The sequence below is a fragment of the Acinetobacter sp. ANC 4216 genome, assembly GCF_004331195.1.
Classification (GTDB): Bacteria; Pseudomonadota; Gammaproteobacteria; order Pseudomonadales; family Moraxellaceae; genus Acinetobacter; species Acinetobacter kookii.
On sequence record NZ_SJOC01000009.1, the window covers coordinates 1 to 115343 of the forward strand.

Genomic DNA, 115343 nt, shown 5'->3' on the forward strand with positions numbered 1-115343 from the left:
AATTAGAAATAGACTGGTATTTCGCTGATCCTTATAGCGCTTGGCAACGAGGCACGAATGAAAATACCAATGGCTTAATTAGGCAATATATTAAAAAAGGCAGTAATTTAAATGCCTATACGGATGAATATATTGCAGAAATCACTCAACGTTTGAATCATCGCCCAAGAAAAAGACTCGGCTTTAAAAGTCCGAGTCAGGTATTATGGCAACAACATGGTGTTGCACTTCAAATACTAATCTAAGATTCAAAAAAAGGACTCCATCGAGTCCTTTTTTTTATGATCTGGATTTTACTGTTTAAACTTTAAAGCCCAGTCAGAAGCACAATCGCCACTTCATTCATAATAATTTCGGCAATATACAGCGCCAGGAATGCAACAATTGGCGACAGGTCAATCATGCCCATATTCGGCAAAATACGGCGGAAAGGTGCCAGTAATGGTTCTGCCAGTTCTTGAATCACTTCAATGTAAGGTGAACGAGATTGAGTAAACATCACCACCCAGCTTAAAATGATCGTTGCAAAAATCAGGTAACGGCAGAAACGGATCAGATCCTGAATCATGGTGACAAAGGTCAATATCACCAGATGTACCGGACTGTTCGGCATGGCCCCTGAAAGGTACATCACTCCAAAAATCTTGAGTAAATATAAAAGCACCACCAAAGCCAAGGCTGCCGAATTGACACGACCTTTTGCCAGGGTGGGAAAAATACGCCCAAACACATCGACAATTTTCGTCGCTTTCACAGTAGACATGACGACGGGATTATAAGCGTTCACCGCTGCAAGCTGCATGAGAAAACGGAAGAATACGAGCAAAATCGCTACGTTAATGATAATGCCAAAAATCAGCGCAGAGTTTGCACCCATACTGGAACTTTCCTAAATAAAAACGAGTTATTTGCTACTTTCACTTAGCTCTTGAGCAAGTTCTTGACTGCGCTTTTGCGCTGCAGCCAAAGCGGCCTGAATATTTTGAGAGATTTGCGCACGATCGAATACTTCCAGTGCAGCTTGGGTCGTACCATTTGGAGAGGTCACGTTTTTACGAAGTTCTGCCGGTGTATTTGAGCTGGTAATCGCCATTTGTGCGGCACCCAAGGCTGTTTGCAGCGTCAATGCTGTCGCTACTTTTTCATCCAGACCCAGGTTTTTCCCTGCACGAATCATGCTTTCCATCATATAGAAGAAATAAGCCGGACCAGAGCCTGATACTGCGGTGACAGCATCAATCTGTGCTTCTGAATTGACCCAAATGGTTAAACCGGTTGCAGCCAAAACCTGACTGGCCAATTCACGGTCCTGTGCATTTACAGCTTCAGTTGCATACAGACCATGGGCCCCTGTTTGTACTAGAGCCGGTGTATTCGGCATGACCCGAACAATACGGTTGGTATCTAGCAGGTTAGCGATGGTCGCAATTTCAGCCCCCGCCACAATCGACATCACCAGTTTGCCTTCCAGCAAGCCCTTAAGCGGTTTTAATACGCTGGCCAGGACTTGCGGCTTCACTGCAAAAAGGACGATATCGGCATCACGAATGGCAGCAATATTGTCATCCGTCACGTGTACATCTTTTTCTGTTAATAAAAGACGGACTTTCTCGACCGGATCAGAAACTGTAATACGAGTTGGCGGCAAGCCACGTGAAATCAGCCCGCCAATCAAGGCCTGGGCCATATTGCCGCCACCAATAAAACTAATATTACAATTTAAAGCTGCACTCATGGATTTATACTCGACTTAGAATTTTTAACTAAGAGATCAAATTTGGTTGCCATCCACCGATTTCACAATACTCAGATTGAGCTAACCAAAACCCTTTTGGTGTAAAAACACCAAGCATAACATTATCTATGCTTAATATTTGAATTCTATAACGCTGCCAGGGAAAAATTTGTGCTTCCTGAATGGCTTTTTTTAATGGCCAAGCTCCCACTCGTCCATACAAATGAATTTTTTCTCCACCCTGACGCATGACCAGATCCAGTTTTTGACCCAGCAATGCTGTTGACAGGCCTACTTTTGCAGTTTCAGCCAGATAATCACCTGAAAGCGTTTCAACCTTTTGTCCTAACTCAACTAAAAGAGTCTGTCTGGAAATATTCGATTCATTTTTTTCAGCCAAATATTCTGCCGCACTTAAACGGAAAAGTGTTTGCTGATAACGCACATAATAATATTGATTCCAGTGCAATGCAGCTTGTGCATCAGATTTGGACTCAATGACTTCATGCAACAAGCGTTGCACCATCTCAAAACTTGGGCGATAAGTATCTTGCCCTTTCATCCAGGCAGAGAGCAGTTGCCTTTGCCTCGCACTTGATAATTCAGCTAATTTTTTTAAATCCAGTTCAGTGGCCGATCCGCAATGCTTTAAATCCTGCTGTAAAACGTCCAGCAAAATATCTTCCGCATCCTGCATCAGATAGCTGGTGCGGCTGAGTGCCTGCTGCATTTTCGGATAGCGTTTTTGCAACAGCGGCCACAGTTCATGACGGCACCAGGCCCGATCGTAGTGGGTATCCAAATTGGTGGGATCTTCAATATTTTGCACACCCAGCTGGGTTGCCCATTGGCAAATCTGCTCACGTGAAATATCAAGCAGCGGTCGCCAAATGGTAAATTGCTCTCGTACATCGACCTGTTTCATCGCAGCGAGCCCATGCACGCCGGCACCGGAAAGCAGACGCAACATCAAGGTTTCGGCCTGATCCTGCTGATGATGTGCCAGAACCAAAATTTCATTGGATTTTAGATGTTTTGAATACGCTTGATAACGTGCGTTACGTGCCTGATGTTCCAGGTTGCCGTCTTGCACTTCAACCGCTTCAACAATACACGGTACATTCAGCGCTGCGCATTGATCAGACACAAATCGTCCCCAATCTGCACTGATACTTTGCAACTGGTGATCGACATAGATTGTACGGATTTTTTCAGGAACTAAATCAGACATCAGATGCAAAAGCAGCATGGAATCCATGCCACCGCTACATCCAATCAAGAAAGTGCTTTCAGGAGGAAAGCACTGGATTTGCTTTAAGACGCCAGACCGGAATTGTCGCTGCCAAACTTCATTAAACGCTGGTAACGTGCTTCGCATCTTTCATCCGCATCCATCGATTGCAATTCTTCTAAAGCCTGTTGTAACACATCTTTAAGATCTTGCATCACTTTTTCAGGCTGCAAATGCGCACCTTCACCTTCATCAACTACGTATTCAACAATACCGAGTTGTTTTAATTTCTCTGCAGTTAATGCCAGGGCTTCGCTGGCTTGTTCCGCTTTCTCTGCTGTTTTCCATAAAATGGATGCACAACCTTCAGGAGAAATCACTGAATAAATACTGTGAGACAGCATGATCACACGATCCGCCACACCAATACCGAGTGCACCGCCTGAACCGCCCTCACCTAAAACGGTGGCAACCACCGGAACTTTCAGGCTGGAAAGCTGTGCAAGGCTGGTGGCAATCGCTTCCGCCTGACCGCGCTCTTCCGCACCGACCCCAGGATATGCACCCATGGTATCGATAAAAGTGAATACCGGCAGGTTGAAACGTTCAGCCATGTCGAGTAGACGCTGTGCTTTACGGTAACCTTCGGGATTACTCATGCCGAAGTTGTGTTGCAATTTTTCACGGGTGCTGCGACCACGATGTTGCCCAACAATCATCACTGGCTGACCATTAAAACGAGCCAAGCCACCGATCATCGCACCATCGTCACCAAATACCCGATCTCCATGTAAAGCATCGAATTCAGTGAAGATTTCACCAACATAATCCAGGAATTGCGGACGTTCCGGATGACGTGCAATTTGAACCGTTGTCCATGCTTTAGATTGAGCAGCTTTATTTTTCATAGGTCGACCATTATCCCTAAATTAACAATACCTTGTTAACCAATCACTTGTTAATAGATAAATTGTTCCGACTGAATATTCAATTCAATATCCCAATGCTTAAACTGCACCTGTTCATCATGCAAGTCTGCTACAAGCAAAGGCCATTGTTTGGCATCGCCAGAAACGCTGAGTTGCCATTGTTGCTCATTGATGACACTTAATTCAATGGCAGGAAGCATCTCATCGCTACGACTATGATTAAGCAAAACTGCTAAACGCAGCAATAGACATAAGTACACAAGTTTGCTACCACCGACCTTTGCAACATCTACGCGCGCATCGCTACGAAGTTTACGACGATGATGAGCGACCAAATGTGACAAATGGTTTTGATCAATTTGCGAGAAACCCGGAATATCCGAATGTTGCAATAAATAAGCCCCATGGCGATGGTAACCACTGTGACTGATCGCCAGGCCAATTTCATGCAAACATGCAGCACGACGCAGTAAGTCACTGTCATCACTGGTTAAATTTAGCGATTGTGCAACACCATTAAACAATTGCTGTGCGGTATTGACTACACGTTCAGCCTGTTTGCTATCGGCGTTATAGCGTCCCATTAAGGCATGTACAGAACGGTCGCGAACGTCTTCATGCTGGAAACGGCCCAGCAAGTCATACATAACGCCTTCACGTAAAGCACCATCTGAATAGACCAGTTTATCCAGACCCAGCACATCAAATACGGCATATAAAATGGCAATCCCTGCTGGCAAAACTGCTCGGCGGTCTTCTTTCAGGCCATCAAATTCCATTTCAGCCACGTGCTTATATTTAAGCAACTTGTCTTTAAGTTTTTCCAGGCCTTCACGGGTAAGTTCTTCTTTTTCATTGCTCCAGCCCATATTCACCGTAATTTGACGGCAGGCTTTAATCGTTCCGCTTGAACCCACTACCGTATCCCAACCTGCAGCTTTATAGGTATTGGCAATCCCTGAAATTTCTTTACGTGCAGCGGTCACTGCCTTATCAAAAACTTTCTGGTTAATTTCGCCATCCATAAAATAGGCTTTCGTAAAGGCAACACAGCCCATTTGTACAGATTCGGTATGAATCGGTTCGAATGCTTCACCAATAATCAGCTCGGTCGACCCCCCGCCAATGTCAATCACCAGACGGCGGCCGCTATTGGCCATGGTATGTGAAACCCCCAAATAAATCAGACGGGCTTCTTCACGACCAGCAATAATTTCGATCGGTTTAGGTAAAATGTCAGCAGCTTTCTGAATGAATTCATGACCATTTTTAGCCTGACGTAAAGCATTGGTTGCCACAATACGCAAACGGTTGGGCTGCACTGAACTTAAACGTCCGACAAAACGTGCCAGACAGGCCAACCCACGTTGCTGAGCCGCTTCGGTCAAATTTTTATTTTCATCTAAGCCAGCTGCCAATTGTACTTTTTCTGACATCGAAGCCACTTTTTTTACTTCGCCATGATCTACACGTGCAATTGCCAGGTGAAAGCTGTTCGACCCCATATCGATGGCAGCAAGTAACTCTTCATCAATCAAAAAATCAGACATTATTCAAACAAACCTATAAGAATTGTGCTTAGAGTAATTCACATGCATGCAATTTAAAAGCCATTTATCAGTTCAACTGAACCAGTTTTTAATTTTTTTAATACCTTAAACCATTGTAGGACACGATAATCAATATCGTGAGCATCAATTAGACAAACTCAATATAATGATTGAAAATTTACATATCCCCCTACATAGTTAAACGAGGCTATGTAATACTTATAGTTATAGAACTAACTTAAAATTTATTTGGAGCATTCCATGTCTGGCAATATCGTAAACACAACTGATGCGAACTTCGAAGCTGACGTTTTACAATCTGACATTCCTGTACTGGTCGATTTCTGGGCAGGCTGGTGTGCACCTTGTAAAGCTATTGCACCTGTACTTGAAGTATTGTCTACAGAATTTGAAGGCAAAGTAAAAGTTGTTAAAGTTGATGTAACTGCTTGTGAAGCGACTGCCGTAAACTACAATATCCGCAACATTCCTGCACTATTGATGTTTAAAAATGGTGAAGTTGTCGCTCAACAAGTCGGTGCTGCGCCAAAATCTAAATTGACTGCTTTTATTGAAGAAAATATCTAATTTAAAACAGCTTGATTGAATCCAATACGCTATCGCCCGATAGCGTATTTTTTTCGTCTATAAATTGACAAAAATACGATTAGCTCTTATATTGCTTGTTCAAGGAATACAGGATTTCTGATCCGTCATTTTCTTACAAGACACAACACATAAGATCGCCGCTCGGCAACAGAAATTGTTTTTACACTTTTCTCTTCGAAACAATGAATCAGACCTCTGAATTGTTATTGTGCAAATACAATTGCGTTACGTTTATTGCGTGTAAGCGGCTGAATGTTGCTCCCTTTTCTCATCTCTATCCCAGAATTTTAATTCTATCTGACCCCCTATGAATTTAACTGAACTCAAGAAAAAACCGATTGGCGAACTCATCAAGATTGCCGAGTTTATGGGCCTGGAAGGAATGGCCCGTAACCGTAAGCAAGACATCATTTTTGCCATCTTAAAACGCCATGCAATGAATGGCGAAGAGATTTTTGGTGATGGTGTTCTGGAAATTCTGTCTGATGGTTTTGGTTTCCTCCGCTCAGCAGCGGGCTCTTATCTTGCAGGCCCGGATGACATTTATGTCAGCCCATCGCAAATTCGCCGCTTCAACTTACGCACCGGTGATACCATTACTGGCACAATTCGCCCACCTAAAGAAGGCGAACGCTATTTTGCGCTTTTAAAAGTTAATCAAATCAACTACGACACACCTGAAAACTCGCGTAACAAGATCCTGTTCGAGAACTTGACCCCATTGTTCCCGACTGAACAATTGGTCATGGAACTGGGTAACGGTACCACTGAAGACTTAACTGCACGTGTCGTTGACTTGGTTGCGCCAATTGGTAAAGGTCAGCGTTCGATTATTGTTGCACCGCCAAAAGCGGGTAAAACCATGTTGCTACAGAACATCGCGCAATCGATTGTTCGTAACAACCCTGAATGTTTCCTTATCGTCCTTCTAATCGACGAACGTCCTGAAGAAGTGACTGAAATGGAACGTACGGTTCGTGGTGAAGTAATTGCCTCAACCTTTGACGAATCTCCAGCCCGTCACGTACAAGTGGCTGAAATGGTGATTGAAAAAGCCAAACGTCTGGTAGAACACAAGAAAGATGTGGTCATTCTGCTGGATTCGATTACCCGTCTGGCACGTGCCTATAACACTGTAATTCCTTCATCTGGCAAAGTGTTGACCGGTGGTGTGGATGCGCATGCGCTTGAACGTCCAAAACGCTTCTTCGGTGCTGCACGTAACATTGAAGAAGGTGGCTCTTTGACGATCATCTCTACTGCCCTGATTGAAACAGGCAGCAAGATGGATGAAGTGATCTACGAAGAATTCAAAGGTACAGGTAACCAGGAAATTACGCTTGATCGCCGCATTGCCGAAAAACGCGTGTTCCCTGCAATGAACATCAAAAAATCCGGTACTCGCCGTGAAGAGCGCTTGATGAGCGAAGATAACCTTCGTAAGGTCTGGATTCTGCGTAAATTGCTGCATACTCAAGATGAATTGGCAGCCATGGAATTCTTGCTGGATCGTATGAAAGAAACCAAAACCAATGATGATTTCTTCGATCAAATGAAGCGTAAGGCGACCAATTAAACGGGGCATTATTGTTTTTTCCATAAAAAGGCTATCTCTAGGGATAGCCTTTTTATTTGGTTGACTTTATTTACATAAAGCTACAATCAACCCTTTTCTTTGTAAAGTTAATAGACCGGTTAATTATTCTTAAAAATATTAAATTTATAAAACCATAATTTTTAGCAAGTTATTTAGTATTTATCCAATATAAATCTTCCAATTGATTGTTATTTTCTGTTAAAAAAATGCTCATTTTTTATCTTTTTTTGCATTTTTTAATAAGCACCTAGTAGTAATTCAAAATGCGCAGTGATAGCATATTCGCAGACCAGTTAGACTGCCTCTGCATTGTTACTGCCTAACAAATTTTAGGAAGAATAAAAGCACTCAACAGGCTAACATAGGTTTTTTTTAATCTCATATTTTAGAGAGTGATGCCATGTTATTCAAAAAAATCGCTATTGCTGCTGCAGTTGCTACTACTTTAGCTTTCGTTGGTTGTGCTAAAAAAACTGAAGAAGCTCCTGCTGCTGATGCTGCTGCATCTGAAGCTGTTGTAGCTGCATCTGAAGCTACTGCTGCTGCTTCTGCTGCTACTGTTGAAGCTGCTTCTGCTACTGAAGCTGCTGCTTCTGCTGTTGACGCTGCTCCAGCTGCTTCTGAAGCTGCTGCTTCTGCTGCTAAATAATCTTTACGATTATTCAGTAAAAAAGAGAGCCATTGGCTCTCTTTTTTTATGAATAAAATAAAGGTCAATCAAATCATATTGAATAAAAATATCTAATTTTCAAACAATACGCTTCCTTTCCTATTCTAGATAGAAAACCAGAATCCTTTAAAAAAACTTAAAACAAAAAAAAGCAGATCAATCGATCTGCTCATTTCCTACGCGCTGACGGAATTTCTGTCCTGCGCGGAATGTGACTACACGGCGTGCTGAAATTGGAATTTCCTCGCCGGTTTTCGGGTTACGGCCTGGACGTTCACGCTTGTCACGCAACTCAAAGTTACCGAAACCCGAAAGTTTAACCTGTTCACCCGAGATTAGCGCTTGGCTAATCTCATCGAAGAACAATTCGACCATTTGTTTAGCTTCACGACGGTTTAAACTCGTGAGCTCACTTAAATGATCAGCCATTTCTGCTTTTGTTAGTGCTGTCATGAAGCCCTCAATGTCGCTTGGTAAGTGTTTTCCAACACTTGAAGGATATTATCCATACCTGATTTAATTTCAGCATCTTCCAATGTACGGCTTGGATGCTGCCACAGAAGGGCAAATGCCAGTGAGCGTTTCCCTTCTTCTACTCCTTGTCCAGTATACACATCGAATAACCATGTCGAGTCTAGCAGCTCCCTACCTGTTTTTTCGATAAGTCCCTGAATTTCGCTAACATTAATCTTATCATTAATTAAAAGCGCAATATCACGTCTTACCGATGGAAAACGTGATAATTCTGTAAAATTAGATACATAAGTTTGCAAAACAGCCTTTTGATCAAGTTCGGCAACCCAAGTCATGCCCAAGTCGAGTTCATCTTCCAAAGAAGGATGTAAACGACCGAGATAACCCACAGACTGACCATCTACTAAAATTTCAGCCGACTGTCCAGGATGTAACCAGCTACGCTCTGAACGAACATATTCAACTTTAACCCGTCCTGCTGCCAAAATTTCCTCAACTTCACCTTTTAAGTCAAAGAAATCCATTGGCTGAGCTTTGCCATGCCAAGATTCAGCTGTTTTGGCACCCACTGCAATTAAAGCCAAAGTCGGGATCTGTTTTAGATCATGAATGCTTTGCGCATTTTGATAATCAAAACGTAGTCCTAACTCAAAGAAACGCACACGGTTTTGCTGACGGTTGATATTGTATTGCACACATGGAATCAGGCTGGATAACAGCGTAGAACGCATTGCTGCCAATTCACTGGAGATTGGGTTCGCCAACATCAACGGATTTACCGCAGGATTCAGCTGTTTTTCAAGTTTGGCATCAGCGAAGCTGAAACTGATCGCTTCCTGATATCCTAAAGTCACCAGGGTTTGACGAAGTTGAGCCACCTCAAACTGATCTTGATGTTTGGCAAGTTTCACGTCAATCACAGGCAGGCTGATTTTAATATTGTCATAACCGTGAATACGGGCAACTTCTTCAATCAGGTCTTGATAGATTGCCATGTCATAGCGATGTGATGGAGGAACGACGCTCCATTGACCTTCAGCTTTAACTGTCAGATCACAACCTAAACGCGTTAAGGCATCGGTAATAAAGTCAGATTCAACCTTATAACCCAATAACTGATCCACTTGAGCCTGGTTCAGTTCAATCGCTTCACGTTTTGGTAAAAGCTCGGTTTTTTCTGCCACGGTAATTGGACCAAACTCACCACCCGCCAGTTCAGCAATCAACTGTGATGCGCGGTGCATGGCAATAAGCGGCAATTCAAAATCTACACCACGTTCATAGCGCTGAGAGGCATCGGTATGTAAACCAAAGCTACGCGCACGGCCCGCAATATGTAAAGGCGCGAAGAAAGCAGATTCCAGGAAGATTTCCGTGGTTTCATCAGTCACAGATGAAGACAGGCCGCCCATGATGCCCGCAATCGCCAATGCCTTTTCATCATCAGCAATCACCATCACGTCATCAGATAGCTCAACTTCCTGTTCATTGAGTAGAACCAGTTTTTCAGCAGCAGTGGCTTGACGTACATGCACTGAACCTTGAACTTTTCCGCCATCAAAAGCATGCAGTGGTTGACCCAGTTCAATCAGTACATAGTTGGTAATATCCACCAAAATGCTGTGCTGACGGATACTTGAACGGGCAAGTGCACGCTCCATCCACTCCGGTGTAGGGGCTTTGGTATTGACGTTTTTGATGACACGACCTAAATAGCGTGGGCAGCCTTCAGTTTCCACAACGACTTTTTTCTCGTCAGCAATGCTTGCAGCCACTTCTGTGATTTCAGGTGCAGTTACAGGCAATTGGTTAATTACCCCAATCTCGCGCGCGATACCACGAATACTGAAACAGTCACCACGGTTTGGCGTGATACTGATGTCAATCACGTGATCATCCAGATCCAGATATTCACGGATGTTGACACCAACAGGTGCGTCGCCTGGAAGCTCTAACAGACCATCAATTTTATCTTCCAAGTCAATTTCAGAAGCACCACACAACATGCCTTGTGATTCGATACCACGCAGCTTGCCTTTCTTGATTTTAAAATCGCCCGGCAATACTGCACCAATGGTCGCTACAGGGGCTTTCATGCCTGCACGTACGTTAGGTGCGCCACAAACAATCTGTAAAGGCTCACCCGAACCGATATTTACGGTAGTAACTCGCAAGCGGTCTGCATCTGGATGCTGTTCTACAGTGAGTACTTCACCAACAACCACACCGGTAAATGGTTTTGCAGCTGGCGCCAGCTCATCAACTTCCAAGCCCAGCATGGTGAGTTGATCGGATAAAGTTTCGCTATCAACCGCCGGGTTTACCCAGGTGCGTAACCAATTTTCGCTAATTTTCATTTATAAAAACCTGTAATTTCAATCTCTAGAATCCCCCTCTGACTCCCCCTTTTTCAAAGGGGGGAGAACCCCTATCTTTTCGCGGAGTCCCTCTCCTTTGAAAAAGGAGAGGTTAGGAGAGGATTAAATAAAAGCCTTAAGCAAATTGGCGTAAAAAACGCACATCATTCTGGTAGAACATACGCAAATCATTAATGCCATAACGCAGCATCGCAAAACGTTCTACACCTAAACCGAACGCAAAACCTTTATATTTTTCAGGATCAATGCCTGCTGCTTGAAGGACATTCGGATGCACCATACCGCAACCCAAAACTTCTAGCCAGCGACCGCGTTCATCCATGATATCCACTTCGGCACTTGGTTCAGTGAACGGAAAGTAAGACGGACGGAAACGCACAGTTAAGTCTTTTTCAAAGAATTCGTTCAGCAGGTTCACCAACAAACCTTTCAGTTCTGCAAAGCTGGTGTTCTCAGCGACATACAGACCTTCAATTTGATGGAACATTGGCGAATGGGTCTGGTCCGAGTCACAGCGGTATACACGACCCGGGCAGACAATACGGATTGGCGGCTGATTCTTTTCCATGGTCCGTACTTGCACACCTGAAGTGTGGGTACGAAGCAGGTGGTTGGCATCAAAATAGAAGGTGTCATGCATGGCACGTGCCGGGTGATGCCCCGGAATATTCAGCGCTTCAAAGTTGTGATAATCATCTTCAACTTCAGGGCCTGTCGCAACCGTGAAACCGGCTTTGGTAAAAAATTGGCAAATGCGTTCCTGCACTTGAGTCACAGGGTGAATACTGCCCACACTTTGACCGCGACCCGGCAAGGTAATATCGATCGTTTCGCTGGCGAGTTTTTGTTCTAGTGCAGCTTTTTGTAATTCCGCCTGGCGTGTTGTGAGTGCGCCAGTGATGGCTTCACGGACCGCATGAATTTTCGCCCCAAAAACTTTACGTTCTTCAGGATCCATTTTACCCAGTGCCTTGGATTGTTCCGCGAGCTGGCTTTTCTTCCCTGTAAATTGCACTCGCACTTGATCGAGTGTAGCAAGGTCCTCTGCTGCTGCAATCGCAGCGAGCGCTTCAGTGGTCAGGGCTTCCAGTGACATAGTAACTCTCAAAGCAACAATTTAAAAATATAATAAAACCCCATATTCTAACAGTTTTTGAGCGCGTTGATGAAGTTCCCTGTAGAGGAAAAATTAGATTGGCAACCATATTTAGAAAAAGTATAAGATAAAGCCAATATTTATGAGATCAATAACAATGGCACTCGATCAGATTTGGAAACAGCAGCTTACTTTGGTGACCTATGGCAATGAATACCTCAGCCAGAATCTGAGCTTTAATCATTGGGTGCAACATGCCATTTTTAACCAGCACAATTTGCGTTTCCGGGATCTGCTGTCACAACATTTACTGGCCCAACATTTTCAAATCTGGCTGGAAGGTCTAAAAAGACAGGGAACGCTGCGCATCAGCCTGCACAGTTCCAGTCTGCTCAATGATGAACAGAATCCAAATGCCAACGTTGAACTGCTTGCCATTCCGCATTTTATTGTCAGCCATGAACACAATAAGAAAACCGCCTGGATTTTCGGCAAGGAATTGGCGGAATGGTATAACGCAGATCATGACTATGCAGCGCCCAAGCCACAACAGGAACAGTGCCGTCAGGAAACCTTCTGGCGTTTCGAGCTGAATTCAAAACTGGCAAAACGCATCGATGCCGATTTGCAACAGCCGAATTGGGATGACATTCAGGTTTATACCAATAACGAATTATTTGACAACAAATTTGCACAGGGCTTTACCGAGCCTGCGAATCGTGATTTTCCATATTATGGAATGCCGCAAACGGCAACGGAAAATGCCGATGGTTCCCCATTGCCGGAAAGTAAATATCTACCTTTACTGCCAAGCGATTATCAGGCGGATTATGCACATACCACATTGCATCGCCTAGAAGCCTTGTCGGCTCTTATTCAACAAAAACAGCAACATCCCTATCATGCGGATGGCAGTGAACTGACACCTGAAGAACAGCTGAATCTACGTCATTTCTCGCAAAAGCTGGATGATTTAACCGCAAAATTTATAGTCAAAGTTGCCAATCATTATCAGTCCGCACGATTGACCAAAGTTGAAGTGGCCAATCCACTAGATGGCGCGCCAAGCACTCCGCATACTACCCCACAGGTGAAAAGCCATCCTGCGCATGCTTCGCATAAAGTCGGTACATCCGGCGTGATTAAACTGATTTTGCTGACCATTGTCATTTGTGTACTGGCTTATTATTTTGGACTTTAATTTTCTATAAAGATGCTAAAAACTGCTGGCTTGAATAGAAAACTTTAATATCTATTGATTAGACTTCTTTCATAAATCATTTTAGAAACTAAAAATTGTTCGTAAAGCTGAAATTGAAAATAGATTTTAGTCGATATTAGATTCATGAGTGTGGCATGGATGCCACACGTTTCCCATCCCTTGCGCTGCATTTTAAAGCAGTGCTTAAAACTGGCTCAGGATGTCGTGTATGGGAAACAAAAGGTTTTTGTCTACTTTTGACCTTTCAAAAGTAGAAAGATTGCCTACGAGAAGGTAAAAAATTAAATCAATTAAATATGAGGCCGTGCTGATTTAAAAAACTAATATTGAACATTTTTTGATCTATGAAAGAGATCTTTTAATAGACATAAATATCTTTCAGCATGATTTAAATTCAAGATGAACCCGATAATCGAGTTCATCTTTTTTTGATTTTTATACCGATTGATCGGTTTATGCTTTAGGCTTTTTTTAGTGCCAGTTTTTTTAACACTTCTGATACTGCCACCATGGCAAAACTTGAAGTGACCACCACTGCCGAGCCATAACCGCCACAGCGCAGGCCGGCACTGGCACAAACCTCTGCGCCAGAGAACGGATTATCAATAGAATAAACACAGCTAATGCCAAATTTTTCTTTGGGCTTTTTACAGATGCCTTTGGCACGTAGCTGGCTGCGCAGTTTCGCCAGCATTGGGTCCTGTTCGGTTTTGGACAAATCGGCAACCCGAATTTTTAACGGATCCAGCTTGCCGCCTGCTCCACCCGACACAATCAGCGGAATTTTATTAAAACGGCAATGCAGCATTAACGCCAGTTTGGCTTTGACATCATCAATACAGTCCAGAACCACATCAGGGGTATTTTCTAACAGTTCTTTGACATTATCCGGGGTTAGATAATCATCCACCAGATTGATCTTGATCCGTGGATTAATCGAATAACAGCGCTCGGCCATCACTTCTATTTTTTCCCGCCCCAAGGTCGAAGTCATGGCCGGCAATTGACGGTTAATATTGGATGCAGCAACCACATCCATATCAATCAGGGTCAGTTCACCAATGCCGGTACGCGCCAAGGCTTCAACCGCCCAGGAACCAACGCCGCCAATCCCGATCACCATCACGTGACTGTTTTCGTACTGACGAAACGCCTCATCTCCATAAATTTTTTCTACACCTGCAAAGCGGCGCTCATATTCATCATCTTCAGGAAGATCAGTCATTCGTCATCTAACAGCTAAAAAACACCGCTGCATTTTATCAAATTCCAGCTGAATTCGATAACCTATCTCTTTCGCATTATTCAATAACTGTAGCAGGCATAAAAAAAGAGGCTTTTCGCCCCTTTTCTATTCATCTATCAACACTGCTTTATTTATTCATGATAAAGAAGTATTCACGATAGTATTTCAGTTCGGCAATCGAATCTCGGATGTCATCCATCGCCAGGTGTGAAGCATTCTTTTTCAAACCGCTCATGATTTCCGGACGCCAGCGTTTTGCCAGCTCTTTCACTGAAGATACATCCAGATTACGGTAATGGAAGTACTGTTCCATTTCCGGCATTAAACGGTGCAAGAAACGGCGATCCTGACAAATGGAGTTACCACACATCGGTGATGATTTTGGATTGACCCATTTTTTCAGGAATTCCAGGGTTTGCTGTTCGGCATCTTGTGCGGTCAATTTACTGCGGCGTACCCGTTCGATCAGACCCGATTGACCATGTTGACGCGTATTCCACTCATCCATTGTATTTAACACGCGATCCGACTGATGCACAGCCAGCACTGGACCTTCCGCCAGAATATTCAGGTTATCGTCAGTCACAATCGTTGCAACTTCAATAATTTGATCGTTATCCGTATCCAGACCTGTCATTTCCAGGTCAATCCAAATCAGGCGGGTATCAGGGGTGCTGCTCATAAATGTGCAATCTTATTGGGCTTAAAAACCGCTATAGTAGCAAATTTATTGCAACTTGGCTGTAACTCCTACCCCGCTTCATGCTATTTTTGCCATTCTTAGTCCATGCTTTTTTTAGGATATGAATGGCTTTAATTCGTAAACGTCGTTTAACTGAACAGCAGCAACGTCGCATTCAGAAACAACATCAAACACGTCAAGAAGAACTCGACACTTCAAACGATTTAGAAGGCTTGGTGGTGCAACATTATGGCCGTCAGCTTGAAGTGCAAGCCCTCTCAGCGCCCGAAAAGCATCCGAGTAAACCTATCGTTGCAGCAGGTGAACCAGAGCCTTTCTGGAAGCCGATTGAAGTCGGCAGCGTATGGCGCTGTCATACCCGGACCAATCTGGAAGCGCTGGTCACAGGTGACCGCGTGAAATGGCAGGCCGATCCGAATACCGGACTCGGTATTATTACCGCTATTCATCCACGTAAATCGCTGCTAACCCGTCCCGACCGTTATCACAAGGTTAAACCTGTTGCGGCCAATGTCAGCCTGATTGTGATTGTATTTGCCTCCTTTCCGGAAGTTGCACCCAGTCTGATTGACCGTTATCTGGTGGCCTGCGCCGATGCTGAAATTCCGGCACTGCTGGTACTGAATAAAGCTGATTTAATTCAGGAAAATGACCCGATTCTAGACCTGGTCAAAGAATACCGGGACCTGGGATATGAAGTCATGCAATGCCAGTCTACCGGTGAGGTATCGGTTTCCGCACTGGCAAAACGCCTGGCCGGTGAAACGGTCGCCTTTGTTGGCCAGTCCGGTGTCGGCAAAAGCTCGCTGATTAATGCCATTGTTCCCGAAGCGGCGCAAAAAACCAATATCATTTCGGAAAACTCGGCGCTGGGTCAGCACACCACAACATCTACCCGTTTAATTGCCTTTGGTGAAGGCGCTGCCTTGATTGACTCTCCAGGAATCCGTGAATTTGGTTTATGGCATCTGGATCTGGCCAAAGTGCAGCATGGCTTTCCTGAAATTGAAAATCTGCTGGGACATTGCCAGTTCCGTAACTGTACCCATAAGCATGAAAAGCAATGTGCTTTGCGTCAGGCGGTGGAATCTGGTGAAATCTTGCAGCGCCGTTTAGACAGTTATTTGCGTTTAATCGATGAAATTACTGAAGCACAGCAAAAAAATTAATTTTTCTTAACCTTTAGCCCTTGAAGCAGTGATTTTGATCGCCATATTTATAGGCTATACTCTACGCAATTTTGAAATTGTAATTAGGTGACTTGTGGAACGTTGGTTCGAATTTATGGGGAATCACCCCTTCTTGTTTGGAACGCTCGGGGTGTTGGTTGTTTTGTTCTTTATTTTAGAAGGGCAACGCAATGGCCGTAAAATTTCACCACAATCTTTAGGTATTTTAGTCAAAGCTAAAAATGCCATGCTGATTGATTTACGTGATGCCAAAGATTTCCGTGAAGGTCATATCAGCGGTAGCCGTAATATTCCCTATAGCCAGATTAGCAGTCATATTGAAGAGTTAAAATCTGCAGACCGTCCACTTGTGTTTATTTGCAATTTGGGTCAAATCGCAGGTTCAGCATTACAACAAGTGGGACATGCCGACAGTTACCGTCTAGACGGTGGAATCAACAACTGGAAAGTTCAAGGCTTACCCCTGATTAAAAGCAAATAATACGCTTGGAGATTTTGAATGGCTGAAGTAATTATTTATTCCACCACCGTATGCCCATATTGCATTCGCGCAAAACAACTTCTTGAGCGTAAAGGCGTGGCTTATAAAGAAATTAACTTATCTAACGAAGCACCTGAAGTACGTGTCGAATTGATGCAACGCACCAATCACCGTACTGTTCCACAAATTTTTATTAACGACCAGTTTATTGGTGGTTTTGATCAACTTTATGCTTTAGAGCGTGAAGGAAAACTAAACGAACTATTGGCTTAACATTTTATTAAGCCAGCTCTTCATATTAAGGATTAAAGAATGAGTGAACAACAAGCTCAACCACAATTAGCACTAGAACGTATTTATACTAAAGATATTTCTTTTGAAGTACCTGGGGCACAAGTATTTACTAAAGAATGGCAGCCTGAACTCAATATCAACCTGTCTTCTTCTGCAGAAAAAATTGATGCAACGCATTACGAAGTGGGATTACAGGTCGTGGTTCAGGCCAATAATGCAGGCGATACTGCATTTATCGTGGATGTGACTCAAGCCGGCATTTTCCTGATTGACGGTGTTGAAGAAGAACGCCTTCCATATATTCTGGGTGCTTATTGTCCAAATATCCTGTTCCCGTTCTTACGTGAAGCAGTCAATGACATGGTCACCAAAGGCAGCTTCCCGCAATTGCTGCTTACGCCAATTAACTTCGACGCTGAATTCGAAGCAAATATGCAACGTGCTCAAGCTGCCGCTGCCGAAGGCCAAGCTTAATCGCTTAAGCCTGAATATAAAAAAGACCGCATTTGCGGTCTTTTTTATTGGCTTTTAAACCCCTCTTTAATAAAGAGGGGGTTGGGGAGATTATAGCATCCTCCCCAACCCTCCTTTAAAAAAGGAGAGAGTTTTTTATTCGCCATCCATCATCAAATCGGCGCTCATACCTACAGTATTAAAGCCGGCATCAACATACATGATTTCGCCAGTAATACCATTGGCCCAAGGTGAGCACAGGAACAATGCCGCATTACCGACATCTTCAATGGTCACATTGCGTTTCAGTGGCGCAACTTTTTCATTCAGGTCGAGCATTTTACGGAAAGACTTGATGCCTGAAGCTGCAAGGGTACGGATGGGACCTGCAGAAATGGCATTCACGCGAATACCTTCAGCACCCAAACTAGAAGCTAAATAACGTACACCCGCTTCTAATGATGCTTTCGCCATACCCATCACGTTGTAATTCGGCATTACACGTTCAGAACCCTGATAAGTCAGAGTCAGCAGGCAGCCTTGGCGAGCCAGTAATAATGGTTTTGCAGCACGTGCCATAGCAATAAAGCTGTATGCACTGATGTCGTGGGCAATGTTAAAACCTTCACGGTCGGTAACATCGGTAAAGTCACCATCTAAAGTATGCGCTGGTGCAAAACCGATTGAATGAACCACGCCATCCAGGCCATCCCAATGTTTTGCCAATTCTGCAAAAGCCTGGTCAATTTCAGCATCTACAGCCACGTCACAAGGGAAAACCAGTGTTGAACCGAATTGTGCAGCAAACTCATCAACACGTTTTTTTAATTTTTCATTCGGATAGGTAAATGCCAGTTCAGCACCTTCACGATGCAAGGCTTGAGCAATACCAAATGCAATGGATAATTTACTTGCAATACCCGCGATGAGAAAACGCTTACCCGCCAATAGTCCTTGTGCCATGTGAATCTCACTCAAAATAATTTACCAGCATAATGCCAAGTCTGAAGCATTTGCGAAATTGCATAATGCGCCTTTTTTTAACATGTTGTGTAAAAACTATAAAAAATGCTCCACCATCGGGGAGCATTTCTGGATTGATCCTGCTATTGAGCTAGCTGTCATGCTGAAAAGGATTAATCATCCCCTTGCAACAATCCCAGCAAGCGCAGGAACGAGTAATACATCCACACCAAGGTTGCCAATAAGGCAATACCACACAACCATTCCATCGCTTTCGGTGCATACTGTGCAGCAGATGATTCGATCAGGTCAAAATCGAGTATCAGGTTTAAAGAAGCAATCACTGCAATGAATGCAGCAAAGCCAATCCCCAGCCAGTTGCTTTCAAAGATATAAGGGATACTTGAGCCAAAAGCCAACCCCATGACCATTTGCACCACAAATACAATGGCAATGGCAATCGAAGCAGACATCACCACAGCTTTAAATTTTTCTGTGGCACGAATAATCTGAAAGCGGTATAACCCAAACATGACCAGTGTGGTAACAAAAGTTGCCAGCAAGGCCTGCAAAGGTACACCTGGAAATTTCAGCTGAAATATGACCGAAATGCCTCCTAAAAATGCCCCTTCAAACAGCGCATAAGGAATGGCCAAGGTGGGTGCTGTGTTGGGCTTGAATGTGGCGATAAGTGCCAGGATAAATCCGCCAATCGCCCCCACCATGGCAGCGGCATAGGCAATGGATATATTCAGCGTCATAAAGCTATATAAAAAAAGCGATACACCGACTACAGCGGCAATCACGGTTAATAACACTGACTTCTGGATGGCGCCTTGCACCGTCATGGCCTGGTTAAAATCACTCCGGGTTTCGACCCGGGTTAAAATAGGATTATTACTTTGCATAATTTCCTCATTATTGTCGTTTAATTTTTAAAGGAGTATAGATAGCATTTAAGAACAGAAAATGAATCTTTGCAACTTTGCATAAAATATCGCTCAGACAGGCAAGCCAATTCATGGCAAAACATAGCTTAAGAACCCACATTGATGGATCAAATCTGGTTTTACAATGTTTTTTAAGATGTCAGCCTTAAGGCATCCAGGGAATTTTGCCAAAGTTGTGCGGCAAGAAAAGCCTGGTCCAGATTCAGTGATTGTGCCAATCCATCCAGCACATACGGTAAATTGACTGGCGTATTGCGGCTTCGATGTTCAGTGGAACTTTGACAGCATAAGGGAGTCATATCCGGACAGTCGGTTTCCAGAACCAGATTTTCAGCACCTATAGCCTGCACCACCCGATGCAGTTTTTTGGCATTGGGATTGGTAATTTGCCCGGTGACACCAATTTTAAAACCCAGTTTAATAAATGCCTTGGCTTCTTCTATTCCGCCACTAAACGCATGGGCAATTCCACCCAAGCTAAATTGTTGCTGTTTTAATACGGCCAGTGTTTCCGCATGCGATTTGCGGATATGCAATAACACCGGCTTATCAAACTGCTGTGCCAATTCCAGTTGTGCAGAAAAAAAATCTCGTTGTTTCTGAAACACGTCTGGCTGCTTGTGCTGTGCCAAAAAGGTATCTAAACCAATTTCACCCACCGCAACACAATCTTCTGTTTTTAAAAGCTGTTCCAGATCGGCCAGATGCGAAGTTTGATGCTGCTCAATATAAAAAGGATGCAATCCCGGTGCTAAATAGCTTTGAGGAGCACCCTTTAACTGATTGAGAAAATGCTGCGTGTAGAGCAGATCCTGAAAGCGGGACTGGACAAAACCAATCAGAATCAAGCGTTCTACCCCCACCGCTTTGGCTGCATGCGCCAGCTGTTCCCGATCTGCATCGAAATCGGGAACATCAAAATGGGTGTGGGTATCAAACAGTGAATAAGACATTAAGATCGGGCTTTATTTGCGACAGCTGCACTTGCCGATGCAGCATCATTTTTGACTTCCACTGGAGGCAAGTACTCTTTCTTCAGCACGCTTTGCAACTGTTCATACGGAATGGTCAAACGTGGCAATCCAACGACATAAGGCCCGATTTCATATTCGCCATATTGCAAAATCAAGCCTTGAGTAGACAGATAGAAATTGTCCGATAAGGTAAATTTCCACGCCTGTTCATATTCTTCAACGCTATTTGCCAACTTGGAATCAATAACCCAACGTTTAAACTCTTCATGGGCTTTCTGTTCCAGTACCGCTTTCTGCTTGGGCAGCAAAATATCATCCAGTGCGACCAATTTTTTCTTTTTCAGGTCAAAATTATAATAATACTGTGAGGATGAACCATGTGCACCGCCCAGATAACTGCTGGAATTTAACACCACAGTTGCCAAAGGTTGGGCTGCATTGAGAATCTTCGGCTTGATCATCAGGCTAATCTGATGACTGGCACTTAACGCTTTCAGTTCTCTATCCAGCGCTAAAAAGGTCTGCAGATAAGGAGCTACCTGCTTTTCCAGTTTCTGTTTCGGTGTTTCAATAGTTTCCGATGCAGCAGCTTCCGATGCCTGGGCTGAATTTGAATCTTTCGAATTTCCGCTCGCTGCAGTCTCTTGCTGCCCTGCCTTTAAGGATTTCGGCGAAATATCTACACTTTGCTCCAGCTGCTTTAAAATTTGCTGATCGATAAATTCATCAATAAAAGCCTGGTTACTGGAAAGACGCTCAATGCTGATTTCAGGACAGCTATTCCCATCACATTCAGGCAAATTTAAAGTCAGCTTTTCCGTGTCTCCTGCCAATGTTAAAGCTTCGGCTTGAGCAGCTTGCGACTGGGTCACCTTGTCCTCTTTTTTAGGCTCAGGCTGTTTAGGTTGGCATGCACTCAAGGCCATTGCTGCCGCAACGGCACTGAGGGTAAAGATCGTTTTATTTTTTAGCATCATCTGACCTATAAACTTAAATCGGGTAAATGGACGTTCACTTGATGTCTGGATTTATTCAGGATGACTAAAACATATGCTGATAAGCGTCAGCTTTCAATATCTGCTTGGTTTGTTCTTTGGTTAAATAAATATCCAGCTGGGCACCATCCTCCACAATTTCATGGGTGCGATAATGCAAACCGATGCCTTCCTGATCAAAGAACCAGTCCGCCTGCCCCCAATACAGTTTTTTTGGCGCTTTCTGTCTGGCTTCAGCCTTTTGTTGCTTTAACCATTTTTGATAAGCCTGCTGCACAATGCCATTCATGGCGGTTTGCTGCTGAGGTTCCAGAATATCCAGCAAAGTCACCGCCTTCTGTTTTTTACGGTCAGCCACAAAGAAGTAATATCGCTCTTTTACTTTTACTTCTTCTTGCGTCGTATCGACTCCTAACTGCATGAGCACATATTGATTCCGCTGATAGGCAATTCGGGTATACATTGACAGTTCATAGGGCTTATTTTTGGCAAATTCAGCCTGCCAGGCATCCGACTTTTTCACATAGGCATTCACGGCCTGCTGCAGGCTCATGTCCTGTTTTAAACCAATTTGATCTTGAATGACCTTGGACTGGCTCTTGGCAATCCAGTCATTTAACCAAGCATCTTCGGTATGTACCGTTTGAATACTCAGGTCTATACAGTTCTTGGTTTCGCAGAAAGGCAAGGCAATTTTTGCCTGCTGCTCCTGAATATTTAAATAGGGCAAGACATCCGCCTGCTCGGTTTTAAATACCGAAGTTGGCGCTTGCTGCTGATCTGGTTGTTTGGATTCTTGTTTTGAAGCATCACAGGCACTGAGCATCAGACCAATGACGATTACCGATGCAGCCCCGAGTTTCCCGTTCATGCTGACCACTCTTTTTCTCAAGTAATTCATCTATCTTTATGATTCTAATAGGGCAGCTGACACTTCGTCTATGTTTGCGACAATACATATTGATGAAATGTCATCCACTCCCTAAAAAAACAGCTTCATAAAGAAGCTGTTTTTATTTTCGGTGATTTTAGTGTTCGCGAGTGGCGCGGAACTGGATATCCGGATAACGTTCCTGCATCAACTGCAAATTCACCCGGCTTGGGGCCAGATAAGTCAAATGACCGCCCCCATCCACTGACAGCTGGTCATGGGCTTTTTTCTTGAATTCATTGAATTTTTTCTCATCCTCACAAGACACCCAACGTACCGTATTGATGCTGACCGGTTCATAGATGCAGTCCACTTTATACTCTTCTTTCAGACGGTATGCCACCACTTCGAACTGAAGTACACCCACCGCACCAACGATTAAGTCATTGCTGTTTTGCGGCATGAAGACCTGGGTTGCACCTTCCTCAGACAGCTCTTTCAGGCCTTTTTGCAGCTGTTTCGACTTCAATGGATCTTTCAGGCGAACACGGCGGAACATTTCCGGAGCAAAGTGTGGAATACCGGTAAACTGCAGTTTTTCACCTGAAGTAAAGGTATCTCCAATCTGGATGGTGCCGTGGTTATGCAGACCGATAATATCGCCTGGCCATGCTTCTTCCAGGTGCTGACGGTCACCGGCCAGGAAGGTCAAGGCATCACTGATGCGCACGTCTTTATCAATACGCACGTGCTTCATTTTCATGCCTTTTTCATACTTGCCTGAACAGATGCGCATGAAGGCAATACGGTCACGGTGTTTCGGGTCCATATTAGCCTGAATCTTGAAGACAAAACCGGTAAAACCTTCTTCAGTGGCATCTACTTTACGATCTTGGGTCGGATGTGCTTTAGGTTCAGGTGCATAGTTGCTGAAAGCATCCAGTACATGGTCTACACCAAAGTTCCCCAGCGCCGTACCGAACAAGACCGGAGTTTGACGGCCTGCCAGGAATGCTGCATGGTCCAGTGGCTCATTGGCCATTTGGACCAGTTCCAGCGATTCTTCAAATGCCGCCCAAGCCAGTTCACCGACTTTTTCACGCAGGTCGGCATGGTCATAGCCATCACGCACTTCAATATCGGTAATCACTGAACCAAAACCGGCTTTATAAACGTAGAATTTTTCTTCCAGAAGATTATAAACACCGGCAAAATCGCGACCGGTACCCAGTGGCCAGGTTAATGGTACACATTTGATTTTCAGGACGTTTTCAATCTCATCCAGCAGCTCTAAAGGCTCACGGATTTCACGGTCCATTTTGTTGACGAAAGAGATGATGGGGGTATCACGCATACGACACACGTCCATCAATTTAATGGTCCGTTCCTCGACACCTTTCGCACCGTCAATCACCATCAAGGCAGAGTCCACCGCGGTCAGGGTACGGTAGGTATCTTCCGAGAAGTCTTCATGCCCCGGGGTGTCCAGCAGGTTGATCATCTTGTCTTTGAACGGGAACTGCATCACCGAGGTGGTGATCGAAATCCCACGCTCTTTTTCCATTTCCATCCAGTCAGAAGTGGCTGCACGGTCCGATTTACGGCTTTTCACCATACCTGCAACCTGAATCGCCTGCCCCCATAACAGCAGTTTTTCTGTCATGGTGGTTTTACCGGCATCGGGGTGGGAAATAATAGCAAAAGTTCTGCGAGCCGCTACTTCTCTAGCCAATTGATCTTTAAACATAGGAAAAATCTTCAATATGTACACAGTTTTGTACACACTTATAAATGTGTATCAAGCCAGTGAAGTGATAACTTAAAATTGGCGCAATTGTAGCAGATTTAAACTCGCTATATTCAAGTCTTGTCTATTGAAGAATCTAGATCCTGTTACTGAAAGTAAGTTAAACCATTTCTATAATTTTTTCTTTTAAGCGTGTACAAAAATCTAAACACTCATTCCTCATCGACAGATTAAATTCTAAATCACATTCAGTAATTTTAAAGAATACAACATGAAAAGGAATATCCACGCCATGTTGTTTTATAATAGTAGAAATTACTCCATTAGTACTGTCTAAATGAAGTGATGCCCATCTTTTCTCTGATATTGGATATATAAAGCCACATCCTTTGATTTTCGCCTCATTAGCGTATTGACCTATGTAAGTATGCAGCTGAAATAGATCTTCACGACCTACACCAAATCTACTATCGAAATTTTTATATTTAACATCAAATATACAAAGACCTTCAGCACTTTCTAGCACAAGATCTGGCTCAATTTTCCGCCTATATCCATTATTGACCCCTGCTGATATTTGATGATTTTGCGCATATTTACTACGCAGAATTATTCCAGCTCTTTTTATTAACTTACGAATGAAATATTCAAAAAGCATAGATACATCAAATAGAAATGAGCTTGATGCTTCATGTGAACTGAAGTCAGAACTTTTTTGGTTTATGATTTTCTTAGACAAATCGATAAGAACGTTGTAATCATTATAAAATGGGTTCGTGAAATATTGCGTTCGCAAAATCTCCTTCCTTGTCCTTTTTACTCCCTTGTTAGCAATAAGAAATGCGTTATAGATATTTCTCGTATGCTGACAAAATGAGTAATGTTCTATCATTTCGTAAGTAGCAAGGAAAAGTGAAGCTGCTGGGTTTTCGTAGCTATGCTCTCTATAACTACATAAGTTTTTCCCTAATGTCTTATTATTAAAATAATCAACAACATCTATCTTCCCACGCACTCGCCCTAACTTCTCATTCTTTGTTATATACGTTTTAGGAAGTCCTAAGCGATATGCCCGCTTAAATTTAATATTCCAAAGATATGCGAGGAGCCATTCATAACCATCCCCATTAATTTGTCCACCCAAATTCTCTAACTCAAGAAAACCGTCAGCATCAGCAATAATAAACCTTAAAAAATTATCTCCGAATCGGGAACTAATCTTCAGTGAATATTTCCCCTGTTTTATAAAGCCAATAAGATTTCCTGTGGTAAGAGTAAAATTAGCTACATTAACACCGCTAACTCTTAATAAAGTATCATCCGTATTGTGCTCATATTCACTGTCATTAAACAGAACCAATGTATCAGCACTACGCGTCATTAAGGCATCATTAATGTCTGTAGATACCCTGTTAATAAACGCCCACACTGCCTGGTCATCATTGTGAGGATAGTACCTTTGTCCATTCGCCCTTTTATTTAGTTTAATTGGTGCATCTAGTCTTTGGTTGTGCAAGATTCCATCTTGAACTGTAAAAGTTTGATTATCGACTAGAGTTCCATTTTTAATAACATCAAAGAACCACACATTAGACCCCAAAAGATTTGCTAAAGGATCTAATCAACTCTGCTTCTTCACCTGTACCACGTAAATATTCTTGCAATAACGGTCTGATACTATCCTCCCAAATCGAAGCTTTTAACTCAGTTAAACTTAAACTTTTCGGGTATTTCAAATTCATCAAATAAGCATGCCCAATCTGATACTCGTGACCGAGCAAAGCTTGTTCTTCTATCTTTTCATTAAGCTTCTCAAGACTAGTGGCTAGTTCAATCCATTTAGCACAATGCTCTGAAAGATAGAATTTCAACAAGCTTATATCTGGACTCACTTCTTGCCAAGAGAACCTACGACGAAGAGCAAAGTCAAAACTTTCCACACTTCTATCAATAGTATTCATTGTGCCAATTAAATATATATTGGTAGGAATGAAAAATTGATAAGCCTGGCCTAATTCCAGCATCCCTGTTTTATTCGTATTCAAGTTAGCATATTGTGTTTTAACACATCCCCTAACACCACGATATTCCAGGCAGTACATTAACTCGCCAAAAACATGAGACAATTCAGCACGGTTAATTTCATCAATAATAAAAAAGAATGGAGGGATAGCATCAGAAACTAACTTATTTTGATCCTCTATTTCAAAGATGTAATCCCAATGTAAGCCACTGAGTTGCTCTTTATAGGGAACTAAATCAATGATCTTAATCTGGTCCCATTCTTTCTTAAGATGCAAATTAAATACTTCGACTTCCCATTTACCAGCCTTTAAACAAAATTCTTTAAAAATCCCATTCTGTAATGTTAATTGGGCTTGATCGTTCTTATCCAAAATAGGACGCAATCCTTCAATAAAATCTTCATAGCTGAAAGATGGATGGAATTGCACTAACTCAATCTGACCCTGATGAGTAAAATCAGCATTAGGAGCAAACTCTTCTTTCCAAATATCAAATAAAAGCGAAGTTTGCTGACGAGCTTGAAAAGTCTTACCAGTACCAGGAGCACCATATTTGATAATTTGTTTTTTTAAACTAAATGGATTTGATAAGTTTTCATAAAGCTCCCAAACAAACTGACTTAAATAAAATTCGTCTGTTTCTTGATTCTGAATCTCTTCACTGAATACCTGTTTCAAAATTTTCATCAAAAATTGATTTTTTGAAAACCAATCTTGAGCTTCACTATCTGGATAAATTGGAATAATTTTTTCACGCATTAACCAGTTGAAAACTTGATTAAATTTACCTGAGTCTACCGTTGTAGAAACGTCAAGTGTGCATGCCGCAACAACTCGATTTATGAGTACTGGATTATTCGATTTACCTTGGTCAGACCAAGTCTTTTTAAAAACTTGATAAGTTTCAAAATTAGGATTAACAATCAAGCTTTCTAGATCTGATAAAAATTGTCTGTTTTTTATAAAATCTATAAAGTTTTGATTACTCAAAACTGATTGCCCACGAGAAGCAATTCCATTATCTAAGTTATAAAGAAGCTCACGTAAAAAACTCTCATCATGATTTGATAAGCCCTCTCCACTTTTTATTCTTTCACGAATTTTTTCGACCTTACTATAAAAATTTTTATATGCTTTATTCCACCCTTGAACCTCATGCTTTCTATTTTCTATTAAAAGCTTATAAATATTTTTTAATCTGATTGACATCTTTTATCCTGCACTCTAAATTTTTTATTTCTAACTCAATATATTCATTATATAAAAAATATAGCCACTCATGATCGAGTGGCTATATTTTTAAACTGCATACTTAAAAGAGCATGCTATAGAATTGGACTACTGCTCACATCAAGCTACTCATTAACTATAAATCTAAACTCGCTCCATTCTTTCTAAGCCATTCTTTACGGCCAAGGTAGTCAGGTAGAATTTTGTCGACTTCATTCCAAAAAGCATCAGAATGATTCAAATGATGAATATGGCATAGCTCATGAACAATAATATAGTCAATTATTTTCAGAGGAGCCATCATACACTTCCAATGGAACGTCAGATCTTTGTTTTTACTACAACTTGCCCAACGATACCCCATATCCTTTATTTTTACAGATCTAGGCTGAACCCCAACTTTAGCTGCAAAATACTTCACACGTTCGCTAATTCGATCCAATCCTTTATTTGAATAATAGGCTTCAAATGCTTTATGCCCCGCATCTACACCACCGTTATCAATTAGATTACGGTTTAAGCAAAATCGACCTTCTTTTAACTTTAAATCACAGTCTTGCTCTGAAACCAAAGATAACCTATAAGCTCGTCCTAAATACAAGAATGTCTCACCATTTACCCATTCACGGACAACAGCAGTAGTATTTAAATCACGCCATTCAGCGAGGTTTCGATAGATCCACATTCGCTTACTTTCAACTACGGCATCCACTTGTTCAGGCGTATATCCCATAGGTGGATGGACCACAATTGAACCATTCCGCTCAATTACAATATCCGTTGTACTGCGATTTGTTCCTTGCAATAAATGATAGTCAATATCTCTGACTCGTCTAGCATTCATGATCATTTACCTTTATGGATACCATTAATCAAAGTATCGTGACGGTTTTTGGCAAGTTTCATAATTTCTATAGCAACACGCTCACGGTTATTTTTCAACTCACTAATGCCTGTTAAAGTTAAAGCCGTTTTAATCTCACTACGTGTTTGCTTTTGCTTATTCTGATTTTTCCAAAAATCAATACTGCCGATACTGTCCTGGAGTGTTTCAACTATAGCTTCCATTAGAACTTTCATTTTTGCTCTTGCATCAGTTGGCACTTCACCATTTGGAAAGGCTTCATTAGCAATATGTTCATAAAACGTTGTAGCCTCTTTACTCATACCATCTTCGGCTACTTTACGTCCTTGTAATGCATCATTGCGTATCTTCTCAAGCTCTTCAGCAAGCTTTTCCCATTGATTTTGATGTAGCTCGATTAGGTTTTCTACTTTTGCAGATAAACTTTTATAAAAAGCTGGGTCTTCATCATGATGCACCGTGCAATGCTTACGTATCGCATGCTCCATTTCACTCGCTTTAGCTTGAGCATTACCTGCAGCATGCGTGTTCAATTTTTCAATAAAATCTTCTGCAAGCAACTCTATAGGTGCAACAGTTGGATTAATTCCTAAGCTGATCAAATGATCATTGATGAGATCTTTCACTTTCTCGCCAGCATCACCTAAGCTTAGGCTAGAATCCTTGTACCGCTCTTTAGTGACACTCAAAATATAACCAAAGCGTTTAGCAGGGATTCGGTATGGTTGGGCAACAGCATTTGGTAATATGATATCCATACTTTTTAAGAATTTCTTCAAGTACACATCAAAGTCGGCACGTATCTTTTCATCTTGCAATAGTGTGACTGCCTCGTGAACAATAGCTGCATCAGCCTCGATCGTAGTCTGTTTACCTTCTACAAAATCTTTAATTTTTTTGACCTTGTGATTCGTAAAGAGTTGCAACAAACGTTGATAACGCTCCTCTAGTACTGGCATTTCTGATGCGATACTTTTTAAGCCCTGTGCTAACTCCTGTTTTTCATCAGTAGCAGCATATAGTGTTAAAGCATCCGTTAGGTTTTCTGTTAAACCTATATAGTCAACGATATAACCACGATTTTTACCTTTTTTCACACGGTTAGTTCGCGCTATCGCTTGCAATAAAGTATGTTCACGAATCTTTTTATCAATGTACATCACTTGCTCAATCGGAGCATCAAAGCCCGTCAGCAACATGTCGCAGACAATTAAAAAAGCGATACCCGTATAAGACTTATCTGGGTCATCCCATGCGAATGATTTACAGAAGTTTCCGACAGCATTCCATGCTTTCGCTTGTTTACGCGCTTCAGTAACATAGGCAGCCTCATTGGTCCCATCACCAGAAATTACCACTGCTGCTTTAAGAAAACTAATTTTTTTGATCTGTTCAAGATTTGGCTCAGACTCAGATTTTAGTGCCTGTACTCTCGTTTCCAATTCTGCAGTAATAGCGGCTTGATAGCGTACAGCTGCAAGCTTAGAATGGCATACCACCTGTGCTTTAAACCCATTTGGCAAGATCTGATCGATATAGTGCGAGACCATATCTTTTGCAATTGCTTTAATACGCTGCTCAGCTTCTAAGATATCACCTGTTGCACCATACTTCTTTTTGATCGCTAGTAATTCTTGTTCACTACGTTCTTTAAACAAGTTTTCAAATTGAGTTTCAAATCCATTCTTGTCATTCAGGGCTGAGTTCGCTGTTCGCCCTTCATACAGGATTTGAAGTGTAGCACCATCATTCACAGCATCCATCAGTCGATATTTATCGATGTATCCACCAAAACGCTTATACGTCTTCTTTTCACCATGGCGATCAGCTATGAGTGGAGTTCCTGTAAAAGCAATACGGGCAGCATTAGGAAAGGCCTCAAAGATATTGTCACCTAAATCAGAACCCTGAGTTCGATGCGCCTCATCAATCATTAAGATGATACGTGAAGAAGCATTTACAACACCAAAAGTTTCGCTAGCAGGCAAAGATTGATAAGTTCCTAGGGCAGCAGCTACATTCAATGGCAGACTTTGATCCCGTAATTGAAACTTATGTACCATCACCATATTGATATCAGAACTATCAGTTGCCAATGTTTGGCGCAAATCAGCAGAGCTGTCGATTGTATGAACTCGGCCACCAATCAATTTTGCTGTTTCAGCCAATTGGTCTTCAAGGTCAATACGGTCGTTAATCAGCAGTATTTTATAATCGTTCAGATCTTTAGATGCACGCAACATACGCGCAACAAAAACCATCGTTAAACTTTTACCTGAACCTTGAGTGTGCCAAACGACACCACTTTTATCTTCTACCGTTTTACCAGTTCGTAACCGTTCTATAATCTTATTTGCAGCTCTAAACTGTTGATAACGACAAACGACTTTGATTCTCGGCCCACCATCAGTATCCATAAAGATAGTTGAAGTCCGTAATATATTCAGCAAGTTGGCTTTGTTCAGCATCCCATTAATAAGTTGCTCTTGCTGATTCATATCTACAGCTGTAGCGTCATCATTTGGCCATTGGGTTTTCCAAGGAAAGAAATGCTCAATTCCTGAAGTGATTGTTCCATAGTCAGCTTCAAGTCCACAGCTACGAATTAGCATCATAGAAGTATGAAAGAGCTTTGGCTCGCCTTCTTTGAGCCCTTGTTGATGCGTTGCTTTGCGCTTATTCATGTAACGTTGCAGTTGCTCAAAAGCCTCTGACATTGGATTAGCGCAGTTAGGACCACCCTTCTTACATTCAACCACAATGAGTGGAATACCATTCACAAACAAGACAATATCAGGAATGATAAATTGCTTAACATTCCCAGGTGTATCAATACGGAATTGGTTAATTGCGTGAAAGGTATTATTTTCTGGATTTGCAAAGTCAATAAGTTTAACGACGGGATCTTGCTCACCCGTGATGTTATTGACATCAACCTGCGCTTTAAACAGAAGTTTTTGAATCGCTTCATTTGCTTCCAACAAAGTACGCTTAGGTTGACGTGCAATTTGTTCTTGCAGATCTAGTAATTGTTTCGTCGTCAACCACTCTTGTCCATCTGATGTGGTATTTATCTTTGAGACAGCAACATTAAACACATCTGGCAATAAAAGTTGACGAAAGTTTTGGCGCAAACTTTTGGTTGGATCTTGTGGTATGTCTTCACCTTGGTCAATTGTCTGCCAATGCAGTCCAGCCAGCTGTTGTAAAAATGGCTGTTCAACTTCTGTGTATTCAGACATCAGGCACCTCAGTTTCATCAATTTTCACTGGTACTTTGCCCGTGAGTAAGTCATTCATTAGGCCCATTTTTTGTTGATATAATTTTTGAACCACACAAAGCTCATTATTAATACGAGTATCAATTGAGTTGGCTTTCCTCACTATATTCGCCTGCTCATCTGGACTTGGCCACACAAAAAGTAAACTATTGAGAATGTCACTATTGGCCACATCTCTCCCACCAGCATTAACTTTACAACGAATTTGCTTTTTAACTGGTATATCGGCTGCAAGCTGATATTGTAAGAATTTTGGCAATACTTGGGCTCTATCTAACGATATTCTCATCAAATTTGAAGACATTATCCAATCGACTTGATCTTCTTCAATTACAACTGAGCGTCCAACATCCGCTACTCTAGAAAATACAACATCTCCATTTTTCAATTTGAAATCAGAAAGTCTCCTCGCATCATCATCCCCGATATATAAAAGTTCAGAGATGATAAACTTACCTTCACCTAATGCTCCAATCGTAATAACAGGATGTCCTTCATTTACCCAGTGCTCACCTTTTAGTGCAGAGCCAAAAGGCCCTGTTCGTATATGAGGTATGCCTGTACAAGCTTTTGTTGATAAAACCGATAAATCCCAATCCTTTGGGATCCAACCTATTGATGTCTCTTTATAAAGCTGGGGTGCTTGTTCTTTTGTCGGACGAAGCTTACCATCAGCAGTAATGCCACGTGTAAACAAGTCATGCATTAGTCCAGTTTTAATTTGCCGATATTTCTTAATCAGTACTTTAGTTCTTTCAATAGATTGGTCTATTGTTTGGAGTATCTTAGCTATTTTTAGCTGTTTTTCGAAACTAATTTCAGGTAACCAATACAGCTTTTTTATTACACTAGGATGTGCTTTAGTGGTGTAGTCAAAAGTTAAATACCGATGCTGGTTTGAGAGAGTGTAATAAATAAACTTTGCGTCTAAATTATTGTTATTAATACGCATAAAACCACAAACGTTCGTTACAGAATATTTATGCTTAGGTCTATAGAAAAGGTTTCCCCCACCATCGACTGACCAGGTTACGAGCTCTTCATCAAATAGGTAATATCCATACTCACCAAACTTGCCATTATTATGAGCTGAAGATGAATAAATGGGATAAGGCCCTGGATAAGACTCGATATCATCTTTTGAGATGACTTCACCACGACCCAACGTAATGTCTCCAGCATTTATATAAGAATCAAGCCTCCGTGCATGCCAATTATTCATAACCTAGCTCCTGCAAAAACGCCTGCAACTGCCGAGATGCCTCATCACGCTCAGTCTCAATTGCCTTAGCTGTTACCGCATACTTTTCCCACAAATTCTCAATCGCCTTAATACACTCTCGCTGATCCGCACGTAAATATGCAAAATAAGTACTCATTAACACACGACGTAAACGCTCAACAATCACTTTTCTCGCTTCATCCTTATTGATCTTCGCACGCGCACTTTCAACTAGTTCATTATGCTTATCTTCAATCGTCTTAATCGTTGATTTAAGCTCTTTCACCTCATTTTCTAATACTTTATGACGTTCTAAACTTTGAGTAAGAACTTGAGACTGCTCTAAAGCCAGCTTCCCTTGGATCATTTTTTCCACAAGTGCAACGGTAAACTCAGACTGATAATTAACACTTGATGCTAGCTCTAAGATACGATTGCCATTTTCAAACTCAGGGTTTTGTTGTGTAAAGCCTTCGGCACAATAAAAACCTTTCAATGTCTTCTTAGGTAACAAATTTGCAACTTTAAGTTCTGTAAATATGTGTGTTGCCAAGCTTTTAACTGATTTAAGGGCTTCCTTCCAATCAGCTGTTACATTTTTAAGGTCCTCTTTTTTGTTTTTAACATCTTCACTCGGTAAAATTCCCGTATCTTCAGTATCTTCAAAATCCTCTTCATCCACTGCAGCAAATAGTGCTTGTAGCTCAGCCAAACGTACTTGTGTTTGTGCCAACTCATCCAACAACTCAGGATACTGACTTTTCAGAATATCCTGATCTGGAATTAATTCAGCCCCCCAACCGCTCGCTGCAATCGATTTAAAATCTGCTTTCAATATATCCACATAGTTAGCAAATGCACCTCGTACTTGTGATGGAGTAAGTAATTTTTGCTCTGCGAATTCTTCAGCAATACTTGAAAGTAAAGTACTGCGCATTAAATAGACATTACCAGAACACTCATGCTGATTTTCTGGGTCAGGAGCCAATGCTTCAACAATCGGTAAATTGTTCTTCCACCAAACTTCAAGCTGTTGCATAAATTGTTCTTGACGTGTTGTGACAGCTTGATGAGTTTCTACAAAATCAGCAATATCCTGTTTATCACCAATCACTGGCGCGATATCAACATACAACTCATCTCGCTCTACAAAGCAATCTTCACGTAACTGTGGATAATTTAACCAAAAATGAGCAAGACTATCGACTTCTACAATCGGCACGCCACCATGTAAATGTGCACGTACATCTTGTGGTTCCGGTGGCGGTGCGTTATCTACATAACGACGGATATTGCAATTATATTCTTCTGCAACTATTTCCGACTTAGGAACATTACGCGCATAAGCAGGAATATCCTTACCTGAACGATAAGCATGTATGATTTTATCAACGTCCTCAGGACGTAAATGATTCTGTGCTTTACCTTCACGGTATTCACGATCAGCATTAATAAACAAAACATGATCGCGTGTTGTAGCACCCTGTTTATTCATGACTAAAATACATGCAGGAATACCTGTACCATAAAACAGATTACTTGGTAGCCCAATAACGGCTTCAAGATAACCGTGCTCAATAAAGTATTTACGTGCTTCTTTTTCCTCACCTCCACGGAACAATACACCGTGTGGCATTACTGATGCCAAACGACCATCATGCTTAAGTACGGCCAACATGTGTTGCACAAACATTAAGTCTGCTTTTTTACCTTTTTCTGGCATCCATACGGGGAAACGCTCTGGGCGCTTCAGATCTTTTTTACTGTAATTTTGGCTGAATGGAGGGTTAGCTAATATACGGTCAAATCGCTTAAGCTCGTTATCTTCACCCAAATGTTGGGGTTCTTTAAGTGTATCTTCCTGACGAATATCCGCATGAGAAATGCCATGTAAAAGCATATTCATTTTACAAATCGACCACGTCGTGCCGATTTTCTCTTGCCCATTTAGCGAGATTTCGTCAACATTCTCGCCATGTTCACGCAAATAGTCACGGGTTTGAATAAGCATACCACCCGAACCACAAGTTGGATCATAAACGCTCATCCCTTCTTTAGGATCACAGATTTCGACACAGATTCTCACAACTTCCGCAGGCGTATAAAATTCTCCTGCTTTTTTACCCGCAGAATCAGCAAAGTATTTAATGAGCCATTCGTATGCTGCACCAAGCAAATCAGGAAACTCAAAGTCTTCATCTTTTAGGGGAATAGACTCAAAACTCAATACAAAGTCAGCAAGCGTATCGTCATCAAGCATACGTGTGCCAATTTTACGGTTAAAGTTGATACCTTTCAGAACGTCTTGTAAGGCATCAGGATTCGCATCTTCAATAGCTTCCAGTGCTTTGTTTAATGTTGTGCCTACATTTTCTTTAACATGTTTAAGTGCTGGATGATGAATCGTATTCGTAACACCATCCTTAATAACGACTTCTGTCCAACCTTGATTCCATCGTGCACGCTCTGGCACAAAAAAGTATTTGCCTGAATAGTTATCAGGGTCATTCAATTCAATTTGAATATCTTCTTCTGTCATTCCCTGATCTTGGTATTTTTTCTTTAATTCTGCTTGACGCTGATCAAATAAATCACTGGCACGCTTCAAAAACAACATACCAAAAATGTATTCTTTATATTCACTGGCATCCATACTGCCACGCAAACCATCACAGGCTTTCATGAGTAAGCTTTCTAAACGTGATAAGGTCAGTTTATAGGTCATAGAGATTCCAAATTTTCTAGCTGTTAGGGGACTGATGCTCAGTACTTGAATATCAAAAATAGACTTAAGATATTCGTAATTTCACCCACCAATTTCGCACAAAGTTTACAGGATCAACTCTTATATCGCACCATCCAATATGCTGTAAATTACAGCCAACAGCATTATTCCTATTTCAAGCAAAATCGACCCGAAAATGATTGGTTAGGTGCCTTGATCCAAGATAGATTAAGACCATTACCTAGAAAAAAAGAAGAGTAAAACCCTTCCTTTTTTAATTTGACTAGCTATTTGTATTTAACCAAGTGCTTTAACGCTTTGTCGTAAACCTTGTTTAATCGAGATCACCTCATCACTTCTGTCTAGTTGCGATGAATCATTAACTGAATCGCTCTCACCATTATAGAATTCCTCCAGCACCTCTAACCCTTCCTCTATATCCGTTTCAAACCGTGCATTGGCAAAACCCTTCCTTGCGATAAAGTCTAGAGCCTCCTGATAAAACCCTGCCTGCTTACTCTGCTCATCAATTTGCTTCGCTTGCATAATGGCTTCATTCAAGCTAATCCCTTCCCTTAACGTTAGATCCACGTAATACACCGGCTGACGATAACTCTGTGTCGTACTCTTGCCCCGCAATATCAATTGCAAGGGTAGACATGACAACAAGCCATTTGAGGCCGCATGGTAATAACTCAGTCGAGCTGCCAAAGTCCGAATACTATTAAAGCCTGTAGTTCTAAAGATGAAGGTGCCAAACTCATCCGATTCATCTAAATTCACATGCAAACGCCCGTACGGCTTGCAATTCCCTCCTTGAGCCAATGGACATAAATCCGGTGAAGGACACGGATGCTGTTCTACACCCTGATTCGTTAAACGCTGACAGATTTGACCATCACCGACACAGACGGGTCGGCCAGTCTGTCGATCAAACAGGCTGTACTCTGCTCTTAAGTTCAGATCAGGATCATTGAAAATCATGCGAACAGGGATTGAGCGCAACTTTTGATTGGGAGTATTCGCTCGAAGCTGTTCATCCAGTGGATGCCTCACCCATCCCTCTTTGCTTTGAATCTGGGAAGTAATAGTGAATTGATCATCTTTTTCAGGCAATCGCTTGCCATTCTTTTCGATCATACGACCGATACTGATCCGTCCCAAGATTGGAGGAGTAATTGCTAAACCTTTAATCATGTTGATATTCCTTAATGTATTACGTTACAAATTTGGGTCTATCTATGTAGGTCAGAACAAGGACCAAATAAGTTACCCAAAGAATGTAGAGCCAGATAAAGTGCTACAGAGATCGCGACCGATTTGCTCTCTACCGAAGGGTAGAGAGCGGGGAGCGATTTTTGTGAATTTTTGATTTTGTGCTGCAGATAGGGCTTAGTCGGTATAGATGTTAAATCGACGACTGCCTTGCTTTTGAAGTGGATAAAGCTCGATGAGTTCAGGCTGGTGCTGAAGCAATGCCTTGGTATTGAGACTGATAGAATCCTTGGCTTTCTTCCAGACTACTGAGCCATGAGTAAAGACAGCCCTTTCCTTGTCTTGCATCATCATCTGAATTTCATGTTTAAGTTGGTCAAAGCGTTGCTGCTGATGCTGAATCTCTTCCTTCATTTTGATGAGCTGGTCGAACATCAAATTGGCATTTGGATTCTGAGACAGATCCTCTACCGTTAAAGGTACATGCGCTGGATAGAGTTGTTGAATCGCTTTAGCTGCGGATTCACTTGCATCCACGGATGGTGGTGTATCCTTTTCCACGCATTCCCAGAAATATCGTTCTGCTTGAACAATATGTTCAATCACGGATTCTGATCGTGTCACTTTGAAGATCTTGGTTTCATGCCCACAGATCAAGACACAAACATGCGCTGCCTGTTTACCAGTCACCGCCAGTTGATGTTGTACCTGACACAGCACGTATAAAGGCACACCATCACGCCACAATTTTGCTCCATGCTCACCTGCTGTTTTGCATTCCAAAATTTGGACTTCATCGCTGCCAACTACGCTGTAATCCAGATTGGCTAGCATAAAGTGTTTATCGGGATCAGGATGCTGAAGTACTGCATTAATTCGTCGCACCTTGTTATGGGTGTGCATGCTATAGAACTCAGCCACTAAAGCTTCCAATTGCTTACCCCAATACAGCGGTGCTACACCTGAGCTTTCATCTTCTATGGATTGAGCCTGTCGTCCGGTTTTGATCAGCCAGAGTTCCAGCATCGACATGTAGGGATTAAGACCACAGGCAGTCGCGGCATCACTGCTACCGATACCTTGTTTACGAACTTCGAGCCAATCCTGATATTCCATTCCTTTGGTATTGACCAGTCGTTTGGCTGCTGTTGAGCGTTTGGTGGTGATAGTTGGATTGACTACGATCTTTGATCCTACAGTCGTAGGCTGATGGGAAATAGATACAATTTGATTCATGGAATTATCCTTATAAATTCTGATCTATGTAAAAGAAATGCATAAAAAAGCCATACCCGACACGAGGTCGGGTATGGCGATTTGTTTGCTGTTTTAATTGAGGGGGTTACATGAGTGCTCTGATGAGCATTTGTTTGGGGTGACTTGATTTCGACATAAGTGAGTCAGTTAATTTCAGGCGATCAAAGCAAGTGCTTGCTCCAATCCTCGTTGCTTCACACCTGCACCTGCACCGAACCAGGCTGAATCAAGACGGTGATCTGAACTCATGGCACGTCGTTCATGATCCACAAATTCAGTGATCGAACACAGTAAGCCATAAGCAGTGTCTTTAGCTGATGACAATTCAGCACCACGACCTTGACCATTGAACATGTCCAAAGCTTTATTCATGGCACGACCATTTGGTTCAGGCTTTTTCTCCTGAGCTTGATGCGCGACATTACGATAGAACTGAATGATGTTTTCTTCAGGATCGGAAATTGACATGGTGCTGTTATTGAACACGGCATCAAAGTAGGCTTTGGCTTCCTGCTGACTCACCTTACGCTGTGTGAGCTGTTTCATCTCATACATGTGCTCATCCCAGGCACGAACTGAAATACCTAATTGCTGTTTCACTTTCTCTGCATCAAACTTGGTGCTATGTGGAACTTTCACTACACCAGCACTACTGCTCTGTCCACGTAGAGCAATGGCTAACGTGTTGTTACAGACCACCCGAATACTGGTGAACTGTGCTGTCGTTGCCAAGGTGCCATCACACGCAGTAGCCAGCAGGATATAACCATTACTAACATCCTTAGCCTTTAACGCGGTACTTTGACCTGTACGCGCTAATGCCCAGAACTTCTTCCCACCTTTCAGCACCCCCGCAGTTTCTAGCTCAAAGCCTGATTGTTCAGTCAGATCCCGATAAAACTCCAGAATCTCTTTAGGCTGAACTTCCTGATAACGCTGACTGACCACAGATAAAGGTGCATGGGTATCTGAACGATACAAGACACGCTGCTCTTCAAATGGCATGATGATGCTTTGGCCACGTTCATTCTGTGCCATATAGCTGACATTCGAGGATTCAATCCGCCAATCCATTCCAGCTTGCTGTGCCCAGACTTCCAGTGGTTGATTCGGACTCAGCTGATTACCGAGACCATGCCAAGGGGTTTCGCCAACATAGGCGATTTGTTCGATTTGATGTGCCATCGTTCTTATCTCCTATGCTAATTCAACGAAAATTCTGCTGACAGTGATTGCAGTGATAATAGGTCAGCGTGATCGGCTTTTTAGGCTCATCAAACACACTACTGAATAGGCCACCAATGACTGCACCTGCAAGCCCGCCAAGCAGTGGTGATACAGGCAAAGGTAAACCCTTTGAAATGGTTGCACCGATAGTTGCGAACGATGCAGATGCGGCTAGACCTGTAGAATCAGATCCACTCACCTGCTGATTAACCACTTGAATAACCTGATCCGAAAAACAATAAGGACAATTTAAACTCATAATATATACCTCTAGAAATGACAAAGGCTCACCGATTGGCAAGCCTTGCAAAGTATTTAAAACCTCGTTTTCATCTAGATAATGTATATCTGAGATTATTTTCAACTCATTGAAATGTACGCATCTTGGCTTTGCATTTCACACGCAGATGTTGCGCATCTTTTTCAGGCCGTACTAAATAGCGCACAGCATTAACCATTTTTTCTACTTCACTAGAATTATTTCTGTAGATTCGACCAACACCTAAAATACCCAATTCCGTGTATTCTTGGATCTGCTCAGAATCATGACAGTTAAAAAAGTATCTTAACTTGCCTGTGATGAAATCGATTGTAAGCAGTTTGCAAAGGACAGAGCTCTTGAGGAATATCATGCCATGTCGCACCCGTACATAGCCTCCATAAGATAGCTTCTATGATATTTTTACTGTTTTTTTGAGCAGTAATAACCATGTAATCGTATAGTATATTGAATTTACTACTAAATATTATCGGCAAGAAGAGTACGGGCAATTGAAAAATATAGAAATGAAAAGAGCTTAAAGGAGAATTTATGGCACCCACGGAATAAGATTAACTTTCAATACGATATTGGAAGGTATTTTTAACATTCGACACACTGGTCGGTTTGCCATCGACGAGACGAGGCTGATATTTAAAAGTGAGAGCAGCCTGAATCGAAGGTCGTACAAACATCGGATGGCAGTCGCCTTGTGCCTTTGGATTTTCTACCCGTCCTTTTTCGTTCACGCTATACACCACCGTACAATCCCCCTCCAGCTTACGATCCAAAGCTTGTTCAGGATAGGCTGGTGCTATTTTTGTAACAGGTTGATAATTTTTAACATCAAATGATTCAGGATGAGTTTGTGCTTTAGTTTCTACTGATTTCTGGGTCTTCGTCTGAGTTGGTATATCCGCTTGAGACTGCGTATCTACTGTTTTCTGAGATTCCGCTACTGCCGTTTGCTTTTCCGTCACGACTTGCTGTGTCGGTTTAGCCGCTGTAGGTACAATTTTGTTGCTCTGTGACTCTACAAACTTCTTGGTGGTTTTCGGTTGGACTTCAGTAGGTTTCTCAAGCTGTTTCTTGACAGGCTCATGTAAGGGTTTTTCTTCGACTATCGGCTCAGGCTTTTTAGGTTCAGGTTGTTGTTTGGCTGGAGGGGGTATTTGCACAAATTTTAATTGAATGGTTTTCGGCTTGGGTTCCTCCAATGTTTCATGCATCTCAACCGTACATAACCATGCAATTAGCGCAATATGCAATCCAGCCGTGACCGAAAGTGCTAGGCCTTGATCACGAAACCTAATTTTGGAAACGGTTGTCATCATGATTGTGGTTCCTCTGTCACTAGCCCCAAGTTCGTTACCCCACTTTTTTGCAAGGATGCTATGGCCTGTGCAACCAGTTGATAATCAGCATCCTGATCGGCACGTACATAAAACTGTAAGCTTTTATCTTTTTGAATAATCGGAACGAGCTTTTGTTGCATAGTGGCTAAATCGATGGCCTGATCCGTAACTTTCTCGGTATTCACTTCTGATCCAATATTCCAGTAATACTGGCCATTGGCTTGAATAGATAAGGTTACAATACGCTGCTGTTGTGACGCGGGCATGACATTGGCATCCACTTTAGGCAAATCAATTTGAATGCCTTGCGTCAACATTGGTGCAGTCACCATAAAAATTACCAACAACACCAACATGACATCAATATAAGGAACCACATTCATTTCAGCATTGGGTTTTAATTTTTGAGGACGCTTAATCATGGTTCTTGCTCCTTAACGCGAAGTGCGCTCAGTGTGCCTCAACAAACGATAAATACGCGTTTGCAACTCATTGGCAAAACCGTAATAACGACTGGAAAGCTTGTCAGCACGTGCCGAAAAACGGTTATACGCCACAACCGCAGGAATAGCGGCAAATAAACCAATGGCTGTCGCAATCAGCGCTTCTGCAATCCCGGGTGCAACTGTATTGAGGGTTGCCTGTTCAACGGCAGACAGTCCAATAAACGCATTCATAATGCCCCAGACCGTTCCAAATAAGCCTATATACGGGCTGACTGAACCAACTGTTGCGAGAAAGGTCAGATTCTGCTGAAGCTTTTCTTCTTCTTCACTGATGCTACTGAGTAAACGACGTTCTACCCCATCAATCACATCACTTGTGGTGAGTTGCTCATCTTTGATCAATTGATGGTATTCATCCACCCCATGTTGAAAAATGCTGACAACGCCTTTTTGTTGTTCAGGCTGTTGGTAATCTTGCTGTAAAAGATTGAGATCTTTTAGCTGTCTAAAATTCTTTAAAAAGCGGTTCCAAAGCTGCTCTTGTCCACGAAGTAACATGCCGTGACGCACGATTAAATACCAACTTACGACTGAGGATAAAACCAAAATTAACATCACTACTTTTACCAACACACTGGCATGGCTAATCAACATCCAAACTGACATTTGATCCATCGTTGCTTGCATAACGCACTCCAATTTTTTTACTGCATGGTGCAGTACATATATATTTTTAAAATGGGCTGTGATTCTTTAGCAGCCCATGTACTCACTCAGGTACTAAAGCGCTATTTAGTCCAAATGCAGGGCTTGAGCGATTTTTTCCCAAGGCACATATTTAAAGTTCTGATTGGTTTCAGGCATACGTTTACGTCCGTCTTGCACCACCAACATGCCTCGCTTCCATTTGCCACCAAAATTTAGGGAACTCACATCTAGTCCATCTGTTTCAGACACAGCGTCAATGCCTTTGTCGGTATTGATGCCGATACGAAATGCGCCACGAACCGTGTAAGGTGAAGCGGCATCAAGTACCACAAAGCTGTCATTGCCTTGGCTTGAAACCACCAAATAACTTTGGTTTTTGCCGTGATAAAGTCCCATGCCCTCAATGTCATCATGCATCACCTCTCCTACACCAATCACCTGCTGCATAGGAAGCTGAGTTTTTCGGTTGAGATCTTTTACCCACACCGCGACATCTTCTTCACCCAAGAAAATACGCCCTGTGGCATCGTCTACGACACAGCCTTCCGGTTGGGTTTTAACTGAAAAACGTTGTACTTCTTCAGCCCGTAATTTTTGCTGTGCAGCCGTGATGTGGTATTGAACAAAAGTCCCGTTTTTATCGTTGGGAATGGCATAGATTTCCCCTTGAGCGTCGCGGTACATGCAAATGCCATAAATATCATCCAATGTGGTTGCTAACTCGCCAAGCACAGAAACCTTGGCCGTTTTGGGTTGAATCGCAAAGAGATGCAGGCTGTTATGATCTCGGTTCGATGCCACCGCCAAATCGACTGTCTGATTGCCCCATTTAAAACCGTGGCGTACATCGACATTATTCAATCGCCCTACTGGCAAGTACTGCACAGTTTTGCCCTGTAAGTCGTTAACCTGTAGACCACCTTGTTTATCTGTCGCTAAAATACGGGACTGACTCGGCTGTGCAGCGTTATGCCAAATCGCAGGATCATCAGCCGCGTCACCTGTACTTGGCACACCCTCCGTCTGCACTTCTGCTGGAATAGTGATGATATTTTGGGCTTTGATCTGGGGGTGAGTTTCCCATTCCACATCTGTCACTTTCACGGTTTTATCATCTAAAATCAGCAAGGATTTATCAGTTAAATTACCTTGAACACTCAAAGTCTCTGCTTCTTTCACCGTGTCTAGTTGTAAAGGCGGCTGTGCTTTCCATTGCTTATCTTGCTTTTGATAACGATAAAGCAAAGGTTTTTCTGCATCGAGTACAGCGACATGATCATCTACAATCGCAATTGCAGAAGGTGAACTTTGAATCGAACCAAAGGGTTGCACAAGATCCACCGCCTGACGCACCATGTCTGCTTCAGAATGAGCTGGATATGCCCAAACGCCAACATTCGCTTCATTAATAAACAGCTCTGCTGTGGCATCATTCACTTTGCATACACTACTAGCAGGTGGAAAACTGAGACGGCGTACCAACTGTGGTTGAACCAAAGCCTTCTCATGCTGAGCCACCAACCATTGCTCACCAAGCCCCTCTTCGCCTACTAAAAAAGCAAAACTCAGCCCTTGAGCATCGGTATATAAACAAACATCTTCAGACTTAAATGAACGCTTTGGAATAAAGCTGGGGTTGTCCCATGCTTTATTTTTTAAGTTCATGCTCATCAGTTGAATTTGCTGTTGTTGCAAATTTGACGCAGCAATCAATAAACGATCCGAACCAATCCGATAATCAAAACGCCCAAACTGACCTTGAATTTGATGTAGTACATTTTGTTGATCATCTAAGATTTGTAGCCCTTTATTTTTACTGCTCAACAGTGCGGCAACTTCAGGCCATGCACTCAAGCTTAACCATTGCACATCCTCAGTTTTTGCCCCATTCATGTCGACTTCACGTAATTGCAACTTCGCTGCCATAGGCTGATCTATTGGTATTTCAGCCGAGCTTAACGACTGGCTATTTTGCGGAGCTTGGGGCACACTGTGCTGACTGCATGCGCTCAATAACAGCAAGCAACTGCTTAAAGCAGACCATTTAAAAGATGAAAATTTCATAGAGATACTCAAAATTGGGCAAGGAACTTCAGGTCTACCTCTGTTGAGCAAACCTGAGTACTAAATGTAATTCGACTTAAAAATGGGTATAAGTCAGTGCCAGTTTGTAAGCTGGGCCATATTCTTCATATTGCGCGTTATAAGCCTTAGAACCTGCATAGTTGTAATAATGCTCATCGGTGATGTTTTGTACATCAAACTTGAGCTGTAAGTTTTTAGATAAGTTCACATGACTACTAAAATCAAGGAAGATTTGGTCATCGGTATAAATATCTTTTTCAGGCGTATCAATGTCACCAAGTTCATACAGATAACTCGATTTATAATTTGCTGAAAGTCGTACACCAAAACGTTCATTTTCCCAACCAAGCATCGCATTCGCCACCACATCCGACTGATTTGGCAAATGAATACGACGACTCAAAAGTTCACCATCTTTCATCGAATCAATATCTGCTTCTGACTTACTAAAGGTCGTATTAAAGCCCAGCAAGAAACCATTCCAAGGCGCTCCTAGATGGTCAAACTTTTGTGAGTAGGCAAACTCCATCCCGTACAGTTTTGCTTCGTTACCATTTTTATAGGTAATAGCTTCATCAAAGTCAGCCCATTGCCCTGTTCCTGCAATATTGGTGTTATAAATAAAGTTATCAATATCTTTATAAAATGCGTAGAAACCCACCATACTGGCTTTGCCAAAATACTTTTCTACCCCCAAATCAAAGTTAGAAGACTCTAAAGGCTTTAACATTGGGTTACCAAACTCAGCTTCATCACCATCGATATAGACACCTGGTGCACTTTGCGCAAAGTTTGGACGGACCACACTATTGGTCCAAGCGGCACGGAGGTAAGCGTTATCGGCCAATTGATAACGAAAATGTAAACTCGGCAACCAATGATCATAGTCATTTTCATATTTAGTCGCAGTAATCACATCATCATTGAACTCAAAACCACGTGCTTCAAAGTTGGTATTTTCATAACGTAATCCTGCAATCACACGCAGTTGATCAATATCTATCGTATTCATGACATAAGCCGCGTGTATGTCTTCATTCGACTTAAAATCATTAATGATCGAACCGTCAGCAATCACATAATCATTTGGATTTAATCCACTGATTTTATCTTTAATAGCGTTTTTATTAATGGTTGGACCAAACTGACCCAGTTCATAATGGCTGTTTGAATTGAAATCTGAACTTGATGTGCTGAGGTTTTTATATTTCCACTCATCAGTATTATTGGTTTTCTCACGTTGACTGATTTTGCCCCCGAACTTCAATGCAGCAGCATAATTCCCCAACATATAGTCTTTTAAAAAGTCTAATTTACCGTTGTATTCTTTATCGGTGGTTTTAGACTTTTCCCACGACACTGAATCTAGCTCATAGTTGGCAGCATCATAAAAGTCTTGATCTGCTGTTACAACTGGCTTTTGGGTACTGCTAAAGCCAACATTGCTAAACTCAGCTTTATATTTCGCCCCCGAAATACCACCTGGATTTTCCTCCGATGCTTCGCTATAACCGAGTTGACCTTCCACCGTCCAAGTACCGAAACCTTGCTTGCCCCCTAAAACAAAGGACTGAATTTCTTGTGTTTCAACACGGCTTTTTAATGAGCGAGTGACTTCGGCATCTCCACTTTGCCCTGCAGTTTGCGGATCGGTAAATTCAATTGAAACTTCTTGACGCGATTCAGTATCTTTAAAGCGGCTATATAACGTTCTTAAATAGTATTCGCCTGTATCATTGGGGCGGTAATCAAAATTCAGCCCCGCACCAATGCGCTCACGCTCGATGTCATATTGGCGCATTGCGGTTTCTTCAAGTACGTCGCCATCCCAAGCCCCACCCGTTTCAACATTGTCCGAGCCAAATTTTCGGTTTTGATAGCTCAGTGCCAGCGCTACCCCAAGGTTGTCTTGCCCCTCACCAACACTGAAACGGTTACTGATGGCACCCGATGCTTTAGGGCTATATTTTTCCCGTTTTTCATCATAACCACCTTCAACCGTTCCCGTATAAAACAAACCGTCATGGTCAAAGGCCGATAAACTTTCGACTTGCACCGTACCGCCTAATGAGTTGGCATCCATGTCTGGTGTCAGCGTTTTCACCACAGCCAATGACTGTACTAGCTCTGAAGGTAAGACATCCAATGCTACGCCACGGCGATCGCTTTCAGGCGCGGGAACCAAAGTACCATTGATGGTTACTGCATTTAAGTCAGCGCCTAAACCACGAACGGAAACAAAACGTCCTTCGCCTTGGTCACGCTCTGTAGATACACCTGGTATCCGTTGCAACGCTTCTGCGGCATTGTCATCGGGTAATTGTCCAATGCCATCGGCATGTACCACACTGCTGATTTGGTCGGCACGTTTTTGTTCTTTGAGTGCTTTATCCATACTTGCAGCTTGACCAATGACCTGTACATATTCCACCGTGTTATCTTCGGCATGTAGATGCGTCATGCTCAGCATTGACAGGACCAGTGTGCTGAGCTGAAAACCCGCACGCTTATGTTTCATGAAACGGCTCTGATTATTTTGCATTATGTTCTTCCCCTCAAGCCAAAGTGGCATGGTTTGAACGCACAATAGAAATTGAATGTGAACATGATGTGACAGTGCCTTTTACGATCTGCCCTTTTTATTTGTTTTTGGCCTTTTTCAGCAAAAAATGAGCTAATTTGATCTGTATAGAGAAAATACTGAGCATACAGAATGATGCATATTCACCTCAAAGATAGGGTTTTTCAGCATTTTTATTCTCAAAAATCAAAAATACCCTGATCTATTTTGACCCTAGCCATTGCCATCAAACTGTCATCTAAATCTGTTTAGCTTGGGCGAAAATAAATCATTTCAAAAAATGCTATGCCTAAATACTTTGCTTACTACCGCTGGCCTTTATTATGTGTAGCGACTGCCTGTAGCTTATCCCTTTGGTTGTTTATCTTACTTGGGCAGAGCAAGTCATTTGCTGAATGGAACTGGGTCGATATTTTAGGTGAAGGGGGAGCAACTGTTTTTATTGGTATTTGGATTTTCTTTATTATTAAAAGCCGTCCTTTGGGCCGTGTAACCAACTATATCTTTTATGGACTGTGCTTTATTTTTTTCCACATGTGGATGGACAGCTTAGATGAGTTTATTCGCCTGCCTAAAGAAATCATGTGGGATGCATGGCTTGAGTCCATTCCTTTTCCAATTGGACTGTATCTATTTACCATCGGGGTTTATTTTTGGCATCAAGAAGAACAGGCAATTTCTAAACACATGCAAAAACGAGAACGTATTTATCGGGATCATCGCTTATTCGATGCACTCACCCCTTTAGCCGATGCTCATTACTTTAAAACACAGCTCAAAGCTGCAATTGAGCAGAACTTGCATGAACCCAGCGACATGTCCGTCATACTGCTAGATATGCATAATTTTAATCAGATTAATCAAACATATGGCTTTGATGAAGGCACATCTATTTTACAGCATGTTTCACAATTGATTAGCTTAAATTTACGACCACAAGACCTGCTCTGCCGCTTCGCAGGAGATCGTTTTATTATGTTGTTACCAGAGACGAAGCTACAACAGGCTGAAAAAATGGCAGCTCAACTTGAGCGCATGCTTATGGTCAGTGCTTATTATCAACGTGATCTGTCCGCACACATTCCTTTAAAAGCACTCACGACCTGCTGTTCAGTCGGGCAATACCAAACTGCTCAGCAACTTTTGAGTGCCTTAAATCAGCAATTGCTCCAAGTGAAGCAATACTACTCACCAAAGCGAGTCACCGTATGAGCTTTGAATGCGACTACAGCTACATTCCTGCGCATCATCAATTGTCTATTTTAATTGATTTAGCAGTCAGCCATGAAGTCGAACATCACGTCCTACTCAGTGGTAGCGGTATTTTCTTGGAAGATATCTTTTCAGGGCAAAAGCTGATTAGCCAGCAACAGTTACAACAGGTTTTAAAAAATGCTGAACAGTGTTTTCGCAATCAGGACATCAGTTTTTTATTTGGTCAACGCAGCCTAACCACCCCCTTTAATGACGCCATTAAATCCATGCTGTATGCATCGACCTTCGATGAAGCGCTTAGCCGTTATTTAACATTTTCCGCGTCTGTTTCACCGTGGTTATGCCCTCGACTCATGTACAGCCAAAACCATATTCATATTTATTGGTTAGATGAAAACAAGCTTGAAAATCGCTTTTTAATCGAAAGCGCAATGAGTGCAATACAAGCGTTTAGCCGTCAACTGTATCAAACCAAGTTAGCGTGGAAATTCGAATTTAATTTTTCTGAACCGGATTATATTGAACAATATTGGACGCATTTAGGCAGTGCTTTAGAATTTAATCGCCCGATCAACATGATGAGCCTGCCTCGTGACGTGATCCATGAAAAACTTCCCAATGCCTCTTCGACCTTAGCTGCAATCAGTTATCAACATGCGCTGAAAGAAATGACAGCTCAAAATATTCAACAGAGTTTTTTGCTCAGTTTGCATCAATACTTCATGCAGAATATTCAAAATAATATTCAACTTGAACAAACCGCTGACTATTTTCAAATGAGTTCTGCCACCTTAAAACGTAAACTGAAAAAGCATCAGACCCATTTTCAGGCGCAACTCGATCAAAGTCGTTTGCATACTGCCATAATTTTATATCGTGTACATGGTTTTAAAACTGAACAGATTTCTCAGTATTTACAAATTAACGATGCGACCAATTTTCGACGTGCGTTTAAGCGTTGGAGTGGTTTAACTGTACAAGCGGCACAGTCCTAAGCGCTTATTTTTCCAAAAAAAAATCACGGGTATTTCTATTGTAACGTCGAAATTAAAAGTCAAAAACTCATCGGCTAATCACTAAAGTCCGCATAGTCACGTTCGCTGTATTTTTCTGTTTGTGTCCAAGGTGTAGCAACATGTTGGCCAATTTTGCGCACGGTAAAGGTTTTGGCATAGCCTGAGGTCGGTTTGAGCAATTCATATTTTTGAACCAGTTGATCTTGTTCACTCCATATAATATTCAACGTTTGCCCAGCACTGCTTATTTGATAATGCGCTAACTTCGGATCACGTTGAATCAATTGTGCTCGCTTTAAAATGTCAGGATGAATCAAACTATATTCACAGCGCCAACAGTTTTTCATCCCTAGCATTTCTTGATCGACATCCTGCAATTGCACCCGCATTTTTTCATCTGGCAAAATATAAAAACGCTGAAACGGACTTTCTACGTTTGCTTGCCCGACTACATCTTTGCGCTGCATCCACTGAATTGCACTGTCAAAACTCACATGCTCATGGGTGTCTGTTTTGGCAGACACATGAGCGTTGCTATGTGTCTGGGCTTCGTCAGCATGCGTTTGTGTGTTTAAACGTTCAATCCAAATATTTTGCTCATCTCGAATTATTTTCTCACTGTATTTTTGAATGGTCGTGACCCCATTGGCATCCAACCGTTCAATCTGATAATCAATACGATATTCATCGGCCGACCATACCCATGGACTGAGCAAACTGAAAGACAATGCTAAGAATTTCATTTTGAATTTGAACGGCCGTATAAATCTTGTATCCATTAGAATCCAAACGCCTTTTTCAATTGCTCAAATACCCATGTATTTTCTTGTGTGCCTTTGAATAGATTTGAATTCTTTCCTTCAGCAAACAGCATCACATCTCCGCCGCCATGTGTTTCGCTTTTCGTCAGTTGTACCCCGACTTCTTGTTTATAGTCGTCAGCAAAGGCTTGCTCGTTGCTAATACTGTCACGAATATCTAAACGTTTACCAGTACCATTTCCAAAAACAAGCGTCGTTCCTGTTGCCCCATTTACATCGCGGTATGGATTATGTACTTGGCCATCAGCCAGCACTTTGCTGTAAGCATTTTGCTCTTTTGCAATATTATAGTCATAGCTCAGCCCCAAAATACCTGGATTAGTTTCCGTCGTTTGACCCGTTCGTGCGGCATAACCATTAAAGGTCATCACATGGTCATGGTCTGCCGTCACTACAATCAAGGTATTGCTCAAATCCACTTTATCCAGTGCAGTTTGAATTGCATCATTAAATGCCTTGGTTTCCTGCAATGCCCGTTTGGCATTATTGGCATGTAGCGCATGGTCAATACGCCCACCCTCAACCATCAAGAAATAGCCTTGTCCATGACTCTGTGCTTGCAGTGCATCAATCGCTTTACTGGTCATCGCCGCCAGACTCGGTTCAGTCTCTATATTCTTCTTGAGTCGGTCCAAATCAAAATTTAAATGTGACTGTGTGGAGAATACGCCGAAAATTTTCTGAGTATTGACCGTCTGTGCCAAATCACTTTGGCTTAAAACGATTTGATAACCCTGCTGTTTAAACTCTGCCAATAAATCACGACCATCCAAGCGCCCTTTGGGGTTAGAGACTGCATCATAAGGCGTCCAATGATTTAAGCCGCCTCCCATAAGGACATTAATACCATCCAATAAGTTTGGATTATAAGCTTTACCTTTTGGAACAGCTTGAAGCGCGATATCGTATTGCGCATCACGGTGACAGATATGTGCATAGGTTGCCGCAGGTGTGGCATGGGTGAGTTCGGTCGTCGTCACTACGCCAACCGCTTTACCCTGCTTTTTTGCCAGTTCTAAAATACTTAACGCAGGCATCCCTGCGACCATACTACTGCCCTGTTCTGGACAACGGTTGATGGCTTTCGCTAAGCTTTTGCCATTCGGCAATTTTCCTTCTTCAGGTTCGACCGCAACCGTTCCTGTTGTCATGGCAATCACTTCATTTTTATTTTTCTGCCCAGTCATATAGGCGCCCATAGAGGGAGCGCTATCTGTGGTTTGACCATCCTCAGAATAGGTTTTAATCCTTGCTGCGTGCTTCATGCTGTCCATGGCCAGTTTGCCATTTTCCCCCACAGCATAAATACGACTTGCCGTCACTGTGGTTGGTCCCATGCCATCGCCTAAAAAGAATATAACGCTTTTCGTCGGTGTAACTGTGGTGTCCGCAGCATACAAAGCACTTGAAGAAATCGACGCTGTAAGCAGAAGCATCATGTATGGGATGGTTTTTAAAGTATGTTTCATGTGATATCCCTCTGCTATAAGCCTGTGATCTTACGAATGAGGTGATTGACCTCAATATTTTCAAGGCTACCTGAGAACTGATCGGCTCCCTGACCAATCGCACCTAAAAACACATCTGCACCGCCATGCGTTTCTTTATCTTTATAGCCCGTTTGAATCACAGCTTCTTGTTGGAAATCATCCGCAGCAGTGCCCGTACACCAACCCGTTTCAGCCAAAGGATAGGTGAAACTATATTTTTCACCTTGTGGTGCCTTTGGCCCTTGTACAGGATGACAGACATCAGTGTCTTTTAAGTTCAGTACCAAGTCATCCATACGGTTTTGAGTGGGGCGTTTTTTGCCCGTACCAAAACCGATAATCGGATAAGGTTGACCATGAATATCTTGAGCAAAGCCCGCTTGATCATAGTTTTTTACCAATCCAAGCACACTGGTTTCCTTACCTTCGACGTATTTTCCTGTACGCTTGGCATAACCATTTAAAACCAAGGTGTGATCATGGTCGGCTGTGATTACAATCAGTGTATTTTTAAGTTCAGGATCACTTTGTTTAAGCTTTTGAATGGTTGCTTCTAAAGCATCATTTAAGGCAATCGTGTCTTGTAAAGCACGTTTGGCATTGGTGTCATGCAGCGCATGATCTATACGCCCGCCCTCCACCATCAGGAAAAAACCTTTTTTATTTTGCGTCAGGATGTCTAAAGCAGACAGCGTCATTTGCTTGAGACTCGGCTCTGCCAAGTTTTTCTTGGTGCGATCCAAGTCGTAATTTAAATGGCTGTGATTAAATAAACCCAATAATTTTTCATTTTTCGCCAGTTGCACTTGGGACAGTTGGTTTTCATCAAAAACCACGCGGTAGCCTGCCTTTTGCATCTCGGTAATTAGATTGCGCCCATCAGTACGTTCTCCACCTGCATCTTTAGGCAAAAATTGACGCTTACCTCCACCTAAAACCACATCGACTCCATCTTTGAGTTTGAGGTTATAGCGTTGATAATCATCGCCTTTTGAGCTCGGGACCAACTGTGATGCAATGTCATTTTCAGCATCACGGTGGCATATATGCGCATAAGTCGATGCTGGTGTGGCATGCGTGATCCGCGTTGTGGTCACAACCCCTGTCCCCCAGCCCTTTGCTTTGGCTAATTCAAGTAAAGTCTGTGTGTTTTGCTTATTTTTGTTTTGTGGGTTACTAACGCACTGGTTATTCCCTACTGAGTCAGGTTCAACCGCAATCGTCCCTGTCTGCATCGAGATCACCTCGTTTTTCATCTTCACACCGGTCATGTACGCGCCCATCGAAGGTGCGCTGTCCGTGACTTGCGCATCTTCAGAAAAGGTACGAACAAAAGCAGACTCAGGCAGCCGATCAATCGCCAACTGACCATCTTCACCAACAGCATAAATACGTGAAGCGGTAAGCGTGGTGATGCCCATACCATCACCCAAAAAAAAGACCACACGTTTCGGTTGTTGGACTTTTTCTTGTTGGAGCTGTTGCTCTGTATTGGCTTGTTGATTTCGCGTTATCGTAGTAGTTTGACAAGCGGTAAGCAATAAAGCGCTGAAACTTATACATACCACGCTGATTGTTTTTAATTGGAATTTTTCAAGAGAACCGAGCATGGCATCAACCCATCTAAAGATGGCTGAACCATACGCCGCAGATATTTAAATAAGATGACATTTAACTACTTTTTCATTTACTTGCTAAAAATAACCCGAAACCTATTTAAGCCAAGGATTCCATTACTCGAATGTTTAGCTTATTTTGATAACATCATTAGTAAGCATATAAAGATACATAAATTCCAGCTAAGTACACTTCAATGCTTCTCGCTTTACTGAGGACTAAATTATATTACCCTTTTAATGAGCTGAATAAAGTCTCTATTTTATTACGATGCTTTAAATGATATTCATCATATATGGAGATTAAAACAGACTTCATATTCTTTCTGTTATATGCAATTAAATCAGTGCTTTATAATTTTATCTGCTTGGATGATAATCCTCCCATAAATAACTCAGCGGACGCTTACGATCCAGCGTACTGCGACGATAACCATAGATGCCATAACTGGCCTCATAAGAAGAATGGATGAGCTGTAATAACCGCTTATCTTCAATCGTCCTGCCTGATTCGGGTTCATGCAACCAGGCATAGTAACCAGCACGAGCGATCTTAAGGACCCGACACATCGTTTTAATCTTAAATTGATGGCTGTATTCCAGGATAAACTGATACTTCACTCGGGCAGGCTTGCAAAGCGGCGTGAAAGCAGTGCTTTCACTTTAAGATATCCCGTTCCTCTTCAGTCTGTTTAAGCTGACTTTTAAGACGTAGGATTTCTTTCTTTGCTTCGCGTAGTTCATGTTCATCAGAGTTGTTACGTAAAGGCTGTACCGCCTTTAGCCATTTATAAATGCTGTGCTGTGATACACCTAAACGCTATGCTACATCAGTGACAGAATATCCACGTTCATTAATCAATTTAACAACTTCATCTTTAAATTCTGGAGTATATCGTTGCCCACTCACAATATTCTCTCCTATGCAAAAAGAATAGACTAAATTTGTCTAGGAGAGTAGTGACAGTCCATATCTAACTAAAAGGTATCTATAAAATCGGTGGCTATTTACCTGCTGTATCTGAGATTATTTTCATTTAGCGTCTATCATACTGCGCTCTTAACTGACCTTTACCAAATACTCTTCGTCCTTTTGGCTTTACACGTAAGTAGTGAAGAGTACGTTTGTGATGATCAGTAAGGTATTCCATTGCCTCAATGAAATTTGTCACTTGGGTTGAATCACGACGATAGATTACACCAATCCCCAGCTTATTCTCTCTTCGAAGTTTCGCTACACGTTCCCGGTTCCAGCAATTATAGCCTTGACCATAACCTCTAGTAATATCCTTCCATAACTCAATAATTTCATCCCCCCAATATGCTGCGCTTCCAGCACGGTAGGCATTATCATAGATGATTGCTAAGTGGCAGTGGAAACCTTTACTTTTACCACCTTGTTCTATTCCCCATGTAAATCCAATCACATGTTTAAATATGCCATCTTTATTTTGGATACGATTAAGCAGTATATCTAAGTCCTTATAAATATCTTCAACTCTAATTCGACTAGAATATTCTTGCAAATAACCCAAATCCACACGAACAACTAATATCCGACTACATTTGTTAAGTATTGACCTGCAATATTTCTGCAATTCAATTTTATTTTCATCTTTCTGTTTTTCAATAGTTTCATAATCTTTCTTGAAAAGCTCATATAAATCTAAAAACCATTTTCTCATCTCTCTATATCCAATCATCTTTAGCTCATCCATAAGAGCAAAATAATCAGAGTCTATTCTCTGTAAGTCATATCTCAGAATTACAAAGAACTGAAGAAAACCTGTGTATTCATCATCAGGATCGTATATATCCTCAAAGTCTAATAAAAGATTAGCGAACCTTGAATAATATCCCTCCCATTCTGTACTTCTTATTTTTAGACATTTTAAGAAGTTCTCGATCTCAAGTGTAAGTTGTGCCTGGTTAATTGAATCTCTCATGTTTAAACCTATGTGTGTGATAGTTACATAAGAGATAGGTAATTCAGTATATGTATACGTTTACTTCTCAATCAGGTGTTAGCTAATAAACGATTAGATTAATAACCAAAGCTCTAGGGAGTCCATATTCCTCCTGTAGTGCAGTACCTATCTCCACATGAAAAACATTTCCTCCCTGCTCTACGGTTAAATTCATGCAGGCTCTATCCTCAAAAAAGCTAGAATTAAGGTAATTAATAAAAATCAATTTCAAAACATGTATAGGGATAAAACTTCAAAGTTTTAAATTTATTTAGCTATCAAAATCATTTAAAAGTTATGCGATATTTTCTGCTTAAACACTCCCTAATTATTCACTTAATTAAATTCATAATTTTTTAAAATCATGGATCATAAATTCAAACCAAAACCTCACTACCTCCATATTTTAAATTCTAAATATCCTACATCCAAAACTAAGATAACCATTCCATCAAAGTTAAGTTCAAAGTCAAATAGGCCTTGTATTTAAGATGATGCTATAGATATCACGCTAATTTCTTCACGCCAAGCATTTAAAAAAACTATGGCAAATCAACCGAAATCACCCTGAAAGACATGGAAAAGCAAGCACTAAATTACCGTAAAGTATGACCTAAGCTTTTACTAAGATAGATTTAAAAATGCGCAGAACTTCAGCTTTAGATGACATTAAATCGTTTTTATCACGTTGTAGAGACATTGATACATTATGGATACTCAACATCATTAATGAAGAGATTAAACAACCCGAAGATGTTCGGCAGACTGATATTAATATGCTAAATAGACTCAATAAATTTTCTGATATCAGAAAGGAAATAATAGCCGAACTCCAACATGTACGTGAGAACGATATATATCACTTGCTTTGTCAACTAGAAGAATACCAAGCTCATATTTCTATGCCTAAAGTTGACCTAAATAGCATCGAAAACAATAAGCGTTTTATAATATTTGCTAATGCTATTATGCAAAAAGAATTAAAAGATAGATCACTAGATAATATAAATAATCCCATTTATAAAATATTTTATATGCTTTTAACATACGAAGAATATATTAATAGTCCACGATCATTTGAGCGAATATATAACCGTTTTTTAAAATTAGAATTAAAAGTTAACAATCATTTTAAATTTGCTAATAATGATTTTTACACATGGGCTAACAGCTATATTCATGAGAGTGAAGAATATAGAAGACTCAGAATTAATTTATTAAACTCTAATAATATTGAAATGAACATTAACTCTATTTTTGATCAAATTTATGACCTAGATAGTAATATCCATTATGCTCTTAAGAAAAAATTATCTAACGCATGGTATCAAAAAAAACATAGAGATGATAAAAAAGTTAAAAAGCCTGGATTCTATGCTCTTACAATTAAAGCAAAAGAAGCTCTAACCTCACTTTCCCGTAAAAATAATCTTTCAGAGGAGAAAATCTTGGAACAACTAATAAATAAAGCCTATATAGAAGAATGTAAATCACAAAGTGGTGAATCTCTTTATTAAATCCAATTCATCATAAATAAATTCGGGATCTACCCAGATTAGGAAGATCCCAAATTTCTTATAAACATAAATATAAGATATTTAAATTGCATCTTTTACGAGGATTAATTCAAGTAAAGATTTATCTCTACGAAGAGTATTCGAAATACTTTTTTCAACATATTCAGTCCCATATGATAGAAAATCATTATATTCCTCATATGGGTATCCTCGCTTTAATGCATTTTTAATATTCAAAATTTCTTCGCTCATTATTGTCATTAGCTGTTCACTATTTTTATACTTCGGATCATTTTTATCAGCCTCCTTTAGTCTGCTTTCTTGAAATGATCTATTTACCTCAATTTCAGTTAATTTATCATTAAGCCACTTGGTATCAAATTTCTCAAACTCTTCTTCAATAACCTCAATACAATCTTTTACAACTTGATCGGTAGATTTCCAATGCTTACCTTGTTGGTGCTGTAGTAAAATAACCTGCTTAAGTATTTTATTTTTTTGAGCTCTTATTTTAATCCTTTGTCCTAGTATGACTCTTGTCTTATCAATTCTTTTTTTTAAAACTTCACTGGTTAGACCATAATTAACTGTATCTAAAGAAACATATTTATAAAAAATTTTTTCAAACTCTTTTTCAGCTTCTTTTTCAGTTAAGCTAGACAGTCTATTAGACAGCGACTCTAGCTGATTAAACAATTCAATTAAATCCCCAATACTATATTTATAATCTTTTTGGAAGTGTTCATAACGGGGATTATGCTGATCCTGAAGCATAGCTTTATAAATTTCTTGAGATTCGCTTTCTTCAAAATCATCCTTTATTTTGTGAAAATTTATTCTTTCAACAGACTCTAAATTAGAAAATTTTATAGATTGGATGCTCTTGATCTTCTCTTTCACTGTTTTGATAGGCATAGATTTATTTCTTACAACTACTACTTTTAGTTGTTGCACATAAGCATCCCAATCAGCAAGAAATACAATGACTGCACCATACTGATTTAACAACTCTGCTTTTAACTCGTTAATATTTTGTCTAGTTTCCACATGAAACATCAGCTCGACCTTTTTAAATTCAAATTACATAACTAATTTACATGAAAAAATAAACCTCACAATTCAATTAATTTGCGTTCATTTATTTTTTACAGCTGTAACATTCCTCATTTTTTATTTATCAATTGCACAATGCACTTATCGACAATACATGAGTGTTTAAAAGTGAAAACAACTATTTCTACTTACGACTATCTTTTTCTAAAATTTGGCAACCCAATGCCAATGTTGGATGATGTCTGTAAAGCATATTACCCACATCTAAGCAAAGAAAATATTTTAGAGAAAGCAAGAAAAATGGATTTTCCTTTCAAATGTGCACGTCTAGATCGAAGTCAAAAGTCTCCATATTTTGTGGACTTAAGAGATCTTTCTAATGTTCTAGACGGTTTGTTCCAAAAGGACTCACCATATTTTGATACTAATATTATTCATACTCTAAAAAGCCCAAAGGAGTAAATTTGCAATGGCTTATCTTACTTCTCAAGAACTACTGAATAGATTCAAAATCAAATCTCAAACAACGCTATGGAGATGGCAGAAACCTACTCAGAAAGTTTTTAAAGCACCCTTTCCACCACCTATCAAGGTATCAGTGGGTTCTAAAAGCCTTTGGGATGAAGAGCAAGTCATCACTTGGGAAAACCAGCACTTCAGAAATAATAAAAGCCTAACTACTTAGTTAGGCTTTCCAACTTATCCCACCATTGCTTGTAAGCGACTCCCATCTCGTTCTGATAATCATGATAGTCATAAGTCCCCTGCTCTCCTGGCATGGTATGACCAATCATTAACTCTGCTATATCACGCGATGTAAAACGACTAAAATGAGTACGAGCGGTACGTCTTAAATCATGCATAGACCAATGTTTCATCTCAACACCATAATGTCTTCTTGCATATTGCATGACATTATACGGAAGCTTACCTGGACCATTTTGCCCATACATCTCGTTAGTCCCATTATTCACAAACATATAGATGGAATTATTCAGCTCCATAGCCTGCTGAATAAAAGGTTCAATTTCAGGCAAAATCGGTCTAACAAGAGGTCGCTTCGTGTACTTACCCATCTTATGATTTTCAGGTGGCACCGTCCAAACCTTACGTTTAAAATCGAAATCTGATTTTTTTGCCATCCTCAACTCACTATACCTATTCGCATAGAAAAGACAAATTTTAATAAACAGCGCATTCTTCAATGCCATTCTAGATTCATCACAAATTTTCCAAATTAGTACCACCTCATCATCTTCAAGAATTCGATCCACTTTATTCTTTTTAATATTAAGATCACGTTTTCCCGTTATATGACGTATCGGGTTATTCTCAATCAGCTTACGATTTACACCCCAATCTAAGCATTGTTTCGTATTTGTTAGCAGGCGATCAGTAATGGATGCAGACTTTCCAAAATGATCTTCTAGTAACTCTAACCACATATGTAGTGTGATTTGGTCTGCTGGCAGAGATCCATATCTAGGAAACACATACAACTGAAAAGACCGCAATTGTTGTTGTGCATTTTTCTTATTTGCCATGCAGTATTTTTCATGCCATTCTAAATAAAGTTCCTCGAAAGTTAGTGCATTTATCACCTTATGAACTTCTAATTTTTTATACACTCTTGGATCATGGCCAGCCTCCAGAACCCCTTTCATTTTTTGTAATTCTAGCCTAGCTTGCTGTAAAGTCAGATTTGGATAAGAACCTAGGTCAAGCCGTGCTTGCTTTCCTTGATATCTAAAGCGCATTTGAAAAATGATTTTACCTTTAGGCGAGACACGTGCACTCAATCCATCTCTATCAGCTTCAACATGTTGTTCAGCTCTAGCCTTACCTAAATTCTTTTTTAGCCATGTATCTGTGAGTGGCATTCCACACCTGTGTACAAAATTTTAAATTAGAAAAACAACATCATATATGTACACACTTATGTACACAAAATTTATAAATAAACTTAAAGCAACTTGAAGTCACATGCAATGGGTATAAAATATAAAATTAATTAAAATACTGTAAATTATAGAAATATTAGATTATTTTTCGAGGCTTTTGAAATGGGTTGAAATAAGATGAGTTATAGTGTGGTATTTGGGTGGGAAATAATGGCGAATGTACGTCGCTGAGCGACCTGCGCCGCTAACTCATCTTTAAAACTCATGGAAAATGCCTACTGCAGAACCGCAGTGCTCAAGATCAAATACGATCAATATGAAAAATTGGCCATATTGTAGCAGATCATAAAACTTTTGAAATGAACTAAACCTGTTCAACCCGCATCAAGCTTAAGTAAATAATGCCTTGTCCATGGTTTCCAGACGGTTCACATCCATCGGTATGCCCAACAAAAAGCCCTGCAATTGCTGACAGCCCAAGCGAGTCAGAATGTCTGCCTGCAAAGGTGTTTCGACCCCTTCTGCCGTGACCACCAGACCCAGTTTTATGGCCAGCTGGATAATACTGGCCAGAATGATTTCATCTTTTGAACCAACAGCCAGATCCCGGATAAATTCACGGTCTATTTTCAACTCATCCACCGGCAGGTTCTTCAAATATAAAAAGCTGGAATGCCCGGTTCCAAAATCATCAATGGCCAGTTTAATTCCCATCTGACGTAATCGCTCAAAACTCCGAATGGTAGAGTCAACATGATGCATGGCTGTCGATTCCGTAATTTCGATGGCTAAATGATTGGGATTAATCTGATATTGAGCAAATAATTTTTCCAGCGTTGAAAACAGGTGCTTATGTTCAAATTGCACAGCGGATAAATTCACCGCGACAGGGAAATAATTAGCACCTTTTTGCTCCCAGATTTGAATCTGTTTACAGGCCTGTTCAAGCGCCCAATAGCCCATCTGGATAATCAGCCCGGTTTTTTCAGCTCCCCCGATAAACATGTTTGGCGTCAACATTCCCAGACTTGGATGATTCCAGCGGATCAGGGCTTCTACACCGCAAATAGCATAATCCCGGGTGGTAAATTTAGGCTGATAAAACAGAACAAATTGTTGTTCTTCCACCGCTTTATATAAATCATTAATCAGCTTGGTCTGACTTTTGGTTTCCTGCTGGTCCACGCTGTAACTAAATACGGAATAGGTGTTTCTGCCTTGATACTTCGACATCAGCATGGCTGCATCGGCATTAATCAGCAGATCCTGCAAATTATTGCCATGATCGGGGTACAGGGCGATGCCAATGCTGCTGGAAATATTAATTTCTTTACCGGCAATCAAAAAACTGTCCTGGATTTGCTCCAATAACTGCTCGGCCTTTTCAACTGCATGTTCAAGGGTGGCCTGTTCCAGCACCATCAAAAACTCGTCTCCGCCTAGACGGAGCAGTTTTTCATTTGGTTTCAGCTTGTGCTGAATGCGGCTGGCCAGTTGCACCAGCAACTGATCCCCCACATGATGTCCAAACACATCATTCACCGCTTTAAAGCGGTCTAAATCAATATAAATAAAAGCAATTTTATCATCGCTATAACGATGGTCCGTAAACAAAAAGTGTGAGTATTCAGCCAGGAATAAACGGTTGGGTAATTTGGTTAAATTGTCCTGCACAGCCTGATTGGCCAATTCACGATTGGCTTTAGAAAGCTGTATATTCCGGACTTCGAGTTTTTGTTCCAGTATGGCGACACAAAATGCTGCAAGAAAAATTAAACCGGTGACTAAAATCACACTCAATAAAATTAATCCTTGCTCGGTTTGATAATGTGTAACCATCTGATCTGCAGCAATGGCATGAAAAAAAATTGCCCCCATACCCATATAGTGCATTGCAACTATGGTCAGCGCCATCATGCATACCAGGGAAATCTTGATCAGCAGTTTTTGCTGTACTGCATTTTTATATTTAAAGATGAGCCAGAATGTTAAACCTGAACCCGCTATTGCCATTAAAACGGAAAAAATCGTCAGCAAAGGATCATAATAAATTTGGTGCTGATCGAAAACCAGTGCCATCAGGCCGGTATAGTGCATCCCGGCAATACCCATTCCCATCAGTACCGCACCTAACACAAGCCGGCCAAAGGGTAAGGTTTCCCGCGTGGTCAACCAAATGGCAAAGGTCGATGCGATAAATACAATAAGATAGGAAACAAAAGTAAGGCCATAATCAAAAGAGTAATCTGCCGGGAAATGACAAGCGAGCATGCCGGCAAAGTGCATACCCCAAATTGCAGCCCCGAGCGTGAGACCACTAATAATGAGAAGCATTTTTTCATATTTCTGACTCAAGCCACGGAATAATAATTGTTCGAGTGAGACTGTAAAATAGCAGGCTAAAATAGCAATAATTATTGAAACAATTACCAGGCTAAAATCATAATGTATATGAACCATATTCAGTTCCGTAAAGGTTATCTTTCTTGTTTTAATCCACGTGATTCATACTCTTTATACAATCAAAAAAATTTCTATCTTTAAAGAGTAATTATAAAAACAATCAATTAAAACAAGAATCTAATACTATTCTATTTTGGTCAAGTGATAATTACTCTATTCTTTTTTATTTCTAATTTATTCATTTTACAAAAGAAACATAGTTCAACTTTTTTACCGTTATCCGTACACCGTTCATATTTTTAGAGCAGTTTAAAAATCATTTCGCTATTTGCTCACATCCCCATAAAAAAACCAGTCAGACTAACTAACTGGCTTTTTTTGAATATTTAAATGAAAAATACCAAATTACACACCCTACTGGCGAGCAGCCTGAGTGGATTGTAATTTTGCATAATCCAATAAAATATTGGCAGATTCTTTAACAAAAGTTTCTTCTTCAGGCAAGGCAGGTCGTTGTGTAGCTTTCATTTTCGCACGCGACTCGATTAAAGCATCCATTGAGGCTTGATAACTTTCCCAGTTGGCATAAGGCTTTTGCCCCGTCAAGCTACGGCGCTGATTTTCCGCCTCTAAAGTTTTCTGCTCAAGTGCATTCAACTCGGCTTTGCGCAGGTCAATATCCAGCACTACACGCTTTTGCTCATCGGTTTTTTTCGCAATCGCTTTACGTTGCTCCAGATATTTAAATTGTGGATCAACATTGACACGCTGTTGGGACATTTGCGCCAAAGTTTGCACATAAGGCTGTACCGAACCTTCACGCTTAAATGGGGCAGTTGGAATAGTATCCCATTTCAAGGCATTCTTCGCCTTACGCTCACCAAATTCTTCATTGTAGATATCGACCAGCTTGATGTCAGGTACGACCCCTTTATTTTGGGTACTTCCCCCGGTCACCCGGTAGAACTTACGCTGGGTCAAGGTTGCCTGACCATAGGCCAAGGTATCCAGTTGAACCTGAGCCGTGCCTTTACCTGTGGTGGTACTGCCAATTACGATACCGCGCTCATAGTCCTGAATAGCGGCAGAATAAATTTCACTGGCCGAGGCTGAGGCCAGATTGATCATGACTGCCAGTGGACCGGCATAGGTTTGCGCACCACCGTCGTTGTCTTCAAATACGCTGACATTGCCATTACCGTCGCGAATTTGCACCACTGGGCCTGACTTGATGACTTGCCCCAGCATACGTGCAACCTCTTCAAGCGAGCCGCCCGGGTTATTACGCAAATCGATAATAATCCCTTCTACATTCTTGGCTGCCAGACTCTTTAAAGCATTGTTGGTATCTTCAGAAACAGAACGATACTCCGTACCTGCACGACGCGCTCGATAATTCAAATAAAACGACGGAATTTCAATCACACCAAAGGTATGATTTTTACCATCACGTTTGATCTCTACCGTACGTGAACGGACCCCTGCATCTTCTTCCTGAATCACATCACGCACCAGGCTGACTGTACGTGCCTGACCCATGGACGCACCCGCACCCAATAAACGCAGGCTGACCTTGGTTCCGCGCTTGCCACGAATCAGGCCGACCACTTCATTACTGGCCCAACCGATCACATCCACCATTTTATCGCCGTCTTGCGCCACACCAATAATGCGGTCTCCGGGTTTAATTTGACCTGATTTACTGGCCGGCCCACCTTCAACAATGCTTTCAATCTTGGTGTAATCTTCATTGCCGCGTTCAGGACGAATCGAAACCCCAATCCCTTCTAGCTGCAAGGTCGTCTGACGGTTCAATTCCATCGCATCCACTGGCGGGAAATAGTTACTATGCGGATCATAGGTCAGCATCATCGCATTCAAGGTCTTGTCGAGGACATCATCACTTTTTACACGGCTGGCACGTTCAAGCTGGCGAGTATAACGCTTAGTCAGGGTTTGAACCGGCGTTAGGTCCTCAGGGCTTGCCAGATCCTGGCCATTAGCCAGCGTCGGATCTTCTTTTAAGGCTTTTTGCTTCGCAGCCTCTTCTTCCTTGCTGATGGTCAGGTTAATCAGCTGCGACACCAGCATTTTTTGCCAATGCTTACGCTGCTCTTCGGCAGTGGCAAAATAAGGTGCTTTTTCCCGGTCAGTTTCAATATAAACATTTTTCTGTTTCAGATTTTGCGGCTTTTTCAACTCTGCCAACATAAACTCATAAAACTGTTTTAAACGGTCACGATATTGGGCATGAATTAAATAAGGTCCAGATAAATCCCCTGCTTTTAATGCAGCACCAAAATTTGCACCATAATTTTTCTTATATTGTTCAACTTCAGGGGCTAAAAACAATGAATGGTCTGCATCCAGACTATCTAGATAAAAATCAAGAATACGATTGGACGTTGCCGCATCTAAACGCTGATTTAAATAATGTTGACGGTCAACCAAAGTCGCCAATTGACGAGAAACCAACGCTTGTTCCTGCGTGGGTTGAATGGTTTGAGAAACTGCCTCTGTATTATTAGCTGCAATTGCCTCGTTCATTACATGAGAAAAGAAAAATCCTCCAGTCGCAATTGCAACTGCACAAGCTAATGTCTGAAGTTTCATAAATAATTCGTACTTCCTTGGTCTTGGACCAATATTGCAACGTCGTTTTTCAACATGAATCGAGTATATTCAAAATCTTAAACAACTTAATATGTATGTCGTGTAGTTTTATCATATTCTGTACTGTCAAAATGTAGCAAATCATTGCAGAATTCGGGTATTGTTTTTTCTTTATAAAATTCCAACACGGACACCGATATGATTGGCGCATTGATGCTAGACATCGCTGGCACAGAACTTACTCAAGAAGATATTGAACTATTACATGCACCGCAAGTAGGCGGCATGATTTTATTTTCACGAAATATAGAATCACCACAACAAGTTCGCGCCTTAACCGATCATATGCGTCGCATCAGACCCGACATTTTAATTGCCGTTGATCAGGAAGGTGGCCGGGTACAGCGCTTGAAACAGGGCTTTAGCCTGCTTCCAGCGATGGGCCGGTTGGGTGAACTTTATCTCACGGAACCTGAAAAAGCTGTTGATTTAGCCGAACAGTGCGGCTGGCTGATGGCCACCGAAGTGCTTGCCGTAGGGATTGATTTCAGTTTTGCACCGGTACTGGACTTGAATGATGTCAGTGATGTGATTGGCGATCGGGGATTTGCCAAAAATATTGATGATATTGTCCCGCTTGCCAGCGCTTTCATCAAAGGGATGAAACGTGCGGGCATGGCCAATACCGGTAAACATTTTCCAGGTCATGGTTCAGTGAAAGCCGATTCTCATATCGCCGCACCGGTAGATTCACGTTCTTATGAGGAAATCTATCACAAGGACATGCAAACCTTTATCCAGCTCATGCCGCAACTAGATGCCTTAATGCCTGCGCATGTGATTTATGACCAGGTCGACCCAAACCCTGCCGGTTTCTCGCCCTACTGGATTCAAAATATTTTGCGTCAGCAACTCAACTTTGATGGCGTGCTGTTCTCCGACGATTTAACCATGCAGGCAGCATGTGTTGCTGGGGGTGCCGATGCCCGCATACAGGCTGCACTCAAAGCCGGATGTGATATGGGTCTGGTCTGTAATGACCGCTTAGCAGCATGTACAGCACTAGAAGGAATTCGTGATTTACCTTTACCGGACCAAGCACGTCTGGAGCGTATGCGAGGAAAAATCCCAGAGATCAGGGTTGGGCAAACTCTGGACTTGGGAGCAGAATGGCAAAAAGTTCGTGACACCATCGAAAACTTTAAAAAATCATTGAATTAATACGACAAAAGGAACACGACAAGGTGTTCCTTTTTCATTATGATAAACAAAAACAAGCCAGGTATGCCCTGTAACAAACTCAACAGAACACAGTAATACATTAAAAACTAAAAAAACAGATAAGGTCAGGATGACATGACACAACAACTTTCAGAACATCGACATATTTCATTTACTGCCCATTACACCGGTTACATCTGGTATACCATGGGCATTTCTCATCCGGTTTTTGCAACCTCTAAAGGGAAAATGCTCGCCAAGCTGGTACATCCTTTAGAAAGCTGGGCTGAAAAATTTGTTGGCGGCAGTATGCGTACCACCTTAAAACAACGCCACCGCATGATTGATCAGCATCTGACCCAACTGATTGAACAGCACCCAGATATACAGGTGCTTGAAATTGCCAGCGGGCTTTCTCCGCGTGGCTGGAATTTCCGAAAGAAGTTTCCGGATATTGATTATCGTGAACTGGATTTACCCGATATGGCAAAAGTCAAAACCTTAGCTCTAAGACAGATTGATGCCAATAGTCCGGAAGTTTTATCCGTGGATTTATTCACGGCTGATTTTGAACAGGCTTTTCACGTATTTGACCCGAATCGCCCCTTGGTGGTGATTAGTGAAGGCCTGATCAACTACTTTAATAAAGACATGTTGTTACAACTGCTTCAAGCCATTTACCGTTACGGCCAAAATTTCAAGGAACTGCATTACCTCACCGATATTTATCCAGAACCGGTCAAAAACAAATTGGCCAATTTTATTTGGGCCAGCAGTAAATTACTGAAATGGATGTCCAAGAGTGCTTTTAGTTTCCATTTTATTAATCCACAGCAGGCACAGGATTTTTTCCAGCAAGCCGGTTTTGAACAGGTCAGTATTGTGCAACCACAACAGTATTTTCAAAATTCAGCAGTACCCTTCACATCTAATGAAGAACACCTGGGTGATCTGGTCTGGATGATTCATGCAAGCAAAAAAAACAGCGTTATCTAACGCTGTTTTTATTTGAGCTTAGCTCAAATTAACTGACCGATTCCAAAACCGTCATCACTGCTTTTTGTCGTTGTACATAACGCAATAAACGTTCTGCCACATCAAAACTGCCATGCTTGAACAACGCCCGAACTCGTGTTGAATGAACCTCAAAAATTAAGCATTCAATTTTAAACTGACCTTCTTCATCTTCCAGATGCAAGGCCAAATCACGCGGGTATTGTTCAGCTTTTTCTGCCAATCCTGGCGTAAACTCAAGTAAAACACCAAAAAAGTTTAAATCCACAATACGGGTAGGCAACTGCACATCTGAATGACGATGCGTTAATACGGTCATCGGTTTCTGTACGGCAATACGTTCTTCACCACGGCGCTCCAGGGTCAGCAACTGGGCACGTGTCATCGGGATGACCCCTTCTACATCCTGAATAGATTTCCCCTGCAGGAATGTTGCAAACAGGCCCATGGTTTCTTTACGGCGCTGTAATTGCGGCACATGGTCGGCATTTGCAATCATTGCAAATTCCATATCTGGACATTGCAAAGCAAAATTGGCATTTTCATGCGGCAAGGTAAAACTGTCGTATTGCCCGCATGCCACCAGTACTTTACATTGCGGAATAGGGACATCGGTTAAACGTAACAAGCGGCTACAGTTGATTTCATAGCGATCTTGCTCGGTTGCGGTAAATTCCGCCATCTGTTTAAAGAACAAACGCTTTGCTGTCGGTGACATGCGGGTTTGATCGATTTTGGCATGATTCACCAGATACAGAATCACTGCCTGGCCAAACTCGTCCATGCGCTGTTCATTCATTAAATGCAAAGATTCTTCCAGCAGCATACGCCAGCTTTTACGCGTTTTTTGCATCACGCCCATCAGAATCATGCGATCGACCAGTTCCGGACGTTGCACGGCAAAACTTGAAGCCACAACCGAACCCAGTGACATGCCCATCACTGAAACTTTGGATAAATTTTCAATATCGACCCACTCCCCCAACATTCGCGCCAAGTCAGGCAATTCCAGTGTTCCTGCAGAAATGCCGGTATCGCGATTGGTAATTTGCTGATTGGCGCCCATGGAAGGCAGGTCAATTAAAATGATCGGGCCAGCACTAAGTAATTGCTCCACACAATATTTATAGGAATTAAAATTTTGGAAAGCCCCTCCAATAATAACAATTGGAGTGTTGTGGATGGTTTCTGGTTGAGCAATGGCCATGTATTCAATTTTCCAGCCATCAATCCAGGTGGTACGTGCGGGTTCTTTAAAACTGTTCCTATGGTAAAGATCAAAAAAACCAAAACTTGCGTTTGATTCTTCTACATCCGAGTCCATTTGGATCATGGAATTCATATCCCTTCCTCCATTCTTGCCTTATTGTTATTTTGCAAGAAAATAAATATAGAATTTCTGCGTCATGCTGCGTCCATTCTTCGCTGTAATTATCAGACTTCACTGTCTTTATCTTTTCATAATATACAGAGGATGCTTGCCCAAGCAACTGATTCCATGACCACTTATCTAAATTTACCTAGAAAAGGATTTCAAAATATTAACAGTCTGAAAGTTTCAGGGACTTTTTTCTAAGCAGATGCTTCATTGTCGGGTTCCAGACTGTTACTATCGAAGATGTAATTTCTAAGTGATCAAACCGCTATGCAAGATTCAATTGAACAATATATGCAAACGGTAGGACAACAGGCACGCCAAGCTTCTCGCGTGTTAGCAAGCGCTTCTACCCAAACCAAAAACAATGCCTTATCTGCAATTTACACTGCATTACAAGACAGTGAAGCTGCAATTCTGGCTGCCAACCAAATTGATATGACCAATGGTCGTAACAATCATTTGGACAGTGCATTACTTGATCGCTTAGAACTTACCCCCAGCCGCTTTAAAGGCATGCTGCATGGCTTGAAAGATGTCATGAGTCTGGTTGACCCGATTGGGGAAATCACTGACCTGGCTTACCGCCCTTCAGGCATCCAGCTTGGGAAAATGCGGGTACCTTTGGGCGTCGTCGGCATGATTTACGAGTCGCGTCCAAACGTGACGCTGGAAGCCGCCTCACTGGCCTTGAAATCAGGCAATGCGATTATTTTGCGTGGCGGTTCGGAAGCCCTGCAATCCAACAAGGCAATTGCTGAAGCGATTCAGCATGGTCTAAAGACTTCGGGTTTGCCTGAAACTTCGGTACAGGTGATCAATACGGCTGATCGTGCTGCAGTCGGACACCTGATTACCATGTCTGAATATGTGGATGTGATTGTTCCACGTGGAGGCAAAGGCCTGATTGAACGGATCAGCAATGAAGCACGTATTCCGGTGATTAAGCATCTGGACGGCAACTGCCATGTCTTTGTTGAAGCACAGGCCGATTTGCAAAAAGCCCTGCCGATTGCATTAAATGCCAAGACCCATCGTTACGGCGTATGTAATGCCATGGAAACCTTGCTGGTGGATGAGAAAATTGCCGAAGATTTCTTGCCAAGCATTGCTGAACTGTATGCAGAAAAACAGGTGGAACTGCGTGGCTGTCGTGAAACCCAGCGCATTCTCGGTTCAAACGTCAAACCGGCCAGCGAAGAAGATTGGTACACTGAATATTTAGGTCCGATTTTGGCGGTTAAAGTGGTCAGCGGGATTGATGAAGCCATTGATCATATTAACAAATATGGTTCTCACCATACCGATGCCATCATTACCGAAAACTTCAGCCTGGCGCGTCAGTTCCTGGCCCGTGTCGATTCAAGCTCAGTGATGATCAATGCCTCTACCCGTTTTGCCGACGGTTTTGAATATGGTTTGGGTGCTGAAATCGGCATTTCGACCGACAAGATTCATGCGCGTGGCCCGGTCGGTCTGGAAGGCCTGACTTCGCAAAAATGGGTGGTATTTGGGGACGGTCAAATTCGCCAATAAGTTCTCTATTTAAAGAATCTTTTGGTGTTCAGTTTCAGGCATGAGGCTGAACACAGCGACTACACTATCCCTGTCTTAAATTTTGTAACATGATAAAAATAATGAGAAAGATATAAGGGAAATCGCATGTTTTATTATTTAATCATTTGTACATTTTTACTGGCATTACTGGTTTCTTTTGCAGTAATGAAAATTTTTTCCAATTCTATTAATGCCATTCTGGCACGTATCATTCACGACCCGATTCATGAAGCCTGGGCAAAATACACCAAATTTGCCGGCATGGTGGTCGGCACATCTTCCGGCATTCGTATTTACGATATGGAAAAATACATCACGCCCCTGACCTATACAGAGAATGACAAGAAAATAGTGATTGAACTGACCCAAGAGCGCTGGGTACTGGAAATTTACCGGACCATTATTGAAACCTTACAAGGTCTGGCCTGGATGATGCTGGTCTTTTTTATGGTGGCATTAATTGCCTACGTTATTGTACGCTGGTCAGAAATAAAGTATCAAAAGTAAGCAATAATACAACAGGAATGCGCTGCTCAAAATACATCATGCATGCCATTCTAGCTTTGGAAATAGGCTTCTAGTAAACATTTTATGATCGAGTACTATTTTATTAATAAATGAAATCTATTAACTGATAAATTTTAATTATTATTAGTTATGGGGTCGATAGTGCTTAAGTCTAATCTCCTAAAGTCTATCTAGGACAAAAAAAAATCGCATGTTAAAACATTATCACTGATCTAAATTGCATCAATAAACAAAACTGCGTTCAGATCAACGTTATGGATGAATATTTCAATTAAAATTTGGGTAAGAAAACGTGTCTACATCAGTATTAGTAATTAACTGCGGATCTTCTTCAATCAAATATGCGTTGGTTTCTGAGCGCCGTGAAGACCGTATCTTTGGTCTCGCAGAAAACCTGGGGGCTGCTGACGCCCGTATTAAAGGGATCACTGCGGGCGGTGAACCACTTGAACTATCCATTCCACATGCTGATCATGAAAAGGCACTGGAAACCATCTTAGAACGCTTATCTCATTATAATCCACAAGCGATTGGTCACCGTGTGGTACACGGCGGTACATTGACCAAAGCAGAATTATTAAATGAAGAAATTGTAGAACGTATTCGTGCAGCAACACCACTTGCGCCTTTACACAACCCTGCGCATTTGGTCGGTATTGATGCCACTATGCGTTTGTTCCCGGAACTTCCACAAGTGGCAGTTTTTGATACCGCATTCCACCAGACTATGCCAGCGCATGCTTACCGTTATGCATTGCCAAAATTCCTGTATACAGAACACAATGTGCGCCGTTACGGTTTCCACGGTACCAGTCACGCCTATGTTTCTGAACGTGGTTCTGAATTGGCTGGCAGCTTGAAACAAGGTGGCTGGTTAACAGCTCATTTAGGCAATGGCAGCTCGACTTGTGCCATCTGGAATGGACAAAGTGTAGACACTTCAATGGGCTTAACCCCGCTTGAAGGCATTGTGATGGGCACCCGTAGCGGCGATGTCGATCCAAGTTTGCATAGCTTCCTGGCTGCAAACCTGGGCTGGGATGTCTATAAAATTGACAAGATGCTGAACAAGGAAAGTGGCTTGCTCGGTTTATCAGACAACCTTTCAAATGACATGCGTACCCTGATTGAAGCATCAGAACAAGGCAATGAAGATGCAACGCTGGCCATTGAAGTATTCTGCTACCGTCTGGCTAAATCTCTGGCTGCTTTAAGCTGTGGCTTGCCGCGCCTTGATGGCCTGTTCTTTACCGGCGGCATTGGCGAAAACTCGGCTTATATCCGTGAAAAGACCATGGCTTACTTACCTCATTTCGGTTTCAACTTAAGCAAAGAACAAAACGATAATTTGAAACGCGGTACAGAAGGTCGTATTGATGCTGGCACAGGCCCTCAAATCTGGGTCATTCCAACTGATGAAGAAGGCCGTATTGCTAAAGAAACTGCACACGTTGTAGAAGAGGTGAATCAGTCAGCTGCAAAAAAGCCTGAATGTGAGGCTACGATTGCTTAAGCAATTGTAGTCTACGTATGCTTTCAATAAATCCCTTTATGATTTAGAAAAAATGATGAAAACAATACTTTTGGTTCCTACAGAAATTGGTGTTGGCTTAACGTCTGCATGTCTTGGTTTAATTTATGCACTGGAATGCCAAGGCGTAAAAGCAGGTTTTCTAAAGCCTTTCTCTCAAGAATTACAGCCTGAAGCAGACCGCACCACTGCCCTGTATCGTCACCTGTTCAAGCATGAAACCGTTGAACCGATTTCCTATGCGGCCCTGACTGAACGTTTAAAAAATGATGAAAATGACGAGCTGCTTGAAGATGCAGTACGTTTACACCGTGAAATTTCCAAACATCACGATGTCATTATTGTAGAAGGCGTGCTACCAAACGGACGCGATCCTTTTGCGACAGAACTCAATGCCACTCTGGCAAAAGCGCTTGATGCCAAAGTGATTATTGTCAGCAATGCCGACATTAACAACGCAGCAAAAACTGCGGCAAAAGTTGATAACCAGTTACGTTTCTTTGGTGGTGCGACTTGCGAGCGTACTGCAGGCGTATTGTTCATGCGTACCAAAGGCTTGCCGGAAGATTCTGCACAAATTCCTGTTACGCTTGATCCAAACCTGCGTTTAATTAGCGATACCAACCGATTTGTGAGTGCGATTCAAACCACGCACCCAATGATTGGTAAAGACTGTATGCCAGTGATTGGCTTAGTTCCATTCAGCAACACTTTAAGTGTGCCACGCATGTCTGACTTGGCTGCACATATTTCAGCTGAATGGATTAACCAGGGCGAGGCAAAACAGCGCCGTGTATTACACAGCAGCTTAATTGCGTCCAATATTGAACACGAAATGCATAAATTCGTGGCAGGTGAACTCATCATCAGCGGTTCTGATCGTGTTGATGTCTTGCTTGCAAGTAGCTTGGCAAGCAGTAATGGCATTCCACTTGCAGGTTTGGTTTTAACTGAACATCAGGCACCAAGCACTCAAGCTTTAGAATTCTGTCAAACAGCAATCAAAAATGGCTTGCCAATTTTACACACCAAATTGAGTACTTTTGACACAGCACAACAATTGCTGAACTTAAGCAATGAAATTCCGGTAGATGATACCGAACGTGCTGAGCAGGTGACCCGTTTCGTGGCCAGCCACATCAATGCAGACTGGTTGACGCAGTTAATCAGCGATGCCCATAAACCACGTTTGTCCCCTTCTGCATTCCGTCATGAACTGGTACAAAAATCAATTGCAGCGAAAAAGCGCATTGTTCTTCCTGAAGGAGATGAACCACGTACCATTCAGGCCGCAGCAATCTGTCAGTCTCGTGGAATTGCCCACTGTATTCTGCTGGCAAAACCTGAAGCTGTAGTTGAAGTAGCAAAAGCACGTGGAATTGAATTACCGCATGATCTGGAAATTCTTGACCCAGACCTGATTCGCGAGAATTATGTCGAAAAAATGGTTGATCTACGTAAAGGCAAACTCAACGAGTTACAGGCGCGTGATCAGCTACAAGATACGGTAGTTTTAGGCACCATGATGCTGGCCCTTGATCAGGTGGATGGCCTGGTGTCAGGTGCAGTGCACACGACAGCCAATACGGTTCGCCCTGCATTCCAGTTAATCAAGACCGCACCGGATTACTCACTGGTATCTTCTGTGTTCTTCATGCTGCTGCCAGATGAAGTCTATGTTTACGGTGACTGTGCAATTAATCCTGATCCAGATGCAGAACAACTGGCTGAAATTGCGATTCAGTCTGCCGATTCCGCCAAAGCCTTTGGCATTGACCCGCGCATCGCGATGATTTCTTATTCAACCGGTACTTCGGGTGCAGGTGCGGATGTAGAAAAAGTGGCGAAAGCGACTGAAATTGCCAAGCAACGCCGTCCAGATTTACTGATTGATGGTCCATTGCAATACGATGCAGCATCGGTTGAAAGTGTTGGACAGTCAAAAGCGCCAGGCTCACCTGTTGCAGGTCGTGCCAATGTCTTTATTTTCCCGGACCTCAACACAGGGAACACCACCTATAAAGCAGTACAACGTTCAGCAAATGTAGTGAGCGTGGGACCAATGCTGCAAGGTTTAAATAAGCCGGTGAATGACTTGTCACGTGGTGCATTGGTGGATGACATCGTGTTTACCATTGCATTGACTGCGATTCAGGCAGAGCAACAAGCTGCTCAATAATTCGTAAATCTAAGTTTTCCAAACCATCTGATTGAAAAATCGGGTGGTTTTTTTATGTGTAGTGTTATTCCCAAGTAGAAATATCCTACCTAATAACCAAATAGAAATGTCCTATACCAACATTTCCAAGTCAAGCACAGGATTCAGATTTCGTTCTTGGATTACTGTTTTCTATGCACGTCTGCTTGGCATAGATTGAGAGCGATTTCGTTTGTTTTGCTGTTCTAATTCTTCATGCTGTTGCTGGATATGGGCCAATACAGAACCCAAACGTTTATTCTCAACGATCTCTCGCTGGTTGAGCTGACTTAATTTATCGAAGATGCTGTAATTGATCTTCCGACCTTGATGCTCAATCGCTACCGTACCATCGGGGTATTCCAGGAACTCAAGATATTTACCGATTAGCCTCTGATTTTCCTCTGTATTCTCCAGGAGATATACGCATTTATCATAAGTAATGGTCAAGCTATTCGTGACTCTACGGGGTTCACGCCAGGTAAAAATATCATCTAATTCCTCGGCTGTTTCAGTGACAGTCCGATGTAAGTTCTTAGGATTAAAAGCCATCTTGGCAAACTTGAGATTGAATTGCTCAATAAAGCAGGGCAGCCACTTATTCGCCTCTTCAATTGAACTGATGCCTTGCAGGCGCATTTCTTTAATCAGACGGTCCTGCAAAGTCCTGTTGGCTCGTTCTACACGTCCTTTAGCCTGGGGTGAATTAGCGAAAATGATATCGATATTGAGGGTACTGAGTACGCGTCCAAATTGCGTAATCTTGGTGTCTTTCTTGCTGCTTTGATTCACCCTAAAAACTGAATGTTTGTCGCTGTAAAACGCCAATGGTTTACCGTGCTGTTCGACATACAGGCGTGTTGAAATCATATAGTCAAAGGCTGATTCTGATTCACAGAAGCGTAAATGCTGCAATTTTCCTGTGGCATCATCGATAAACACCAGTAAACAGCATTTAGGTGTTCGTCCTTCAAACCAGTCATGATGTGAGCCATCAATCTGGATCAGTTCACCATAACAATCCCGGTTATATCGAGGCTGATATGGGCGTTTCAGACGCTTGGCGCGAGGAATCCATAAATCGGCTGCAATCATCCAGCAACGCAGAGTTTCTACTGAAAGATCGAATCCATGCACGGTGGTGAGCTTTTCATGCGCTAAAGTGGGTCCGAAACCATGCAGTTGATCAGAAACAATATTGAGGCACTTGAGTCTGAGTTCTTCAGGAAGTCTGGAGTTGCTAATTTGGCCACGACCGGCATGGGCTAATGCAACTGGACCTTGAGCTTTGTATTTATGCAGTAAGCGTCTGATCTGACGTTCTGAAATATGAAGTAGATGAGCAGCCTGGGATTGAGTTATGCGTTGATCGCAGATTTCCTGCAAAACAGACAATCGTTTAAGTTCTTTATCCGACATAGACACCAACATAACAAACCGTCCGCTTCGATAATCGCAAAAGCGTATATTCTAAAAGCGGACATTTTTACTTTGGAGAAACCGGACATTTCTATTTTGGGCTTACATGTAGATTTAGTATAACAGCCATTATGTTAAACTATTCCAAACTCTTTAATTCAATAGAACTCTTAGAATGTTGAAAATTGATGTTCAAAACAAATCCAAAACTGATCATAAATTATTTATTTTAAATACTTATTTAGACTGCATGGCTACTTTAAACAGTCGTACTGTAGCATATGATTTTTATATAGAGCCTATATATAGAAAAGGTTCACTTCAAAGTAGTCTCACAGAATTTTTTACCAGGGAATCAATAAGATATTCTGAATTAAATCACTTTCCATTTTCTAAACTAGATTTTACATATGAACCAATATTAGATTGGAAAACGGAGCTTAATAAATCCTTAAATGAATGGCTCTTTGGTTATGATTTCCCAATTTCAAATTATTATGAGACTGTTAAAAAAATATAATTTCAAAAATTATAGAGCTCCTAGAAAGCATTTCAGAATATGAGTTAAAGCTATATTCGTTAGATAACAGCTCATTTGATGTTTGTTATCTTGATTATGTAGTTACATATCAAGATGACTATTATTATTTACACTTTTCTTGGAATGATTAGAAAACCTAAAATTAACATAAGACAGCTTATACGCAATCCTTTTGAAATTGTTTTATAATTCAATATGTTGATTCTAGTTTTATAGCCCACTCACCCTCGAATGGGCTTTTTTTATGGTTTCTCACGCTCAATTCTCAATCATTGTTCCACATTATTATTTAGCATGACTAAATCACAACTTCTGTGCCAACCACACCGTATGCCCAGCACAGTCGGGATCTTCCGCGAGCATTTTCACAACCTCATAGCCATGATCTTTTAACAATTGTCGATATTCCTGCTGTGACAAACTGGCATGATACAGTACATCACCAAACATATCCCCTATCGCCTCACCTGCAGCAGGCCCACTGGTAAACATTAAAACCGTGCCCTGCTCAGCAAACCTAGAAAACTGAGCAAACATCTTGCGCTGATCATCTTGGGTCAAATGAAAAAAACTGTCCCACGCTAAAATCCCCTGAAACTTTTGCCCTAAATCCAGCTGACGCATATCTGTCTGAATCCAGTGCTGTTCAGGAAAGTTGTGCTTAGCCATTTCAATCATGACATCAGAACTATCTACCCCGACTACGGAATGCCCTTGTTCAATTAAATAGGCAGCAATCGGTTTGCCTGAACCACAACCTAAATCCAGTATTTGAGCATGTTCAGGAATCAGCGAAAGAAAATAATTGAGCCATGCTTTTTCATACAGCAACTGGCCGCGTAATTCCGTCCACGCACGTGCATGTTTCTTATAAATTTTAATGATATTTTTCGCAAACTCAGATTGATCTTTCATGAGTGGTTTTTCTAAATGTGCCTTTCAATAGTATAGGCAGATTGAGATCAGGATTTGAAGATTTGAAGATTTGAAGATTTGAAGATTTGAAGATTTGAAGATTTGAAGATTTGAAGATTTAGCATGTTTTTATTTCGAGAAAATTTAAAGCAAAAAAAGAAGATAAAGCCTATACCTCATCTTCTTGCTGACCGAAACCCTATCCCTGCACGACATAAAGAAAAATCAATGACTCGAACAATTGAAAGGAGTCTATATGTATCAGATGAACTTTTATGTGCTTATTACATAAAAGTTTTACGACAAAATTATCTTACCTAACTTCATTTAAAAAAGATCAGACTTAACTTTTATTTTTCAGAAATTTAAAATAACAAACGAATTAAAAACAGTTTAATCAATATTTTAAATATAATATTTACCCGGAAGAATAATTACCTTTTGTCATCTTTATGACAAAAATCACTCAAAAAACAACAGTTCATCTGAGCTGAAATTCACCATTAAACTTTCGGCCAAAAAGCATTCAAAATACCCACAAAACCTGCTTTTTATCTTATAATTTAGCCCGCTAGCTAACAGCCCGCTCAAGAGATATTTGATATGACAACTATTATCAAGCAAGATGACTTGATCACATCGGTAAAAGATGCGCTTCAGTTCATTTCTTACTATCATCCACAAGACTTCATCCAAGCGATGAGCCGTGCCTATGATCGTGAAGAGAACAAAGCCGCAAAAGATGCTATTGCACAAATCTTAATTAACTCTCGTATGTGTGCAGAAGGCCACCGTCCTATCTGCCAAGATACCGGGATTGTGAACGTATTTCTTGAAGTGGGCTTAGACGTTAAATTTGATTTAACCATGAGCCTGGACGATGCAATCAATGAAGGTGTGCGTCAAGGTTACCTGGAAAGCTCTAACGTACTTCGTGCATCAGTTTTAACTGATCCTGCATTTGGCCGTAAAAATACCAAAGACAACACGCCTGCGGTAATCCACTACAAACTCGTACCGGGCAACAAAGTCGACATTACTGTTGCTGCCAAGGGTGGCGGTTCAGAAAACAAATCTAAACTTGCCATGTTGAACCCATCTGACTCTATCGTGGACTGGGTATTGAAAACTGTTCCAACCATGGGTGCAGGCTGGTGTCCTCCTGGTATGCTCGGTATCGGTATTGGTGGTACTGCTGAAAAAGCCATGATGCTTGCCAAAGAAGCATTGATGGAAGAGATCAACATGGACGAATTGCTTCGCCGTGGTCCACAAAGCAAAATGGAAGAACTCCGTATCGAGATCTTCGAAAAAGTAAATGCGTTGGGTATTGGCGCGCAAGGTCTTGGCGGTTTAACTACTGTACTTGATATCAAAATCAAAGATTATCCATGTCATGCTGCGGGCAAACCGGTGGGTATGATTCCGAACTGTGCTGCAACTCGTCATGCACACTTCCAGTTAGACGGTTCAGGTGTTGCACATATTCAAGCACCTAAACTTGAAGACTACCCTGCTGTCACTTGGGATTCTTCATCTTCTAAACGTGTTGACCTGGACAACATCACCCAAGAAGAAATGAATTCCTGGAAACCTGGCGATACCTTATTACTTAACGGTACCATCTATACCGGTCGTGACGCTGCGCACAAACGTATGGTGGATATGCTGAACAACGGTGAAGAGCTTCCTGTAGACCTTAAAGGCAAGTTCATTTACTACGTTGGCCCTGTCGATCCTGTAGGCGACGAAGTGGTTGGCCCTGCTGGTCCTACGACTGCAACACGTATGGACAAATTCACTCGTCAAGTGCTTGAAGCGACTGGCTTGTACGGCATGATTGGTAAAGCTGATCGCGGTCCTGCTGCGGTTGAAGCCATCAAAGACAATAAAGCAACTTACCTGATGGCTGTAGGTGGTGCTGCTTACCTGGTATCTAAAGCTGTTCGTGAAGCTGAAGTTGTGGCTTTTGCTGACTTGGGTATGGAAGCAATCTACAAATTCAAAGTTGAAGATATGCCTGTATCTGTAGCGGTTGATGTCAATGGTACTTCTATTCACGCGACTGCGCCAAAAATCTGGCAAGCGAAAATTGGTAAGATTCCAGTGGTTGATGCTGCTGCGAACTAAGATTGCACGCTAAAAAAGCACCCAAATGGGTGCTTTTTTTTTGCATTATTGATCTCTGCTATATGCAATCAATCAGCTGTCTTTTCAAACCTGAAAGCTCTTTACCACGTAAGAGGATTCCAAATCTTAAACGGCTTGGTCAGTTGCACATCTTCTGCTGGATCATATTTTGCTGGTTTCAGTTTTTGCGCTTTCTTACGTAACTTCCCGCTTTTTTGATCCAGGGCAACAAAGTTATAACTTTCTGACTTCAGCTGGGTGTAGGCAATTTCATTTAAACCGGTTTTTTCCGGCACCATAATTAAAGGTCCGGAAACTTCACGACGGGTACTCAAGTTTTCTTCATCATACTTAATAAAATAAGACTGTCCCGCTTGCACGATAAAATCCAGATATTTCGGCTTTTGAAAATGCTGCACGCCCACGGGGCGGCTGGTTGATATGCGATAGGTTCCGGCAGGCAGTTCTACCCAATAATAGTGATTATTTAATAAGCTTGGGATACGCTCACTATTAATAAACAGACTGGATGCCACAATTTCCTGACGGTTCCATTTGCTGTCAGGACGGTATAGATACACTATGGCAGCCTGCTCATCTTGCGCCTGCACCGGTTGAAAGCGCTGTCCCATTTTTTGATTGACCCAACCTCCAATGCTAAACATGCCAAAACGGTATTGTTCCAATAGTCCCGGTTCATGCTCAGTATCTACAGGTTTTAAGGTTGATGTCGCTTGAGTGTGTTCCATAGCAGATTTACCATGACATCCCAATAAAATAAAGCTTGCACAGACTGCAATACAGACTCCACGCATGATTTTCCCTCACCGCGTATTTTTTATTTTTGTACTAAACTAAATTAAGCACTTCATTGTTCGCTATGTATTGATTTTATTTAGGCATCCACGCCTAATCACCGAGATTAACATTGTGTTTTATTTTTGGAAATAAAAAACGTGCGAAAACACAAGTTTTCCGCACGTTTCTGACGAATAGCAAATTAAGCAGATTTAGAATTGACCACTTTTAAATCTACTTTAGAGGTATTTTCAGTCTCTGACTTAGGCTGACGTTCTGCTTTTAGCACGGGTTTTGCTTCACCAGAAATCACTGCATCATTCACAATCACAGTCCCGATATCGGTACGGCTTGGTAAATCATACATGGTTTCAAGTAATGCATTTTCCAGAATTGAACGCAGACCACGTGCACCTGTATTACGCTCCAGGGCTTTCTTCGCTACCGCACGCAGTGCTGAATCTTCAAATACCAGATCCACATTTTCCATATCAAACAAATATTGATATTGACGGGTTAAGGCATTTTTCGGTTCAGTCAGAATCTGCATCAAGGCTTCTTCATCCAGTTCATCCAAAGTTGCAATGACCGGCAAACGACCAATAAACTCAGGAATCAAACCAAATTTCACCAAGTCTGTTGCTTCAACCTGACGGAACAAATCAGACAACTTCTTGGTTTCATCCTTGTTCTTCACTTCTGCAGTGAAACCGATCCCACCTTTTTCCTGACGCTGTTGCACGATTTTCTCTAAACCTGAGAAAGCACCACCACAGATAAACAGGATATTTGAGGTATCAATTTGAATGAACTCTTGCTGCGGATGCTTACGGCCACCTTGGGGTGGAATTGAAGCAACCGTACCTTCAATCATTTTCAGTAAAGCTTGCTGAACACCTTCACCGGATACATCACGGGTAATCGACGGGTTTTCAGATTTGCGGGTAATCTTGTCGATCTCGTCGATATAGATAATACCCTTTTGCGCTTTTTCTACATCATAATCGGCTTTTTGCAACAGCTTCTGTACGATGTTTTCAACATCTTCACCAACATAACCTGCTTCGGTCAACGTGGTGGCATCTGCCATGGCGAATGGCACATCCAGCAAACGCGCTAAAGTCTGTGCAAGCAAGGTTTTACCCGAACCTGTTGGTCCAACCAGTAAAATATTACTTTTTGCCAGTTCAACCGCATCATCATGCTTATGACCGCTATGAGTCACTTTTAGACGCTTGTAATGGTTATAGACCGCAACTGAAAGCGTTTTCTTCGCCACATCCTGACCAATCACATATTGATCAAGTGCAGCGCGAATTTCGTGTGGCTTAGGCAAAGGCTTACTTGCCCAATCACCAGATTCAACCTGCTGGCTGGTTTGGACTAAATCCAGGCATACGTCCACACACTCATTACAGATGTAAGCGTCCTCACCTGCAATCAGTTTCCCGACTTCAGACTGCGTTTTACCGCAAAATGAACAATGCTTTTGTCCTTGAGGATGATCGGACATATTCACTCCAATATAAAAATCTGAAAATTATGGACGTTTGCTTAACACTTCATCCACGAGACCGTACTCTTTAGCAGCCTGCGCTGTCATAAAGTTGTCACGGTCAGTATCTCTGGCAACAGTTTCATAGTCTTGACCACTATGCTCTGCCATTAAACGGTTTAAACGCTCTTTAATGAATAGAATTTCACGTGCGTGAATTTCAATATCCGATGCTTGACCACGGAAACCACCAAGTGGCTGGTGAATCATCACACGGGCATTTTCCAGGCAATAACGTTTACCCTTGGCACCTGCATTGAGCAGGAAGGCTCCCATAGAGGCTGCCTGTCCCATACAATACGTCACGACATCTGGTTTAATGAATTGCATGGTATCGTAAATCGCCATACCTGCAGTCACTGAACCTCCTGGTGAATTAATATAGAGGTGTATATCTTTATCTGGGTTCTCTGCTTCTAAAAACAACATTTGAGCAACAATTAAATTTGCCATATTGTCTTCGACTTCACCGGTTAAAAAGATGACGCGTTCACGCAAAAGACGTGAGAAAATATCGAAAGAACGCTCACCACGAGAAGACTGTTCAACCACCACTGGCACTAAAGCGTTATCAATTGTTGGAACATACATACGTTATTTATTCCTAAATTTTTTGTTACTCAACTCATAGTCACAATATGAGGGATAATTGCTGAAAATGCAAAATATTCCCAATTAAATAACAGATATTTTTTATATAAGCATTGTGAATTCAGGACAGGTTTACGATAAGCCTGTACATAAAAAAAGGCGCATGATGCGCCTTTTTCAGTCAGCTAAGCTTAACCTTGTTGACGAGCTTGCTGCTCTTTCAATAAGTCTTCATAGCTTACTTTTTTGTCAGTCACTTTAGCAGAAGCCAAGATGTGATCAACAACCTGATCTTCTAATACAACAGCTTCGATTTGAGCACGTTGCTGTTTGTCATTTTTGAAGTATTCAATCACTTCAGTTGGGTCTTCGTAAGAAGACGCCATGTCTTCGATGTAAGCGTCAACGCGAGCAGGATCTACTTCAATTTTAGCGTCCGCTAAAACCTTGCTCACCAACACGCCAAGTTTTACAGATTTTTCAGCTTGTTCTTTGAACAGGTCATCTGGAAGCATGCTGCTGTCAAATGCTTTCGCACCTTGAGCACCAAACTGTTGAGTGAACTGTTGAATCATTTGCTGACGTTGACGATCAATTTCTTGAGACAACATCGCAGCAGGAACTTCAACTTCATTTGCAGCTACAAGGGCATCAAAAGTCGCGCCTTTTACCTGGTTACGAAGACCGTTTTTCACTTCACGTTCCATGTTTTTACGAACGTCAGCTTTTAATTTTTCAACGCCTTCTTCTTCAGTTAAACCGAAGATTTTCAAGAATTCAGCATCAACTTCTGGAAGTTTTTGTTTTTCAACAAGCTTCACAGTGATTTTGAATTGAGCTGCTTTACCCGCAAGGTTTTCAGCCTGGTAGTCTTCAGGGAAAGTAACATCAATCACTTTCTCTTCGCCTTTCTTCATACCAACGATACCGTCTTCGAAGCCAGGGATCATACGGCCAGAACCTAAAACAAGTTTAAAGTCAGTTGCAGAACCGCCTTCAAATTTTTCGCCATCTACTGAACCTTCAAAGTCGAAAGTCACTTGCATGTCTTTTTTAGCCATGCCTTTGGTTTCAGTCCAGCTTGCACGTTGCTTTTGAAGGTTTTCGATCATTTGATCAACGTCTTTGTCGCTCACTTCAGTTGCTTTACGTTCAACTTCCAAGCCGTCAAATTTAACGTCAACTTCTGGATAAACCTCTACAGTTGCTTCATAAACAAGAGCGTCTTCCTTGTTTTCAACTTTTTCAATGTTTGGCATGCCAACAGCATTGATTTTCTCTTGCTGGATCGCTTCAAACACTGTGTCACGAATTACATCGTTCACAACTTCTTGATAAATGCTTGCGCCATATTCGCGACGTACTACATTTAAAGGTACTTTACCTGGACGGAAGCCGTTGATCTTCACAGTTTTAGCAGTGCGTTTTAAACGAGCTTCAAATTGCTCGTTCACACGGCTCGTCGGTACAGATACATTTAAACGACGGGCAACGCCCGAAACCGCTTCAGAAGTTACTTGCATGGCTTCCTCGATATAGAAATAGTAATTGCAATTTTGAAAGTGCCACATTATATGACAACATTGAAAGATATACAAAGCAGTATGAATTAACCACTATTTTTGTCTTGTTCTGCGATTAAATTTAAATTGAATGTAAAAAATCTCCTCTCTTTATTCCCACTTTAATATTTTTGTATATTTTTTATTGCAAATGATAAGTCTTATCATTACCATTAATGCATTTTATTCTGTCTTGTTTATTTTCAGTTATTTATCTCGTCCATCTTTGGAATTCTATTGTATGAGTCAGTTCAATCTCCGCCCGCTTGGCCTTGCCATTCTAACAATTACCTCTCCTTCCGTTTTTGCCAATACTGAAACACAATCTGCTCCCCATCAGCTTTCAACTCTTGTGGTATCGGCTACAGGCTACGAACAAAAATTAAAAGATGCGCCTGCATCCATTACAGTCATCACAGCAGAAGACTTGAAAAATAAAAGAATTACTTCGATTGCAGATGCTTTAGTAGATGTGGAAGGTGTCGATATTAGCCCGACCGCGGGTAAAACTGGCGGGCTAAACATTCGTATTCGTGGAATGGACTCAGAATACACCTTGGTATTAGTCGATGGTCGCAGACAAAATAGTACTGGCGATATTTCACCGAATGGATTTGGTGAATCTAACAATAGTTTTATTCCGCCTGTTTCCGCAATCGAGAGAATTGAAGTGATTCGTGGCCCTGCATCTACGCTTTATGGTTCAGATGCAATTGGGGGTGTGGTGAATATCATCACTAAAAAGGTTTCACCTGAATGGACGGGCGCTGTAACACTTGAAGGGACCCTTAACCCGAACTCCTCTGACTTTGGCAACCAGCGTGCTGTAGATGCCTATGTCACTGGTCCCTTGATTCAGAATTTACTGGGTATTCAGCTCCGTGGTCGTAAGGCTGAACGCGATCAATCGCATATAACCCCGGATGCCAATTCAGATACCGAATTAACTCAAGGCAATAACCCAACAAAGTCTGATTTGGAAACTATTGGCGTTCGTCTTACTCTAACCCCTAACGATGATCATGATATTTCAGCAGAGTATGAACAGACCGAACAATGGTATGACAACAGTAATGGCCAGCTCGGTACTCTAGGTGCCAATGGCGGTTATAACTCTGCGCAAGAATATAACCGTGAAAAAATCATTCTTGCCCATAGCTGGAAAACCAGTGTGGGGACTTTGGATTCAAGTATCAGTAATACACAAACAGAAACGGTTGGCCGGTTAATTCCTTCGCGTGCACAAGGTCTATCACAAGCCGTGACCCCACGGCTGCTAGAAAGTGAAGACACCATTTTTGATAGCAAATTTACCACGCAACATTTTAGTGGACACAATATTACCCTCGGTGGTCAATGGTGGGATGCCAGCATTAAAGATGGTTTACGTGTCAATAAAGAAGTGTCATTTGATCAACTGGGTTTATTTGCAGAAGACACCTGGTCATTTACAGACAGCCTGGCTTTAACTCTCGGTCTACGTTTTGATGATCACAGCACATTTGGCGACTTTTGGACGCCACGCGCTTATTTGGTCTGGAATGCAAATGATAACTGGACCTTTAAGGGAGGCTATTCAGAAGGTTATAAGGCTCCACGTTTGGAACGTCTCACCACGGGTATTTATAATGTTAGCGGTCAAGGCCGTACCCCGGTTTTTGGTAATCCGGATTTAAAACCTGAAACCAGTAATAACTTTGAAATCGGCACGTATTTTAATAACAATTCTAATTTTGATGCCAATATCACGGCTTTTTACAGCCAGATTGAAGACAAAATCGTTACCGGCAATGTTGAACAAAGATGTAATACCAATACCAATAAAGCTGCTTGTGAAGAGTTTATGGCATCCATTGGTACACCTTGGGTCATGGATTATTATCAGAGCCGAGGACAAAAACTTCCCGATTCGTGGAACCTTACCCGTCCTACCAATGCAGAAAAAGCGGAAATCTATGGAATTGAAACCGGCTTCAACTGGGAATTTGCACCGGCATGGAAATTCGGTGTGAATTACACCTGGACAGAAACTGAAATTAAAGACAGTACTTTAGGTAATCCTCCGCTTAACGATACGCCAGAACATATCGTAAATGCCTCATTAAAATGGCAAGCCGATGACAATATTCAGTTATGGGCACGTGGCGAATACCGTAGCGAACGGGCACGCTTCACCTCAACTTATGAGAACTTAACTGCTGCCAATCAAAAAGTTTATGATGCTTTAGGTGAGTTTAAAAGTTATGGGTTGCTGCATGTTGGTTCCAACTTTAGGGTAAACGACAATTGGGACCTGGGCGTTGCTTTATATAACGTATTTGATAAAGACTTTAATGAGCATGAACTGATTGATGGCAGTTATTACAACCATTACAGCAATACTCAAGAAGGTCGTCGTGTTCAGTTAAGTACGACGTTTAAATTCTAATATTCAAAATCCCCATTAAAAACCCTGCATAAGCAGGGTTTTTCTATATTAAAATAAATCAAATACTTAATTACAAATAGTTACATTATTTCATTCAATATCCCGTTTTAGTTTATCTTAAGAATCGTCAATTCCAATTCAACTTCATAGTGATAAAAAATAAGAATCATTATTATTCTCATACGTTTTCACAGTACCCTTTTGAGTTCGACATGGCCTTCATTAAAACACGCAAAAAAATCGTATCTTCTGCGATTGTTTCCTCACTTTCAGTGATGGCGGCGAATGCATTTGCACAAGATCAAGTTGCTCAACTTGAAACTATTCATGCTCAGGCGGAAGCAGAAAAAGCTCAAGGTCTAAAAGTAGATCAATCTGCCAACTCCAAGTTTGTTGCTCCTTTGCTGGATACACCTAAATCAGTTTCTGTCATTTCCAAGCAGCTGATTGAAGATACTCAAGTGACAACTTTGAGCGATGCTTTGCGTACAGTGCCCGGGATTACTTTAGGGGCTGGTGAAGGCGGCAACCCGAATGGCGACCGTCCATTTATTCGCGGTTATAACTCAGAAAGTTCGATGTACGTCGATGGCGTGCGTAACGCCACTTCACAAAACCGTGAAATGTTTGCTGTCGAACAGGTTGAAGTGACCAAAGGTTCAGCCTCTGCAATGGGCGGTGCAGGTACGACTGGCGGTAGCGTTAACATGATTTCTAAAGTTGCGAAAAAAGGCGACTCTTTAGAAGGTTCTGTTGGCGCAGGGACAGACAGTTACCAGCGTATTACCTTAGATGGCAACAAAGATTTTGGTAACGGTATTGCTGCCCGTGTAGCAGTAATGGGCCACCATAATGAAAAAGCCGGCCAGGCCGATGGCACTGAATACAAACGTGCCGGTATTGCTCCAAGTATTACGTTTGGCTTGGATACGCCTACCCGTGCAACTTTAAGCTATTACTACCTAAAAACAGACGATACTCCTGATTCAGGCGTACCCTACAACAATCCTACTGGATATTCGCAATATTCAGGAAAGCCAATTGATGTCAAGCAAGGCGTTTATTACGGCTGGGAAGACCGTGATTTCCAGAAACAGGAAAATCAGGTGGGTACAATCAAGTTAGAACATGACCTGACTGACAATCTGACCATTTCAAATACCGCGGTTTATAACAGCTCTAAAAATGATTATCTGTGGACCAACCCTGATGATTCTCAAGGAAACATTTATAAGAATGGGAATGTATGGGCACGTGTAAACTCACGTATTGCCGATACCGATACATTTACCGACCAGTTAGCGTTAACCGGAAAATTTAATACCGGCGCTCTTAAGCATAGCTTTAACTTAGGTGCCGAGTATTCGGATCAAGAAACAGATCGCACCCAATATATTCTGAATGGCTTGTCTACCACAGGTGCGGAATACAACAAATGCAGCCCTGCCGATATTGCTTCGGGCTGGTGTACTTCTGTTCAGAATCCTAATCGGGGACCCTGGACAGGAAGTATCAGTACTGAAGGTGCAGACCAATACAACACCCAAACCAAGTCCACTTCTGCTTATTTCCTGGACAGCATTGAATTCAATCCACAATGGATTTTAGATTTAGGCTTACGTTGGGACAAGTTTGATACAGAACAAACCATGACCTATGGTGCACGTAACAGTGCTGTTCTAGGTTCATCCACCGCCCCTCCAACAAGACAAGTTGGCGAGCAAGTTAAAACTGAAAGTGATACTGATTTCTTCACTTATCAGGCAGGCCTTACTTTTAAACCGGTTGAAAATGGTTCAATCTATGCCAGCTATGCAACATCTGCCAACCCTGTGGGTGTAGATGCTGGTGACGGTTCTGAAGGTATAGGCGCAGCGTATAGCAACTTGGATCCTGAAGAAAGCCAGACTTTTGAAATCGGTACCAAATGGGATCTTTTACAAGATCGCTTGAATTTAACTGCCGCTATTTTCCGTACTGAAAAGCAGAATGCACGTATCCAGTTGAGCCCAACTACTTATAGTAATATTGGCGAAAGCAAAGTTGACGGTATCGAGCTGGGCTTGAACGGTAAAATTACCGATAAATGGGATATCAGCGCAGGCTATACCTACCTAGATAGTGAAGCGACCAAGAATGGCGTAAGCTGTCGCGGTACAACCTGTACTGACCAAACGGTATTTAACGGCAACCAAATGCCGAATGTTCCTAAAAACAGCGCTACACTTTGGACAACCTATCAGGTTCTGCCACAACTGCAACTTGGTGCTGGTGCAACTGCTATGGACAAAGTCTATGGCGACCTAGCCAATACCAAATACGTTCCAGGTTATGTGCGTTACGATGCCATGGCACGTTATAACGTCAATGAAAATGTTGACCTGCAATTGAATGTCAATAACCTGTCTGATGAACGCTATTTCACTAAAGCGTATGCGTCTCACTATGCCACTGAAGCTGAAGGGCGTAGCGCAGTATTGTCGCTCAACTTTAAATACTAAAATTGACTTTTTAAAATCCCATAATTTATTTATGGGATTTTATTGAAAATAGCCTCATCATGAGGCTATTTTTATAGCTACAAAAATTTATTCATCCAAAGGTGTATTGCCGTGATCCATCATATTCCGCATGTCCTGAGTAAAGAACAAGTTCAATATTTCCGTGATGAAATGGCAAAAATTGAATGGGTCAATGGTAAAGTCACTGCCGGCACACTTTCAGCAACGGTCAAGCAAAACCAGCAATTGCCTGAAGATCATCCCCTGACGCATCACTTAAGTACCATCATTTTAGAATCATTGGGTCAGCATCCCTTGTTTTTATCTGCGGCCATTCCCCTCGACATTATTCCTCCCCTGTTTAACCGTTATGAAAACAATGAAGCCTTTGGTTTTCATGTCGACAATTCCATCCGTCGTATCCGTGGCAGCAATGAGAGCTTACGAACGGATTTGTCCTGCACGGTTTTTTTGAGTGAACCGGAAGAATATGAAGGTGGCGACCTGGTGGTAGAAGACACCTATGGCTATCATGAAGTTAAACTGCCGGCAGGCGATATGATCCTCTACCCGTCCACCAGTGTGCATGAAGTCACGCCGGTAACCTCCGGCTGCCGTCTCGCTTCGTTCTTTTGGGTACAAAGCATGATCCGTGATGATGCGGAACGCCACATGCTGTTTAATCTGGATCAGTCCATTCAGAACTTGCGCATGCAGTTGGGTGACAAGCACGAAGAAGTGATCAAGCTGACCAATCTTTATCATAATTTAATGCGCAAATGGGCTGAACTCTAAGTTTAAAATCATGAAAAGCACATGATTCAAGTGCTGCATGAATGCAAGGATGATTTTAATTTCCCTGAAACTGAGCAGCAGAATTAAGCATTTTATTGTCAGTGAGCATAAAAATCACAGCCTAATCACCATTCTTTTTCAGTAGTGCAATGGATTCAGCACATCCACTGCACTTTTTTAAACAGTATTTCAAATAAAAACGGATAATCTCATATAAATTTATTGCAAATAATAATAATTATCATTAATATTTGCACCATTGTTACATTCCATAACAATACGTTCACTTTTAGTTCCAGATTACTGACCACAAAAGTTGCAAAACAGTATTGGAATTCTGTCTTATACGAAACTAGGGATGACTGACCATGGCACACATCAAAAGCCGCAAACACCACAGAAACGCTCAACTGGTTGCATTAGCGGCCTCGTTCCCGCTCATGACTCATGCGGCGGCAAGTAATGGCGTAACCCAGCTCCCGACCATTACCTTGGAATCTAAAGCAGAAAATAAATATAAAGCCGATAGCGTCAGCTCCCCAAAATATACCCAGCCACTGGTCGATACCCCGCAAACCATTTCCGTGATTAAAAAAGAACTATTAAAAGAACAAGGTGCAACGTCTTTGGTTGAAGCCTTAAGAAACACCCCGGGAATTACCCTGCAACTGGGTGAAAATGGCAATACCAGTGCCGGTGATGCCTTTCAAATGCGCGGCTTTTCGACTCAAACCTCTACCTATGTCGATGGTATCCGCGATTTGGGTGCGGTCACTCGCGATGTCTTTAACGTGGAACAGATTGAAGTGGTCAAAGGCCCGTCTGGTGCGGAAGCAGGCCGTGGCGCGGCATCTGGTTATATCAACCTGGCCAGCAAACTGCCCCACACTGAAAATAGCCGTGAAGTTTCTGCTACTTACAATACTGCAGAACATGCCCGCCTGACTGCCGACATTAATCAGGTGATCAACGATAGCGTGGCGGTTCGCTTAAATGCCATGGGACAGGACGGCGGCGTTGAAGGTCGCGATTTTATTGAAAATAACGGCTGGGCCATTGCACCCTCGATTGCCTTTGGCCTGGATAGCGATACCCGCCTGTATCTGTATTCACAGCATATCCGTCAACGCAACATTCCGGATGGTGGTATCCCGACCGTTGGCATGAAAGGTTTCTACAATACCGATTCTGCTTTAGCTTCAGCACCTCAAGTCAACCGTGAAAATTATTATGGCCAGGCCAATGACCATGAAGATGTCGATGCAGACATGTACACGGCAAAAATTGAAAGTGATCTGGCTGAAAACGTCAAGCTGACCAACATCACCCGTTTAGGCAAAACCCAGATGCAGCGCGTACTAACCGGGATCAATACCGGTTCAGCGGGCTTAAGAACCAATGGTTCAGCTGATCCGAAAGACTGGGAAGTTAACCGTTCACGTCAGGGTGTCGATCAGGAAAACAAGATTCTGGCCAACCAAACGACCCTGAACCTGAATTTAAAAACCGGTGCGATTGAGCATGATGTGGTTGCAGGTCTGGAATTCTTAAAAGAACAGCAACACAACAAAACCATGGCTACACAAATGCCGGGGCAAGCGACTGTAGCAACCTCTTGGGCCAATCTGTATGATCCAGATCGCAATGAAGCCATGCCGGCACTGATGTATAACGGGGGCTATACTCATGGTGAGACCGATACAGCTGCCGCCTATTTATTCGACACGCTTAAATTTGGCGAGCGCTTCCAGCTGAATGGCGGAGTTCGGGTCGACTATTATGACACTGAATATGATGCTTTGACCTTGCCATCGGGTAGCAGCAGCTTGGTTCCAACCAGTTTGGGTGCCCATGACACCTTGGTCAGCTGGAAACTGGGCGGTTTGTTTAAACCTACCGCTAAAAGTAGCGTATATGCTTCTTATGCCAAATCTCTGACGCCTCCTGGAAGTGCCAACTTTAGCCTTTCTGCAGACGGAATTAACAGTGCGGCTGCAAAACCACAGGAAACCCACCACTATGAAGTGGGAACCAAGTGGGATCTGCTGAATGATCAACTGGCACTTAATGCTGCTGCCTATTACACTGAAAATGAAAACCAGTTTACTCAAGATGCCATTACTCAAGAATCCATTCAGCAAGGTAAAACGAGCGTAAAAGGGGTTGAACTGAGTGCTGTAGGTAAAATTACCGAAGCATGGAATGTGTCTGCCGGCGTTGCGCATATGAAAACTGAACAAGAAGACCAGCTGAGCGTAAATGCAACCACAGGTGCAATTACCCGAACCAACAATGTTCGCTGGTCACCTGAATGGACAGCAAGCTTATGGTCGACTTATGACATTGCAGGATTCAAACTCGGTTTAGGTGCACGTTATGTCGATGAGCAAAAGCGTGTGATTACAGACAGCACTGCCGCGGCAAATATGCCAAGCATTCCAGGCTATGTGGTGTTTGATGCCATGGCAGGCTATAGCTTCAATAACAATGCTTCGGTCAACTTGAATGTCTATAACCTGGCAGACAAGGAATACATCAGCACCTTGAACAATGGTGGTGGCCGTGTGATTTTAGGACAACCGCGTTCAGCAGCTTTAACCTTTAACTATAAGTTTTAAGCCATTCGCCAAGTCTGAGCAGATTGAGTATAAATGTAGTGTATTAGAGCCAAGGTCTGTTGACACTTGTTCTATAAGTATCAACAGACCCTATGCACTACATTATTCTTTTGGATTCACGTTATTTAAGGGATGCAGATCAAGCTGATGATGTTACATATTCCTGAAATTCTGAGCAAACAGCAGGTTGCCGAGCTACGCCAACAATTAGATAGCAGTCAGGCCTGGGTTCAGGGTCAGCACAGTGCCGGCTTTCAGGCACAGAAAATAAAAAATAATTTGCAGATTGATCCCAACAGCATTGCTTATCAATCCTTTTCGGCCAAAATTCTCCAGGCCTTGCAACACAACATCCTGCTCAAATCGGCAGCATTGCCCAAGCATATTCTTCCGCCTTTATTTAACTGTTATCAGGATCAGGGGCATTATGGCAATCATGTCGACAATGCCGTGCAATATTCCAGCAGCATCGGACAAGCTATTCGGACTGACGTTTCCATTACCGTGTTTTTATCTGAACCGGATGAATATGCAGGCGGTGAACTGATTGTTGAAGACAATTATGGCAGCCATGAAGTGAAACTGGATGCCGGAGATGCCATACTCTACCCGGCTACCAGCTTACATCGGGTGGAAGCAGTGACCCAAGGCAAGCGGATTGCGGCATGTACCTGGATACAAAGCATGGTCAAAGATGACTGGCAGCGCAGCATGCTGTTTAACCTCGACATGAACATTATTAAATTACGCCAGCAGATTGGCGATAACGAAGAAATTCTGGGTTTGACCAGTCACTACCATAATTTATTACGCCAATGGGGCGATCTATGAAAACCGTTGCACCCGTCGCTCCCCTCTCGCAGATTCCGGCCTATTTACAGACCGTCGCCGATTATGAAATTGAAGCACAAAAGCATCTTTCCGACATGGTGTGGCAATACTTGCAAGGCGGCTCCATGGATGAAGTCAGCGTTCGGGATAATCTGGATCAGTTTCAACAGATTCACTTATTGCCCCAAATGCTCAAAGACCTGACTCAAGGCCATACCCGCTGTAAAATTTTAGGACAGGAATATCCGCATCCGATTTTTCTGGCCCCGATTGGGCACCAGCAACAGTTCCATCCTGAAGCTGAAGCAGCAACTGCATTGGCAGCAGAAGTGCTTGGCAGCAATATAGTGCTCAGTACCTTCAGCAATACCGACATGCGCCAGCTGAAACAGGACAATCCATACAAATGGTTTCAGCTGTACTGGCAAGGCGACCGGGAAAAATCGCTGGCTTTGGTGAAGCTGGCCGAACAGCAAAACTTTAAAGCCCTGGTGATTACCGTGGATTCGCCGCACACCGGCATCCGTGACCGCGAACGCCGGGTATTTTTTCATTTGCCTAAAGACATGCAGCATCCGCATACACCGGCCCATATTCCCTTGCCTGAACTGCATGAGGGAGACCATCCCGTGTTTAATGGCTTAATGAAGATTGCACCCACCTGGGAGGATATTGCCTGGATGGTTCAGCACACTTCATTACCGATCATTTTAAAAGGCATCGTCAATCCGCAGGATGCCCGGCTGGCCATACAGTACGGTGTACAAGGCCTGATTGTGTCGAATCACGGCGGTCGTGTTTTAGATACCTGCATTCCTCCACTCACCGCCTTGCAACTGATTAAAAAAGCGGTACCTGCCGATTTTCCACTGCTCTATGATGGCGGGATTCGCCGTGGTTCAGATGTGTTTAAAGCGATTGCGCTGGGCGCTTCGGCGGTTTTCATCGGGCGGCCTTATATTTATGGGCTGGCAACTGCAGGTGCATTGGGCGTGGCGCACGTGATTAAAATACTGAAGGAAGAATTTGAGATTACCATGGCATTAATGGGAACAGCCACGCTAAACGACATTAACAGTGATTTTATTTTCCAGAAAAGATAAAATTATTGAAAAATATTTTCTTAACTTTGATTCTGCATGCAAAAATAGAAAAATATTTCCGGAATAAATGGATTAATATTAAGTTATAGATTTACACAGTCTGTGGCAAAACTAACCTATAAGAAAGCATTGGTTTTATTACAACTTTCGACTAATGTTTTCCAGTGTCAGACTTGTAAATTGCTAAAATAGACACAATCTATATCAGTAGCAGGTTGCCGTTATCCACGACTTTAAGCAACCGGTGCTACACAAGGAGTTACCTCATGATGTTGGCTGATCCAAGTAAAAAATATCGTCGCATGTACCAACGTGTCGACTTGCCAGACCGTCAATGGCCAAATAACGAAATTACCAAAGCGCCAATGTGGATGAGCACCGACCTTCGTGACGGTAACCAGGCCATTTTTGAACCGATGGATATGGATCAAAAGTTCAAGATGTTCCAGATGCTGGTCAAAATCGGTTTCAAACACATTGAAATCGGCTTCCCTTCTGCATCGCAAATTGACTTTGACTTCACTCGTAAATTGATTGAAGAAAATCATATTCCGGATGACGTTTATATTGAAGTGTTGGTGCAGGCACGTGATCATTTGATTCAACGCACTTTCGAATCCTTGGTCGGTGCAAAACGTGCCATCGTGCATATTTACAACTCAAATTCTCCAACTTTCCGTCAAAAAGTCTTGAATGTGGATGTGGAAGGTGCTCGTCAGTTGGCAATCAATGCTGCGCAAAAAGTGAAAGAATACGCTGCGCAATATCCTGAAACTGAATGGGTATTCCAGTACAGCCCGGAATGTTTTTCTGCGACTGAATTGGAAGTGGCAAAAGCAGCCTGTGATGCCGTGACTGAAATCTGGGAAGCTTCACCGACAAATAAAGTGATTTTAAACTTGCCTGCCACCGTAGAGGTATCTACACCGAACGTGTATGCCGATCAGGTGGAATGGATGCACCGCAATATTGAACGTCGTGATGGCGTGATTATTTCCGTGCACTGTCACAATGACCGTGGCTGTGGTATTGCAGCTTCAGAATTGGCGATTATGGCCGGCGCTGACCGTGTTGAAGGCTGTGTATTTGGCAATGGTGAACGTACCGGTAACGTCGACGTTGCTGCGATTGCCTTGAACATGTACACCCAGGGTGTTGCACCAAACTTGGATTTCTCCAACATCAACGAAATTATTGCCACTGTTGAAGAATGTACCGGTTTGCCAGTGCACCCTCGTCATCCATATGCAGGCGACTTGGTGTTCACCGCATTCTCTGGTTCGCATCAGGATGCGATCAAGAAAGGGTTTGAATTCCAGAAAAACGAAGAAATCTGGGATATGCCTTACTTGCCAATCGATCCGAAAGACTTGGGCCGTGACTATGACGCGGTGATCCGTGTCAATTCACAGTCTGGTAAAGGCGGTATTTCTTACTTGTTAGAATCCAATTACAACGTGGTATTGCCACGCCGCTTACAGATTGAATTCTCGCAAGTGGTTCAACAGGTAACGGATGAACAGGCCAAAGAAGTTTCTGCACAAGACATCTGGACCTTGTTCAAAGACACTTATGTAGCAGCGAAAGATGCTCATTACTCTGCCAAAAACTACAAATTGTCAGATGAAAATGGCAATCAGGTCATTGAGTTGGATATTGAAGTAAACGGCGAAGTTCAGCACTTGCGTGGCGAAGGCAACGGTCCGATCTCAGCCATCTTGAATGCATTACAGTTGCCAATTGACGTGTTGAACTATGAAGAACGCAGTATCGGTTCTGGTGCAAGTGCCAAAGCATTGGCCTTGGTTGAGCTTCAGGTCAAAGGTACCGGTAAATCTGCATTCGGTGCCGGTGTTCACGACAACATCGTTACTTCATCTATAGAAGCGATTATTGCCTGCACCAACCGCTTGATTGACCAGGGTGTATTGAGTACCGATCAGGTCATTGCTGCTGCCGTATAAGCTTTATCAAATAAAAAACTTTAGAAAGGATACCCTCAAGTGGTATCCTTTTGTTATTCATTCTAAAGATTTAAGGCGAAAATTTCCTGTGTCTTTTCCAGCTGACTCAGTGGGCTTAGTTACCCCGCAAAAGTTTATTTTTGAAGAGCCGTTAGAGCTCGAATGTGACCGAATTCTTCCACGTTTTGAGCTCATGGTCGAAACTTATGGCGAACTCAATGCCGACAAATCCAATGCCATCCTGATTTGTCATGCCTTGTCTGGCCATCACCATGCGGCAGGTTATCATCATGAAGATGACAAAAAACCGGGTTGGTGGGACGCATGTATTGGACCAGGCAAAGCCATTGATACCTCTAAATTCTTTGTCGTCGCCCTGAATAATATTGGCGGTTGCAGCGGTTCAACCGGCCCGATCTCGCCGAACCCGGAAAATGACAACCGTCCTTATGGCCCTGATTTTCCTCTCGTCACCGTGCGTGACTGGGTCAAAACCCAGGCCCTGCTCTCTGACCGTTTGGGCATTGATGTCTGGTATGCCATTATTGGCGGTTCTCTGGGCGGCATGCAGGCTTTGCAATGGTCGGTGGATTATCCGGACCGTTTAAAAAAATGCGTGATCATTGCCAGCGCGCCAAAACTGTCGGCCCAGAATATTGCCTTTAACGAAGTGGCGCGTCAGTCCATTTTGTCCGATCCGGACTTCCATAATGGCCGTTATCTGGAAAATGACAGCTATCCGAAACGCGGGCTGATTCTGGCACGTATGGTCGGTCATATTACCTATCTGTCTGAAGAAGCCATGAAACAGAAATTTGGCCGTGACTTGAAGTCGGGCAAATTTATGTACGGTTTTGACGTTGAATTCCAGGTCGAAAGTTATTTGCGTTATCAGGGCGAGCAGTTCAGCCGTAACTTTGATGCCAATACTTACCTGATTATGACCAAGGCGCTGGACTACTTTGACCCGTCCCGCGAGTACGAGCAGTCCTTGAAAAAAGCCATGGCCAATACCAAGTGCAAATTCCTTGTGGTTTCATTTACCACTGACTGGCGTTTTACTCCGCAGCGTTCACAAGAAATTGTCGATGCCCTGATCAGCAACCATAAACCTGTCAGCTATCTCGATATTGATGCAGAACAGGGTCATGATTCGTTCCTGTTCCCGATTCCGCTTTACGTTAAATCATTACGTGCATTTTTAGGTGGTGCAGAACACCTTGAAGCCACACCTAAGGAGACTGTGTAATGCGTATTGATCATCAACTGGCAGAAAAATGGATTAAACCCGATTCCAGCGTGCTGGATTTAGGCTGTGGCGATGGCGAACTGCTGGCACATATGAGCAAAAAGCACAATATTCGTGCATATGGCTTAGAAATTGATCAGGAAAAGATTGCAATTGCGGTAAGTCGGGGGTTAAATATTATCCAACAAGACTTGAACCTCGGTTTAAGCCGCTTTGCAGACCAGTCCTTTGACTATGTGGTGATGGCACAGGCCTTGCAAGCTGTAGATGCACCAGACGTATTATTGCGTGATATGGTGCGTGTAGGGAAACAGGCCATTATCACCTTTCCTAACTTTGCGTACTGGAAGACCCGTTCTTTCTTGGCATTAAAAGGAAGGATGCCGGTTTCGGAAGCTTTACCGTATATGTGGTATAACACGCCAAATATTCATTTATGTACTTTCCGTGATTTTGAAGCACTTTGTGCCGAAAACGATATCCGGATTATTAATCGACTCGCCGTGAATGGGGATCAGCAAGATAGTTTACTCAGTAAACATATCCCGAATCTGTTTGGTGAAGTCGCTATTTATCGAGTGAGCGCGCTATGAAAAAAATATTATTAAGCACACTATTTGTTGGACTGTTTAGCATTCAAGCCCATGCAGAATATGTTGCCCCTACAGCTTCGGTTTCAAGCCAGGCTGCGCAATATTCAGTCATGGATATCAATAGCCTGACCAAAGCTGCCAAAGCCGGTCAACCCGCTGCACAATTTTATCTGGCCACCAAATATCAGCAAGGCAGAGAAGTTCAAAAGGATGAGCAGCAAGCTTTTTCCTGGTACAAAGCCGCTGCCGATCAGGGTCTGAGTGCTGCACAACTGAATGTCGGCCGTATGCTGGCTGATGGTATTGGCACCAAAAAAGACGAAGCTTTGGCACGTAAATATTTTGAAAAAGCAGCCAGTCATGGTGACAACCGCGCCAGCTTTAATCTGGCCATGATGGAAGAACAAAAGAAAAATTACGTGGGTGCATACCAGTGGTATGAACTTTCAACCCGTGACGGCATGCTCGACAATAAAGTGATTTCACTGTCTGAAGGCAAGAAAACCGCTTTGGCTGCCAACCTGAGCCAGGAACAGATTCGTCAGGCACGTGACCGTGCAGACCAATGGATTCAGGCTCAATAATTCTGCCTAATTCTATAAAGCACCTTCGGGTGCTTTTTTATTGACTGATTCTTCGTCCCTATTTCAGGTAAAATTGAACTTATTTTAAAGATTAGAGTTTTTATCGAATGTCAGCACAAGATTGGTTATCTCAAGGCACACTTGTTCTTGCCAGCAACAACAAAGGGAAAATTGCCGAATTTGAAAAAATGTTTGCCGAGTTAAATCTGCCTGTAGAAGTGATTCCTCAAGGCAAACTGAATATTGAAGATGCGATTGAAGATGGTTTGAGCTTTGTGGAAAATGCCATTATTAAAGCGCGTCATGCCTCTAAAATTTCAGGTAAACCGGCCATAGCCGATGACTCTGGTATTTGCGTTCCGGTACTGGGCGGTGCGCCGGGTATTTATTCTGCACGCTTTGCCGGTGAACATGGCAATGATGCAGCCAACAATGAAAAGCTCTTAAGCCGACTAAAACCGCTTCGTAAAGAAGGTGAAAGTATTGAGGGCATGTTTGTTTGCGTACTTGCGCTGGTTCAGCATGCTGAAGATCCGCTGCCTCAAATTTTCCAGGGCATCTGGACAGGTGAAGTACTGGCAGCTCCTCGCGGCGAAAATGGTTTTGGTTATGACCCGCTATTCTGGTTGCCTGAACTGGGTATTTCCAGTGCCGAGATGAGCAAGGAAGATAAAAATAAAATCAGCCATCGCGGTCAGGCGATGCAGCTGTTTAAGGCAAGCCTGGAGAAGTAATTTCATTATTTATTCTCCCTCCTAAATGGAGAGATGAGAAGCTCAGCTTGGCAAGGGAGGTTAATCTTTCAAAACCCTCTCTCTAACTCTCTCCCAAAGGGAGAGAGAACTCTTCATTTATAGTGCCGGCACTAATACATGCAACATTACCCCATAAATCCCGATCAATATTGCACTGGCCACAGTACCCGACGCAATATATTTTGCTGAATAGCCCGTCCCCTGATAATGCGTTTCCAGTGCCACAATATTCGCTGCTGGCGGCAATAGAAAGAACATCAACATTACGGCATAGGTCAGCATTTGATGCGGAATAGGCAGAAACCGATAAGCGGCTGCACACAATAAAACCGCCAATAGCATCCGGCTACTGATGAGCAGCAAACTACCTTTCAAATCACGCCAGCCAATCCTGACCTTGCTTAGCCACATACCCAAAACACACATACCGGCAAAGGTCACCAAAACTTTATTGGCCTGGTAAATCAGCTGTATTAGGGGATGAGATTCGTAGCTGCTGAAGTCCCAGAATGACAGAACAGCAGCCGTAGTCAAGGCAATGACCGGGGGTGACAGCATGACATTTTTAATAATAAATCCCGTATCCTGCCGGGTTTCACTCACCGCCATCACTGCACAGATATTGCCAAACAAAGAACCGCCGATATATAAGGCGACAATGGTGCTGCTGGCTTCCGGGCCAAAGACAGCTAAAGCAAAAGGAAGGCCTAACCATGCACCATTCAAGTAACTGAAACACAGGGCTCTTAATTTGTCTTTTTGAAAATAATAAAAACCACTGAAGAAAACAATCGAACTGAACAGGCTGAAACCAATCAGCCACAGACTGCCTTCTTTATAAAACACCATATTGTAAATGATCAGCAGCGGTATAAAGAGACGGGCCAGCAAAGCTGCCAATAATGGCCGTATCGGCTTTAAAACATGCACTCCCCAATATCCGGCAAGAAAAGAAACAAGAGGAAGAATCAGTGCCATGTGGGTGCAAACTTGGTGTTTTATTTAAGAAACCCATCCTAGCACAGCTGATATTCAAACATGATCTTGCAGGGCTCATTTTTCATATTTATCTTGCCATGAATCTTTGTCTTAAAACCGAAACAGAAACGTCACGGCAATGTCATACAGACCTGTTGAGATAGTTCTCAATAAAAATGAGGATATTTTCATGGCAGGATTATCAATTTGGCACGTTGTCATTTTTGCAATTGTAGTGATTTTATTGTTTGGCACATCCAAACTGAAAAATCTGGGTAAAGATGTCGGCGGTGCAGTCAAGGATTTTAAAAAGTCGATTAAAGAAGATGAAATCACGACTTCTGCATTAAATGAACCGCGCACCATTGAACATCAAGGCAATCCTGCAGATGTCAATTCCACAGCAAAAACACATTCAGGCTAAAACGTTATGCTCAATATCGGTATGACTGAACTGCTGGCTTTTGGCATCATTAGTTTGTTGGTGCTCGGACCGGATAAGCTGCCGGAAGCTGCACGTTTTTCTGGAAAATGGTTTGCTAAAATCAAACGTATGATCAGTAACGTACAAAATGATATTGATCGAGAGCTGCGTTTGTCTGAACTACGGGAACAGATGCAACAGGAAATGCAGCGTATTCAAGAGCTGGAACAAAAGATGCAAGCTCAAATGCATGAACTACAACAACAATCACAACCTGCAGCAGAAGAACAAGCACAAAATGCAGTGCCACATAATAAAAATGCTTCCGCTTTTTATATTTTTATTCAATCACAACAGCCCTGTAGTATTTATCTAAAAACACCGGATTGTGCCAAACAGACAATGGTCCAAGCAGCACCCTTAAACAACATGCCTGCAAGTGCACAGTTCAATCCGTTAAAGGTGGCCGTATGAGTACTCCCCTAGAGCACCAGTTACCCACTCCCCTGGCAACGCAACAGCAATCAGCGCTTGAAGAAATGCCGATTACCCAGCATTTAATGGTACTGCGTAAACATCTGTTTAAAATGATTGCCTTGCTGATTGGCTTATTTTTTTGTTTATTGCCTTTGGCCAATAAAACCTACCAGGTTTTGTCGGAACCGTTACGCGCACAGTTGCCTAGCACCTCGACCATGATTGCCACCGATGTCACGGCAACGTTTATGGCTCCCTTTAAGCTGAACTTTTTTGTGGCCTTGTTACTGGCCATGCCTTATATCCTGTATCAACTGTGGGCCTTTGTAAAACCTGCCTTATATGAAAAAGAAAAGAATCTGGCTTTACCCTTACTGATTGGCAGTATCTGTCTATTTTATATCGGAATCAGCTTTGCCTATTTTGTTGCTCTGCCTTCTATTTTGCATTTTTTTATCAGTGTTTCACCCGAAACCGTTGCCCCGATGACAGATATTAATAGCTATCTGGCCTTTTGTTTAAAGCTGTTCCTGGTATTCGGATTTACTTTTGAAATTCCGGTGATTACCTTGCTTTTAATCTTAATCGGGCTGGTCAGTACCGAACAATTGGTGGAAAAACGCCGCTTTATTGTAGTGGGTTGCTTCTTTGTGGCAATGTTTGTTACTCCGCCGGATGCCCTGTCGATGATTATGCTGGCCGTTCCAATGTGGCTGTTGTTTGAAATGGGCTTGTTCTTTGGCAAAATGATTGAAAAACGGCGGGTGGCTTAAATGCTGGCAGCAAATTTTTAGGCAGACTTCGGTCTGCTTTTTTCATGAAAACGACTTATTTTCTTCACCAGACTGTCATTCAAACGTCAGGACGCTGTCATATTTTTCACCTAAGTTTAAAACAACTTTACAACAACCATACATTTGGAAAATTATCATGACAGACTTTACGCCATATCATGAAGATCAAGAATTAGACAATAACACTTCTGAAAACATCCATTTCCGTGACATTTTAGAGCTGGCGATTACACGTCGCAGCCTTATCAGCAAAACTGCGAGCGGTGCAGTTGCCTTGACTTTGGCTTCAACTTTGACCGCTTGTGGCAGCGATAATGATACTGTTAGTGTAAGTAACCCAGGCACAACAACTCCTCCTGTTGATCCAACCAAATTACCGCAGAAATTGAGCTTTACTCCAGTCGCGAAAAACCTGAATGATATCGTGACGGTACCAGAAGGTTATGAAGCGAAAGTATTGTATGCAATGGGTGATTCCATCAATCAATCCTATGCTGCATGGGATGACAGCCAAGTTCCTTCAGGTCCAAGCTTCCAGTTCCGTTCTGGTGACTGTCATGATGGTATGAGCTATTTTGGTCTAAATACTACAACAGGCCGTTATGATGACACTAAATCTGATCATGGCTTATTAGTTTTAAACCATGAGTACATTAACCAGACTTTCTTACACCCGACAGGTCCGACCAATAAGGGAACGGGTCCTCGTCCTGAAGATGAAGTCATCCGTGAAGTCAATGCGCATGGCGTATCGATTATTCATCTGAAAAAAGACAGCAAAACCCAAGCCGTTGAAATTTTGAAAAATTCAATTTTCAACCGTCGCATCACCGCTTCTACCCCTATGACTTTTACTGGCGTTGCTGCAGGTTCAACTTTACTTTCAACCCGCTTCTCTCCATCTGGTTTAAAAACCCGTGGTACTCAAAATAACTGCGGTAATGGCTATACACCTTGGGGCACCTACCTGACCGCTGAAGAAAACTTCATCGGTTATTTTGTGCGTAATACAACAGATGATGCTTTGCGCAGCGCCAATGAAATTGTGGCATTAAACCGTTACGGTTTAAAACAAGGTGCTAAATCGCGTTATCAGTGGGAAACTGCAACAGGCAGCCTGGAACAGCAGGACATGTATGATCGCTGGAATGCATCAGTAATTGTTGGTAAATCTGCGAGTGAAGATTATCGTAATATCCCGAATACTTTTGGCTGGATTGTAGAAATTGATCCATTCGATAGCCGTCAGGACCCTGTAAAACGTACCTCGCTAGGCCGTTTTGCACACGAAGACTGCCGTACCAGCCGCGCCATTGAAGGTCAGAACCTGGCATTTTATATGGGTGATGACTCACGTGGTGAATACATCTATAAATTCGTTTCTGATGCGAAATGGGATGCAAAAGATGTCAACGGTGGCTATGCAGCCGGCGATAAATACATGAATAGCGGTAAACTGTATGTTGCCAAATTCAATAGCGATGGTACAGGTCAGTGGATTGAGCTATCGATGAGCAACCCCGCAATTTCTGCTTACACGACTTATAAATTTGCAGACCAGGCGGATGTCGTAACGCATGCCCGTCTCGCTGCAGATGCTGTCGGCGCAACCAAAATGGACCGTCCTGAATGGGTTGCCGTCAATCCGAACAATGGTGAAGTGTATGTCACTCTCACCAATAACAGTAACCGCGGTACCAACTATGTAACCGATGCCGCCAATCCACGTAACTATACAGATCCTGAAGGCGGCAAAGGTAACGTGAATGGTCACATTATCCGCTTCCGTGAAGATGCCGACAATACAACAGCCACTACATTCAAATGGGATATTTACCTGTTTGGTGCTGAAGCAAAAATGCTTGAAAATGTTAACCTGTCTGGCCTGACTGACAATAATGACTTTTCTAGCCCGGATGGTATGTGGTTTGACCCGCGCGGCGTACTCTGGATTCAAACCGACGACGGTGCCTACACGGACGTGACGAACTGCATGATGCTGGCTGCATTGCCGGGTACGATGGGTGATGGTGGCAAAGCAACAGCACTTTCAGGTGCGGGTACGCAAGATACCTTTATGGGTGCCAAAGTGACTGATGAAAATTTACGTCGCTTCCTGACTGGTCCGAAAGAGTGTGAAATCACTGGCGTAACCATGACACCGGATTACAAAGCTATCTTCATTAACGTTCAGCATCCAGGTGAAGATTCAACTGCTTATAATAATGCAACCAGCCACTGGCCTGCGACACAAACAGATCCAAGCAATACCACTGCACGTCCGCGTTCAGCAACGGTCGTGATTACCCGTAAAGATGGCGGAGTGATTGCTGGATAAGTTGCCAACATTCTTAAAATGCCGACCTCGTGTCGGCATTTTTTTATTTACTCAAAGGTAAATCTATCTGGATAATATTGCCCTGGGTTGCCCCTTGCTGGGATTTTTCCTGCCACAGCCAGACATCGTTTTTCAGCCTTAAAAAATTGGAACAGCGCGTGCCATACACTGGGCTTTGAATAAAGGTCGAAGAGAGTAATTCTTCCATCTCCAGACTGATGCCGGTTTGTGGCAGCAGTTCAGGAATAATTTTCCGTTCATCTTCCAGAATGTCCCATACCGCAAATTCTAGATCGGTTTTAGGGGTATCCTTATGCTGCAGCATCGGTAAAAATTCCTGGGTAAAGCGTTTACGCAGATGACGGGTCTTTTCCCAATGTTCGGTCATTAAACCATTTGACACCACATACACGCCTTGGGCTAACACCTGCGGTGCTTCGCCACGGTTACTCATATAAACCGCCTGATTTGAATCCCCTAAAAACAAGTTAAAGCCGGCATAATCACACTGGCGTTTTTCCAATGCTTGCGCAAAGCGGATCGGCGTTAAATCGGATTCCAGAAAAGCCTGTATCAGATGACCGCGTGAAGTCGGATACTGTGTTTTATCACTGGCATCCCTGAAATTGGTCAACACTGCCCAGCGACCTGAGGCGGTAATCCCCATCCAGGTCCCCCCGGACTGCAAGTCTTTCCCGGCAATAATCGGACTGTTTTCCCAGCAATGCAATGCTGCACTCGGCCGCTGATAAAACTCATCCCGATTGGAAATCAGACATACTGGTGTATCATCCAGGACCTGCCAAGCTAAAGCTACAATACACATAATTCATGCTCTTTATCTTTACACATTGAATGTACAACATTTTTCCTAGGTTTCAGCTAAAATCTGTGCAAAACAGAATCACAAGGAACAGGAATGCTGACCTATCCAAATATAGACCCGGTTGCGGTATCGCTGGGACCATTACAAGTCCACTGGTATGGACTGATGTATTTACTGGCATTTTTATTTGCCTGGGGACTGGCAACCTATCGGACCAAACAGCGTGATGGCTGGACGCCAGACATGGTCTCTGACCTGATTTTCTATGGTGCCTTAGGGGTCGTGGTGGGTGGCCGTGTAGGCTATGTGTTCTTTTATGGCTTTGAACAGTTCCTGGCCAATCCGCTGTGGCTGTTTCAGGTCTGGACTGGCGGCATGAGCTTCCATGGCGGATTTCTGGGTGTCATGCTTGCCATGCTGTTCTGGTGCAAGAAATACCAGAAAACCTGGTTTCAGACGCTGGACTTTATTGCCCCTTGTGTCCCGACTGGCCTGATGTTCGGTCGTATTGGCAACTTTATCGGCGGTGAGCTTTATGGCCGTCCGGTCTCTGATCCAAACTTTGCACTGGGGATGATCTTCCCTACCGATCCATTGCAGTTGGTCCGCCATCCCTCACAGCTTTATCAGGCGTTGGGCGAAGGTTTAATCCTGTTTATTGTATTGTGGTGGTTCAGCTCCAAGCCGCGTCCACGTATGGCGGTTTCTGCCCTGTTCCTGATCGGTTATGGTATTGCACGTTTTGTGGTGGAATTCTTCCGCGAACCCGACAATGGCCAGCTGTTTATTGGCTGGATGAGTAAAGGCCAGTTCCTGACTGTCCCGATGATTTTGATTGGCCTGTGGATGATGTGGTATGCCTATCAAAAGAAAATCTATGACTGGGGTCCAAATAAAAATAGCTAAATAAAATTCCTTCTCCCTGAACTTAAGTTTAAGCACTACTTTAAATTTAAGAGTAAGAGAAGGTTAGGATGAGGGAGACAAAAAATGTCTCCTTTTTTTATCTCTCTGGTTATGTACTCTTAAGAAAGAGATTTAAAATAATTTACAGGCAGGTTGAATCTGTGCTTCCCTCTTGCTCGTATGCTAAAGTGCCCTTAATTCTTATTCATCCAATAGAAAAACATGCTCGAATTCTGGTTTAATCCTAAAGTTTCCATCCTTCATAAACTGCTGATCTTTGTGGGGATTGCCATCGCCACAGGCGTGCTGTACTGGATGGAACCTCTCAAACCGGATGCCATCCTGATGTTCATGGGTACAGGGATTATTTTCCTGATTTGCCGTTACTGCAAAATTCATTTTGCTGCCAAAAACCCGACCGGCCTGTTCTATCGACTCTTGGTCTGGATTCCGATTGCCCTGCTGCTGGCCCTGATTTTCATGCATATGCAAAGTGGCGAAATTCTCATTCCGGGTGTCCAAGGCATTGGTTTTATGGCTTTGGCCATCTGCCTGTTTTCACCCTTGTCTTTACTGAATAAAAATACCCCATTGGATGAGCAAAAATAATGCTGGAATTCTGGTATTCAGACCAATGTAGCCGCCAGCTGAAACTGATGGTCTGCATTGCAACTTGTGTAATCATTTATCTCTGTTCTACCGTACAGCAGCTTTCGCCCATGTTGACAGGAGTAAGCGTGGGCATTGGTATGGGAATTCATGTGTTAAGAGCGTTAAGCTTAAAAATTGCCGCAGATAATCCGTATAAGAAAGGTTTTGCAATTCTTGTGTTCATCATGCCACTGATGGCCATAATTACCTTGATTTCTGTGTTACCTGCACAACATAACTGATGCTCGCCATTCAGGCAATTGGCTTTGCTGCCATTGGCCTCTTTATATTATCGACCTTTCCTAAGCGCAGGTTTGATTAAATTGAACTAAATTATCTTCTCGTGTATTTCAACACACTTAAATAAGCCGAAATCTATATTAAATGTATTTTAAAGCCGAAAATAAAAAAGACCGCTAAAAAGCGGTCTTTTTCAATCATCAAGAGATGATTAAGCAGCTAATGCGCCTTTAGCTTTTTCAGCTAAAGCAGCAAATGCAACTGCGTCATGCATAGCGATGTCAGCAAGTACGCGACGGTCGATAATCACTTGAGCTTTTTTCAAGCCAGCGATCATACGGCTGTACGACAAACCATTTTGACGAGCACCGGCATTGATACGTGCAATCCACAAAGCGCGGAATTGACGTTTCTTTTGACGACGGTCACGGTAAGCGTATTGACCAGCTTTGATTACTGCCTGGAACGCTACGCGATAAACACGTGAACGCGCGCCATAGTAACCTTTAGCACGAGCAAGAATTTTTTTGTGACGGCGATGAGCCTGTACACCACGTTTTACACGAGCCATTTATAATCTCCTTAGATGTATGGGCACATAGCACGAACTGAAGCAACGTCACTCACGTGAACCATTACACAGCCGCGCAACTGACGGATACGTTTAGAAGACTTTTTGGTCAAAATGTGGCGTTTGAACGCTTGTTTACGCTTGAAACCGTTAGCAGTCGCTTTGAAACGTTTAGCTGCACCACGGCGAGTTTTTAACTTAGCCATAACAACCTCTTTAAACACCTGTTCGGCACGTCTGCACCATTGCAAAAACGACCTGCAGGTAAGGGAGCGAACATTCTAAAGCATCTTTGTTCAAAACAAAAGCAGATATACCGAAAATAGTATGCCAATCATCTGTTTCACTTAGTCTTATTTTCACTATCAAAAGCGGGATGTTTTTATTAATAAATCCACTATTCGGCATTATAATTATCACACCATAAGAATACTGGACTGCTATGAACCCTGCACAGGATGCTTTTGCCGCCCTGCGTTATCGTGACTTTTCCATTGTCACGATTAACCAGTTCTGCCTGACGCTCGCCATTTTAATTCAAGAAATTATTGTCGCGTATTCGCTGTATCAGATTACCAAAGACCCTTTGACGCTGGGTTTGATTGGCTTGGCCGAAGCCATTCCCTTTATTGCCTTGTCCTTGTGGGGCGGTTATTTCGCCGACCGCTTTAACAAACAGACCATCATGAAGATCTGCCTGTTCTTTGCCGTGCCCTTGCCTGTGGTTTTATGGTGGCTATTTCATGCTTATGGCTTGGCTCAAATTAGCGTAAATGCACTGTCTTGGGGAATTTACGCGGTGATTTTTGCTCTAGGCACTATTCGTGGCTTCTATAATCCTTCCGCCACTTCACTCAAGCCTTTTCTAATCCCGCGTGAGCTCTATGCCAATGGCGCGACCTGGACTACCATTGGCTGGCAAAGCGGTGTGATTATTGGTCCCATGCTTGGTGGTTTTATGCTGGCTTTTTTAGGCCGTGAAAACAGTTTATGGACCGTAGCCGGGTTATTGGCCATCTGTTTCATACTGATTAACCTGCTACAAAAACGCAGTTTTCCCAAAATCGAAACAGATAATTTAATCGAAAGTTTGGGAGATGGTTTCCGCTTCATCTGGAAAACCAAAATCGTGCTCTGGGTCATTTCGCTGGATCTGGTTTCGGTGCTGTTTGGCGGGGTCATTGCCTTACTGCCGATCTTTGCCGAAGATATTTTAAAAGTCGGGCCTGAAGGTTTGGGTTACTTGCGTGCAGCACCTTCGATTGGTGCGCTCATCACCATGATTGCCTTAACCAGATTTCCACCGACCCAAAATGCATGGCGGAATATGTTGCTCGCGGTTGCCGGGTTTGGCCTATTTACCCTGCTGTTCGCCTTCTCGAATAACCTGTGGCTGTCTTTATTTGCTTTAGCCATGACCGGTGCCTGTGACAGTATTTCAGTGGTCATCCGCCAGACCATTCTACAAATTTATCCGCCAGAAAATATGCGTGGCCGTGTCGCTGCGGTGAATGGCATGTTTGTTTCATCTAGCAATGAACTGGGCGCTTTTGAATCCGGTTTAGCCGCGAAATATATGGGCACCATTATGGCAACCGTCTTTGGGGGCTGTATGACCATGGTTGTAGTGGCGCTGAGCTGGGCAAAAACCCGCGATTTATTTGGCGTCGACATTACCAAAGTGCATGATCATGAACATTAATTGAATTTTTAGACTTGCCAGTATTTCCAATTCAGGAAATACTGCGTACTCACAATACCCGGCTACCGCTGCAACATCTGGTTTGACTAAGAAATAAATATTTATGAAACAAATACTGTGTTTTTCTCTACTCATGTGCTTACCCTTCAGTACTGTTTATAGTGCTGAATCCAAAGCAACCAAACAGCTTGCCGTTCAGAAAAGTGCAGCCCTTCCCGCGCATTTGACCACGCGCATTCAATGGACCAAATTTCCGCGTCCAAACTATAAAAATGAAGATTTAAAAGACCAGAACCGCAGTGCCATTATCCGCATTTATTCCGATGAAACTGGCAATATCAGCAATGCCAGCGTACAGGAAAGTACCGGCTTAGCCCATCTGGATAACCTGTTGGTTCAAGCCGTGCGTGAAGCACGTGTCAAACCGCATATCGAAAATGACACAGCAACGCCCCTCATTGGCTATCAAACCTTTAGCTTAAAGTTAGACCAGGAGAATGTTGAAGCCTGCCCCTATCAGTTTGAATCAAAAAATTGGCAGGCTCAACAGCAGAACAGAAAAACAGCTTTCTCATACTGCGCCCAGCCTCAGCTAGAGCTCGATTCGGCATTACTCAATGGCCACAATCGTAGCGTTAAATTCAACTTTAAAGTGAATAAACACGGTGATGTGAACAAGGTCAAAATCACTCAGGGTTCGGGAATTTACGCTTTAGACCAAAAAGTTGTTCAAGCCGTATCCAATAGCCAAGTTAATGTAAAACGCACGGCCAGCACTTTATGGATGTATAAAAAATCCAAATTTAAAGATGAAATTAAGTTCGACTTAAATCACTGTGAATAAGCAAAATTAAAACGGGATGCGCAAGCATCCCGTTTTTTTAAAACAGACTAAAAGCCAAATAGATAAACAAGTAACGCCCTATTTTAGCTATCGAAATCATCAACAGGAATCGGGCAAAATTTTCTTTTAGCAGACCGGCAATCAGGGTAATCGGATCGCCAATTATGGGCACCCAACTCAGCAATAATGACCAGTAGCCATATTTATGATATTTCGCCTGTGCTTTTACCATTTGCTGCTGAGAAACAGGAAACCATTTTTTGTCTTTGTAGTGTTCAACCTTAAAACCGAGCCACCAGTTCACGCAGGATCCCAAAATATTTCCCAAGCTTGCAACAAACAGTAGCCACGGAACTGAATGGCTACCCTCCGCCAAAAAAGCCAATAAAACCGCTTCGGACTGTAGGGGCAATAAGGTTGCCGCACCAAAGGCAGAAATAAACAGCAACAGGTAAGCCGGCATCAGGCTGCGACCGGTTTAAAGCCCGAGTTTCTTCTTGGTTGAGGTATATTCATAAACTGTCCAAAGCAAAGCCAGAATCAAAACCAGATAACGGCTATAGCTATAGCGCTGTGTCAAAGGCTGGATGGCTGCGTATAAAGCATTCTGGTCCTGGGTATTTAAAGTCGCCATAAAATTCTGGATGTGCACGGCTTCGGCAATAAAAAGGATTAGACAGGCCGCTATACCAAAAATAATACTCCAATAGATTTTGGCATTGTGTTCCAGAATACGCGTTGAATTTAAAAAGAATGCTTTCATAAGGTGCTGATCCAATAAAAAACCACCGCATGGGTGGTTTATTTTTCTATACCGCCATCTTAACACAACTGCGGTTCAAGTCATTTTAGCCAGTGACCTGAATCGACAATGCTTTCTGAATGGCAGGACGTGCAGTCAGGCGATCTACATATTCTTTCACATAAGGATAATCTTCAAGCTGAATTTGCTGCCATTCATAGCGTAATATCCACGGTAAAATCGCCATATCGGCAATCGAATACTCGCCCGCCACATACTTCTGCCCGATCAGCTGCTTGTTCAGCACCCCGTACAGACGCTTGGTCTCGGCTACATAACGGTCTATGGCATAAGGAATTTTTTCCGGCGCAAAACGGCCAAAATGATGGTTCTGTCCCAGCATCGGTCCCAGTCCACCCATTTGCCACATCAGCCATTGTTCGACTTCAACGCGCTGTTGCTCATCTACTGGATAATACAACCCGGTTTTACGGCCCAAATACTGCAAAATTGCTCCGGACTCAAATACTGAAATGGCTTCACCACGCGGTCCAGCCTGATCCACAATCGCGGGAATTTTATTGTTGGGAGAAATACGCAAAAAGTCAGGTTGAAACTGATCATTTTCTAAAATATTGACTGGAAAAATTTGATATTCCAAACCCATTTCTTCTAATGCTATTGTAATTTTATGACCATTGGGCGTTCCCCAATAATAGAGATCAATCATGTTTGCTACCTTTTGCCTTTTTCGTTTTACATGACGTTATTGAACTGCGTACTTAGTTATAGCATGTTTTTTATGGACAAATCTTAAATCCTTAGCGACGCTTAGAAGTAAAATTACCAATCTCAACACTTATTCTGATTTAGCCTGTCCAGATTTCTGCATCCTTTAAAAAATAAATATCCGTGATTGAAAATATGCCAAACAGTCTTATATAAAAATAAGGCAATGATCTTTTCAGAGATTGCTTGAAATACTGTGAATGCAATAGCAAACAGGATTTTTTCCTGTTTGTAAAAACTTCGTGATCCTCAGGAGGTTCTATCAATGAGCAGTTTCAGCCTTAGTCCACTATTCCGCCGAAGTATTGGCTTTGATCGCTTCAATGACCTGTTCGATTATGCAATGCAAAGCGATACTCCCAATTATCCACACTATAATATTGAAAAAACAGGCGATAATAATTACCGTATTGTTGTTGCCACTGCCGGATTTAATCAGGACCAGCTCGAGATTAATCTGGAAAACCAGTTATTGACCATTACCGGCAAAGCCGTGGACGAGTCTTCAGACAGCACGGTCGAGTTTCTGCATAAAGGGATTTCCAGCCGTTCATTTAAACTGTCGCTACGCCTGGATGAACATATAGAGGTCCAACAAGCCGATTATGAAAATGGTTTATTGAAAATCGATTTGCAACGCAGTGTTCCCGAAGAAGCCATGCCGCGCCAGATTCCAATCGGCAGCAAAACCACGCAGCAGCTCGCTTCACCTCAACAGGAAAACGGCGAAACAAGTCCTCAAGAAACAGGTCAATGACGGCTCTTTTGAATACTGTTAAAAAGCCAATTCAAAAGTCATAGCCATAAAAAAGCCCTGCTTTTGCAGGGCTTTCTTCGTCAAGAGAGGCTTACTTTTTCTTTTTAGGACCAAGCAGCATACCCATTTGACGACCTTCCATTTTTGGCGCTTGTTCAACTACACCGACTTCAGCCACATCTGCTTCAACTTTTTGCAATTGAGCCAGACCAAGCTGCTGGTGAGCCATTTCACGACCACGGAAACGTAAAGTGATTTTTACCTTGTTGCCTTCTTCAAGGAACTTGATAATGGCACGTAATTTTACGTTGTAATCACCAACATCAGTCGCAGGGCGGAGCTTGATTTCTTTCACCTGTACTTGATGCTGTTTTTTCTTCGCTTCTTTCTGCTTTTGCTTCAGATCAAACAAATGCTTGTTGAAGTCCATGATTTTGCACACAGGTGGCTCAGCATTTGCAACAATCTCAACTAGGTCAAGATCGGCAGCTTCAGCTGCACGTAAAGCATCATTTAAGCTTACGATGCCTTTTTGCTCGCCATTTTCGTCTACAAGACGGACTTCTTTCGCACGAATTTCATCATTCAAAGCAGGACGGTTTGATTTGTTACCGCCCTGTTGATTACGGTCAGGCTGTTTAATCGCTTTTACTCCACAATGTACCGGCCGCGTTCGGCAACGGCTGCTTTCACTAGGTCAACGAAGGCATCGATTGACATAGTACCCAAATTTTTTCCTGAGCGGGTACGCACATTTACTGTACCTTCCTCTACTTCACGGTCCCCAAGTACCAGCAAGTAAGGAATACGCTCTAAAGTACGTTCACGAATCTTAAAGCCGATTTTCTCATTTCTCAAGTCGGAAATGGCACGAATTCCGTTTTCTTTAAGTTTAGCGACGACTGACTCACATGCTTCCGCTTGAGAATCGGTAATGTTCATTACACATGCTTGTGTAGGCGCCAACCAAGGTGGCATAAAGCCTGCATAGTGTTCAATCAGTATACCAATAAAACGTTCGAAACTGCCAAGAATTGCACGATGTAACATAACAGGCTGATCACGATCGTTATCTTCTGTTACGTAAGATGCTTCCAGACGCTCCGGCAAGTTGAAGTCACACTGAATGGTACCGCACTGCCATACACGGCCCAGACAGTCTTTCAATGAGAATTCAATCTTCGGACCGTAGAATGCGCCCTCACCCGGTTGCAGTTCCCATTCAAGACCAGCAGCATCCAAAGCATCTGCCAGAGATTTTTCCGCCATGTCCCAAAGTGCATCATCACCGACACGTTTTTCCGGACGTGTAGAGAGTTTCATTTGAACATCTTCAAAACCGAAGTCTTTATAAACGTCTAAAGTCAGTTTAATAAAGTCTGCAACTTCAGTTCCAATCTGTTCTTTGGTACAGAAAATGTGCGCATCATCCTGGGTAAAGCCACGCACACGCATAATACCGTGTAATGAACCTGATGGCTCGTTACGGTGACATGAACCAAACTCAGCCAGACGGATTGGCAGGTCACGGTAAGATTTCAGCCCCTGGTTGAACACCTGTACGTGACATGGGCAGTTCATTGGTTTTACCGCATAATTACGGTTCTCTGAATGCGTGGTGAACATGTTGTCTGCATAGTTTGCAGCATGTCCTGATTTTTCCCAAAGCGTGAAATCGACCACTTGTGGGGTACGGATTTCAAGATAACCATTCTCTTGCTGAACTTTACGCATGTACTGCTCAAGTACCTGATAAATGGTCCAGCCGTTTGGATGCCAGAACACCATACCCGGCGCTTCTTCCTGCATATGGAACAAGTCCAGGGCTTTACCGATTTTACGGTGATCGCGCTTTTCAGCTTCTTCAATACGCTTGATGTAAGCTGCAAGCTGTTTCTTGTCCGCCCAGGCTGTACCGTAGATACGTTGCAGCTGTTCATTCTTCGCATCACCACGCCAGTAGGCACCAGAGATTTTGGTGAGTTTGAACGATTTTAAGAATTTGGTATTCGGTACGTGCGGACCACGGCACATATCCAGGTAGTCCTGATGGTAGTACAAGCCCATTTGCGTTTCTTCAGGCATGTCTTCAATCAAGCGGAGTTTGTATTCTTCGCCACGTGCAGTGAATTCTTTGATGACTTCATCACGCGGTGTCATTTTTTTAATGACATCATAGTCTTGGTCGATGAGCTTTTTCATGCGCTCTTCGATTGCCGCCAAGTCATCTAAAGTAAACGGACGCGGCATCCAGATGTCATAGTAGAAACCCTCTTCAATGACTGGACCAATCACCATTTTTGCTTCTGGGAACAATTGCTTAACCGCATGGCCAACCAGGTGTGCACAAGAGTGACGAATGATGTGTACACCATCTTCATCTTTAGGCGTGATAATTTGTAAGGTTGCATCTTCGGTGATGAGATCAGACGCATCAACCAAGCGATCGTTTACACGACCAGCAACTGTATTTTTTGCAAGACCCGGACCAATGCTCAGTGCAACGTCCATCACAGATACGGCTTGATCAAACTGTTTTTGGTCGCCATTTGGCAAAGTGATAATTGGCATAAAAAATCCTTAAGGAGTGATGCCCCGTACCATAGGGCATGTCACCGCGAGATTATGATCGAGGGAGAACCTCAAAAGATAAAAACGGTGGATAAATAAAAATCGCCTAGAATTTTACACGTCTTATCCACAGGATTAAACCTTTTCACCTATAAAATTCGCAATTTGGCACATTTTGAATTTATCTGCCAATGTCTTAGTTCTCGCTCAATCCAGCAATTTCCACTTTATTTTTTATTCTCTAAAGCTATCCCATGCTTCGAACTTGCCCTGTGCATAGGCATATAGCTTGGCAAATTGCGGAATTACCGCTTCGCTCTGGGTGGGTCTTAAAAACACATAATCATCCCGATCGATCTCACAGGATTTCGGCACCAGCAGCATTTCCTGATTGCTACTGCGTCCATACAAACCATGCAGCTTGCTTTTTTCAGGATAAAAATAATCGGCCTGCCAGTAACCGCCGTACACAAACAGGGCCTTATATTTATGCGGAAAATGGTTCAGGATTTCCAGGCCCGGCAATTGGCTATAGCGCAAAACTTTTAACACGGGTGTGGCTATCCATAACGCGCATTGCAGTTCAGCCAGACTGGCCAGCTCGAAATCGCCTGGCTTGAGCAGTAGCGAGCCAAAAGCCAGATCATTACAGACACTCTGCTGACAATGCTGCATAAACGTGGGACTGCCGCCACCGTTAAAACATAAATCTTCATGCCATAAATTGGGAAATTGCTGCCGAATAATGTCAATGTACTGTTGATAACTTTGCTGCGATTGTTGATAACTCTTTTCCGCAGACTTTAAAAATCTGGGTAATTTGGCGACATGCGCGTCATAACCCATTAAACCGGTGAATTTAAGATGGGTCGAATGTTGCTGGATCAGCTTGAGCAAGGCCCGAAATTGCTGCGGGTTTTGTACCCCA

At 42.4% G+C, this 115343-nt stretch carries 100 protein-coding genes and 3 pseudogenes (1 of these 103 running past the window's edge); 43 read left to right on the top strand and 60 right to left on the bottom strand.

Features of this window, described 5'->3' with window-relative positions; genetic code table 11:
* Positions 1-245: IS30 family transposase (locus tag E0H88_RS08500; protein ID WP_131273847.1), on the top strand; the 245-nt coding region annotated here is incomplete at its 5' end.
* A 62-nt stretch (positions 246-307) separates the two neighbouring features.
* On the opposite strand, the gene E0H88_RS08505 is transcribed toward E0H88_RS08500, so the two are convergent.
* From E0H88_RS08505 to ppx, 5 genes are read right to left on the bottom strand one after another with little or no spacing between them, the layout of a single operon-like run.
* Entirely contained in the window at positions 308-877 is a 570-nt protein-coding gene (locus tag E0H88_RS08505; RefSeq protein ID WP_131273848.1) for a YggT family protein, read from the bottom strand.
* Between the two features lie 27 nt (positions 878-904).
* A complete protein-coding gene (proC, locus tag E0H88_RS08510; RefSeq protein WP_131273849.1) occupies positions 905-1735 on the bottom strand; it encodes a pyrroline-5-carboxylate reductase in 831 nt (276 codons plus the stop codon).
* A 28-nt stretch (positions 1736-1763) separates the two neighbouring features.
* Positions 1764-3113 carry a tRNA lysidine(34) synthetase TilS gene (tilS, locus tag E0H88_RS08515; protein ID WP_131273850.1) on the bottom strand — a complete coding sequence of 450 codons (1350 nt, stop codon included), beginning with the start codon at positions 3111-3113 and terminating at the stop codon, positions 1764-1766.
* A complete protein-coding gene (locus E0H88_RS08520) occupies positions 3050-3874 on the bottom strand; it encodes an acetyl-CoA carboxylase carboxyltransferase subunit alpha (RefSeq protein WP_131273851.1) in 825 nt (274 codons plus the stop codon). Before E0H88_RS08520 ends, tilS begins: the two co-directional genes overlap by 64 nt.
* A gap of 50 nt (positions 3875-3924) precedes the next feature.
* Positions 3925-5445, bottom strand: a complete 1521-nt coding sequence (gene ppx / locus E0H88_RS08525) for an exopolyphosphatase (RefSeq protein WP_131273852.1) — start codon at positions 5443-5445, stop codon at positions 3925-3927.
* 261 nt (positions 5446-5706) lie between these two features.
* On the opposite strand from ppx, the gene trxA reads away from it, so the two are divergent.
* From trxA to E0H88_RS08540, 3 genes are all read left to right on the top strand, one after another.
* Positions 5707-6033, top strand: coding sequence for a thioredoxin (gene trxA, locus E0H88_RS08530; RefSeq protein ID WP_092820879.1), 327 nt, complete (start codon positions 5707-5709; stop codon positions 6031-6033).
* A gap of 328 nt (positions 6034-6361) precedes the next feature.
* Positions 6362-7630, top strand: coding sequence for a transcription termination factor Rho (gene rho / locus E0H88_RS08535; RefSeq protein ID WP_005007569.1), 1269 nt, complete (start codon positions 6362-6364; stop codon positions 7628-7630).
* 421 nt (positions 7631-8051) lie between these two features.
* Complete coding sequence (locus tag E0H88_RS08540; RefSeq protein ID WP_092820877.1) at positions 8052-8300, top strand: hypothetical protein; 249 nt, start codon at positions 8052-8054, stop codon at positions 8298-8300.
* Positions 8301-8477: 177 nt separating this feature from the next.
* Here E0H88_RS08540 and E0H88_RS08545 read toward each other — a convergent pair whose 3' ends face one another.
* From E0H88_RS08545 to pheS, 3 genes are all read right to left on the bottom strand, one after another.
* Positions 8478-8774: an integration host factor subunit alpha gene (locus E0H88_RS08545; protein WP_086197465.1), complete on the bottom strand. Its 297-nt coding sequence runs from the start codon at positions 8772-8774 to the stop codon at positions 8478-8480.
* Positions 8771-11152 carry a phenylalanine--tRNA ligase subunit beta gene (pheT, locus tag E0H88_RS08550; RefSeq protein WP_131273853.1) on the bottom strand — a complete coding sequence of 794 codons (2382 nt, stop codon included), beginning with the start codon at positions 11150-11152 and terminating at the stop codon, positions 8771-8773. The genes E0H88_RS08545 and pheT overlap by 4 nt, the downstream gene beginning before the upstream one ends.
* Before the next feature lie 136 nt (positions 11153-11288).
* The gene (pheS, locus tag E0H88_RS08555; RefSeq protein ID WP_086197467.1) at positions 11289-12269 is read right to left on the bottom strand and encodes a phenylalanine--tRNA ligase subunit alpha; all 981 of its coding nucleotides are present in this window, start codon (positions 12267-12269) and stop codon (positions 11289-11291) included.
* Between the two features lie 157 nt (positions 12270-12426).
* On the opposite strand from pheS, the gene E0H88_RS08560 reads away from it, so the two are divergent.
* Positions 12427-13470 carry a hypothetical protein gene (locus E0H88_RS08560; protein WP_131273854.1) on the top strand — a complete coding sequence of 348 codons (1044 nt, stop codon included), beginning with the start codon at positions 12427-12429 and terminating at the stop codon, positions 13468-13470.
* 481 nt (positions 13471-13951) lie between these two features.
* On the opposite strand, the gene E0H88_RS08565 is transcribed toward E0H88_RS08560, so the two are convergent.
* Together E0H88_RS08565 and orn are read right to left on the bottom strand one after the other, a co-directional pair.
* On the bottom strand, positions 13952-14716 hold the full coding sequence (locus tag E0H88_RS08565) for a tRNA threonylcarbamoyladenosine dehydratase (protein WP_131273855.1): 765 nt from the start codon (positions 14714-14716) through the stop codon (positions 13952-13954).
* Between the two features lie 148 nt (positions 14717-14864).
* On the bottom strand, positions 14865-15419 hold the full coding sequence (gene orn, locus E0H88_RS08570) for an oligoribonuclease (protein WP_131273856.1): 555 nt from the start codon (positions 15417-15419) through the stop codon (positions 14865-14867).
* A gap of 125 nt (positions 15420-15544) precedes the next feature.
* Between orn and rsgA the strand changes: the two genes are divergently transcribed.
* The 4 genes from rsgA to secB all read left to right on the top strand — a co-directional run bounded on the left by rsgA (position 15545) and on the right by secB (position 17879).
* Positions 15545-16609, top strand: a complete 1065-nt coding sequence (gene rsgA / locus E0H88_RS08575; protein ID WP_092820868.1) for a small ribosomal subunit biogenesis GTPase RsgA — start codon at positions 15545-15547, stop codon at positions 16607-16609.
* A 94-nt stretch (positions 16610-16703) separates the two neighbouring features.
* Positions 16704-17111 (top strand): rhodanese-like domain-containing protein, encoded by a 408-nt coding sequence (locus tag E0H88_RS08580; RefSeq protein WP_092820866.1) that lies wholly within the window; start codon positions 16704-16706, stop codon positions 17109-17111.
* Between the two features lie 18 nt (positions 17112-17129).
* Positions 17130-17384 (top strand): glutaredoxin 3, encoded by a 255-nt coding sequence (gene grxC, locus E0H88_RS08585; protein WP_086197473.1) that lies wholly within the window; start codon positions 17130-17132, stop codon positions 17382-17384.
* 39 nt (positions 17385-17423) lie between these two features.
* The gene (gene secB, locus E0H88_RS08590; protein WP_092820864.1) at positions 17424-17879 is read left to right on the top strand and encodes a protein-export chaperone SecB; all 456 of its coding nucleotides are present in this window, start codon (positions 17424-17426) and stop codon (positions 17877-17879) included.
* Positions 17880-18014: 135 nt separating this feature from the next.
* On the opposite strand, the gene E0H88_RS08595 is transcribed toward secB, so the two are convergent.
* From E0H88_RS08595 to E0H88_RS08705, 22 genes are all read right to left on the bottom strand, one after another.
* On the bottom strand, positions 18015-18821 hold the full coding sequence (locus tag E0H88_RS08595; protein ID WP_131273857.1) for an enoyl-ACP reductase FabI: 807 nt from the start codon (positions 18819-18821) through the stop codon (positions 18015-18017).
* 173 nt (positions 18822-18994) lie between these two features.
* The gene (locus E0H88_RS08600; protein ID WP_131273858.1) at positions 18995-19729 is read right to left on the bottom strand and encodes a Bax inhibitor-1/YccA family protein; all 735 of its coding nucleotides are present in this window, start codon (positions 19727-19729) and stop codon (positions 18995-18997) included.
* 173 nt (positions 19730-19902) lie between these two features.
* Positions 19903-20724, bottom strand: coding sequence for a TatD family hydrolase (locus E0H88_RS08605; protein ID WP_131273859.1), 822 nt, complete (start codon positions 20722-20724; stop codon positions 19903-19905).
* Positions 20724-21719 carry an RsiV family protein gene (locus E0H88_RS08610; RefSeq protein WP_131273860.1) on the bottom strand — a complete coding sequence of 332 codons (996 nt, stop codon included), beginning with the start codon at positions 21717-21719 and terminating at the stop codon, positions 20724-20726. The genes E0H88_RS08605 and E0H88_RS08610 overlap by 1 nt, the downstream gene beginning before the upstream one ends.
* 67 nt (positions 21720-21786) lie before the next feature.
* Positions 21787-22611 carry a hypothetical protein gene (locus E0H88_RS08615; protein ID WP_131273861.1) on the bottom strand — a complete coding sequence of 275 codons (825 nt, stop codon included), beginning with the start codon at positions 22609-22611 and terminating at the stop codon, positions 21787-21789.
* A gap of 157 nt (positions 22612-22768) precedes the next feature.
* On the bottom strand, positions 22769-24358 hold the full coding sequence (locus E0H88_RS08620) for a peptide chain release factor 3 (RefSeq protein WP_131273862.1): 1590 nt from the start codon (positions 24356-24358) through the stop codon (positions 22769-22771).
* Positions 24359-24518: 160 nt separating this feature from the next.
* Positions 24519-25946 (bottom strand): 5-methylcytosine restriction system specificity protein McrC, encoded by a 1428-nt coding sequence (locus tag E0H88_RS08625; protein WP_131273863.1) that lies wholly within the window; start codon positions 25944-25946, stop codon positions 24519-24521.
* 1 nt (position 25947) lies between these two features.
* Entirely contained in the window at positions 25948-27591 is a 1644-nt protein-coding gene (locus E0H88_RS08630) for an McrB family protein (protein WP_131273864.1), read from the bottom strand.
* 157 nt (positions 27592-27748) lie between these two features.
* A complete protein-coding gene (locus tag E0H88_RS08635; protein ID WP_131273865.1) occupies positions 27749-28456 on the bottom strand; it encodes a M48 family metallopeptidase in 708 nt (235 codons plus the stop codon).
* A 2-nt stretch (positions 28457-28458) separates the two neighbouring features.
* Complete coding sequence (locus E0H88_RS08640) at positions 28459-31719, bottom strand: type I restriction endonuclease subunit R (protein ID WP_131273866.1); 3261 nt, start codon at positions 31717-31719, stop codon at positions 28459-28461.
* Positions 31712-32980, bottom strand: a complete 1269-nt coding sequence (locus E0H88_RS08645; protein ID WP_131273867.1) for a restriction endonuclease subunit S — start codon at positions 32978-32980, stop codon at positions 31712-31714. The genes E0H88_RS08640 and E0H88_RS08645 overlap by 8 nt, the downstream gene beginning before the upstream one ends.
* A complete protein-coding gene (locus E0H88_RS08650) occupies positions 32973-35705 on the bottom strand; it encodes a class I SAM-dependent DNA methyltransferase (protein WP_131273868.1) in 2733 nt (910 codons plus the stop codon). The genes E0H88_RS08645 and E0H88_RS08650 overlap by 8 nt, the downstream gene beginning before the upstream one ends.
* 297 nt (positions 35706-36002) lie before the next feature.
* Positions 36003-36902 carry a recombination directionality factor gene (locus tag E0H88_RS08655; protein ID WP_131273869.1) on the bottom strand — a complete coding sequence of 300 codons (900 nt, stop codon included), beginning with the start codon at positions 36900-36902 and terminating at the stop codon, positions 36003-36005.
* A gap of 195 nt (positions 36903-37097) precedes the next feature.
* Positions 37098-38156 carry a YqaJ viral recombinase family nuclease gene (locus E0H88_RS08660; RefSeq protein WP_131273870.1) on the bottom strand — a complete coding sequence of 353 codons (1059 nt, stop codon included), beginning with the start codon at positions 38154-38156 and terminating at the stop codon, positions 37098-37100.
* Positions 38157-38330: 174 nt separating this feature from the next.
* A complete protein-coding gene (locus tag E0H88_RS08665; RefSeq protein WP_131273871.1) occupies positions 38331-39362 on the bottom strand; it encodes a DUF932 domain-containing protein in 1032 nt (343 codons plus the stop codon).
* A 22-nt stretch (positions 39363-39384) separates the two neighbouring features.
* On the bottom strand, positions 39385-39663 hold the full coding sequence (locus E0H88_RS08670) for a hypothetical protein (protein WP_131273872.1): 279 nt from the start codon (positions 39661-39663) through the stop codon (positions 39385-39387).
* A 293-nt stretch (positions 39664-39956) separates the two neighbouring features.
* Positions 39957-40115, bottom strand: a complete 159-nt coding sequence (locus tag E0H88_RS16270) for a transposase (RefSeq protein WP_163170403.1) — start codon at positions 40113-40115, stop codon at positions 39957-39959.
* A 120-nt stretch (positions 40116-40235) separates the two neighbouring features.
* Positions 40236-40997 carry an energy transducer TonB gene (locus E0H88_RS08685; protein WP_252152008.1) on the bottom strand — a complete coding sequence of 254 codons (762 nt, stop codon included), beginning with the start codon at positions 40995-40997 and terminating at the stop codon, positions 40236-40238.
* Entirely contained in the window at positions 40994-41440 is a 447-nt protein-coding gene (gene tolR, locus E0H88_RS08690; protein WP_086208627.1) for a protein TolR, read from the bottom strand. The genes E0H88_RS08685 and tolR overlap by 4 nt, the downstream gene beginning before the upstream one ends.
* A 12-nt stretch (positions 41441-41452) precedes the next feature.
* Positions 41453-42151 (bottom strand): protein TolQ, encoded by a 699-nt coding sequence (gene tolQ, locus E0H88_RS08695; protein ID WP_131273874.1) that lies wholly within the window; start codon positions 42149-42151, stop codon positions 41453-41455.
* Positions 42152-42256: 105 nt separating this feature from the next.
* Positions 42257-44236, bottom strand: a complete 1980-nt coding sequence (locus tag E0H88_RS08700) for a phytase (protein ID WP_131273875.1) — start codon at positions 44234-44236, stop codon at positions 42257-42259.
* Positions 44237-44312: 76 nt separating this feature from the next.
* Positions 44313-46799, bottom strand: coding sequence for a TonB-dependent receptor (locus E0H88_RS08705; protein WP_131273876.1), 2487 nt, complete (start codon positions 46797-46799; stop codon positions 44313-44315).
* Positions 46800-47123: 324 nt separating this feature from the next.
* On the opposite strand from E0H88_RS08705, the gene E0H88_RS08710 reads away from it, so the two are divergent.
* Complete coding sequence (locus tag E0H88_RS08710) at positions 47124-48050, top strand: diguanylate cyclase domain-containing protein (RefSeq protein WP_131273877.1); 927 nt, start codon at positions 47124-47126, stop codon at positions 48048-48050.
* The gene (locus tag E0H88_RS08715) at positions 48047-49048 is read left to right on the top strand and encodes a helix-turn-helix transcriptional regulator (protein ID WP_131273878.1); all 1002 of its coding nucleotides are present in this window, start codon (positions 48047-48049) and stop codon (positions 49046-49048) included. The genes E0H88_RS08710 and E0H88_RS08715 overlap by 4 nt, the downstream gene beginning before the upstream one ends.
* Before the next feature lie 74 nt (positions 49049-49122).
* Here the strand turns inward: E0H88_RS08715 and E0H88_RS08720 are convergent, their stop codons facing one another.
* The 6 genes and pseudogenes from E0H88_RS08720 to E0H88_RS08745 all read right to left on the bottom strand — a co-directional run bounded on the left by E0H88_RS08720 (position 49123) and on the right by E0H88_RS08745 (position 54942).
* Positions 49123-49812: a hypothetical protein gene (locus E0H88_RS08720; RefSeq protein WP_227504441.1), complete on the bottom strand. Its 690-nt coding sequence runs from the start codon at positions 49810-49812 to the stop codon at positions 49123-49125.
* Between the two features lie 35 nt (positions 49813-49847).
* The gene (locus E0H88_RS08725; protein ID WP_131273879.1) at positions 49848-51359 is read right to left on the bottom strand and encodes an alkaline phosphatase; all 1512 of its coding nucleotides are present in this window, start codon (positions 51357-51359) and stop codon (positions 49848-49850) included.
* Positions 51360-51373: 14 nt separating this feature from the next.
* On the bottom strand, positions 51374-52990 hold the full coding sequence (locus E0H88_RS08730; RefSeq protein ID WP_131273880.1) for an alkaline phosphatase: 1617 nt from the start codon (positions 52988-52990) through the stop codon (positions 51374-51376).
* A 106-nt stretch (positions 52991-53096) separates the two neighbouring features.
* A pseudogene (locus E0H88_RS16095) lies at positions 53097-53342 on the bottom strand (IS982 family transposase); the annotation flags it as partial.
* Between the two features lie 77 nt (positions 53343-53419).
* Positions 53420-53906 (bottom strand): annotated as a pseudogene (locus tag E0H88_RS16100) (transposase); the annotation flags it as partial.
* Between the two features lie 127 nt (positions 53907-54033).
* On the bottom strand, positions 54034-54942 hold the full coding sequence (locus E0H88_RS08745) for a YagK/YfjJ domain-containing protein (protein ID WP_131273882.1): 909 nt from the start codon (positions 54940-54942) through the stop codon (positions 54034-54036).
* Positions 54943-55604: 662 nt separating this feature from the next.
* On the opposite strand from E0H88_RS08745, the gene E0H88_RS08750 reads away from it, so the two are divergent.
* Positions 55605-56480: a hypothetical protein gene (locus E0H88_RS08750; RefSeq protein ID WP_131273883.1), complete on the top strand. Its 876-nt coding sequence runs from the start codon at positions 55605-55607 to the stop codon at positions 56478-56480.
* A gap of 81 nt (positions 56481-56561) precedes the next feature.
* On the opposite strand, the gene E0H88_RS08755 is transcribed toward E0H88_RS08750, so the two are convergent.
* Positions 56562-57536 carry a hypothetical protein gene (locus tag E0H88_RS08755; protein WP_131273884.1) on the bottom strand — a complete coding sequence of 325 codons (975 nt, stop codon included), beginning with the start codon at positions 57534-57536 and terminating at the stop codon, positions 56562-56564.
* Positions 57537-57701: 165 nt separating this feature from the next.
* Here E0H88_RS08755 and E0H88_RS08760 point away from each other — a divergent pair, with 165 nt between their 5' ends.
* Together E0H88_RS08760 and E0H88_RS08765 are read left to right on the top strand one after the other, a co-directional pair.
* Positions 57702-57995: a pyocin activator PrtN family protein gene (locus E0H88_RS08760; RefSeq protein ID WP_286364010.1), complete on the top strand. Its 294-nt coding sequence runs from the start codon at positions 57702-57704 to the stop codon at positions 57993-57995.
* Between the two features lie 7 nt (positions 57996-58002).
* Positions 58003-58218 (top strand): helix-turn-helix transcriptional regulator, encoded by a 216-nt coding sequence (locus tag E0H88_RS08765; protein WP_131273886.1) that lies wholly within the window; start codon positions 58003-58005, stop codon positions 58216-58218.
* Here E0H88_RS08765 and E0H88_RS08770 read toward each other — a convergent pair.
* From E0H88_RS08770 to E0H88_RS08780, 4 genes and pseudogenes are all read right to left on the bottom strand, one after another.
* Positions 58211-59413: a tyrosine-type recombinase/integrase gene (locus tag E0H88_RS08770; RefSeq protein WP_131273887.1), complete on the bottom strand. Its 1203-nt coding sequence runs from the start codon at positions 59411-59413 to the stop codon at positions 58211-58213. The genes E0H88_RS08765 and E0H88_RS08770 overlap by 8 nt on opposite strands.
* A 215-nt stretch (positions 59414-59628) precedes the next feature.
* Positions 59629-59700: pseudogene (locus tag E0H88_RS16325) on the bottom strand (hypothetical protein); the annotation flags it as partial.
* A gap of 124 nt (positions 59701-59824) precedes the next feature.
* Positions 59825-61894, bottom strand: coding sequence for a putative bifunctional diguanylate cyclase/phosphodiesterase (locus E0H88_RS08775; RefSeq protein WP_131273888.1), 2070 nt, complete (start codon positions 61892-61894; stop codon positions 59825-59827).
* Positions 61895-62251: 357 nt separating this feature from the next.
* Positions 62252-64450, bottom strand: coding sequence for a carboxy terminal-processing peptidase (locus E0H88_RS08780; RefSeq protein ID WP_131273889.1), 2199 nt, complete (start codon positions 64448-64450; stop codon positions 62252-62254).
* A 198-nt stretch (positions 64451-64648) separates the two neighbouring features.
* Between E0H88_RS08780 and nagZ the strand changes: the two genes are divergently transcribed.
* The gene (gene nagZ, locus E0H88_RS08785; protein ID WP_131273890.1) at positions 64649-65671 is read left to right on the top strand and encodes a beta-N-acetylhexosaminidase; all 1023 of its coding nucleotides are present in this window, start codon (positions 64649-64651) and stop codon (positions 65669-65671) included.
* 135 nt (positions 65672-65806) lie between these two features.
* Positions 65807-66667 carry a class I SAM-dependent methyltransferase gene (locus E0H88_RS08790; protein WP_131273891.1) on the top strand — a complete coding sequence of 287 codons (861 nt, stop codon included), beginning with the start codon at positions 65807-65809 and terminating at the stop codon, positions 66665-66667.
* A 28-nt stretch (positions 66668-66695) separates the two neighbouring features.
* Here E0H88_RS08790 and E0H88_RS08795 read toward each other — a convergent pair whose 3' ends face one another.
* Positions 66696-68027 carry an alpha/beta fold hydrolase gene (locus E0H88_RS08795; RefSeq protein WP_131273892.1) on the bottom strand — a complete coding sequence of 444 codons (1332 nt, stop codon included), beginning with the start codon at positions 68025-68027 and terminating at the stop codon, positions 66696-66698.
* 303 nt (positions 68028-68330) lie between these two features.
* Here E0H88_RS08795 and E0H88_RS08800 point away from each other — a divergent pair, with 303 nt between their 5' ends.
* The 4 genes from E0H88_RS08800 (at position 68331) to pta (ending at position 73855) form a co-directional block, all read left to right on the top strand.
* Positions 68331-69596, top strand: coding sequence for a glutamate-5-semialdehyde dehydrogenase (locus tag E0H88_RS08800; protein WP_131273893.1), 1266 nt, complete (start codon positions 68331-68333; stop codon positions 69594-69596).
* Between the two features lie 126 nt (positions 69597-69722).
* Positions 69723-70124: a hypothetical protein gene (locus E0H88_RS08805; RefSeq protein WP_092820838.1), complete on the top strand. Its 402-nt coding sequence runs from the start codon at positions 69723-69725 to the stop codon at positions 70122-70124.
* A 313-nt stretch (positions 70125-70437) separates the two neighbouring features.
* Positions 70438-71658 (top strand): acetate/propionate family kinase, encoded by a 1221-nt coding sequence (locus E0H88_RS08810; protein WP_092820836.1) that lies wholly within the window; start codon positions 70438-70440, stop codon positions 71656-71658.
* A 55-nt stretch (positions 71659-71713) separates the two neighbouring features.
* Positions 71714-73855: a phosphate acetyltransferase gene (gene pta / locus E0H88_RS08815; RefSeq protein ID WP_131273894.1), complete on the top strand. Its 2142-nt coding sequence runs from the start codon at positions 71714-71716 to the stop codon at positions 73853-73855.
* A 171-nt stretch (positions 73856-74026) separates the two neighbouring features.
* On the opposite strand, the gene E0H88_RS08825 is transcribed toward pta, so the two are convergent.
* A complete protein-coding gene (locus E0H88_RS08825; RefSeq protein ID WP_131273895.1) occupies positions 74027-75292 on the bottom strand; it encodes an ISNCY family transposase in 1266 nt (421 codons plus the stop codon).
* A 175-nt stretch (positions 75293-75467) separates the two neighbouring features.
* Between E0H88_RS08825 and E0H88_RS08835 the strand changes: the two genes are divergently transcribed.
* Positions 75468-75812 carry a hypothetical protein gene (locus E0H88_RS08835; RefSeq protein ID WP_131273897.1) on the top strand — a complete coding sequence of 115 codons (345 nt, stop codon included), beginning with the start codon at positions 75468-75470 and terminating at the stop codon, positions 75810-75812.
* Positions 75813-76136: 324 nt separating this feature from the next.
* Here E0H88_RS08835 and E0H88_RS08840 read toward each other — a convergent pair whose 3' ends face one another.
* Entirely contained in the window at positions 76137-76748 is a 612-nt protein-coding gene (locus E0H88_RS08840) for a class I SAM-dependent methyltransferase (RefSeq protein ID WP_092820832.1), read from the bottom strand.
* A gap of 603 nt (positions 76749-77351) precedes the next feature.
* On the opposite strand from E0H88_RS08840, the gene E0H88_RS08845 reads away from it, so the two are divergent.
* Positions 77352-78878: a fumarate hydratase gene (locus E0H88_RS08845; protein ID WP_131273898.1), complete on the top strand. Its 1527-nt coding sequence runs from the start codon at positions 77352-77354 to the stop codon at positions 78876-78878.
* Positions 78879-78979: 101 nt separating this feature from the next.
* Here the strand turns inward: E0H88_RS08845 and E0H88_RS08850 are convergent, their stop codons facing one another.
* The 4 genes from E0H88_RS08850 to tig form a co-directional block, all read right to left on the bottom strand.
* Positions 78980-79693, bottom strand: a complete 714-nt coding sequence (locus E0H88_RS08850) for a DUF2846 domain-containing protein (RefSeq protein ID WP_131273899.1) — start codon at positions 79691-79693, stop codon at positions 78980-78982.
* A gap of 185 nt (positions 79694-79878) precedes the next feature.
* The gene (clpX, locus tag E0H88_RS08855) at positions 79879-81189 is read right to left on the bottom strand and encodes an ATP-dependent protease ATP-binding subunit ClpX (RefSeq protein WP_131273900.1); all 1311 of its coding nucleotides are present in this window, start codon (positions 81187-81189) and stop codon (positions 79879-79881) included.
* 27 nt (positions 81190-81216) lie between these two features.
* On the bottom strand, positions 81217-81822 hold the full coding sequence (clpP, locus tag E0H88_RS08860; RefSeq protein WP_086198326.1) for an ATP-dependent Clp endopeptidase proteolytic subunit ClpP: 606 nt from the start codon (positions 81820-81822) through the stop codon (positions 81217-81219).
* A gap of 191 nt (positions 81823-82013) precedes the next feature.
* Entirely contained in the window at positions 82014-83345 is a 1332-nt protein-coding gene (tig, locus tag E0H88_RS08865; RefSeq protein WP_092818975.1) for a trigger factor, read from the bottom strand.
* A gap of 280 nt (positions 83346-83625) precedes the next feature.
* On the opposite strand from tig, the gene E0H88_RS08870 reads away from it, so the two are divergent.
* The 11 genes from E0H88_RS08870 (at position 83626) to rdgB (ending at position 98784) form a co-directional block, all read left to right on the top strand.
* Positions 83626-85812 (top strand): TonB-dependent receptor domain-containing protein, encoded by a 2187-nt coding sequence (locus E0H88_RS08870; protein ID WP_131273901.1) that lies wholly within the window; start codon positions 83626-83628, stop codon positions 85810-85812.
* Positions 85813-86024: 212 nt separating this feature from the next.
* On the top strand, positions 86025-88313 hold the full coding sequence (locus E0H88_RS08875) for a TonB-dependent receptor (RefSeq protein ID WP_131273902.1): 2289 nt from the start codon (positions 86025-86027) through the stop codon (positions 88311-88313).
* Positions 88314-88424: 111 nt separating this feature from the next.
* Complete coding sequence (locus tag E0H88_RS08880) at positions 88425-89108, top strand: Fe2+-dependent dioxygenase (RefSeq protein ID WP_131273903.1); 684 nt, start codon at positions 88425-88427, stop codon at positions 89106-89108.
* A gap of 368 nt (positions 89109-89476) precedes the next feature.
* Complete coding sequence (locus E0H88_RS08885; protein ID WP_131273904.1) at positions 89477-91726, top strand: catecholate siderophore receptor Fiu; 2250 nt, start codon at positions 89477-89479, stop codon at positions 91724-91726.
* A gap of 147 nt (positions 91727-91873) precedes the next feature.
* On the top strand, positions 91874-92557 hold the full coding sequence (locus tag E0H88_RS08890) for a Fe2+-dependent dioxygenase (protein ID WP_131273905.1): 684 nt from the start codon (positions 91874-91876) through the stop codon (positions 92555-92557).
* Entirely contained in the window at positions 92554-93660 is a 1107-nt protein-coding gene (locus tag E0H88_RS08895; protein WP_131273906.1) for an alpha-hydroxy acid oxidase, read from the top strand. Before E0H88_RS08890 ends, E0H88_RS08895 begins: the two co-directional genes overlap by 4 nt.
* Positions 93661-93926: 266 nt before the next feature.
* Positions 93927-95624, top strand: a complete 1698-nt coding sequence (leuA, locus tag E0H88_RS08900) for a 2-isopropylmalate synthase (protein ID WP_131273907.1) — start codon at positions 93927-93929, stop codon at positions 95622-95624.
* 88 nt (positions 95625-95712) lie between these two features.
* The gene (gene metX / locus E0H88_RS08905; RefSeq protein ID WP_131273908.1) at positions 95713-96873 is read left to right on the top strand and encodes a homoserine O-succinyltransferase MetX; all 1161 of its coding nucleotides are present in this window, start codon (positions 95713-95715) and stop codon (positions 96871-96873) included.
* Positions 96873-97466 carry a methionine biosynthesis protein MetW gene (metW, locus tag E0H88_RS08910; protein ID WP_131273909.1) on the top strand — a complete coding sequence of 198 codons (594 nt, stop codon included), beginning with the start codon at positions 96873-96875 and terminating at the stop codon, positions 97464-97466. Before metX ends, metW begins: the two co-directional genes overlap by 1 nt.
* Positions 97463-98050, top strand: a complete 588-nt coding sequence (locus tag E0H88_RS08915; protein ID WP_131273910.1) for a tetratricopeptide repeat protein — start codon at positions 97463-97465, stop codon at positions 98048-98050. The genes metW and E0H88_RS08915 overlap by 4 nt, the downstream gene beginning before the upstream one ends.
* Before the next feature lie 107 nt (positions 98051-98157).
* Entirely contained in the window at positions 98158-98784 is a 627-nt protein-coding gene (gene rdgB / locus E0H88_RS08920) for an RdgB/HAM1 family non-canonical purine NTP pyrophosphatase (protein ID WP_131273911.1), read from the top strand.
* A gap of 117 nt (positions 98785-98901) precedes the next feature.
* On the opposite strand, the gene E0H88_RS08925 is transcribed toward rdgB, so the two are convergent.
* Complete coding sequence (locus E0H88_RS08925; RefSeq protein ID WP_131273912.1) at positions 98902-99783, bottom strand: AEC family transporter; 882 nt, start codon at positions 99781-99783, stop codon at positions 98902-98904.
* Positions 99784-99973: 190 nt separating this feature from the next.
* Between E0H88_RS08925 and tatA the strand changes: the two genes are divergently transcribed.
* From tatA to E0H88_RS08945, 4 genes are all read left to right on the top strand, one after another.
* Positions 99974-100207: a twin-arginine translocase TatA/TatE family subunit gene (tatA, locus tag E0H88_RS08930; RefSeq protein ID WP_131273913.1), complete on the top strand. Its 234-nt coding sequence runs from the start codon at positions 99974-99976 to the stop codon at positions 100205-100207.
* A gap of 6 nt (positions 100208-100213) precedes the next feature.
* Positions 100214-100681: a Sec-independent protein translocase protein TatB gene (gene tatB, locus E0H88_RS16275; protein WP_131273914.1), complete on the top strand. Its 468-nt coding sequence runs from the start codon at positions 100214-100216 to the stop codon at positions 100679-100681.
* Positions 100678-101457 carry a twin-arginine translocase subunit TatC gene (gene tatC, locus E0H88_RS08940; RefSeq protein WP_131273915.1) on the top strand — a complete coding sequence of 260 codons (780 nt, stop codon included), beginning with the start codon at positions 100678-100680 and terminating at the stop codon, positions 101455-101457. Before tatB ends, tatC begins: the two co-directional genes overlap by 4 nt.
* Positions 101458-101614: 157 nt before the next feature.
* On the top strand, positions 101615-103816 hold the full coding sequence (locus E0H88_RS08945) for a PhoX family protein (RefSeq protein ID WP_131273916.1): 2202 nt from the start codon (positions 101615-101617) through the stop codon (positions 103814-103816).
* Positions 103817-103859: 43 nt separating this feature from the next.
* Here the strand turns inward: E0H88_RS08945 and E0H88_RS08950 are convergent, their stop codons facing one another.
* Entirely contained in the window at positions 103860-104642 is a 783-nt protein-coding gene (locus E0H88_RS08950) for an NRDE family protein (RefSeq protein WP_131273917.1), read from the bottom strand.
* Between the two features lie 93 nt (positions 104643-104735).
* Here E0H88_RS08950 and lgt point away from each other — a divergent pair, with 93 nt between their 5' ends.
* The 3 genes from lgt (at position 104736) to E0H88_RS08965 (ending at position 106441) form a co-directional block, all read left to right on the top strand.
* Entirely contained in the window at positions 104736-105548 is an 813-nt protein-coding gene (gene lgt, locus E0H88_RS08955) for a prolipoprotein diacylglyceryl transferase (protein ID WP_092818991.1), read from the top strand.
* A 222-nt stretch (positions 105549-105770) separates the two neighbouring features.
* Positions 105771-106157 carry a hypothetical protein gene (locus E0H88_RS08960; protein WP_131273918.1) on the top strand — a complete coding sequence of 129 codons (387 nt, stop codon included), beginning with the start codon at positions 105771-105773 and terminating at the stop codon, positions 106155-106157.
* Positions 106157-106441 (top strand): hypothetical protein, encoded by a 285-nt coding sequence (locus E0H88_RS08965; RefSeq protein WP_502699724.1) that lies wholly within the window; start codon positions 106157-106159, stop codon positions 106439-106441. The genes E0H88_RS08960 and E0H88_RS08965 overlap by 1 nt, the downstream gene beginning before the upstream one ends.
* A 209-nt stretch (positions 106442-106650) precedes the next feature.
* Here the strand turns inward: E0H88_RS08965 and rplT are convergent, their stop codons facing one another.
* Positions 106651-107010, bottom strand: coding sequence for a 50S ribosomal protein L20 (rplT, locus tag E0H88_RS08970; RefSeq protein WP_005182440.1), 360 nt, complete (start codon positions 107008-107010; stop codon positions 106651-106653).
* 11 nt (positions 107011-107021) lie between these two features.
* Positions 107022-107216, bottom strand: coding sequence for a 50S ribosomal protein L35 (gene rpmI / locus E0H88_RS08975; protein ID WP_092818994.1), 195 nt, complete (start codon positions 107214-107216; stop codon positions 107022-107024).
* A 236-nt stretch (positions 107217-107452) separates the two neighbouring features.
* On the opposite strand from rpmI, the gene E0H88_RS08980 reads away from it, so the two are divergent.
* Positions 107453-108712: an MFS transporter gene (locus tag E0H88_RS08980; protein WP_131273919.1), complete on the top strand. Its 1260-nt coding sequence runs from the start codon at positions 107453-107455 to the stop codon at positions 108710-108712.
* Positions 108713-108815: 103 nt separating this feature from the next.
* Positions 108816-109556 (top strand): energy transducer TonB family protein, encoded by a 741-nt coding sequence (locus E0H88_RS08985; protein ID WP_131273920.1) that lies wholly within the window; start codon positions 108816-108818, stop codon positions 109554-109556.
* Between the two features lie 37 nt (positions 109557-109593).
* Here E0H88_RS08985 and E0H88_RS08990 read toward each other — a convergent pair whose 3' ends face one another.
* The 3 genes from E0H88_RS08990 to E0H88_RS09000 all read right to left on the bottom strand — a co-directional run bounded on the left by E0H88_RS08990 (position 109594) and on the right by E0H88_RS09000 (position 111028).
* Positions 109594-110019, bottom strand: a complete 426-nt coding sequence (locus E0H88_RS08990; RefSeq protein WP_131273921.1) for a YqaA family protein — start codon at positions 110017-110019, stop codon at positions 109594-109596.
* Between the two features lie 15 nt (positions 110020-110034).
* Complete coding sequence (locus tag E0H88_RS08995; RefSeq protein WP_131273922.1) at positions 110035-110319, bottom strand: hypothetical protein; 285 nt, start codon at positions 110317-110319, stop codon at positions 110035-110037.
* 85 nt (positions 110320-110404) lie between these two features.
* Complete coding sequence (locus E0H88_RS09000) at positions 110405-111028, bottom strand: glutathione S-transferase N-terminal domain-containing protein (RefSeq protein WP_131273923.1); 624 nt, start codon at positions 111026-111028, stop codon at positions 110405-110407.
* Positions 111029-111352: 324 nt separating this feature from the next.
* Between E0H88_RS09000 and E0H88_RS09005 the strand changes: the two genes are divergently transcribed.
* Entirely contained in the window at positions 111353-111844 is a 492-nt protein-coding gene (locus E0H88_RS09005) for an Hsp20 family protein (RefSeq protein WP_092819001.1), read from the top strand.
* A gap of 91 nt (positions 111845-111935) precedes the next feature.
* Here E0H88_RS09005 and infC read toward each other — a convergent pair whose 3' ends face one another.
* The 3 genes from infC to E0H88_RS09020 all read right to left on the bottom strand — a co-directional run.
* Positions 111936-112487 carry a translation initiation factor IF-3 gene (gene infC, locus E0H88_RS09010; RefSeq protein ID WP_092819002.1) on the bottom strand — a complete coding sequence of 184 codons (552 nt, stop codon included), beginning with the start codon at positions 112485-112487 and terminating at the stop codon, positions 111936-111938.
* A gap of 5 nt (positions 112488-112492) precedes the next feature.
* Positions 112493-114415, bottom strand: a complete 1923-nt coding sequence (thrS, locus tag E0H88_RS09015) for a threonine--tRNA ligase (RefSeq protein ID WP_131273924.1) — start codon at positions 114413-114415, stop codon at positions 112493-112495.
* Positions 114416-114649: 234 nt separating this feature from the next.
* Positions 114650-115343 carry the 3' portion of an alanine racemase gene (locus E0H88_RS09020; RefSeq protein ID WP_131273925.1) on the bottom strand. Its footprint extends 461 nt past the window's final position, so the window shows 694 of its 1155 coding nt (coding positions 462-1155); its start codon lies off the right edge, out of view; its stop codon occupies positions 114650-114652.

Bases quoted from the DNA above. Each gene is read 5' to 3' on its own strand.
- E0H88_RS08505 (WP_131273848.1), bottom strand. From the start codon at position 877: ATGGGTGCAAACTCTGCGCTGATTTTTGGCATTATCATTAACGTAGCG.
- proC (WP_131273849.1), bottom strand. From the start codon at position 1,735: ATGAGTGCAGCTTTAAATTGTAATATTAGTTTTATTGGTGGCGGCAAT.
- tilS (WP_131273850.1), bottom strand. From the start codon at position 3,113: ATGCGAAGCACGTTACCAGCGTTTAATGAAGTTTGGCAGCGACAATTC.
- E0H88_RS08520 (WP_131273851.1), bottom strand. From the start codon at position 3,874: ATGAAAAATAAAGCTGCTCAATCTAAAGCATGGACAACGGTTCAAATT.
- ppx (WP_131273852.1), bottom strand. From the start codon at position 5,445: ATGTCTGATTTTTTGATTGATGAAGAGTTACTTGCTGCCATCGATATG.
- trxA (WP_092820879.1), top strand. From the start codon at position 5,707: ATGTCTGGCAATATCGTAAACACAACTGATGCGAACTTCGAAGCTGAC.
- rho (WP_005007569.1), top strand. From the start codon at position 6,362: ATGAATTTAACTGAACTCAAGAAAAAACCGATTGGCGAACTCATCAAG.
- E0H88_RS08540 (WP_092820877.1), top strand. From the start codon at position 8,052: ATGTTATTCAAAAAAATCGCTATTGCTGCTGCAGTTGCTACTACTTTA.
- E0H88_RS08545 (WP_086197465.1), bottom strand. From the start codon at position 8,774: ATGACAGCACTAACAAAAGCAGAAATGGCTGATCATTTAAGTGAGCTC.
- pheT (WP_131273853.1), bottom strand. From the start codon at position 11,152: ATGAAAATTAGCGAAAATTGGTTACGCACCTGGGTAAACCCGGCGGTT.
- pheS (WP_086197467.1), bottom strand. From the start codon at position 12,269: ATGTCACTGGAAGCCCTGACCACTGAAGCGCTCGCTGCGATTGCAGCA.
- E0H88_RS08560 (WP_131273854.1), top strand. From the start codon at position 12,427: ATGGCACTCGATCAGATTTGGAAACAGCAGCTTACTTTGGTGACCTAT.
- E0H88_RS08565 (WP_131273855.1), bottom strand. From the start codon at position 14,716: ATGACTGATCTTCCTGAAGATGATGAATATGAGCGCCGCTTTGCAGGT.
- orn (WP_131273856.1), bottom strand. From the start codon at position 15,419: ATGAGCAGCACCCCTGATACCCGCCTGATTTGGATTGACCTGGAAATG.
- rsgA (WP_092820868.1), top strand. From the start codon at position 15,545: ATGGCTTTAATTCGTAAACGTCGTTTAACTGAACAGCAGCAACGTCGC.
- grxC (WP_086197473.1), top strand. From the start codon at position 17,130: ATGGCTGAAGTAATTATTTATTCCACCACCGTATGCCCATATTGCATT.
- secB (WP_092820864.1), top strand. From the start codon at position 17,424: ATGAGTGAACAACAAGCTCAACCACAATTAGCACTAGAACGTATTTAT.
- E0H88_RS08595 (WP_131273857.1), bottom strand. From the start codon at position 18,821: ATGGCACAAGGACTATTGGCGGGTAAGCGTTTTCTCATCGCGGGTATT.
- E0H88_RS08600 (WP_131273858.1), bottom strand. From the start codon at position 19,729: ATGCAAAGTAATAATCCTATTTTAACCCGGGTCGAAACCCGGAGTGAT.
- E0H88_RS08605 (WP_131273859.1), bottom strand. From the start codon at position 20,724: ATGTCTTATTCACTGTTTGATACCCACACCCATTTTGATGTTCCCGAT.
- E0H88_RS08610 (WP_131273860.1), bottom strand. From the start codon at position 21,719: ATGCTAAAAAATAAAACGATCTTTACCCTCAGTGCCGTTGCGGCAGCA.
- E0H88_RS08615 (WP_131273861.1), bottom strand. From the start codon at position 22,611: ATGAACGGGAAACTCGGGGCTGCATCGGTAATCGTCATTGGTCTGATG.
- E0H88_RS08620 (WP_131273862.1), bottom strand. From the start codon at position 24,358: ATGTTTAAAGATCAATTGGCTAGAGAAGTAGCGGCTCGCAGAACTTTT.
- E0H88_RS08630 (WP_131273864.1), bottom strand. From the start codon at position 27,591: ATGTCAATCAGATTAAAAAATATTTATAAGCTTTTAATAGAAAATAGA.
- E0H88_RS08635 (WP_131273865.1), bottom strand. From the start codon at position 28,456: ATGAATGCTAGACGAGTCAGAGATATTGACTATCATTTATTGCAAGGA.
- E0H88_RS08640 (WP_131273866.1), bottom strand. From the start codon at position 31,719: ATGTCTGAATACACAGAAGTTGAACAGCCATTTTTACAACAGCTGGCT.
- E0H88_RS08645 (WP_131273867.1), bottom strand. From the start codon at position 32,980: ATGAATAATTGGCATGCACGGAGGCTTGATTCTTATATAAATGCTGGA.
- E0H88_RS08650 (WP_131273868.1), bottom strand. From the start codon at position 35,705: ATGACCTATAAACTGACCTTATCACGTTTAGAAAGCTTACTCATGAAA.
- E0H88_RS08655 (WP_131273869.1), bottom strand. From the start codon at position 36,902: ATGATTAAAGGTTTAGCAATTACTCCTCCAATCTTGGGACGGATCAGT.
- E0H88_RS08660 (WP_131273870.1), bottom strand. From the start codon at position 38,156: ATGAATCAAATTGTATCTATTTCCCATCAGCCTACGACTGTAGGATCA.
- E0H88_RS08665 (WP_131273871.1), bottom strand. From the start codon at position 39,362: ATGGCACATCAAATCGAACAAATCGCCTATGTTGGCGAAACCCCTTGG.
- E0H88_RS08670 (WP_131273872.1), bottom strand. From the start codon at position 39,663: ATGAGTTTAAATTGTCCTTATTGTTTTTCGGATCAGGTTATTCAAGTG.
- E0H88_RS16270 (WP_163170403.1), bottom strand. From the start codon at position 40,115: ATGGTTATTACTGCTCAAAAAAACAGTAAAAATATCATAGAAGCTATC.
- E0H88_RS08685 (WP_252152008.1), bottom strand. From the start codon at position 40,997: ATGATGACAACCGTTTCCAAAATTAGGTTTCGTGATCAAGGCCTAGCA.
- tolR (WP_086208627.1), bottom strand. From the start codon at position 41,440: ATGATTAAGCGTCCTCAAAAATTAAAACCCAATGCTGAAATGAATGTG.
- tolQ (WP_131273874.1), bottom strand. From the start codon at position 42,151: ATGCAAGCAACGATGGATCAAATGTCAGTTTGGATGTTGATTAGCCAT.
- E0H88_RS08700 (WP_131273875.1), bottom strand. From the start codon at position 44,236: ATGAAATTTTCATCTTTTAAATGGTCTGCTTTAAGCAGTTGCTTGCTG.
- E0H88_RS08705 (WP_131273876.1), bottom strand. From the start codon at position 46,799: ATGCAAAATAATCAGAGCCGTTTCATGAAACATAAGCGTGCGGGTTTT.
- E0H88_RS08710 (WP_131273877.1), top strand. From the start codon at position 47,124: ATGCCTAAATACTTTGCTTACTACCGCTGGCCTTTATTATGTGTAGCG.
- E0H88_RS08715 (WP_131273878.1), top strand. From the start codon at position 48,047: ATGAGCTTTGAATGCGACTACAGCTACATTCCTGCGCATCATCAATTG.
- E0H88_RS08720 (WP_227504441.1), bottom strand. From the start codon at position 49,812: ATGAAATTCTTAGCATTGTCTTTCAGTTTGCTCAGTCCATGGGTATGG.
- E0H88_RS08725 (WP_131273879.1), bottom strand. From the start codon at position 51,359: ATGAAACATACTTTAAAAACCATCCCATACATGATGCTTCTGCTTACA.
- E0H88_RS08730 (WP_131273880.1), bottom strand. From the start codon at position 52,990: ATGCTCGGTTCTCTTGAAAAATTCCAATTAAAAACAATCAGCGTGGTA.
- E0H88_RS08745 (WP_131273882.1), bottom strand. From the start codon at position 54,942: ATGAGAGATTCAATTAACCAGGCACAACTTACACTTGAGATCGAGAAC.
- E0H88_RS08750 (WP_131273883.1), top strand. From the start codon at position 55,605: ATGCGCAGAACTTCAGCTTTAGATGACATTAAATCGTTTTTATCACGT.
- E0H88_RS08755 (WP_131273884.1), bottom strand. From the start codon at position 57,536: ATGTTTCATGTGGAAACTAGACAAAATATTAACGAGTTAAAAGCAGAG.
- E0H88_RS08765 (WP_131273886.1), top strand. From the start codon at position 58,003: ATGGCTTATCTTACTTCTCAAGAACTACTGAATAGATTCAAAATCAAA.
- E0H88_RS08770 (WP_131273887.1), bottom strand. From the start codon at position 59,413: ATGCCACTCACAGATACATGGCTAAAAAAGAATTTAGGTAAGGCTAGA.
- E0H88_RS08775 (WP_131273888.1), bottom strand. From the start codon at position 61,894: ATGGTTCATATACATTATGATTTTAGCCTGGTAATTGTTTCAATAATT.
- E0H88_RS08780 (WP_131273889.1), bottom strand. From the start codon at position 64,450: ATGAAACTTCAGACATTAGCTTGTGCAGTTGCAATTGCGACTGGAGGA.
- nagZ (WP_131273890.1), top strand. From the start codon at position 64,649: ATGATTGGCGCATTGATGCTAGACATCGCTGGCACAGAACTTACTCAA.
- E0H88_RS08790 (WP_131273891.1), top strand. From the start codon at position 65,807: ATGACACAACAACTTTCAGAACATCGACATATTTCATTTACTGCCCAT.
- E0H88_RS08795 (WP_131273892.1), bottom strand. From the start codon at position 68,027: ATGAATTCCATGATCCAAATGGACTCGGATGTAGAAGAATCAAACGCA.
- E0H88_RS08800 (WP_131273893.1), top strand. From the start codon at position 68,331: ATGCAAGATTCAATTGAACAATATATGCAAACGGTAGGACAACAGGCA.
- E0H88_RS08805 (WP_092820838.1), top strand. From the start codon at position 69,723: ATGTTTTATTATTTAATCATTTGTACATTTTTACTGGCATTACTGGTT.
- pta (WP_131273894.1), top strand. From the start codon at position 71,714: ATGAAAACAATACTTTTGGTTCCTACAGAAATTGGTGTTGGCTTAACG.
- E0H88_RS08825 (WP_131273895.1), bottom strand. From the start codon at position 75,292: ATGTCGGATAAAGAACTTAAACGATTGTCTGTTTTGCAGGAAATCTGC.
- E0H88_RS08835 (WP_131273897.1), top strand. From the start codon at position 75,468: ATGTTGAAAATTGATGTTCAAAACAAATCCAAAACTGATCATAAATTA.
- E0H88_RS08840 (WP_092820832.1), bottom strand. From the start codon at position 76,748: ATGAAAGATCAATCTGAGTTTGCGAAAAATATCATTAAAATTTATAAG.
- E0H88_RS08845 (WP_131273898.1), top strand. From the start codon at position 77,352: ATGACAACTATTATCAAGCAAGATGACTTGATCACATCGGTAAAAGAT.
- E0H88_RS08850 (WP_131273899.1), bottom strand. From the start codon at position 79,693: ATGCGTGGAGTCTGTATTGCAGTCTGTGCAAGCTTTATTTTATTGGGA.
- clpX (WP_131273900.1), bottom strand. From the start codon at position 81,189: ATGTCCGATCATCCTCAAGGACAAAAGCATTGTTCATTTTGCGGTAAA.
- clpP (WP_086198326.1), bottom strand. From the start codon at position 81,822: ATGTATGTTCCAACAATTGATAACGCTTTAGTGCCAGTGGTGGTTGAA.
- tig (WP_092818975.1), bottom strand. From the start codon at position 83,345: ATGCAAGTAACTTCTGAAGCGGTTTCGGGCGTTGCCCGTCGTTTAAAT.
- E0H88_RS08870 (WP_131273901.1), top strand. From the start codon at position 83,626: ATGAGTCAGTTCAATCTCCGCCCGCTTGGCCTTGCCATTCTAACAATT.
- E0H88_RS08875 (WP_131273902.1), top strand. From the start codon at position 86,025: ATGGCCTTCATTAAAACACGCAAAAAAATCGTATCTTCTGCGATTGTT.
- E0H88_RS08885 (WP_131273904.1), top strand. From the start codon at position 89,477: ATGGCACACATCAAAAGCCGCAAACACCACAGAAACGCTCAACTGGTT.
- E0H88_RS08890 (WP_131273905.1), top strand. From the start codon at position 91,874: ATGATGTTACATATTCCTGAAATTCTGAGCAAACAGCAGGTTGCCGAG.
- E0H88_RS08895 (WP_131273906.1), top strand. From the start codon at position 92,554: ATGAAAACCGTTGCACCCGTCGCTCCCCTCTCGCAGATTCCGGCCTAT.
- leuA (WP_131273907.1), top strand. From the start codon at position 93,927: ATGATGTTGGCTGATCCAAGTAAAAAATATCGTCGCATGTACCAACGT.
- metW (WP_131273909.1), top strand. From the start codon at position 96,873: ATGCGTATTGATCATCAACTGGCAGAAAAATGGATTAAACCCGATTCC.
- E0H88_RS08915 (WP_131273910.1), top strand. From the start codon at position 97,463: ATGAAAAAAATATTATTAAGCACACTATTTGTTGGACTGTTTAGCATT.
- rdgB (WP_131273911.1), top strand. From the start codon at position 98,158: ATGTCAGCACAAGATTGGTTATCTCAAGGCACACTTGTTCTTGCCAGC.
- E0H88_RS08925 (WP_131273912.1), bottom strand. From the start codon at position 99,783: ATGGCACTGATTCTTCCTCTTGTTTCTTTTCTTGCCGGATATTGGGGA.
- tatA (WP_131273913.1), top strand. From the start codon at position 99,974: ATGGCAGGATTATCAATTTGGCACGTTGTCATTTTTGCAATTGTAGTG.
- tatB (WP_131273914.1), top strand. From the start codon at position 100,214: ATGCTCAATATCGGTATGACTGAACTGCTGGCTTTTGGCATCATTAGT.
- tatC (WP_131273915.1), top strand. From the start codon at position 100,678: ATGAGTACTCCCCTAGAGCACCAGTTACCCACTCCCCTGGCAACGCAA.
- E0H88_RS08945 (WP_131273916.1), top strand. From the start codon at position 101,615: ATGACAGACTTTACGCCATATCATGAAGATCAAGAATTAGACAATAAC.
- E0H88_RS08950 (WP_131273917.1), bottom strand. From the start codon at position 104,642: ATGTGTATTGTAGCTTTAGCTTGGCAGGTCCTGGATGATACACCAGTA.
- lgt (WP_092818991.1), top strand. From the start codon at position 104,736: ATGCTGACCTATCCAAATATAGACCCGGTTGCGGTATCGCTGGGACCA.
- E0H88_RS08960 (WP_131273918.1), top strand. From the start codon at position 105,771: ATGCTCGAATTCTGGTTTAATCCTAAAGTTTCCATCCTTCATAAACTG.
- E0H88_RS08965 (WP_502699724.1), top strand. From the start codon at position 106,157: ATGCTGGAATTCTGGTATTCAGACCAATGTAGCCGCCAGCTGAAACTG.
- rplT (WP_005182440.1), bottom strand. From the start codon at position 107,010: ATGGCTCGTGTAAAACGTGGTGTACAGGCTCATCGCCGTCACAAAAAA.
- rpmI (WP_092818994.1), bottom strand. From the start codon at position 107,216: ATGGCTAAGTTAAAAACTCGCCGTGGTGCAGCTAAACGTTTCAAAGCG.
- E0H88_RS08980 (WP_131273919.1), top strand. From the start codon at position 107,453: ATGAACCCTGCACAGGATGCTTTTGCCGCCCTGCGTTATCGTGACTTT.
- E0H88_RS08985 (WP_131273920.1), top strand. From the start codon at position 108,816: ATGAAACAAATACTGTGTTTTTCTCTACTCATGTGCTTACCCTTCAGT.
- E0H88_RS08990 (WP_131273921.1), bottom strand. From the start codon at position 110,019: ATGCCGGCTTACCTGTTGCTGTTTATTTCTGCCTTTGGTGCGGCAACC.
- E0H88_RS08995 (WP_131273922.1), bottom strand. From the start codon at position 110,319: ATGAAAGCATTCTTTTTAAATTCAACGCGTATTCTGGAACACAATGCC.
- E0H88_RS09000 (WP_131273923.1), bottom strand. From the start codon at position 111,028: ATGATTGATCTCTATTATTGGGGAACGCCCAATGGTCATAAAATTACA.
- E0H88_RS09005 (WP_092819001.1), top strand. From the start codon at position 111,353: ATGAGCAGTTTCAGCCTTAGTCCACTATTCCGCCGAAGTATTGGCTTT.
- thrS (WP_131273924.1), bottom strand. From the start codon at position 114,415: ATGCCAATTATCACTTTGCCAAATGGCGACCAAAAACAGTTTGATCAA.